General features: G+C 58.4%; 103 protein-coding genes, 2 tRNA genes, 2 rRNA genes, 1 other RNA gene, 4 pseudogenes and 1 riboswitch (2 of these 113 cut by a window edge). Of the genes and pseudogenes, 61 read left to right on the forward strand and 51 right to left on the reverse strand.

What is annotated here, in order from left to right; genetic code table 11:
- The 5 genes from ABH909_RS08170 to ABH909_RS08190 all read left to right on the forward strand — a co-directional run.
- Positions 1 to 478 (forward strand): 23S ribosomal RNA (locus ABH909_RS08170) (it extends 2,414 nt beyond the left edge of the window).
- A gap of 154 nt (positions 479 to 632) precedes the next feature.
- Positions 633 to 748 (forward strand): 5S ribosomal RNA (rrf, locus tag ABH909_RS08175).
- A gap of 149 nt (positions 749 to 897) precedes the next feature.
- Positions 898 to 1,557 (forward strand): paraquat-inducible protein A, encoded by a 660-nt coding sequence (locus ABH909_RS08180; protein WP_429432015.1) that lies wholly within the window; start codon positions 898 to 900, stop codon positions 1,555 to 1,557.
- On the forward strand, positions 1,544 to 2,167 hold the full coding sequence (locus tag ABH909_RS08185; RefSeq protein WP_429432018.1) for a paraquat-inducible protein A: 624 nt from the start codon (positions 1,544 to 1,546) through the stop codon (positions 2,165 to 2,167). The genes ABH909_RS08180 and ABH909_RS08185 overlap by 14 nt, the downstream gene beginning before the upstream one ends.
- Positions 2,160 to 4,463, forward strand: a complete 2,304-nt coding sequence (locus tag ABH909_RS08190; protein ID WP_429432021.1) for an MlaD family protein — start codon at positions 2,160 to 2,162, stop codon at positions 4,461 to 4,463. Before ABH909_RS08185 ends, ABH909_RS08190 begins: the two co-directional genes overlap by 8 nt.
- Before the next feature lie 219 nt (positions 4,464 to 4,682).
- On the opposite strand, the gene mksF is transcribed toward ABH909_RS08190, so the two are convergent.
- The 3 genes from mksF to mksB are packed head-to-tail and all read right to left on the reverse strand — an operon-like array spanning position 4,683 to position 9,488.
- Complete coding sequence (gene mksF / locus ABH909_RS08195) at positions 4,683 to 7,523, reverse strand: Mks condensin complex protein MksF (protein WP_429432024.1); 2,841 nt, start codon at positions 7,521 to 7,523, stop codon at positions 4,683 to 4,685.
- Complete coding sequence (gene mksE, locus ABH909_RS08200; RefSeq protein WP_429432027.1) at positions 7,520 to 8,221, reverse strand: Mks condensin complex protein MksE; 702 nt, start codon at positions 8,219 to 8,221, stop codon at positions 7,520 to 7,522. The genes mksF and mksE overlap by 4 nt, the downstream gene beginning before the upstream one ends.
- Positions 8,211 to 9,488, reverse strand: a complete 1,278-nt coding sequence (mksB, locus tag ABH909_RS08205) for an Mks condensin complex protein MksB (protein ID WP_429432030.1) — start codon at positions 9,486 to 9,488, stop codon at positions 8,211 to 8,213. The genes mksE and mksB overlap by 11 nt, the downstream gene beginning before the upstream one ends.
- Positions 9,489 to 9,694: 206 nt before the next feature.
- Here mksB and ABH909_RS08210 point away from each other — a divergent pair, with 206 nt between their 5' ends.
- Positions 9,695 to 10,435 (forward strand): energy transducer TonB, encoded by a 741-nt coding sequence (locus ABH909_RS08210; RefSeq protein ID WP_429439781.1) that lies wholly within the window; start codon positions 9,695 to 9,697, stop codon positions 10,433 to 10,435.
- Positions 10,428 to 10,880, forward strand: coding sequence for a ribosomal protein S18-alanine N-acetyltransferase (gene rimI / locus ABH909_RS08215; RefSeq protein ID WP_018929537.1), 453 nt, complete (start codon positions 10,428 to 10,430; stop codon positions 10,878 to 10,880). The genes ABH909_RS08210 and rimI overlap by 8 nt, the downstream gene beginning before the upstream one ends.
- 120 nt (positions 10,881 to 11,000) lie before the next feature.
- Here rimI and ABH909_RS08220 read toward each other — a convergent pair whose 3' ends face one another.
- On the reverse strand, positions 11,001 to 11,405 hold the full coding sequence (locus tag ABH909_RS08220) for a serine kinase/phosphatase (protein WP_429432034.1): 405 nt from the start codon (positions 11,403 to 11,405) through the stop codon (positions 11,001 to 11,003).
- Positions 11,406 to 11,589: 184 nt separating this feature from the next.
- Between ABH909_RS08220 and can the strand changes: the two genes are divergently transcribed.
- Entirely contained in the window at positions 11,590 to 12,234 is a 645-nt protein-coding gene (gene can, locus ABH909_RS08225) for a carbonate dehydratase (protein ID WP_429432037.1), read from the forward strand.
- Between the two features lie 7 nt (positions 12,235 to 12,241).
- Here can and ABH909_RS08230 read toward each other — a convergent pair whose 3' ends face one another.
- Together ABH909_RS08230 and ABH909_RS08235 are read right to left on the reverse strand one after the other, a co-directional pair.
- Positions 12,242 to 12,766 (reverse strand): SET domain-containing protein-lysine N-methyltransferase, encoded by a 525-nt coding sequence (locus ABH909_RS08230; RefSeq protein ID WP_429432040.1) that lies wholly within the window; start codon positions 12,764 to 12,766, stop codon positions 12,242 to 12,244.
- Between the two features lie 181 nt (positions 12,767 to 12,947).
- Positions 12,948 to 14,120: a hypothetical protein gene (locus ABH909_RS08235; RefSeq protein WP_429432043.1), complete on the reverse strand. Its 1,173-nt coding sequence runs from the start codon at positions 14,118 to 14,120 to the stop codon at positions 12,948 to 12,950.
- Between the two features lie 233 nt (positions 14,121 to 14,353).
- On the opposite strand from ABH909_RS08235, the gene ABH909_RS08240 reads away from it, so the two are divergent.
- Together ABH909_RS08240 and ABH909_RS08245 are read left to right on the forward strand one after the other, a co-directional pair.
- Positions 14,354 to 15,667, forward strand: a complete 1,314-nt coding sequence (locus ABH909_RS08240; RefSeq protein ID WP_429432045.1) for an MFS transporter — start codon at positions 14,354 to 14,356, stop codon at positions 15,665 to 15,667.
- A 17-nt stretch (positions 15,668 to 15,684) separates the two neighbouring features.
- Positions 15,685 to 15,831: pseudogene (locus tag ABH909_RS08245) on the forward strand (chemotaxis protein); the annotation flags it as partial.
- 35 nt (positions 15,832 to 15,866) lie between these two features.
- On the opposite strand, the gene ABH909_RS08250 reads toward ABH909_RS08245, so the two are convergent.
- The 5 genes and pseudogenes from ABH909_RS08250 to ABH909_RS08270 form a co-directional block, all read right to left on the reverse strand.
- On the reverse strand, positions 15,867 to 16,238 hold the full coding sequence (locus ABH909_RS08250) for a helix-turn-helix domain-containing protein (RefSeq protein WP_429432048.1): 372 nt from the start codon (positions 16,236 to 16,238) through the stop codon (positions 15,867 to 15,869).
- A 3-nt stretch (positions 16,239 to 16,241) separates the two neighbouring features.
- Positions 16,242 to 16,499 (reverse strand): annotated as a pseudogene (locus ABH909_RS08255) (type II toxin-antitoxin system HigB family toxin); the annotation flags it as partial.
- 38 nt (positions 16,500 to 16,537) lie between these two features.
- On the reverse strand, positions 16,538 to 18,382 hold the full coding sequence (ggt, locus tag ABH909_RS08260) for a gamma-glutamyltransferase (protein ID WP_429432051.1): 1,845 nt from the start codon (positions 18,380 to 18,382) through the stop codon (positions 16,538 to 16,540).
- Positions 18,383 to 18,532: 150 nt separating this feature from the next.
- Positions 18,533 to 18,609: transfer RNA gene (locus ABH909_RS08265), tRNA-Met, on the reverse strand.
- 116 nt (positions 18,610 to 18,725) lie between these two features.
- On the reverse strand, positions 18,726 to 20,783 hold the full coding sequence (locus tag ABH909_RS08270; RefSeq protein WP_429432054.1) for a methyl-accepting chemotaxis protein: 2,058 nt from the start codon (positions 20,781 to 20,783) through the stop codon (positions 18,726 to 18,728).
- Between the two features lie 322 nt (positions 20,784 to 21,105).
- Between ABH909_RS08270 and ABH909_RS08275 the strand changes: the two genes are divergently transcribed.
- Positions 21,106 to 22,323: an MFS transporter gene (locus ABH909_RS08275; RefSeq protein WP_429432057.1), complete on the forward strand. Its 1,218-nt coding sequence runs from the start codon at positions 21,106 to 21,108 to the stop codon at positions 22,321 to 22,323.
- A 379-nt stretch (positions 22,324 to 22,702) separates the two neighbouring features.
- Here ABH909_RS08275 and ABH909_RS08280 read toward each other — a convergent pair whose 3' ends face one another.
- Both ABH909_RS08280 and ABH909_RS08285 read right to left on the reverse strand, forming a co-directional pair.
- On the reverse strand, positions 22,703 to 23,716 hold the full coding sequence (locus ABH909_RS08280) for a 1-aminocyclopropane-1-carboxylate deaminase (RefSeq protein ID WP_429432060.1): 1,014 nt from the start codon (positions 23,714 to 23,716) through the stop codon (positions 22,703 to 22,705).
- A 582-nt stretch (positions 23,717 to 24,298) separates the two neighbouring features.
- Complete coding sequence (locus tag ABH909_RS08285) at positions 24,299 to 25,144, reverse strand: helix-turn-helix domain-containing protein (RefSeq protein WP_429432063.1); 846 nt, start codon at positions 25,142 to 25,144, stop codon at positions 24,299 to 24,301.
- Between the two features lie 83 nt (positions 25,145 to 25,227).
- Here ABH909_RS08285 and ABH909_RS08290 point away from each other — a divergent pair, with 83 nt between their 5' ends.
- From ABH909_RS08290 to ABH909_RS08305, 4 genes are all read left to right on the forward strand, one after another.
- Complete coding sequence (locus tag ABH909_RS08290) at positions 25,228 to 25,851, forward strand: glutathione S-transferase family protein (protein WP_429432066.1); 624 nt, start codon at positions 25,228 to 25,230, stop codon at positions 25,849 to 25,851.
- A gap of 130 nt (positions 25,852 to 25,981) precedes the next feature.
- Positions 25,982 to 27,325, forward strand: coding sequence for a SidA/IucD/PvdA family monooxygenase (locus ABH909_RS08295; protein ID WP_429432069.1), 1,344 nt, complete (start codon positions 25,982 to 25,984; stop codon positions 27,323 to 27,325).
- 69 nt (positions 27,326 to 27,394) lie between these two features.
- Positions 27,395 to 28,717: a diaminobutyrate--2-oxoglutarate transaminase gene (gene ectB, locus ABH909_RS08300; RefSeq protein ID WP_429439783.1), complete on the forward strand. Its 1,323-nt coding sequence runs from the start codon at positions 27,395 to 27,397 to the stop codon at positions 28,715 to 28,717.
- Positions 28,707 to 29,612, forward strand: a complete 906-nt coding sequence (locus ABH909_RS08305; RefSeq protein WP_429432072.1) for a DMT family transporter — start codon at positions 28,707 to 28,709, stop codon at positions 29,610 to 29,612. The genes ectB and ABH909_RS08305 overlap by 11 nt, the downstream gene beginning before the upstream one ends.
- Positions 29,613 to 29,909: 297 nt before the next feature.
- On the opposite strand, the gene ABH909_RS08310 is transcribed toward ABH909_RS08305, so the two are convergent.
- The 14 genes and pseudogenes from ABH909_RS08310 to ABH909_RS08375 form a co-directional block, all read right to left on the reverse strand.
- Positions 29,910 to 30,215 (reverse strand): hypothetical protein, encoded by a 306-nt coding sequence (locus tag ABH909_RS08310; protein WP_429432075.1) that lies wholly within the window; start codon positions 30,213 to 30,215, stop codon positions 29,910 to 29,912.
- Positions 30,212 to 31,192 carry an integrase domain-containing protein gene (locus ABH909_RS08315; protein WP_429432078.1) on the reverse strand — a complete coding sequence of 327 codons (981 nt, stop codon included), beginning with the start codon at positions 31,190 to 31,192 and terminating at the stop codon, positions 30,212 to 30,214. Before ABH909_RS08315 ends, ABH909_RS08310 begins: the two co-directional genes overlap by 4 nt.
- The gene (locus tag ABH909_RS08320; protein WP_429432081.1) at positions 31,170 to 31,529 is read right to left on the reverse strand and encodes a hypothetical protein; all 360 of its coding nucleotides are present in this window, start codon (positions 31,527 to 31,529) and stop codon (positions 31,170 to 31,172) included. The genes ABH909_RS08315 and ABH909_RS08320 overlap by 23 nt, the downstream gene beginning before the upstream one ends.
- Positions 31,513 to 32,913, reverse strand: coding sequence for a YfjI family protein (locus ABH909_RS08325; protein WP_429439785.1), 1,401 nt, complete (start codon positions 32,911 to 32,913; stop codon positions 31,513 to 31,515). The genes ABH909_RS08320 and ABH909_RS08325 overlap by 17 nt, the downstream gene beginning before the upstream one ends.
- A 994-nt stretch (positions 32,914 to 33,907) precedes the next feature.
- Positions 33,908 to 34,429: pseudogene (locus ABH909_RS08330) on the reverse strand (tyrosine-type recombinase/integrase); the annotation flags it as partial.
- Positions 34,371 to 34,787 (reverse strand): Arm DNA-binding domain-containing protein, encoded by a 417-nt coding sequence (locus ABH909_RS08335; protein ID WP_429432084.1) that lies wholly within the window; start codon positions 34,785 to 34,787, stop codon positions 34,371 to 34,373. The pseudogene ABH909_RS08330 and the gene ABH909_RS08335, both read right to left, overlap by 59 nt.
- Positions 34,788 to 34,905: 118 nt before the next feature.
- Positions 34,906 to 36,006: a redox-regulated ATPase YchF gene (gene ychF / locus ABH909_RS08340; protein ID WP_010458288.1), complete on the reverse strand. Its 1,101-nt coding sequence runs from the start codon at positions 36,004 to 36,006 to the stop codon at positions 34,906 to 34,908.
- A gap of 23 nt (positions 36,007 to 36,029) precedes the next feature.
- Positions 36,030 to 36,614 carry an aminoacyl-tRNA hydrolase gene (gene pth, locus ABH909_RS08345; RefSeq protein WP_305425202.1) on the reverse strand — a complete coding sequence of 195 codons (585 nt, stop codon included), beginning with the start codon at positions 36,612 to 36,614 and terminating at the stop codon, positions 36,030 to 36,032.
- Positions 36,615 to 36,782: 168 nt separating this feature from the next.
- Positions 36,783 to 37,382: a 50S ribosomal protein L25/general stress protein Ctc gene (locus ABH909_RS08350; protein WP_429432088.1), complete on the reverse strand. Its 600-nt coding sequence runs from the start codon at positions 37,380 to 37,382 to the stop codon at positions 36,783 to 36,785.
- 142 nt (positions 37,383 to 37,524) lie between these two features.
- Complete coding sequence (locus ABH909_RS08355; RefSeq protein ID WP_003171603.1) at positions 37,525 to 38,466, reverse strand: ribose-phosphate pyrophosphokinase; 942 nt, start codon at positions 38,464 to 38,466, stop codon at positions 37,525 to 37,527.
- A 46-nt stretch (positions 38,467 to 38,512) separates the two neighbouring features.
- Positions 38,513 to 38,587 (reverse strand) — tRNA-Gln (locus ABH909_RS08360).
- Between the two features lie 37 nt (positions 38,588 to 38,624).
- Positions 38,625 to 39,476, reverse strand: coding sequence for a 4-(cytidine 5'-diphospho)-2-C-methyl-D-erythritol kinase (ispE, locus tag ABH909_RS08365; RefSeq protein WP_429432091.1), 852 nt, complete (start codon positions 39,474 to 39,476; stop codon positions 38,625 to 38,627).
- Between the two features lie 2 nt (positions 39,477 to 39,478).
- Positions 39,479 to 40,096, reverse strand: a complete 618-nt coding sequence (gene lolB, locus ABH909_RS08370; protein ID WP_429432094.1) for a lipoprotein insertase outer membrane protein LolB — start codon at positions 40,094 to 40,096, stop codon at positions 39,479 to 39,481.
- Positions 40,097 to 40,100: 4 nt separating this feature from the next.
- Positions 40,101 to 41,825, reverse strand: a complete 1,725-nt coding sequence (locus ABH909_RS08375) for a tetratricopeptide repeat protein (RefSeq protein ID WP_429432097.1) — start codon at positions 41,823 to 41,825, stop codon at positions 40,101 to 40,103.
- A 235-nt stretch (positions 41,826 to 42,060) separates the two neighbouring features.
- Here ABH909_RS08375 and hemA point away from each other — a divergent pair, with 235 nt between their 5' ends.
- The 6 genes from hemA (at position 42,061) to ABH909_RS08405 (ending at position 47,432) form a co-directional block, all read left to right on the forward strand.
- On the forward strand, positions 42,061 to 43,350 hold the full coding sequence (gene hemA / locus ABH909_RS08380; RefSeq protein ID WP_429432100.1) for a glutamyl-tRNA reductase: 1,290 nt from the start codon (positions 42,061 to 42,063) through the stop codon (positions 43,348 to 43,350).
- Entirely contained in the window at positions 43,347 to 44,429 is a 1,083-nt protein-coding gene (prfA, locus tag ABH909_RS08385) for a peptide chain release factor 1 (RefSeq protein WP_429432103.1), read from the forward strand. The genes hemA and prfA overlap by 4 nt, the downstream gene beginning before the upstream one ends.
- The gene (gene prmC, locus ABH909_RS08390) at positions 44,430 to 45,260 is read left to right on the forward strand and encodes a peptide chain release factor N(5)-glutamine methyltransferase (RefSeq protein ID WP_429432106.1); all 831 of its coding nucleotides are present in this window, start codon (positions 44,430 to 44,432) and stop codon (positions 45,258 to 45,260) included. It abuts the gene before it with no gap.
- Complete coding sequence (locus ABH909_RS08395; protein ID WP_429432109.1) at positions 45,254 to 46,009, forward strand: molybdopterin-synthase adenylyltransferase MoeB; 756 nt, start codon at positions 45,254 to 45,256, stop codon at positions 46,007 to 46,009. Before prmC ends, ABH909_RS08395 begins: the two co-directional genes overlap by 7 nt.
- Entirely contained in the window at positions 46,002 to 46,793 is a 792-nt protein-coding gene (gene murI, locus ABH909_RS08400; RefSeq protein ID WP_429432111.1) for a glutamate racemase, read from the forward strand. The genes ABH909_RS08395 and murI overlap by 8 nt, the downstream gene beginning before the upstream one ends.
- Before the next feature lie 120 nt (positions 46,794 to 46,913).
- The gene (locus ABH909_RS08405; RefSeq protein ID WP_429432114.1) at positions 46,914 to 47,432 is read left to right on the forward strand and encodes an acyloxyacyl hydrolase; all 519 of its coding nucleotides are present in this window, start codon (positions 46,914 to 46,916) and stop codon (positions 47,430 to 47,432) included.
- Positions 47,433 to 47,568: 136 nt separating this feature from the next.
- Here the strand turns inward: ABH909_RS08405 and ABH909_RS08410 are convergent, their stop codons facing one another.
- From ABH909_RS08410 to ABH909_RS08435, 6 genes are all read right to left on the reverse strand, one after another.
- Complete coding sequence (locus tag ABH909_RS08410) at positions 47,569 to 47,874, reverse strand: YkgJ family cysteine cluster protein (RefSeq protein WP_123501306.1); 306 nt, start codon at positions 47,872 to 47,874, stop codon at positions 47,569 to 47,571.
- 60 nt (positions 47,875 to 47,934) lie between these two features.
- Complete coding sequence (locus tag ABH909_RS08415; protein WP_429432117.1) at positions 47,935 to 48,714, reverse strand: SDR family NAD(P)-dependent oxidoreductase; 780 nt, start codon at positions 48,712 to 48,714, stop codon at positions 47,935 to 47,937.
- A 55-nt stretch (positions 48,715 to 48,769) separates the two neighbouring features.
- Positions 48,770 to 50,218 (reverse strand): deoxyribodipyrimidine photo-lyase, encoded by a 1,449-nt coding sequence (gene phrB, locus ABH909_RS08420; protein WP_429432120.1) that lies wholly within the window; start codon positions 50,216 to 50,218, stop codon positions 48,770 to 48,772.
- A gap of 34 nt (positions 50,219 to 50,252) precedes the next feature.
- The gene (locus ABH909_RS08425; RefSeq protein WP_429432123.1) at positions 50,253 to 51,194 is read right to left on the reverse strand and encodes a MerR family transcriptional regulator; all 942 of its coding nucleotides are present in this window, start codon (positions 51,192 to 51,194) and stop codon (positions 50,253 to 50,255) included.
- Complete coding sequence (locus ABH909_RS08430; protein WP_429432126.1) at positions 51,194 to 52,153, reverse strand: YbgA family protein; 960 nt, start codon at positions 52,151 to 52,153, stop codon at positions 51,194 to 51,196. The genes ABH909_RS08425 and ABH909_RS08430 overlap by 1 nt, the downstream gene beginning before the upstream one ends.
- Before the next feature lie 141 nt (positions 52,154 to 52,294).
- The gene (locus tag ABH909_RS08435; protein WP_429432129.1) at positions 52,295 to 53,281 is read right to left on the reverse strand and encodes an NAD(P)/FAD-dependent oxidoreductase; all 987 of its coding nucleotides are present in this window, start codon (positions 53,279 to 53,281) and stop codon (positions 52,295 to 52,297) included.
- A 196-nt stretch (positions 53,282 to 53,477) separates the two neighbouring features.
- On the opposite strand from ABH909_RS08435, the gene ABH909_RS08440 reads away from it, so the two are divergent.
- Together ABH909_RS08440 and hemH are read left to right on the forward strand one after the other, a co-directional pair.
- Positions 53,478 to 54,386, forward strand: coding sequence for a TIGR01777 family oxidoreductase (locus tag ABH909_RS08440; protein WP_429432132.1), 909 nt, complete (start codon positions 53,478 to 53,480; stop codon positions 54,384 to 54,386).
- 8 nt (positions 54,387 to 54,394) lie between these two features.
- Entirely contained in the window at positions 54,395 to 55,420 is a 1,026-nt protein-coding gene (gene hemH, locus ABH909_RS08445; protein ID WP_429432135.1) for a ferrochelatase, read from the forward strand.
- 154 nt (positions 55,421 to 55,574) lie between these two features.
- Here the strand turns inward: hemH and ABH909_RS08450 are convergent, their stop codons facing one another.
- Positions 55,575 to 56,849, reverse strand: coding sequence for a uracil-xanthine permease family protein (locus ABH909_RS08450; protein ID WP_429432138.1), 1,275 nt, complete (start codon positions 56,847 to 56,849; stop codon positions 55,575 to 55,577).
- A 2-nt stretch (positions 56,850 to 56,851) separates the two neighbouring features.
- Positions 56,852 to 57,490 (reverse strand): uracil phosphoribosyltransferase, encoded by a 639-nt coding sequence (upp, locus tag ABH909_RS08455; protein WP_007905839.1) that lies wholly within the window; start codon positions 57,488 to 57,490, stop codon positions 56,852 to 56,854.
- A gap of 176 nt (positions 57,491 to 57,666) precedes the next feature.
- Between upp and ABH909_RS08460 the strand changes: the two genes are divergently transcribed.
- Positions 57,667 to 58,224, forward strand: a complete 558-nt coding sequence (locus tag ABH909_RS08460) for a hypoxanthine-guanine phosphoribosyltransferase (RefSeq protein ID WP_253552804.1) — start codon at positions 57,667 to 57,669, stop codon at positions 58,222 to 58,224.
- A gap of 102 nt (positions 58,225 to 58,326) precedes the next feature.
- On the opposite strand, the pseudogene dauA reads toward ABH909_RS08460, so the two are convergent.
- Positions 58,327 to 60,049: pseudogene (gene dauA, locus ABH909_RS08465) on the reverse strand (C4-dicarboxylic acid transporter DauA).
- A 154-nt stretch (positions 60,050 to 60,203) separates the two neighbouring features.
- On the opposite strand from dauA, the gene ABH909_RS08470 reads away from it, so the two are divergent.
- Positions 60,204 to 60,689: a hypothetical protein gene (locus tag ABH909_RS08470; RefSeq protein WP_429432141.1), complete on the forward strand. Its 486-nt coding sequence runs from the start codon at positions 60,204 to 60,206 to the stop codon at positions 60,687 to 60,689.
- A 63-nt stretch (positions 60,690 to 60,752) separates the two neighbouring features.
- Entirely contained in the window at positions 60,753 to 61,040 is a 288-nt protein-coding gene (locus ABH909_RS08475) for a PA4642 family protein (RefSeq protein WP_429432144.1), read from the forward strand.
- Between the two features lie 171 nt (positions 61,041 to 61,211).
- Here the strand turns inward: ABH909_RS08475 and mqo are convergent, their stop codons facing one another.
- Together mqo and ABH909_RS08485 are read right to left on the reverse strand one after the other, a co-directional pair.
- On the reverse strand, positions 61,212 to 62,720 hold the full coding sequence (gene mqo / locus ABH909_RS08480; protein WP_429432147.1) for a malate dehydrogenase (quinone): 1,509 nt from the start codon (positions 62,718 to 62,720) through the stop codon (positions 61,212 to 61,214).
- Positions 62,721 to 63,461: 741 nt separating this feature from the next.
- A complete protein-coding gene (locus tag ABH909_RS08485) occupies positions 63,462 to 63,695 on the reverse strand; it encodes a hypothetical protein (protein ID WP_429432150.1) in 234 nt (77 codons plus the stop codon).
- A 204-nt stretch (positions 63,696 to 63,899) separates the two neighbouring features.
- Here ABH909_RS08485 and ABH909_RS08490 point away from each other — a divergent pair, with 204 nt between their 5' ends.
- On the forward strand, positions 63,900 to 64,484 hold the full coding sequence (locus ABH909_RS08490) for a YajG family lipoprotein (RefSeq protein WP_007905851.1): 585 nt from the start codon (positions 63,900 to 63,902) through the stop codon (positions 64,482 to 64,484).
- A 702-nt stretch (positions 64,485 to 65,186) separates the two neighbouring features.
- Here ABH909_RS08490 and ABH909_RS08495 read toward each other — a convergent pair.
- Together ABH909_RS08495 and ABH909_RS08500 are read right to left on the reverse strand one after the other, a co-directional pair.
- Positions 65,187 to 65,564 carry a DUF6124 family protein gene (locus ABH909_RS08495; protein WP_429432153.1) on the reverse strand — a complete coding sequence of 126 codons (378 nt, stop codon included), beginning with the start codon at positions 65,562 to 65,564 and terminating at the stop codon, positions 65,187 to 65,189.
- A gap of 314 nt (positions 65,565 to 65,878) precedes the next feature.
- Entirely contained in the window at positions 65,879 to 66,085 is a 207-nt protein-coding gene (locus tag ABH909_RS08500; protein ID WP_030129737.1) for a hypothetical protein, read from the reverse strand.
- Between the two features lie 193 nt (positions 66,086 to 66,278).
- Between ABH909_RS08500 and ABH909_RS08505 the strand changes: the two genes are divergently transcribed.
- On the forward strand, positions 66,279 to 66,557 hold the full coding sequence (locus ABH909_RS08505) for a hypothetical protein (protein ID WP_427627148.1): 279 nt from the start codon (positions 66,279 to 66,281) through the stop codon (positions 66,555 to 66,557).
- A gap of 158 nt (positions 66,558 to 66,715) precedes the next feature.
- Here the strand turns inward: ABH909_RS08505 and ABH909_RS08510 are convergent, their stop codons facing one another.
- The gene (locus ABH909_RS08510) at positions 66,716 to 67,879 is read right to left on the reverse strand and encodes a 1-acyl-sn-glycerol-3-phosphate acyltransferase (protein ID WP_429432157.1); all 1,164 of its coding nucleotides are present in this window, start codon (positions 67,877 to 67,879) and stop codon (positions 66,716 to 66,718) included.
- Between the two features lie 142 nt (positions 67,880 to 68,021).
- Between ABH909_RS08510 and ABH909_RS08515 the strand changes: the two genes are divergently transcribed.
- The 4 genes from ABH909_RS08515 (at position 68,022) to ABH909_RS08530 (ending at position 70,080) form a co-directional block, all read left to right on the forward strand.
- Positions 68,022 to 68,204, forward strand: a complete 183-nt coding sequence (locus ABH909_RS08515) for a CPXCG motif-containing cysteine-rich protein (RefSeq protein ID WP_007905243.1) — start codon at positions 68,022 to 68,024, stop codon at positions 68,202 to 68,204.
- 6 nt (positions 68,205 to 68,210) lie between these two features.
- Positions 68,211 to 68,471: a putative signal transducing protein gene (locus ABH909_RS08520; protein WP_123501271.1), complete on the forward strand. Its 261-nt coding sequence runs from the start codon at positions 68,211 to 68,213 to the stop codon at positions 68,469 to 68,471.
- Between the two features lie 35 nt (positions 68,472 to 68,506).
- Positions 68,507 to 69,130, forward strand: coding sequence for an SOS response-associated peptidase (locus ABH909_RS08525; protein WP_429432161.1), 624 nt, complete (start codon positions 68,507 to 68,509; stop codon positions 69,128 to 69,130).
- Positions 69,131 to 69,261: 131 nt separating this feature from the next.
- Complete coding sequence (locus tag ABH909_RS08530) at positions 69,262 to 70,080, forward strand: M48 family metallopeptidase (RefSeq protein ID WP_429432164.1); 819 nt, start codon at positions 69,262 to 69,264, stop codon at positions 70,078 to 70,080.
- A gap of 149 nt (positions 70,081 to 70,229) precedes the next feature.
- Here the strand turns inward: ABH909_RS08530 and ABH909_RS08535 are convergent, their stop codons facing one another.
- From ABH909_RS08535 to ABH909_RS08545, 3 genes are all read right to left on the reverse strand, one after another.
- A complete protein-coding gene (locus ABH909_RS08535) occupies positions 70,230 to 70,814 on the reverse strand; it encodes a TMEM165/GDT1 family protein (protein WP_183683944.1) in 585 nt (194 codons plus the stop codon).
- Positions 70,815 to 70,905: 91 nt separating this feature from the next.
- A riboswitch (yybP-ykoY riboswitch) is annotated at positions 70,906 to 71,030 on the reverse strand.
- Positions 71,031 to 71,225: 195 nt separating this feature from the next.
- Positions 71,226 to 72,224: a methyltransferase gene (locus tag ABH909_RS08540; RefSeq protein ID WP_429432167.1), complete on the reverse strand. Its 999-nt coding sequence runs from the start codon at positions 72,222 to 72,224 to the stop codon at positions 71,226 to 71,228.
- A 33-nt stretch (positions 72,225 to 72,257) separates the two neighbouring features.
- On the reverse strand, positions 72,258 to 73,223 hold the full coding sequence (locus tag ABH909_RS08545) for a 2-hydroxyacid dehydrogenase (protein ID WP_429432170.1): 966 nt from the start codon (positions 73,221 to 73,223) through the stop codon (positions 72,258 to 72,260).
- A 282-nt stretch (positions 73,224 to 73,505) separates the two neighbouring features.
- On the opposite strand from ABH909_RS08545, the gene ABH909_RS08550 reads away from it, so the two are divergent.
- From ABH909_RS08550 to ABH909_RS08580, 7 genes are all read left to right on the forward strand, one after another.
- Positions 73,506 to 74,135 (forward strand): LysE family translocator, encoded by a 630-nt coding sequence (locus tag ABH909_RS08550; protein ID WP_429432173.1) that lies wholly within the window; start codon positions 73,506 to 73,508, stop codon positions 74,133 to 74,135.
- A 288-nt stretch (positions 74,136 to 74,423) separates the two neighbouring features.
- The gene (locus ABH909_RS08555) at positions 74,424 to 76,106 is read left to right on the forward strand and encodes a fatty acid--CoA ligase (RefSeq protein ID WP_429432176.1); all 1,683 of its coding nucleotides are present in this window, start codon (positions 74,424 to 74,426) and stop codon (positions 76,104 to 76,106) included.
- A gap of 336 nt (positions 76,107 to 76,442) precedes the next feature.
- Complete coding sequence (locus ABH909_RS08560) at positions 76,443 to 78,332, forward strand: DUF1302 domain-containing protein (protein ID WP_429432178.1); 1,890 nt, start codon at positions 76,443 to 76,445, stop codon at positions 78,330 to 78,332.
- Between the two features lie 28 nt (positions 78,333 to 78,360).
- A complete protein-coding gene (locus ABH909_RS08565; protein WP_429432181.1) occupies positions 78,361 to 79,725 on the forward strand; it encodes a DUF1329 domain-containing protein in 1,365 nt (454 codons plus the stop codon).
- Between the two features lie 316 nt (positions 79,726 to 80,041).
- Complete coding sequence (locus tag ABH909_RS08570; RefSeq protein ID WP_429432184.1) at positions 80,042 to 82,780, forward strand: LuxR C-terminal-related transcriptional regulator; 2,739 nt, start codon at positions 80,042 to 80,044, stop codon at positions 82,778 to 82,780.
- 85 nt (positions 82,781 to 82,865) lie between these two features.
- Entirely contained in the window at positions 82,866 to 83,507 is a 642-nt protein-coding gene (locus tag ABH909_RS08575) for an MBL fold metallo-hydrolase (RefSeq protein ID WP_429432187.1), read from the forward strand.
- A gap of 118 nt (positions 83,508 to 83,625) precedes the next feature.
- Complete coding sequence (locus tag ABH909_RS08580; RefSeq protein ID WP_429432189.1) at positions 83,626 to 84,348, forward strand: OmpA family protein; 723 nt, start codon at positions 83,626 to 83,628, stop codon at positions 84,346 to 84,348.
- A 270-nt stretch (positions 84,349 to 84,618) separates the two neighbouring features.
- Here ABH909_RS08580 and ABH909_RS08585 read toward each other — a convergent pair whose 3' ends face one another.
- Positions 84,619 to 85,050: a YhcB family protein gene (locus ABH909_RS08585; RefSeq protein WP_429432192.1), complete on the reverse strand. Its 432-nt coding sequence runs from the start codon at positions 85,048 to 85,050 to the stop codon at positions 84,619 to 84,621.
- A 144-nt stretch (positions 85,051 to 85,194) separates the two neighbouring features.
- On the opposite strand from ABH909_RS08585, the gene ABH909_RS08590 reads away from it, so the two are divergent.
- The 3 genes from ABH909_RS08590 to zapE all read left to right on the forward strand — a co-directional run bounded on the left by ABH909_RS08590 (position 85,195) and on the right by zapE (position 88,392).
- Positions 85,195 to 85,827, forward strand: a complete 633-nt coding sequence (locus ABH909_RS08590) for an alpha/beta hydrolase (protein ID WP_429432195.1) — start codon at positions 85,195 to 85,197, stop codon at positions 85,825 to 85,827.
- 24 nt (positions 85,828 to 85,851) lie between these two features.
- Positions 85,852 to 87,207, forward strand: coding sequence for a tryptophan--tRNA ligase (locus tag ABH909_RS08595; protein WP_123494475.1), 1,356 nt, complete (start codon positions 85,852 to 85,854; stop codon positions 87,205 to 87,207).
- 90 nt (positions 87,208 to 87,297) lie between these two features.
- Complete coding sequence (zapE, locus tag ABH909_RS08600) at positions 87,298 to 88,392, forward strand: cell division protein ZapE (RefSeq protein WP_429432198.1); 1,095 nt, start codon at positions 87,298 to 87,300, stop codon at positions 88,390 to 88,392.
- Positions 88,393 to 88,566: 174 nt separating this feature from the next.
- Here the strand turns inward: zapE and ABH909_RS08605 are convergent, their stop codons facing one another.
- Positions 88,567 to 89,463 (reverse strand): GlxA family transcriptional regulator, encoded by an 897-nt coding sequence (locus ABH909_RS08605; protein WP_429439789.1) that lies wholly within the window; start codon positions 89,461 to 89,463, stop codon positions 88,567 to 88,569.
- A 244-nt stretch (positions 89,464 to 89,707) separates the two neighbouring features.
- Between ABH909_RS08605 and ABH909_RS08610 the strand changes: the two genes are divergently transcribed.
- Entirely contained in the window at positions 89,708 to 90,844 is a 1,137-nt protein-coding gene (locus ABH909_RS08610; RefSeq protein WP_008004989.1) for an acyl-CoA dehydrogenase family protein, read from the forward strand.
- 135 nt (positions 90,845 to 90,979) lie between these two features.
- Here the strand turns inward: ABH909_RS08610 and ABH909_RS08615 are convergent, their stop codons facing one another.
- Entirely contained in the window at positions 90,980 to 92,020 is a 1,041-nt protein-coding gene (locus ABH909_RS08615) for an NADP(H)-dependent aldo-keto reductase (RefSeq protein WP_429432201.1), read from the reverse strand.
- A gap of 245 nt (positions 92,021 to 92,265) precedes the next feature.
- Between ABH909_RS08615 and rplM the strand changes: the two genes are divergently transcribed.
- The 7 genes from rplM (at position 92,266) to ABH909_RS08650 (ending at position 97,150) form a co-directional block, all read left to right on the forward strand.
- Entirely contained in the window at positions 92,266 to 92,694 is a 429-nt protein-coding gene (gene rplM, locus ABH909_RS08620; RefSeq protein ID WP_007905295.1) for a 50S ribosomal protein L13, read from the forward strand.
- 14 nt (positions 92,695 to 92,708) lie between these two features.
- The gene (gene rpsI, locus ABH909_RS08625) at positions 92,709 to 93,101 is read left to right on the forward strand and encodes a 30S ribosomal protein S9 (RefSeq protein ID WP_002555064.1); all 393 of its coding nucleotides are present in this window, start codon (positions 92,709 to 92,711) and stop codon (positions 93,099 to 93,101) included.
- A gap of 267 nt (positions 93,102 to 93,368) precedes the next feature.
- On the forward strand, positions 93,369 to 93,962 hold the full coding sequence (gene petA / locus ABH909_RS08630; RefSeq protein WP_007905300.1) for a ubiquinol-cytochrome c reductase iron-sulfur subunit: 594 nt from the start codon (positions 93,369 to 93,371) through the stop codon (positions 93,960 to 93,962).
- Positions 93,962 to 95,173, forward strand: coding sequence for a cytochrome b (locus ABH909_RS08635; protein WP_007905302.1), 1,212 nt, complete (start codon positions 93,962 to 93,964; stop codon positions 95,171 to 95,173). Before petA ends, ABH909_RS08635 begins: the two co-directional genes overlap by 1 nt.
- Positions 95,173 to 95,955, forward strand: a complete 783-nt coding sequence (locus ABH909_RS08640; protein ID WP_429432206.1) for a cytochrome c1 — start codon at positions 95,173 to 95,175, stop codon at positions 95,953 to 95,955. The genes ABH909_RS08635 and ABH909_RS08640 overlap by 1 nt, the downstream gene beginning before the upstream one ends.
- A 150-nt stretch (positions 95,956 to 96,105) precedes the next feature.
- The gene (locus tag ABH909_RS08645) at positions 96,106 to 96,723 is read left to right on the forward strand and encodes a glutathione S-transferase N-terminal domain-containing protein (RefSeq protein WP_007905304.1); all 618 of its coding nucleotides are present in this window, start codon (positions 96,106 to 96,108) and stop codon (positions 96,721 to 96,723) included.
- 16 nt (positions 96,724 to 96,739) lie between these two features.
- A complete protein-coding gene (locus ABH909_RS08650; RefSeq protein WP_095632533.1) occupies positions 96,740 to 97,150 on the forward strand; it encodes a ClpXP protease specificity-enhancing factor in 411 nt (136 codons plus the stop codon).
- A gap of 170 nt (positions 97,151 to 97,320) precedes the next feature.
- Here the strand turns inward: ABH909_RS08650 and ABH909_RS08655 are convergent, their stop codons facing one another.
- The 4 genes from ABH909_RS08655 to ABH909_RS08670 all read right to left on the reverse strand — a co-directional run bounded on the left by ABH909_RS08655 (position 97,321) and on the right by ABH909_RS08670 (position 100,767).
- Complete coding sequence (locus tag ABH909_RS08655; RefSeq protein ID WP_429432209.1) at positions 97,321 to 97,899, reverse strand: BON domain-containing protein; 579 nt, start codon at positions 97,897 to 97,899, stop codon at positions 97,321 to 97,323.
- A complete protein-coding gene (locus tag ABH909_RS08660; protein WP_007904374.1) occupies positions 97,896 to 98,489 on the reverse strand; it encodes a phosphoheptose isomerase in 594 nt (197 codons plus the stop codon). Before ABH909_RS08660 ends, ABH909_RS08655 begins: the two co-directional genes overlap by 4 nt.
- 104 nt (positions 98,490 to 98,593) lie before the next feature.
- Positions 98,594 to 98,956 carry a YraN family protein gene (locus ABH909_RS08665; protein ID WP_095632531.1) on the reverse strand — a complete coding sequence of 121 codons (363 nt, stop codon included), beginning with the start codon at positions 98,954 to 98,956 and terminating at the stop codon, positions 98,594 to 98,596.
- Positions 98,956 to 100,767: a penicillin-binding protein activator gene (locus ABH909_RS08670; RefSeq protein WP_429432212.1), complete on the reverse strand. Its 1,812-nt coding sequence runs from the start codon at positions 100,765 to 100,767 to the stop codon at positions 98,956 to 98,958. The genes ABH909_RS08665 and ABH909_RS08670 overlap by 1 nt, the downstream gene beginning before the upstream one ends.
- Before the next feature lie 176 nt (positions 100,768 to 100,943).
- On the opposite strand from ABH909_RS08670, the gene rsmI reads away from it, so the two are divergent.
- From rsmI to ftsW, 11 genes are all read left to right on the forward strand, one after another.
- Entirely contained in the window at positions 100,944 to 101,849 is a 906-nt protein-coding gene (gene rsmI / locus ABH909_RS08675) for a 16S rRNA (cytidine(1402)-2'-O)-methyltransferase (protein WP_429432215.1), read from the forward strand.
- A gap of 73 nt (positions 101,850 to 101,922) precedes the next feature.
- An RNA gene (rnpB, locus tag ABH909_RS08680) (RNase P RNA component class A) lies at positions 101,923 to 102,276 on the forward strand.
- A gap of 355 nt (positions 102,277 to 102,631) precedes the next feature.
- Complete coding sequence (mraZ, locus tag ABH909_RS08685) at positions 102,632 to 103,087, forward strand: division/cell wall cluster transcriptional repressor MraZ (protein WP_003205355.1); 456 nt, start codon at positions 102,632 to 102,634, stop codon at positions 103,085 to 103,087.
- Complete coding sequence (gene rsmH, locus ABH909_RS08690) at positions 103,084 to 104,031, forward strand: 16S rRNA (cytosine(1402)-N(4))-methyltransferase RsmH (RefSeq protein WP_429432219.1); 948 nt, start codon at positions 103,084 to 103,086, stop codon at positions 104,029 to 104,031. Before mraZ ends, rsmH begins: the two co-directional genes overlap by 4 nt.
- Positions 104,028 to 104,321: a cell division protein FtsL gene (gene ftsL / locus ABH909_RS08695; protein ID WP_032830409.1), complete on the forward strand. Its 294-nt coding sequence runs from the start codon at positions 104,028 to 104,030 to the stop codon at positions 104,319 to 104,321. Before rsmH ends, ftsL begins: the two co-directional genes overlap by 4 nt.
- Positions 104,321 to 106,060 carry a peptidoglycan D,D-transpeptidase FtsI family protein gene (locus ABH909_RS08700; protein ID WP_429439792.1) on the forward strand — a complete coding sequence of 580 codons (1,740 nt, stop codon included), beginning with the start codon at positions 104,321 to 104,323 and terminating at the stop codon, positions 106,058 to 106,060. The genes ftsL and ABH909_RS08700 overlap by 1 nt, the downstream gene beginning before the upstream one ends.
- Positions 106,060 to 107,523 carry a UDP-N-acetylmuramoyl-L-alanyl-D-glutamate--2,6-diaminopimelate ligase gene (locus tag ABH909_RS08705; RefSeq protein WP_429432222.1) on the forward strand — a complete coding sequence of 488 codons (1,464 nt, stop codon included), beginning with the start codon at positions 106,060 to 106,062 and terminating at the stop codon, positions 107,521 to 107,523. Before ABH909_RS08700 ends, ABH909_RS08705 begins: the two co-directional genes overlap by 1 nt.
- Positions 107,516 to 108,883, forward strand: a complete 1,368-nt coding sequence (locus ABH909_RS08710) for a UDP-N-acetylmuramoyl-tripeptide--D-alanyl-D-alanine ligase (protein ID WP_429432225.1) — start codon at positions 107,516 to 107,518, stop codon at positions 108,881 to 108,883. The genes ABH909_RS08705 and ABH909_RS08710 overlap by 8 nt, the downstream gene beginning before the upstream one ends.
- Positions 108,883 to 109,965 carry a phospho-N-acetylmuramoyl-pentapeptide-transferase gene (gene mraY / locus ABH909_RS08715; protein WP_007939841.1) on the forward strand — a complete coding sequence of 361 codons (1,083 nt, stop codon included), beginning with the start codon at positions 108,883 to 108,885 and terminating at the stop codon, positions 109,963 to 109,965. Before ABH909_RS08710 ends, mraY begins: the two co-directional genes overlap by 1 nt.
- 5 nt (positions 109,966 to 109,970) lie before the next feature.
- Positions 109,971 to 111,317: a UDP-N-acetylmuramoyl-L-alanine--D-glutamate ligase gene (gene murD / locus ABH909_RS08720; protein WP_429432229.1), complete on the forward strand. Its 1,347-nt coding sequence runs from the start codon at positions 109,971 to 109,973 to the stop codon at positions 111,315 to 111,317.
- On the forward strand, positions 111,314 to 112,402 hold the 5' portion of the coding sequence (gene ftsW / locus ABH909_RS08725; RefSeq protein ID WP_429432232.1) for a putative lipid II flippase FtsW. 129 nt of this gene lie beyond the right edge of the window; the window shows 1,089 of its 1,218 coding nt (coding positions 1–1,089); it begins with the start codon at positions 111,314 to 111,316; its stop codon lies off the right edge, out of view. Before murD ends, ftsW begins: the two co-directional genes overlap by 4 nt.

The following is a 112,402-nucleotide window of genomic DNA, read 5'->3' on the forward strand; positions in this document are numbered from 1 at the left end:
CGGATAAAAGGTACTCCGGGGATAACAGGCTGATACCGCCCAAGAGTTCATATCGACGGCGGTGTTTGGCACCTCGATGTCGGCTCATCACATCCTGGGGCTGAAGCCGGTCCCAAGGGTATGGCTGTTCGCCATTTAAAGTGGTACGCGAGCTGGGTTTAGAACGTCGTGAGACAGTTCGGTCCCTATCTGCCGTGGACGTTTGAGATTTGAGAGGGGCTGCTCCTAGTACGAGAGGACCGGAGTGGACGAACCTCTGGTGTTCCGGTTGTCACGCCAGTGGCATTGCCGGGTAGCTATGTTCGGAATAGATAACCGCTGAAAGCATCTAAGCGGGAAACTAGCCTCAAGATGAGATCTCACTGGGACCTTGAGTCCCCTGAAGGGCCGTCGAAGACTACGACGTTGATAGGTTGGGTGTGTAAGCGCTGTGAGGCGTTGAGCTAACCAATACTAATTGCCCGTGAGGCTTGACCATATAACACCCAAGCAATTTGCTGACCTGAAGAGGCACCAGATTGCGGTGTGTGAAGACGCAAGAACCGAAAGTTCGATACTCACAAAACACCAGGCTATCACCTACCCAATTTGCTGAAGCGCGGCCACCAGGCCACGATTCGGTACCCGAATTTCTTGACGACCATAGAGCATTGGAACCACCTGATCCCATCCCGAACTCAGCAGTGAAACGGTGCATCGCCGATGGTAGTGTGGGGTTTCCCCATGTGAGAGTAGGTCATCGTCAAGATCAAATTCCGAAACCCCTATCTGCAGATGCAGGTAGGGGTTTTGTTTTGTCCGCAGGAAAAGAGCAATCTGGCAACAATACAAAATTGCACAGTTATTTTCGAATCAGGACACTAGAATAGGTCCAACTTATTTGGAGCCAGAGCCTTTATGCCAGATCCGGTTGACGCCCCAGGGCTGTCAGATTTACCGCTGGACGACTTGGTAGCGTGTCATGAGTGCGACTTGCTGATGCGCAAACCTGAGCTTGCTCATGGTGAGAAAGCCATCTGTGTACGATGCGGGTATGAGCTGTATGCCCATCGACACAATGTCGTACAGCGCAGTCTCGCCTTGGTCATTGCTGCACTGTTGCTGTACATCCCTGCGAACTTTTTACCCATCATGCAGCTCCATCTACTCGGACAGTCGTCGCACGATACTGTCTGGAGTGGCGTTGTCGGTCTGTTCGATACCGGTATGCGAGGCGTAGCGGCAGTGGTATTTCTTTGCAGCATGGGGATTCCGCTGCTCAAGCTGCTTTGCCAACTGTTCGTGTTGCTAAGTATTCGCTTCGATATCGGACGCAGTTACGGCCTGCTGCTCTACCGCATTTATCACCATCTACGGGACTGGGGGATGCTCGAGGTTTACCTCATGGGCGTACTGGTTGCGATCGTCAAATTGGCCGATATGGCGGCGATGACTATAGGGTTTGGCCTGGCATGCTTCATCGGCTTGTTGTTGGTTCAAGTCTGGCTGGAAGTAGTGATGTCACCGCACCAGATCTGGCAGGCTTTATCAGGAGAAGATGCCCATGCGGGCGATTGATGCAGGCATTCTTATTTGTGCCGAATGCCATGAGTTGAATAAACAGGAAGCCGATACCGACGAGCAGGTTTGCACTCGCTGCGGTGCGTTGGTTCACGCCCGCCGCCCAAACAGCCTGATGCGTACCTGGGCGTTGTTAATCACGGGCGCGATTATCTACATCCCGGCCAACGTGTTACCGATCATGACCGTCAATTCCCTGGGGCAGGGCGATCCGAGCACCATTATGTCCGGTGTGATCCAGCTGGTTCAGCACGGCATGATTCCAATCGCCGCCGTGGTTTTTATTGCCAGCATTTTGGTCCCCACGTTCAAGCTGGTAGGCATTGCATTGCTGCTGTTTTCGGTGCAGCGCCGTCAGCCGCTCTCGGCACGCCAGCGCATTCTGATGTACCGCTTTATCGAATTCATCGGCCGCTGGTCGATGCTGGATATCTTTGTAATCGCCATTCTGGTGGCGGTTGTAAATTTTGGACGGCTTGCCAGCATCGAAGCCAATCTTGGCGCCATCGCCTTCGCCAGTGTGGTGATTCTGACGATGCTTGCCGCAGTAACTTTCGATCCCCGACTGATTTGGGATAACACGGAGTCGGACGACGACCATGACTGATTTGCCTAAAGCGAAAACCCGACCGGCCTCGAACTGGTCAGCCATTTGGGTATTGCCCCTGATCGCCTTGATCATCGGCGGCTGGCTCGGCTGGCGTGCCTATAGCGAGACGGGCATCGAGATCCAGGTGCGCTTTGAAAGCGGTGAAGGCATTCAGGCCAACAAGACCGAAGTCGTCTACAAAGGCATGTCGGTCGGAAAGGTGAAAGCCCTCAAGCTCGATGATGAAGGCAGCTCCAAAGGAGTGATCGCCACCATCGAGATGAATAAAGACGTGGAGCAATACCTGAGGACCAGCACGCGTTTCTGGCTGGTCAAACCGAGCGTGACCCTGGCTGGCATCACAGGACTGGAGACGCTGGTTTCGGGTAACTACGTGGCCGTCAGCCCGGGGGAAGGCGAGCCGACCCGCAAGTTCAAGGCCCTGGCCCAGGAGCCTCCGCTCTCGGACGCGCAACCAGGCCTGCACTTGACCATCAAGGCTGATCGCCTGGGCTCGCTGAATCGCGGCAGCCCGGTGTTCTACAAACAGATTCAGGTCGGTCAGATCAAAAGCTATGTGCTATCCGCAGACCAAAGCACTGTCGAACTCAAAGTCTTCATCGAGCCGACCTACGCCGGCCTGGTGCGTAAACACACGCGTTTCTGGAATGCCAGCGGCATCAGTATCGACGCTAACCTTTCCGGTGTGAAAGTACGTAGCGAGTCCCTCGCCAGCATCGTCGCTGGTGGTATTGCATTTGCCACTCCGGAAAATCGCAAGGACAGCCCGCCTACCGATCCAAGCCTGCCGTTCCGTCTCTATGAGGATTTCGATGCGGCAGCAGCCGGTATTCGGGTCAAGGTCAAACTCAGTGATTTCGAAGGCTTGCAGTCCGGTCGTACGCCGGTGATGTACAAAGGCATCCAGGTCGGCAATTTGAAAACGCTCAAGGTTGATCCGGACCTGTCCAGTGCGACTGCCGAGTTGACTCTAGACCCGCTGGCCGAGGACTACCTGGTCACCGGCACTCAGTTCTGGGTGGTAAAACCATCGATTTCACTCGCCGGTATTACCGGCCTGGAAGCGCTGGTCAAAGGAAACTACATTGCCGTGCGCCCAGGCGATAAGGGCGGTGCGCCGCAGCGCGAGTTCGAAGCACGGCCCAAGGCGCCGCCGCTGGATCTGCGTTCACCAGGCTTGCATTTGGTGTTGTTCACCGAAAACCTGGGTTCTCTGGAAGTCGGCAGTCCGATTCTCTATAAACAGGTCAAGGTCGGTTCGGTTCAAAGCTATCAATTCTCCCGCACCAAAAAGCAGTTGGTGATTGGGGTGCATATCGAGAAGGAATACGAAGGCTTGGTCAACGCCTCGACGCGTTTCTGGAATGCCAGCGGCATTACGCTCACCGGTGGATTAACCGGGGGAATCCAGGTCAAAAGTGAGTCGTTGCAGAGCCTGATGGCCGGTGGCATCGCCTTCGAAACCCCGGAAGCCAAAGCGCCGTTGCAAAAACGTATTCCACGTTTCCGCCTGCATGCCAATTACGATGAGGCAACGCAAAAAGGCACTATGGTCACGATCAAGGTCGATCGCGCCGATGGCCTGCGCAATGGCACGCCGGTTCGATTCAAAGGCCTGGACGTTGGCAAGATCGAGGACGTCGACCTCAGTGATGACCTGCAATCGGTACTGCTGACCGCACGAATCACCGAAGTGCCGGAGCGTATCGCTCGGGTCGGCAGTCAGTTCTGGGTGGTTAAACCTGAGCTCGGTCTGATTAAAACCTCGAACCTCGATACGTTGGTCACCGGGCAATACATCGAAGTACAACCGGCGCCGAAGAACCTCGGTCCACAGAAGACTTTCGTGGCCTTGACCAATCCTCCGGAAATTGCCAAGGAAGAGGCTGGTTTAAGCCTGGTGTTGAGCGCTGCTCGTCGGGGTTCTCTGAAGGCTGGCGTCCCCGTCACCTATCGCGAAATCACGGTAGGCAAGGTGACCGGCTATGAACTGGGCCAGACGGCTGATCGCGTGCTGGTGCACATTCTGATTGAACCGAAGTATGCGCCGCTGGTGCGCAGTGGCACGCGGTTCTGGAATACCAGTGGTTTTGGATTTGACTACGGCTTGTTCAAAGGCGCGACAATACGCACCGAATCGCTGGAGACGCTGGTTCAGGGCGGCATTGCGTTTGCCACACCGGATGGCGACCGCATGGGTGCCCCGGCGCGGCCTGAGCAAACCTTCCCATTGTTCGACCAGTTCGAAGATGAGTGGCTGACCTGGGCGCCGAAGATTTCTCTCGGTAAGTAATCCAGATTGATTGGGCGTCTGAGAAGACGCCTTCGCGGGCAAGCCCGCTCCCACAGTGATTGATGGCGTACCCAAAATCCGGATTCAGTACAAAACCCTGTGGGAGCGGGCTTGCCCGCGAAGAGGCCCTCAAGTTCACTCAAAGCTTCAGGAAAACCCACAAAAAAAAAGGCCGCGATCCATTTGGATTGCGGCCTTTTTTTGACTTCGGTTTAAGCGTCAGACCGCATCCAGCTCTGGCTCATCAGCTTGTACAACAACGGTTGCCTTCACTTCATCGTGGCGACGAATGTACTTCCAGTCCGCCTCGTCGATGTAGATGCCGTTCGGGCCGCTGCCGCCTTCCAGGTCGATGGCGACACTGGCGCAAACTTGCGGCTTCACACTCGCCAGAATCGGCACGAAGCCCAATTGCAGGCTGGTTTCCAGCAGTGCTGCCTGGTTCTTCTCGTCGATGTCTGCCGCTTCGTCGAGGTAGTACGGCAGGCGCACGCGACCGGCCTGATCGCGGTCCATCAAGTGCAGCAACAAGTACATGTTGGTCAGCGCCTTGATGGTCATGGTGGTGCCGTTGGACGCCGCGCCGTCGATGTCGGTGTGGATCACCGGCTGACCGTTGACCTTGGTGATCTCGAACGCCAGCTCGAACAGATCCTTGAGGCCGAGCTGGTTGTGATTCGCCGCCACCAGCCGCGCCAGGTATTCCTTGGCCTCTTCGTTCTTGTTGTCCTGATCGGCGCTTTGGCTCAGGTCGAAGACGGAAAGGGTTTCGCCTTCTTCGTACTGACCGGCGCTGTGGATGATCTGGTCAATGTGCTTGAGCGCTTCCTTGTTCGGCGCGAGCACGATGCGGAAGCTTTGCAGGTTGGAGACCTGGCGCTTGTTGATCTCGCGGTTGAACAGCGCCAGTTGATGTTCGAGGCTGTCATAGTCGCTGCGAATGTTACGCAGGGTCCGGGCGATGTCGGTGACGGCTGCACGACGGGCCTTGCCGAGAGTCAGCGCTTCATCGGTGCGGTGCGCATACGCGTTGATCAGCAGCTGCAGGCGACGCTCCATATCGTCTTCGCTGTCGAACTTGGCCACACCTTTGAGGCGAACCTGAGCGTAGAGCGCGTCGATTTGTCCATCGCTGCGCAGCAAACCTTGCCAGCTATCCTGATAGTCGTTGAGCAGCGGCAGCAGGTTGTCCATGGAATCGTTGACCGGGTCCATGAACGGCGTGCCGAATGGCAGGTCCGCCGGCAATAGCTGACGACGGCGCAGGGCGTCGTCGAGGGTGCGTTGCTTGGCTTCCATATCGCCGATCTGCCGGCCGACCAGTTGCAGCTTGGCCGACAGTTGCTGGACGCGCTCGGTGAAGGCATCGCTGGAACGCTTCAATTCATCCTGAGCAGCTTCCATCTGTGCCAGTTGCTCTAGCTTGTCGCCTTCCTCGGCGCTCAGGGTTTGCGCGCGGCGGAAATCTTCCAGGGCTTTCTGCGCATCCAGCACTTGCTGATACAGCGCTTCAGTCTGGGTCTTACTGGCCGCGCGGTCGGCGGCCACGGCAGCTTGAGTTTTCAGCTGCTTGAGTTCTTTCTCCAGGCGGTCTTTCTGATCGCGCAACGCCGCGCGGTCGGCCAAGGCTTGCAGGGCTGGCGGCTCGATGTGCGAGATATCGATGGACAGGCCCGGCACTTCGAAGCGCTCGCCTTTGAAGCCATCGAGGATCAGCTCCATGGATTTGACCCACTGACCGTCCTCGTCCAGTGTAATGCCGTGTTCGCCCAACGGCAGGCTGAACAACGCGCTGTTGAACAGGCGCATCAGGCGCTCAACGTCCTGCTGCGAAAACTCTTCGCGCAAACGGGCGTAGCTGTTGTTGTCGGCGTGATCGAGTTGTTGCTTGACCGACTTCAGGCGTTTTTCCAGATCCCGCAGACGCTCTTCCAGGTCTTCGGCACTGAACTGGCGCGACTGGGCCAGTGCACCGGCCAGTTCGTCGTGCGCGTCCTTGGCGGCGAGCAGTTGCTGCTCGAGAACTTTGACGTCATCGACCAGCGCGAAGCGATGCTTGAGTACCGACAACTCGCCGAGCCAGCGCTGGATGCCGGTGATTTCCCGCTCCAGACGCATCAGTTCCTGAGTACCGCCGCGTTGATCGTTTTGCAGCGCGTCCTGCTCGTTGCGATAGTGCTCGGCCTGAATCGTCAGTTCTTCCTTGCGCGCACTGGCGTAGTCCGACCAGGTGCCGAGCAGGGAATCGAGCAGCGGCGACAGGCGATGCAGTTTGCCGCGCAGGATGTCCCGCTGTTTCACGCCGTTGGCCAAGGCTTCAACCAATGGGCCGGCAGCGACCAGCGAGTTGTAGTCCTGCTCCATGCGGCGTACATCACGGAAGGCTTCTTCGCACGCGGCGATGTAATCGACACTGCCGGAACGCAGGCTGTGTTCGAAAGCATCCAGGAACAATTGCTTGAGTTTGGCCGCGGTGATTTCGCGCATGTGCAGCAAGTTGATGAACAGGGCGCGGAAGGTCTTCAGGCTCTGCTCGCTGGTGGAACGCAGCGGGATCAACGTCAGGTCCAGCGGAATCGAGGTATGACCGCCCACCAGCAAGCGACGCAGTTCATCCGGCTTGAGTTCATAGGCTTTCAGGCCTTCGCGCTCAAGGTTGGTGAACAGCTCTTTCTGCCGCAGGCAGGTGTCGTCTTTCTGGTAATGGGCCAGATCGAGTTTGCCGGCATAGGCAAAGAACTGGTGACCGAAACCGCCGCCCGGGCCGCGTCCGACCACGCCGATTACGTGCGGGCCGTGGGGCAGGGAGACTTCCACCAGGATGTAACTGGTGTCCGAGGCGAAGTAGAAGCGCCGGGATTGCTCCAGGCTGTACTTGCCGAAACTCATGTCCGACATGCGCGCCAGAATCGGGAACTGCAAGGCGTTGATCGAGGCGGATTTACCGAGGTTGTTCGCCCCGTAAACCGACAGCGGCTCTTCCAGCGGGAACAGGCCGAGGCTGTAACCGGCGGTGTTCAAAAGGGCAAAGCGGCGAATGCCGTAGCGTTCCTTGCTCATGCGTCGGTCTCCTGTTCTTCGGCAATGGCACGGGCCAGGGCGTCTTCTTCGCTTTCTTCCGCGAAGTCACTCAGATCCAGCGGGGCGTCTGTTTGCAGCAGCTTTTCATCGCTGTCGTCATCGATCAGCACGGGCACTGGCAATGGCAGGACGCTGTGCAGGCTGGCCGCCAGATCACGGTCCTGCTGAACCGACAGGCACACGTCGAGGAAGCGGTGCATCGGCGGCAGAAAACGGTAAACGCCGTTTTCTTCACCGGCAAAACCGAGCTGAGTCATGCGACGCATGATTTTTTCTTCGAGTTCTTCGACGGTCTGCACTTCAGCCTGAATGAACAGGTCGCGGTACTTTTCCAGCAGGGAAGGCAATTCGTCGCGGCCGAGACTGCCCCCGTCGAGCACAGCGATCGGGTCGCGGCCCTGATCGGCCAAGTGCTCGACCAGGATGAAGGTAAACAGCGCCAGGCGCTGTGCCGTCTTGTTCACCGCAGCAGCGGCAAGGTCCGGCACAAAGTAGTAGAAACCCCGGGTGTCACAGACCAGTTCAAACCCCAGCGCCTTGAACAGCGTGCGGTACTGGTCCTGGAAGTTCGACAGTTGGGCGTACAGCTCCGGGTCGCGGCGGCTGACGTGGTAACCCTTGAACAGCTCGCGAAAAATCGGCGCCAGTTGGGACAGTTCGGATAGATCAAGATGCATGTGGGATGCTCGCAGAATCCTCGGCGGCGGTGTCGCGGGCCGAGAGCAGGGCGAAGGAGCGCAGGCTGACCTGATGCTCGTGAGTATGGTAATCGCGGCGTTCCAGACGCTCGCGCTTGAAGCGTTTTTCCCGCGACAGGCGCGAGAACCAGTACAGCAATTCGTCGGTAGCGCCGTCCGGCTCCTGCTCTAGCAGCCAGGTCATCAGGTCCGGCATCGGCAGGGCGTCTTCGCAGCGCTCGAGCATCTCCCGAACCGTGCGTGGCGCGCGCGGGGCTTCGCCTTTCTGGGTTTTGTGGGCCTTGGGGAAACGCGCCGGTTTCGGTTCGAAACGGGCCAGGGCGTACACGTAGGCTTCGACCTGACTGGCACTCCCGAGGAAGGTGCTTTGCGGCCGGGTGAACATCGGCATCGCGGCTTGCGGTACCGCATCGATGCCTTTACGACGAATGGCCGACAGGGCCAGCGCCGCGCCACGGGTCACGGCGTTATGACGGCGGGCTTCTTCACGCAGCGGCAGCAGCAGTTCACGAGCATGACGTAGCGTCAGTTGGGCGCTGGTCTGCATTTCGAGGATGCGTGCGTGGGTGCGCAGCAGCATGTCGTCGTCAACCAGATGGCCGAGGCGCTGCTGTTCGGAGAGCATCTTCAGCAGGACCGTTTCGACCTTGCGCACGCCTTGTTCGAAGGCGCCGTCGGCGTTCACCAGTTCAATCATCGGCTCGACGTATTCGTCCCAGGTCGCCAGCACTTCAGCGTAGCGCTGACGTAGCGGGATCTGCCGATCGCTGGTTTTCGCCCGTTCGGCGACGGCCACCAACGCCTGTTCGTCGTTGTCGAGTTTTTTCAGCACATCGCGCACGCGCATGTCGAGCAGACGCAACTGGCGCGCCAGATCGTTGCCATCGCGAATGTCGAACGCGTCCTGGATGTAACCGGCCAGGCGCTCGAGATGGCGCAAATAGGCTTCGATTTCCAGGCACAGGCCCAGACGGTGCTCACGGCGCAGATAGGCGAGGAAGTCGTGGATCTGCGCATTGAGTTCGAAACGGTTCGGGCTTTTCGCCACGGGAACCAGAATGTCGAGGCGGATCCACACGTCCAGCAGGCTGGTGATGTCCTGCGGCGTACTGTCGAGTTGCTGGGCGGCCAACTGTGAACGCAATTCGTTGAGGCTCAGGGTGCCTTGGTCGAAGTGCTCGCACAGTGGCTCCAGAAGTGCCCAGTGTTCAGCGAGGGCGCGCAAGACGCGCTTGGGTTCGATCATCGGAATGGCCGGCTGGTTGGCGATTAAAAGTCGCGATTGTACTGCATCAAGCCCGTTGCGATTCACTCTCGGGACGGACAGTTGGCTTTCTATCGATCAAGCGCGGGCGATCTTGAGCGAAGGGCGGTAGAATCATTGCACTTTAGTTATCCACAAGTGGCCGACCTTTGCTTATCGAGTCCCGTCGCCGCGCTTATTTGACCGCCATGCAGGTGGTCAACTGGCTGCCGCGCACCGAATTGCCCTTTGCTGCGCCCTCGCGGCCCGAACTGCTGGAGATGCCCGAGCCGTTGGTCGTCGCCCCGGTTGCGCCGGCTCCTATGGCCGAGGCACCGATGGAGCCCGTGGTCAAACCGCCCGAGCGGGTGAAAATCGAAGTGCCACGGCCATCGTTGGCCAGCACCCGCACGAACGCCAAGGTCGAAGAAGAAGAGGCCCCGGTCGCGATCAAGGCGCCGGTCGTGCCGCCACCGCGTTTTGCCCTTCAATTGCTGCGCGCAGGTCGTTGCCTGTTGCTGGTGGAGTTACCCACAGGCGAAAACTTCCAGACCCGCGATCCGGCCTATCTGTTGCTCAAGGACATGCTGCGCGCCGCCGGCCTGCCGGACAGCCCGCAGATCATCGGCGAGCCGGTGCGCTGGCCGCTGCTGGCTCGCGGCACCATGGACCAAGGGCCGGAAGCGGCTCGGGATTTCGTACAAGGCTTTCTGTCGGCCCGTCTCGAAGATGCTCCGTGCGTCTGCCTGTGGCTGATCGGCTTGCCGGCGGTGCGTTTTGCCGGTGAAGCCAACGCCGAATCCTTCAACCGTGAACTGCAGGTCGAAGGCCTGGGGTCGGTCTGGGCCCTTCCGGGTCTGGAATTATTAATGGAAGAGCCACAGCGTAAGGCTGATGTCTGGCAAGCCATGCGTCGGCTGATGGCGCGCTGGAAAGAATCGAATGAGTGACGCTGTATCATTCCGCCCGATGACCGAGGCGGACCTGGACGCTGTACTGAAAATTGAATACGCGGCTTACAGCCACCCCTGGACCCGCGGGATTTTTCTCGACGGCCTGGGCAAATACCAGATCTGGCTGATGTTCGAAGGGCAGCAGCAGGTCGGTCACGGCGTGGTGCAGATCATTCTCGACGAGGCGCATCTGCTGAACATCACCGTCAAACCGGAAAATCAGGGGCGAGGTTTGGGTTTGACGCTGCTGGAGCATTTGATGTCGATAGCCTACAAGGCAGAGGCACGGGAATGTTTTCTGGAAGTGCGCGACAGCAACCGGGCGGCATTTCGGTTGTATGAGCGGTATGGGTTCAACGAGATCGGACGTCGACGCGATTACTACCCGGCGGTGGGTGGGCGTGAGGATGCGGTCGTCATGGCCTGCACCTTGGTTGACTGAAACACCTGTAGGAGCTGCCGAAGGCTGCGATCTTTTGATCTTTCCATGTCGCGGCAACAACAGATCAAAAGATCGCAGCCTTCGGCAGTTCCTGCGTTGGAGTCCGGTCAAATCTGTAGATCAACGCTTGCCATCCATTGGATCGCGCTGCGCCATCTCTGCTTCGTCCAACCCATTGCCCCCGCCGATGTCGTCCTCATCGACAATGCTCAAATCCCAATCCGCCTGGTCGCCTTCACCCTCTTCATGGGCGTCCCGCGCGCCATCTTCACGGATCAAGGTTTCCGGGCTCATGTCATCGTCGGTGGACTCATGGTCATTGGTCGAGCCTCCGGTCATGCCAGCTTCACGGACGCGTTCGTCGGGCATCTTCTGCGTACGCTCGCGTTCGGGGATCAGGTCGCCGATTCTGGTGCCCGGTTCTTCCTCGTCGAAATCCAGCTCACGCACTGAACCCATGCGGTCTTCGTTGTCGTCGATGGGCTCGGGTTGCGCCTTGTCGAACGGACGTCGTGAATCAGTCATGGCATTTCCTCATGCTGTAGGCCTTGCTACAGTTGACCCACTGAGCTTGTGAGAATTCCACCGGCCATGGAGCGTCGGATAGCCGTCAAATGGATCAGGGCATCAAGGGGTATCTGCACTTCGCGCGTGACCCCGACAGACGGTTGTCTGTCAAAGCGGTGCACCATTATCGAGGCTTCATTGCATGAACGAATTACAAGATCTGATTGATAACAATGAGCGCTGGGCCGACGCGATCACTCAGGAAGATCCTGATTTCTTCGCCAAGCTGGCCCGTCAACAAACCCCGGAATACCTGTGGATCGGTTGCTCCGATGCCCGCGTGCCGGCCAATGAAATCGTCGGCATGCTGCCCGGCGATCTGTTTGTGCACCGTAACGTGGCCAACGTTGTACTGCACACCGACCTCAATTGCCTGTCGGTGATTCAATACGCGGTCGATGTACTTAAGGTCAAACATATCCTGGTTACCGGCCATTACGGTTGCGGCGGTGTACGCGCCTCGATGCAGGACCGTCAATTGGGTCTGATCGACGGCTGGCTGCGCTCGATTCGGGACCTCTATTACGAAAAACGCGAAGAGCTGGCCAAGTTATCCACCGAAGAAGAGCGTGTCGATCGCCTCTGCGAACTCAATGTGATTCAGCAGGTGGCCAATGTCGGTCATACCAGCATTGTGCAAAACGCCTGGCACCGTGGTCAGAAACTATCGATCCACGGATGCATCTATGGCATCAAGGACGGTCGCTGGAAAAGCCTGAACGCCACCATCAGCGGTTTCGAACAGTTGCCGCCGCAGTACCGTTTGCGTCCGGTCGAGGCGTTGTAAAAGCCCCTTAGATGAGACTTCGTCGACGCCAGTGTTGAAAAAACTGTTCGCCATTGGCATTCGGCGACTCGTCATAGCCGATGATCCAGCCACGGCAGGACGGACAACCGCAGCGGCAGGCGAACTGCCGCTGCAGCTTGTCTTCTGTCGCGGCGAAATCCATCGTCAGCCGGTCACCTTTTTTGATGTCCTTGAGGGCCCATATCCACAGCTCGCTCATGTCGAGAAAGACGTTGGGGTCGCAGGAATGGCTCAGTAGACCGCAAAAGCGCGGATCATAGATGTGGATTCCTGGTGCCAACTGCCGGGTATATCGGCAGCGATAGGGCAACAAATGTCCAGAAACCCTGCAGATTCGGCTGATGCGGGGGAATTCGCGCAGTGCCATGACAGCTATTGCTGACCCCTGAGCGTTGCAGATGATTTCAAAGTCGTCCTTGGAGGGGAATCCAAGGCGAAGGGGCAACTCTACAAACGGATAAATGCCATTTGATGGCGGTAGGGGTATTGCTTGTTCTTCATGGGTTCTCATAACGATCCTTGTCAGTCGAGTGCTACGACCGCTATCTACTGACATCCTGTCAGCCCTGCAGCACGTTGGATACGCTCCAAGCCTCTCGCAAATGAAACAAACGGTCTACTGTCAGATATGACAGGCGAAAAAGGCTCTTTCCCGCGTCAGCCATGGCTCACGCGGGAAAGGCTTTCATCGTTTACAAGTGTGGGGCAGGAGCAGAACTCGCAAGAGACGGGCTCTTCAGCTGTTTCAGCTGGGATTTGACCGCTGTTGTTGCGCATTTGGCCACGGCCTGTTCAGGCGTCAGGTTGCGGATCGAGGTGTAGAACAGTTCGCAGGTTTTTTCCTTCTGGGTCACTTGCCAGGTCTGAGTACAGCTTTTCAGCTGAACGGTAGGGTCAGTACCCGGTTTGCTGCCCATTCCCGCCTGCCAGCACGCGGCGCTCAAATCCTGCCCCATGACTTTCAGCCCCGCGGCGTCGGCCTTGGCCTGTGCATCGTCGCCGCTATAAGCCTCGGGGTCGGCCGCATACCAGATATAGCTCGGGTGGTTGGAACCCAGTACGGGTACCGCTACACCCTTGCTCGGGATGATAGTTGCCAGGCCCAGCACGTCTACGGTCGGCCCGTATTGTTGCTTGATCCAGTTACGTACCGGTGCGCCGAAGGCGACCATTGGCAAGGCAGCGCCGCTGGCGTTCTGGCTGACTTCCTTGACCATGGTGGTCTGGTAGTCCTTGAAATAGTCGTAGACGCCTTCAAGGTCCTTGCCGGCGCTGGATGGCGCGGCAATCGGCGCGATGTCGATGATGGTCTGATAGCCCGGCGTCTGGTCGGCGGGGATGCCGTTGGCTGTCAGCAGCGTGGCCCAACGGTCGGTCGTCTTGGATTCGAGGTAGTCCTGGGCTTGGGTCAGCGAATAATCCGGCGGGAAGTGCAGCAGTTCGACGCTTTTGCGATTTTCCAGTGCCATGCCCAGCGGCAGGAATAAGTACCAGTTATAGGTCCATTTACCATCGGCACTCAGTTTGCTGGCGCCGTTGTACGCCAAATCTCCGGCATTGAGCAGCGCGGTGAGTGGCTTGTCATAACCTGCGGGTACACCAGTGATATTGGCGTAGAGCTGTTTGTTTTTGGTTTTGACCACTACTTTTGCGGTTTTGTAGCCATCGCGTTGTACGCTTTGAGTCAGGTAGTGCTCGACGGTCTGTTCCAGTGTCCAGTTGCGATAGCAGATGACATTGCAGTTGTTGGGGTAGGCGAACAGGCGGGTAACACGTTCGGTGCTGCCCAGATCCAGATCGACATCGGCGTGAGCGGCGGCACTCAGGGTGAGTGCGGCCAGGGTGAGTCCTGTGAGTTTGAACATGCTCAGATCCTTTTCAGCGTGAGCCCTCGGAGGCAGGGCGGGTACATCTTGGAACTACTTATGTCGAGGGTCTAGTACCCATCTGAAAAGAATGCCAGTCCAAGAGTGCCCTTCATGCTTGAAAGTACGCGCTAGCAGTAACGTGGCATTGGGATCCACGGATAGCGGGTTGTCCACAAGCGCATTTGCGTAGACCATGGGCGCCTTGGTTTTTGCCTGCCAGAGTTATTTCCATGACTGCCAACACAGATGCGCGCCCGGCGCCCTTCACCCGCTCGGACTACAAAACACTGGGGCTAGCGGCCCTTGGCGGCGCGCTGGAAATCTACGATTTCATCATTTTCGTTTTTTTCGCGCTGACCCTCAGCCAACTGTTTTTCCCACCCGAAATGCCCGAGTGGCTGCGTCTGCTGCAAAGCTTCGGGATTTTCGTTACCGGCTACCTGGCGCGGCCTCTGGGTGGGATTCTGATGGCACATTTCGCCGATAAATTGGGACGCAAGAAGGTTTTCAGCCTGAGTATTCTGATGATGGCGTTGCCGTGTCTGCTGATCGGGATCATGCCGACCTACGCCCAGATCGGTTATTTCGCACCGTTGTTGCTATTGGGCCTACGGGTCCTGCAAGGCGCGGCGGTAGGCGGTGAAGTGCCGAGTGCCTGGGTGTTCGTGGCTGAGCATGCACCGGTCGGGCATCGCGGCTATGCCCTCGGTTTCCTACAGGCGGGGCTGACCTTCGGCTACTTGATCGGAGCCCTGACGGCGACATTTCTGGCACAGACGTTCACCCCGGCGCAAATCCTTGATTACGCCTGGCGCTACCCGTTTCTGTTGGGCGGGGTGTTTGGCGTCATCGGTGTCTGGCTACGTCGCTGGCTCAGTGAAACTCCGGTATTCATGGCGATGCAGGCCCAGCGCGAGGCTACTGTTGAACTGCCGCTGCGCACGGTCCTGCGGGAGCACCGCCTGGCGATGCTGCCGGCGATGATCCTCACCTGCGTGCTGACCTCGGCCGTGGTGGTATTCGTGGTCATTACCCCGACCATGATGCAAAAAACCTTCGGCATGACCGCCAGTCATACCTTTGCCCTGAGTGCCTTGGGCATCGTGTTTCTGAACATCGGCTGTGTGCTCGCGGGGCTGCTTGTCGATCGCATCGGCGCCTGGCGCACGGTGATGCTGTATAGCCTGCTGCTACCTCTGGGTATTGGCGTGCTCTACACCTGCCTGATCATTGAAGGCCAGTGGCTCGGTCTGGCCTATGCAGTGGCAGGCCTCTCTTGCGGGGTAGTCGGTGCGGTGCCGTCGGTGATGGTCAGCCTGTTTCCGGCGCGGATTCGCGTCTCGGGGATTTCCTTTACCTACAACATTGCCTACGCCGCCTGGGCCAGCGTCACACCGCTGTTGTTGATCGGTCTGATGCCGTGGAGCCCGTGGATTTGTGTGATTTTCTGCGCAGTGATGGGGGCGGTGGGCATCAGCAGTGCAGCGTATTTCGGCGCGCGAGTACCGCGAATTGGGCGCTGTTCGGTGGCCGGCGCAGTATAAAGGTGTTCGTGTTGCCACTATTGACCGAGGGCAAACTCCAGGCCGAACAGGGGCTGGCGCTGGCGCTGGCGGCGGAGGCGGGCACAGTGATCGTCGAAATCCAGGACGGGGCGCAGAAAGTGGTGAACGCGGTTGGGCAGTTTGCCAATCAGTTATCGACTTGATGCCCTGAATCCAGTGTCGGTAGCCCTAAAAAAGATCAGGCCTGCTTCACTGGCTTGCTTAAGCTTTCGGCTGGTATCCCAAATAGATCATGAAGCTTCCAGATCATCGGAAGCGTCAACGCACGCTTACCGTTGAGCACTTCATAAACCCGGTTTGTCCGGCCAATGGCAGGTGCCAGATCAGCCGCGGACAGACCGGACTGCTCCATGCGAAATTTGATAGCGTCGATCGGGGTGGGCAGATCGACAGGAAACTGCTTCGATTCATAGGCCTCGATGAGGGTAATCATGATCTCGAAGTAATCGCCTTCGGGAGTGCCCGGCTCAGGCTCATTGTTGAATAGTGCAGATACGCTTTTGAGGGCTGCACGATAGTCCGCGTCGGTGTGAATCGGATGAATGTTCATGGGTTATTCCATTTCGATGGTATCAGCGTCGATCCCATCGTATTGCTTGTGGGTGCCGACAAATTTTATGTATACGGCGCCGAAACGGTAGGCCACCGCGACGACTAGCCGAAAGTCATTGCCCTTGATGTTAAACACGACTCTGCGGCTTTTGAGAATGCTGGCGGTGGCAAAATGCGCCTTGATGTCAGCAGGCGTCCTCCAGTCCGCTTTCCTTGCTTCGTCAATCCAGGCCAGGAAAGGTTGTTCTGAGTCCGGGTGTTTCCTCCGGTAAGCCTTTTCTTATTTCTGCGTACGACTCAATCCCCCAACGCTTCCCCCTCACGTCGCGGATCGGCCCCGCCGGCCAACGCCGCTTTCCCTTGCGCATCCTTGACCCGAACAATCGCCTGAGTCCCGCTGGTCATGTCGATCTCGTTCACGTTGTGTCCTTTGTCCTTCAGTGCCTGAATCAGCTCTTCGCTGAACTGCCCCCGTTCCAGTTCGGTCGGGCCGTTGCGGCTGCCGAAATTGGGCAGGCTGATGGCCGCTTGCGGGTCGAGGTTCCAGTCGAGCAGGCCGATGGTGGATTTGGCCACGTACTCAATGATCTGCGAGCCGCCGGGGGAGCCGACAGTGGCCAGGAACTCGCCGTTCTGACGGTCGAAGATCAGCGTGGGCGCCATGGACGAGCGCGGGCGTTTACCCGGTTCGACCCGGTTGGCAACTTTTTGCCCGTTTTCTTCGGGGATGAACGAGAAGTCGGTCATCTGGTTATTGAGCAGAAACCCCTGGACCATCAGATGTGAGCCAAACGCTGCCTCCACGGTGGTGGTCATGGACACGGCGCCACCTGCATCATCGACCGCCACCACTTGCGAGGTGGAGATGCGCAGTGGCGAGCGGTCCGGTGCATAGGCGACCTGAATGCCCGGCGGGTTGCCGGGCTTGGCCAGGCCCATGCTGCGATCACCAATCAAGGCGGCGCGGCTGGTCAGGTAAGTCGGGTCGACCAGGCCTTTGACCGGTACACGAACAAAATCGGTATCGGCGACGTACTGCGCTCGGTCGGCGTAAGCCAGGCGTTCGGCTTCGGCGATCAAATGCACAGCTTCTGGGGCGGGTTCGATGCCTGCCGGTTTGCGGGTCTTGAGCGGTTTGAGGGGGGCCAGGGCAAAGCGCGGGTCGCGGGATTCCAATGCCTGCAAGGTGCCGAGAATTTGCGCCACGGCGATCCCGCCCGACGACGGTGGCGGCATGCCGCAAACCTGCCAGCGTTTATAGTCGGTGCATAACGGCGCGCGTTCCTTGGCCTTGTAGCCCTGGAGGTCGCTCAGCGACAGGCTGCCGGGGTTGGCGTGGCCCTGAACTTTGGCGATGATCTCGTTTGCGATGGGCCCTTTGTACAGGGCATCGGGACCTTCCTTGGCGATGCGCTTGAACACGGCGGCCAGTGCCGGGTTTTTCAGCGGTGTACCGATGGCCTTCGGGCTGCCATCGGCATTCAGAAAGTAGGCGGCCATGTCTGGTGAACGCTGTATGAACGCGTCTGCCGCGATCAGCTGATGCAGGCGTGGCGAAATCGCGAAGCCTTGTTCCGCCAGTTCGATGGCGGGCTCGAACAACTTCGCCCACGGCAGACGACCGTGCTTTTGATGGGCCAGCTCCAGCGCCCGCAATACACCTGGCGTCCCCACCGAGCGTCCGCCGATCTGTGCCTGGGTGAAGGGCATCGGTTTGCCGTCGACTTGCAGGAACAGTTTCTCGGTGGCGCCGGCCGGAGCGGTTTCGCGCCCGTCATAGGTGCGTACAGCCTTGCCATCCCACAGCACAATCAAGGCACCACCGCCGATACCCGATGATTGCGGTTCGACCAGGGTCAACACCGCTTGCATGGCAATGGCTGCATCAATCGCCGAACCGCCCTCACGCAGCATCTTGCGCCCGGCTTCGGCGGCCAGCGGGTTGGCGGCTGCGGCCATGTGTTTCGAGGCATGCCGGGTCTGCAGGTCGGTGCGATAACCGGAGGCGATTTCCGGCGCGACCGGCAGGGCCGAGATTGACGGTGAAGAGGGCGGGGTATTACATGCGGCGAGGGTTAAAGCGGTGGCGATCAGCGAAAAGGCTGACAGGCGATAGCGACTCAAGTGGAAGGCTGAGAACACGCGGGGCACTCCGTCCATGGGATAAAAGGTCTGGGGGACTTTATCGGCCGGGGGAGCGGTACGCAAATCAGGTCCACCGTCCTGAAGCGATGCCACTTTTCTCGAGGCATAAAAAAACGGCCTACCTTTCGGTAAGCCGTTTTTAGTACTTGGTGGCTACACAGGGACTTGAACCCCGGACCCCAGCATTATGAATGCTATGCTCTAACCAACTGAGCTATGTAGCCAAGTGGCGCGCATTATTCACCTGTAATGGAAATGCGTCAAGCGTAAATCTAAAATATTTCTCCACACTTTCAACCGCTTATCCCGCAGGCCCGAAAAATCGGGCTAGCGGAGGGCGTCAACTGAGCTGAAATCTGCCGGTATTGGCACTCAAGGCCCTACTGCCCTGGCTCAAGGTGTCTGCCGCAAGGTTCACCGCCCGTGCACCATCAAGCAAGCGTACCGCCGCCTGATCGACTTGCTGGATATTTGCGCTGACTTCATCGGCGGTGCTCGCTTGTTCTTCGACAGCGGTGGCGATCTGCGCCAAGGTGTCGGTGACGCTCTGCACCGCGCTGGCGATTTCCCCCAGGCGCTCGCCCAGGCCGGTGACGGCTTGCGCATCCGATTGTGCCTGGCCGCAAGCAGCTTCCATCAGGCATACCGCTTCGTTGACGGTGCTGCGCAAGCTATCGACGGTGCCGGCGATTTGCGCGGTGGAGGACTGGGTGCGTTGCGACAGGCTGCGCACTTCATCGGCCACTACGGCAAAACCACGACCCTGTTCGCCCGCCCGCGCGGCCTCGATGGCAGCGTTGAGGGCCAGCAGGTTGGTTTGCTCGGCAACGCCGCGAATGGTATCGACCACCAATTGAATTTGCTGTCCTTGCTCGCTGACCCGGCCGAGTGCTGCCGCAGTGTCGTTCAAACGCTGATTGAGCTGCTGAATACTTGCTGTCGTGCGTTGGCTGTCACGGCTGCTGTCGGCGGCGATGCGCTGGGTGTGCTGAGCGCTGCCTGAGGCCTGTTCGCAACTCTGGGCGACCCCTTGGGAGGTCGCGGCCAATTGCGTGGCCGCAGCGGCGATCTGGCTGATCTGCAACTGCTGAGCCTCGACTTCGCCCAGAGCGCCGCTGGAGTGATCGTTGAGCGCGCGCACCGCGTTGCTCAGTTGCAGGGTTTCGTGATCGACCCCCAACAGACTGTTGCGCAGTTGCACCACGGCGACATTCAAGGCGGTGCTGATCGCCGCCAGTTCGTCGCGGCCCTGCACCGGTACTTGCAAGCTCAGGTTGCCGTCACGCAAAGATTCGGCCAGGAGCGTGATGCCGCTGGCGCTATGACGGATCGAGGCCTGTAAGCAGATAAACAGGTACAGCGCGGCCAGTAGCAAGCAGCCAAAAATTATTGCCACCAGAATGAACTGGCGGATGGCCGAGCCGTGGTAATGATCCAGCCGTTGATCCAGGGAAACCAACGATTGCTGGCGCAACTTGGCGAGGTCGCCAAGGAGCGCGTCGAGACTGCGTTCAAAGTCTTCCGGCTTGAGGTTGATGCTGCCGCCGAAGACGCCCTCATCCAGCACTTTCAAACCGGCGTCCAGGTGTTTGAGGCTGTCGTGGTATTGCCCAGCCCAGGTTTGCAGGGCGCTGGGCAGGCGTGTTTCCAGCAGGCCAGCGGTTTTAACAAGTTGCTCCCGGGCATCGCCGATGCGACTGCGCAAGTCCCGCAGTTGCAGGCGGCTTTGCAGAGTGAACTGCCCGGACACCACTGAGGCTTGACCGACTGCGGCGAGACGACCGACCCGTTCGATCAGGTCCGGTGCGTGTTGCGTGGAAATCTGCGTCAGCAGCCAGGTTTCCAGCCACGGTGCGAGGGTCAAGCGAGTGTCCATGGCGATTTGTTCGCGCAAGGCTTGCAGAGCACCCAAGGCATGGGTGAAGCGATCATAACCGTCTGGCCACCAACCGACACTGCTCAGGCTTTTCGAATCCAGGCCGGTGAGGGCGGTTTGCAGAGCCTGATAGCGGGTGAGGGTTTGATCCCCGGCGCCTTCGGTTTTCAAGGCATTGCCCAGGTCCATGATGGCTTGGGCAACGGCTGGCTGAACCGCGTCGAACGCTGCCATGGCCGCGATGGTTGCGGGTGTCGGTTGGCGATTGGTTTCGGTGGCGCGCCAACGAGCGGCACGGTCACGCTGGGCGGCGAGCAGGTTGTCGAGCGCATCGAGGGCGAGCAATTGATGAACCCCGGCGCGTTCGCCGGAGATCAGGCTCAACTTGTCACGATAGTCCTGACCGATCATCCACAGGCTGCCCGCAAGTGGCAGGATAAATAGCAGAAACAGCAGCTGAAATTTACGCGCGAAACCGAATCGCCCCAGCAGCCCGATCCCCGGTGATAAAAAAGCCTGCATGCCCCATGACTCCTCTGGACACCACGCACCATTGGCGTGCGTCGAGGTCGTTGCGACCGCGACTGGTGCCTTTCTAAAAGGCCTCGAAAGTTCACCCTTGGTCCGCTCTGTAGGCCGACTCTGTAGCGAAACTTCCCATTCTCGGTCCCCTTTGTAAGGGGCCGCGTTGAAGTGGACAAGCAAGGCAAGATTCAGACCATGGCGTTGCGCTATCACCTTTTATTAAGGTCGTTAGCAGGCTAAGGGGATGGCGCAACCGCACTAAAAAATGGCACATTGACTGACCTGCCAGTGCGCACCCATCCGCAGTACGGAAACTCTCATGGCCATTAGCAACGTTCAGTCCGCCGCGACGTCGGCGCCCGCCACTTCACAAAGCAGTCCGTTGGTCATGCGCATCATCGGCGCGGTGGCGCTGGCGCATTTGATCAACGACCTGATTCAGGCGGTATTGCCGTCGATCTATCCGATGCTCAAGGCCAGCTATGGCCTGACCTTCACTCAGATCGGCCTGATCACCCTGACTTTTCAACTGACGGCGTCGCTGTTGCAGCCATGGGTCGGTTACCACACGGATCGTCATCCCAAACCCTGGCTGTTGCCGGCCGGTACCGTGTGCACATTGATCGGCATTCTGATGATGTCCGTGGTCGGAAGTTTTCCGATGATTCTGCTGGCGGCGGGGTTGATCGGTGTCGGTTCATCGACCTTTCACCCGGAAGCTTCTCGGGTGGCGCGATTGGCATCGGGTGGGCGTTTCGGCTTGGCGCAGTCGACGTTTCAGGTCGGCGGTAATGCGGGCTCGGCCTTCGGGCCGTTGCTGGCGGCGGCAATCATCATTCCCTACGGTCAGGGTCATGTGGCCTGGTTCGGATTGTTCGCATTGTTTGCGCTGTTCGTGCTGTATCGGATCAGTCGCTGGTACGCCAACCACCTGAATCTGTTCAAGCTCAAACAAGGTCAGGCCGCGACTCACGGCTTGTCGAAACGACGGGTGATCAGCGCACTGGTAGTGCTCGGGCTTCTGGTTTTTTCCAAGTATTTCTATATGACCAGCCTTACCAGTTACTTCACCTTCTACTTGATTGAAAAATTCGACTTGTCGGTGGCCAGCTCACAGTTGCACCTGTTTCTGTTTCTCGGGGCGGTAGCGGCGGGGACCTTCTTCGGCGGGCCGATCGGCGACAAGATCGGGCGCAAGGCGGTGATCTGGTTCTCGATCCTTGGCGTCGCACCGTTCACGCTGCTGCTGCCCCATGTGGACCTGTTCTGGACCAGCATCCTCAGCGTGGTGATCGGTTTCATCCTCGCCTCGGCGTTCTCGGCGATCGTGGTATATGCCCAGGAACTGGTGCCGGGTAACGTCGGGATGATTGCAGGAGTGTTCTTCGGACTGATGTTTGGCTTTGGCGGGATTGGTGCGGCGCTACTCGGGTATCTGGCGGATATTCACGGCATTGAGTACGTGTACTTCCTGTGTTCGTTCTTGCCGTTGTTAGGGGGGTTGGCGATCTTTTTGCCGAGAACCCAAAAAGTCTGACCCGTACCGGTATAGAGACTTGTAGTGCTAAAGCATGCCTGCAACCGTGATTGCCGTTTGCGCAAATCACTATCCTGATGGAACTTCGCGCCTTTCTGGACTCGATAAGGATGCGAGCAGTGGAGTTTGAAAGGAATCAATTTATGATTTTTGTGTTGCCGCCCTACATTGGCAGCATCGATGTAGGGATCTTTGCAATCGCGCTAGTGGGGGCGGGGTCTTCGATGTTCTTCAATCGGAGTAAGTACCAAGTGTGAAAATAGCGATGGCGGTTCCTGATAAAGGAGCCGCCGTAGCCTTTGTTGTGCTGGTTTTATCCACGAAAAAAGATGTCGTGTCCCGAATGAGGTTTACACCTGTTTCAGGACCCTCTAAAAATTCAGCCGTTTCGATAGATGTAGCTATACGCGTTAATCGCCGGTACACCACCGAGATGTGCATAAAGCACCTTCGACCCCTCCGGGAAAAACCCCTGGCGGACGAGATCAATGAGGCCCTGCATGGATTTTCCCTCATAGACCGGATCCGTCATCATGCCTTCCATGCGAGCGCACAAACGGATAGCTGCATTGGTTTCTTCTGATGGAATGCCATAGGCCGGATAAGCATATTCTTCTTTAAGGACTACATCGTCAGCGGTGATTTCCTGGCCAAGCCCAATAAGCTGCGCCGTATGCTGAGCGATTGCCAATACTTGTGTTTTGGTTTGCTCAGGCGTGGCAGAGGCGTCGATACCAATCACATTGCGAGCACGACCATCCTTGGCGAACCCCACCAGCATGCCCGCATGGGTGGAGCCAGTCACCGTGCAGACGATGATGTAATCAAATTTGATTCCCATGCTGGCTTCTTGCTCGCGTACTTCTTCGGCGAAGCCGACATAGCCCAGACCTCCATATTTGTGCATGGACGCGCCGGCAGGAATTGCATACGGTTTGCCTCCTTTCGCCTTGACGTCTTCTAGCGCCCGCTCCCAGCTCTCGCGAATACCGATATCGAAACCTTCGTCGACGAATTCAATTTCCGCCCCCAGCACTCGGCTCATTAGAATATTCCCAACCCGGTCGTAGACCGCATCCGGGAATGGAACCCAGCTTTCTTGAACGAGACGGCACTTCATACCGAGTTTGGCTGCGACAGCCGCGACCTGGCGCGTGTGGTTTGACTGGACGCCACCGATGGAAACCAGCGTATCTGCCTGCGAGGCAATGGCATCGGGAATGATGTATTCCAGCTTGCGGATCTTGTTGCCGCCAAACGCAAGTCCGGAGTTGCAATCCTCTCGTTTGGCATAGAGCTCGATGTTGCCACCAAGACATGCCGACAGACGATTCAGTTTCTCGATCGGCGTTGGGCCAAACATGAGTGGATAGCGTTCAAATTTTTCCAACATGACGGTTCTCCAGATCAGGAATGAACCGTTTTTAGTCTAGCAGAGCACCTGTGAGGGAGTTGCGTGTTAGGCACCGCGATCCCAAAAAGCAAAATCCCCGTATCAGCGAGTGATTACGGGGATTTCCAGTCTATCGAGGTCCGTGTAAATCCACGGTTCCTGTTACACGTTAAACCAGAAGTCATGGGGTATAGGCCTTATAAAGTTATATTTCAGTAAGGTTCAACATGCTTCATACTCGGTTTTGCGCCCGGTTTGGATGCTGTGTATGACTTTACTTTCACGGTAGCTGCGTTGCTCTCGGTACGTTGTGCGGCCTATGGGAGGACACCTACCACGTATCTTCAACAGTCTGGACGAAGTTGAAAAAGAGCCCTATCAACTGCGCGGGCGATTGTGCTGGAGCATAGTGGCGAACTGGCGGTGCACAGGCTTGAAGGCGGTGGATTGGAGGCGTGGGTGGTGGCCGATGCAGGGCGTGTAACACCACGCACATTGAAGGCCCTAAGGGACTTCACGCAGATACTGCAAGGCCTTTCAGGGCTGACTCAAACGAGTCAGGCTATGGGGTTACTTACAGGCTCAGGCACTGCTGTTGCGGAAACTGCCGGGTGTGATGCCGACTACTTTTTTGAAGGCTCGGGTCATGTGGCTTTGGTCGAAGAAGCCGCAAGTGAATGACGCTTCTGCGAGACTGGACCCGGTGCGCAGCAGTTTTTGGACCTGGGCGATTCTTTTCTGGATTTGATAGCTGTGGGGGGAGACGCCAACGCTTTTTTTGAACACCCGGATCAGGTAAAGAGGGTCAAGGTTCACCAGTTGCGCCAGTTCTTCCAGAGACAGATGTTTGTCGAACTCGTCTTCGAGCTTCCTCTTGATCTTTTGCACTGCGTGCTGCTCAGCCGCACTGACTGGTTCGATGGGCGCTCCGCTGCGCTCGAAGAGCTGCGTCACCAGATCCAGCAGGATAGTTTCCCGTTCAAGGCTGGAGGGGGATTTTTCAATGATTTGATGTTGATGCAAAAAGGTCCGGGCGAAGTCGGGAGCCTGGCTAAGAGCTGTTTGAAAAAGATGAATATGATCGTCTGAAAAACGCCCTTGAAACACCATCCGATTGACCCATTCGGGGTCGATATAGAGCATTCGATACATCCAGCCTTCATCATGGCCTGGTAAGCCGTCGTGGATCTCCCCGGGGGTAATGGTGACCACACTGCCAGCGACCCCCATGTAGTAACTGCCGCGATAAAAAAGCTTTTCAACACCGCTACTTATAACGCCGATAGCGTACCGGTCATGTGAATGTCGGCCGAAAGATTGAGTGCTGTAACGCGCAGATAACAACTCACAGTCGCCTTCGGGTATACGCCAGAATTGAACAAAGTCCTTGTCTTTTTGAGGGGCTTTGTTTCGGCGATTCTCGTCCATGAATTGTCCAGTTTTGTGCAATACGTATGAAAAAAAGGTCGCTAAATTTAGCACCTATTTCATAACACAAGCTAGGGGATGCGATGTCTACAAAACTGGTAGTTGGGGATTTTAATAAGTCTTCATGGTCATTTCGTGCGTGGCTGGTTCTTGTGACAGCGGATGTTGCATTTGAAACCCTTCAGATCAAACTGGAACAAAGCGACACCCGCCAGCGCATTCTGGAGCACTCGCCTTCCGGCAAGGTACCGGCGCTGCTGCTTGATGATGTTGTCATCAACGACAGCCTGGCCATCAGCGAATACATTGCCGGCACATATCCGGCCGCCAACCTTTGGCCCCAAGATTCATTGGTCAAGGCCCTGGCACGAGCTGCTGCGGCAGAGATGCACTCCGGTTTCACCCACCTGCGCACGCAGATGTCGTTTGGCCTGAACACCGGTGACATCCCAGAAAACCTAACCGCCGAGACCCGAGAGGAAATCATGCGGGTATTCGCTATCTGGAACCAACTCCGTGAGGTGAGTGGTTCAACACAATTCCTCTGCGGTGACTTCGGCATTGTTGATGCGATGTTTGTTCCGGTGGTGTTCCGCTTCCGTCGTTATGGTATTGCCATCCCTGCACAACTGCAGGGCTATGTTGACAACATTCTGGCTTATGCACCGGTACAACAATGGTTGAAGTTGGCCTCGCAAGAAGTTTAAAGAGTTGTGTTGCTGCTAACTATTAAAGCCAATTAAAAATTAGTTGTTTTTTTTGACTCGTGGCAGAAAAGACCTTTGGGGATTTTCTGCTTTGTCGAGTCTGATATTTGTTGCAGGGAGGGGAGAAGTTATGAGCGTTCATAAAGTTAATGCCAGGGATTCGGGACGTGACGGACAAGTCTATGATGTAATCGGAATAGGTTTTGGGCCGGCTAATATCGCATTGGCCATTGCTTTGGAAGAGTTGGCGTTTGCCGGGACGCGACTATTTCTTGAGCGCCATTCCAGTACGAAATGGCAACCGGAGATGATGCTGGCGGGCAGCGATATTCAGAATCATCCGAGCCGCGACCTGGTGACCCCGCGCAACCCTCGTAGTCGCTACACCTTCACCAATTTCCTGTTCGAAAATGATCGGCTTTTTGAGCACCTAAACCTAGGTCTGGAATTTCCCCTGCGCAGCGAATTCGCGGAGTACGTGCGCTGGGTTGCGGGGTTCTTTGCCAAGGACGTGGCTTACAACCAGACCGTGACGACCATTCAGGTGGACCCTGTAAGCAACCTGTATTGCGTGACCACTCAGGCCGGAAATCAGTTTTTTGCCCGTTCGCTGGTGCTCGCACCGGGTCGTACGCCGGTGATCCCCCAAGTGTTCGCAGACTGCGCCCCGGATCAGGTTTTCCATCTGACTCAGTACCTCGGGCGTTTGGCACAACTGGCCCAACAGCGCGAGCTGAAACGGGTCGCGGTGGTCGGCGGCAGCCAGAGTGCGATCGAGATCATGCTGCACCTGCGCCATAGCTACCCGCAACTGGAAATCATCAACGTGCAGCGCGGCTATGGTTTCCGCCTCAAGGACACCAGCCAGTTCAGCGAGCACGTGTACTTTCCGTCCTTTGTCGACGAGTACTACAACAGCTCCGCCGAGGCGAAAAAGAACATCAACCGCCACCTGCATTACACCAACTATTCCGCTGCCGACGCCGACGTGATCGCAGAGTTGTATGTGGGGATGTATGAAGACAAGTTGCAGGGTAAAAACAGGATTACGATCAAGAACTTCAGCGAAGTCCAGCATTGCGCACCCACGGCGCAGGGCTACTCGTTGACGGTACTCGACACTCAAGGCCAAACCGCCGAACAACTGTCTGACCTCGACGCTGTCGTGCTAGCCACGGGGTTCCGCAACCTGGGCACGGGCGCACAGGACGAGCGTTTCCCAATCATTCTGCAAGACCTTGCCGAAAGCCTGGACTGTGATGCCCAGGGCGTGATTCGCATCGGTCGCGATTATCGCCTGTCTGCGCGCAAGGGTTGCAGCTTGCCAGCGCTTTACCTCAATGGCTTGTGCGAGTCGTCCCACGGCTACGGCGATGCAGGCTCCTTCAGCCTGTTGTCTTTACGTGCCCGAGATATTTTCAGTTCGTTGAGCGAGCAACTGGGGCTGGAAGAGCGTGCAGAAAAAATAGCCTGAGTCGCGATTGAATCGAACGCTGAACCTCGACCCCCTTATATGAGTAGGCAGTAAATGGAAATTTCAGGAATGGATGAGTTGGGTATATTCGCTGAGGTCGAGTCCCAGGCGCGCAGTTATTGCCGCAGTTTTCCGGTGGTTTTCGACCAGGCTCAAGGCAGCTATCTGTATGACCTCAAGGGGCAGGCGTACATCGACTTTCTAAGTTGCGCCGGCTCAGTCAACTACGGCCACAACCCCAGGCCGGTCAAGGCCGCGGTGATTGACTACTTGCAGCGTGATGGGATTCAGGCTGCATTGGATATGCACAGCCGGGCCAAGCAAGAATTCCTCTTCAACTTCCGCAAGATCATCCTCGAACCGCGAGCGCTGTCTTACAAGATGCAGTTCACGTCGCCCACCGGCACCAGCGTGGTGGAATCGGCGATCAAACTGGCTCGCAAGGTTACCGGACGACAGCATATCGTGGCCTTCACCAATGGCTTTCACGGCATGTCCAATACCTCCCTGGGCTTGACCGGCAACCGCGACAACCGCCAGCCCAGCGTCGACCCTCATGTGATTCGCATGCCCTACGACGGTTACCTGAAGGGGCTGGACTCCGTCGAGTACTTCGAGCGGCTGTTGAACGACAACAGCTCGGGCATGGATAAACCGGCTGCGGTCATCCTGGAAACCATCCAGGGCGAAGGCGGGATCAACGTAGCGTCCGCTGACTGGTTGGTCCGATTGCGCAAGCTGACTGCGGAGCACGACATCCTGTTGATTATTGATGATATCCAGGCCGGTTGTGGCCGCACGGGGACCTTCTTCAGTTTTGAACCATCCGGTATCACGCCAGATATGGTCTGCCTGTCGAAGTCCCTTAGTGGTTACGGCTTGCCGTTCGCACTGTTGCTGCATCGCCCGGAGCTGGATCAGTGGGCGCCAGGCGAAGACAACGGCACATTCCGCGGTAACACGCTGGCCTTTGTTGCGGCGACCAAGACGCTGCAGGAATTCTGGGGCGACGATCGTTTGGTCAAACATATCCAGGCTAATGAAGCGTTGCTCAAGACCTGGCTCGGCGTAGTGACCGAACGCTTCGCTGTGCACATTAAACAGGTGCGTGGTCGCGGATTGTTTTATGGCATCGAGTTCCACGATGCCTCACTGGCCGCCGCGGTCATGCGTGCTTGCTTTGCACGTCGTTTGATCATTGAGCGCTGCGGTCCTGAAGATCAGGTGCTCAAACTGATGCCGGCTCTGACTATCGACACCAAAACCTTGGAGGCGGGTCTGGAAAGTATTTTCGAGGCTATGCACCAAGTGCTGGAACAAGCCACGTTTAGCGAACCGGACAGTGACACGGATACTCTGGTTTTTATCAATGAGGTTTCTCATGTCGACTAATAACAATCGGGCAATCATTGAATTGACCATCGGTGGACTGATGCTCAGTCTGTCTGCTCTAGCCGTCGCTTTCGCCCATATCGGCGCGGGTGGCGCAGGGTTCTATCGGATGGTGTTCGCCTCGATCCTGTTCTTCCTGCTGCTCAAGGTGCGCAAAACACCGGTGCTGCTCAAAAGCGCCAAGGCGCAGCTATACACTGCGTTGGCTGGGGTGTTTTTGGCCATCGACCTGGTGCTCTGGCACCAGAGCATCTATATCGTCGGCCCGGGCATCGGGTCGATCCTGACCAACTGTCAGGTGTTCTTCATGACCCTACTGGGGTTGTACCTGTTGAAGGAAAAACCTTCGATCTACTTCCTGGTATCCATTACCTTGGCATTTGTTGGGCTCTATCTGTTGTTGCTACCCGAGATGACCAGTGCGGTAGGGATCAAGGGCGTGGTGTATGGCGTGCTGTCGGGGCTGGCGTATGCCATCTGCGTGTACTTCCTGAAGATCAACACTCAGTTGCCTGACGGCGGGGGTGACAAGATCGCACAAATGCTCAATTTGAGTCTTTGGGCGGCACTGGTACTTCTGACATACGCGCTGGCAACTGGGGAAAGCTTGGCCATCGTGGATGGGCAAACCTTGCTGATGCTGATCATATACGGGGTATTGGTGCAGTTTGTCGGCTGGTTGCTGGTCAACCGGTCGATCGGAGCTATCAGCCTGGGGTTGGCCGGTCTGATCCTGTTACTGGAGCCGGTGATCACGTATTTTATTGATGTCACCTTTCTCGGGAAGGCCAGCTCCACGCTGCAGATTTGCGGCGCGCTGCTGACTATCTTTGCGGTTTACATCGGCTCAATCAAACCGCCTGAGAAAGCGCACCCTTTACCCGAAGCGACCTGACAGAAGGTGTATCACGGCGGTATCGTGAACGACGGGCTGCCGTGACCCTAGCCAATACGTTACGCGCAGGCCCGCAAGGTCTGCGTGTAGTCGTTTCTATCCGTTCCCGGACCTGGCAGATCGTGCCAGCTCACAAAAAAGGATGAGAAAAAACTACTGAATCTCCGGCTAATCGTTCTTATCGGGTCGCTATCCAGGGAACCGCGTCGGCTATTGACGGGCGTTTATCAAGGACCTGGCACATCTGTCTTTTATTTTGCTTGGCAAGATATCCTCAATTTTTTCCGAGCGATCTCGTTAGCGTCCATTCATCATGCCTTGTGTGAGCTTACGCTTGAATTGCCAGGATTTGCCTAGACGAACAGTGAGTAAATGGATGGTCAGCAAATAGTAATATCGTGTCGATTCAGAACGCTGGCTCATGTGGTAATTAAGAAACCAGGCGAGATGCTTTTGCTGCCAGGTCCAGGGATTGTCTCGCTGCCATCGCTGTTGGATGGCCGCTTGTATGAATCGGGCTTGCCGTAGGTGTCGTTGCTGCGTGGCTTGCGAACCGCTCAGCACGCCGCTCAGGAGCAGTGCCATGTCGAAGGACTTGGTCACGCTTTGCCTCCAATGTAGGCTGAAACCACATCGATGCGGTGATGACCGAGCTCAAGGCTGATCTGTTGGCGCGCCCGTTGATCAAGGTCGCGGTACAGGCGATGGCCGTGGCCGCTCTCGACCGGAGCGGCGTGCCCAGTGAGCAGCTCGTAACGTTCGCAAGCGTAGGCCGCTCTCAATTCATGAAATCCCTTCAACCCTTGTTCATGCAGTATTTCGCGGGCAGAGCGCACGGTTTGTTGCAAGAACGTGGCGTAGCTTTCATCTCGGGCTAGCAAGTTGCGGCTGCCGACCGGTGATGCGCTTTGAGCCAGCAGTAACGCGCTTTTCACTTGTTCATTAGCCGCGACCCATCGTGGTGCCGAAGCTCCCGAACGACCGCCTTTGGTGCCGTCCTGGATGTTGATACGACCAAACCTCTCGGCTTCACGTTGTAATCGAGGCAGATCAGCCAGGATCGCTTCGCGCAGACGCATGCCAGTTTCGCGAGCCAAGTGCACGATGGCGCAGACGCGATGGTGTCCCTGATTGCGGAGTGCCTGAGTAATGCGCTCAATCTGCTGCCGATCCTGCCCTTGTGGCGCGACGGTGCGGATTGTCGAACGCTGCCGCCCTAACGTCTGGCTCGGGCTCAGGACTTTCACATGCTGATCACCGCGCAGCGCCGCGAGTGTGCGGTTGACGCTGGACAATCGGTTTTGCGCGGTGGCGATGTTGAGGTCGCCGTGGTCGATTTGCTGGCGAAGGTACTGGGCATAGTTGAATAGCGTCTGCCGATCGATTTGCCGCGCATCGTTGTAGCCAGGGCCTTGCTCAGACCGGCACCACTTAACGAATGCCAGCCAACGATCACTGTGGGCTTTGACCGTGGCGAAATGGCCGCCACCGAACAGATCCTTGAGCGTCTGCGGACCGGCGTAGCTCAGTTGGCGGCCATAACCGAAGTTGCGACCGTCACGCCTGCCGACCAGGGCCATCCTGGAGCTCCTTCGCCTGTTGGCACAGGTAAGCCAGTAGCTCGCGCCACTGGCCGTTCACGGGGGGAAGTTGGCCCCAGTCATTGGGACGAAAACACAGCCGGTTGTCCAGGCAGAACAACTCGGCACCTTCCTGGTGTAGGCGCTCAATCAGATCGCTGATGTGTGAGCCGTCCCCTTGGTTTTTGGCGACAGCGGCGACAGTGGCGACAAGCCCCGTGGTACCTGGCGTGGAGCGTGGCGACAAAGTGGCGACAGTGGTGGCGACAAGTTGTAAATGATGAGCGTTTTTCGCCTGGGCGCGCCGGTTGCGTAGGGCTTCATTGAGTCGAAACATGGCGTACCTCGAAGTGGTGTCCGTCGGTCCCCAGCCATTGATGAGTGATCAACTCGACCAACAGGGCCAGCGTGAGATGGCTGCTTTTGCGGGCGAAGCGCGGGCCGTTGCGTAACAGATCTCGAACCGTGAAAGGTGGCCACTGTTTTTCCTGCAGCCAGCGCAGCAGCCGATCGGCTTCTTCCCGCTGGGTGTTGATCGGTTCCTGCTCGGTCAGCCGTTGGATCTCGGTCAGGTAATAATCCATCAGCGAGGAAGCGCGCTGAATGTGGGTAACTTCGATCATTTCGCGGTCTTCCAGTACCGCAAAGACGCCGGCGATCCGTAGCAGATTGTCCGAGGCCTTGGAGGCGCTGGGTCGCACATTGGCCAGTTCGTCGAACTCGCCGAGCTGGGCTTCGATGGTGTCGTGCAGGTTGATCCAGGTTTGCCGGGCCAGGCTTCTCAGGGGCAGGGCTTTGGGGTGTAACGCGCCATCGCTGCCGATTGCCCAGGGACGTTGCAGCAGGTCGGTGATTCGCTGGGTGTAGCGTTTGAGGCTGATGTCTTGGGTGAGATCCACCGGCTGATAAAAGCGCTGTCCGGCCAAGCTCTGTGGCCAGGTGATCAGGCAGCGGGCGAAGATGCCTTGGCCGTTGAGCAGCGGATCCTTGAGTAGCTGTCCCGCCAAATACGGTTGCAGCATCAAATGCAGGCTCAAGCGCCTGTCATAGGCGCGCAGGCTTTCCCCGGTCATGGAGCGAGAGCGATCGATGGGGTTGCCGTCCCACAGGCACGACAAGGTGGTCACCGCCTTGAGGCGGTTGTCCCGGCTCATGGTACTACTGCCGAGGAATTGGCCTCCCTCGTCGCTGAACAGCCCCATGCTGGGCAGACCCAAACACAGGCTTTTGGTCAGGGCTTCGATGGTCGGTTCGCTGCTGATCAGTCGTGGTGCTACGGGCTCTGGCTCTATCTGGATTGGCGTGTCGGTATGGCTATCGATCGTTGCCATCTGCTTCTGAGATTGCACCAGCGTGGCGCGGTAGCGACTGAGTTTTTCGTGGTAGGCCTGCCACTGCTGGCGTTCCCAATCGCGGGCTGGCTGTAAGGCCAGCTTATCCACCGCCGTCTTGCGATCACCGGAAGCCGCAATAGTGAGCAGGTACAGTGACAGCGGATAGGCCCGGCCATCCAGCTGCACATTGGCATGCCCCTGAGTGGCCAAGGCCGAGGTAGCCAGCACCGATTGCGCCGCCATGGCCTGCGGCACACCCATCACTTCGGCCATGCGCTCGACGGCCGGTCCCAGCAGATCACCGAGGGCGGCCACCGGATAATCTAATGGCGTCGGGTTGGCCTCCAGCAAGGGTTGCGGCGGCAAGCTCCAGGTTGATTGCAGCATCATCTGTCTCCTGTTCAGCAGTTGTTTCCCTCACGCTCCCGCCACGGATGTTGAGTGTTATCAGGGATGAAGGCCCCTGCGACCTGTGAGGGTGTTCACTGACGCGGAACGAACGGCTCTGTACGACCAAGAGCGCGGGCATTTCCCATCGATCTGGCCTCCTGAACGCATCCGAGGATGCGGGCGGGTGGAGGCTGCATCGGTTGACGAATCCGGCACCGCGAGATCATGGGGGGGAGGGCATCATCTTCGCGAGCGGGGCATGCCTGACTGTCAGTCAAGTGCAGCCTGTCCTGGGCTGCTGCACCGTCGCCAGCGATAATGCGAGACGTGTCGAATCGGTTTTGTCACGCCGATTGTCACGCGGTGAGTTGTCGCAGAACCCGATCAGATGTGGGCTGCAGCAGGGTGATGAGCGCCCGTCTCTTTCTAGGATAAAGAGACGGGCGCAGTCTGGCGCAGCGAGATGGGCCAAGGGAGGAGGTTGCTGCAGAGCAGTTGGTGATGATGCAGGCAGTCTGCTGCACAGACGCTTTGGAGCAGTGGGCATCCATCACAACGGTGTTGTGACCGTGCGAGCCACCGGACGCTGATCGCACTTAGGATTGAACCACCGCGCTGTGGCGTAGCCTTGAAGGTTCGGGCTACCTGGGCTGGTGCTGTCAACGACAGCTATCCACAGGGCTTGGTTTAAGCCCGGTCTCGCTGTGGGTCAACCGCTGTTTTGGGAGGTGCGTTGCGCAAGTTGAGGCCACTGGAAGGCCTTGGGAGTCTGTGGGTTTCGGTAGCGATGTAGCCATTCGTCGGGTTTGTCGTGTGAGCCCTTATCACCGGGAATGCGGAGCCTTCCCTGCGATAAGGGCTTGGCCGGAAGAGCGAAGCAGTGAATCTGAAGTGGCGACTGTCGCCAATATTGTCGCCACCTTCCAGCCCCGCGCCGACGGGGGTTGTCGCCACTGTCGCCGCTGTCGCCAGTAGGTAAAGGAGCTATTTACTACCGATTCGTACTTCGACTGAGGGGGGTGATGTTGCTTTTGCCGAGAATCCATACATCAAGCATGTCTGCCCACTGCTGCATCATCTTCGTACGATCCGCCAGGTACTCCGCATGGTTATAGGTACGCCGTACCGCATTGGGCTCGACGTGGGCGAGTTGCCGCTCGATCCAGTCGGCGGGATAGCCCATCTCGTTGAGCCGGGTACTTCCCGTGGTTCTGGTGGCGTGGGGGCTGTATTTGCCGCTCCACCCCAGAGCTTTGAGCATCTGCCGGAATGAAGCCGCGACCATCGGCTTAGTTCGCTCGTCGCGGTGGGGGAACAAGTGTTCATATCTGCCCGTGACGGTATGCAGAGCTCGCAGCATGTCCATTGCCTGGGTGGGTAGAGGAGCAATGTGTTCCTTGCGCTTTTTCATCCGCTCAGCGGGAATCCGCCAGCGGCCGGCGTCCAGATCAAACTCATCCCACCTTGCTTCCACTACTTCGTTCGGTCGGCAGAGCGTCAGCCACATCAGGCGGAATGCGGTAATGGTTTCGTGGCGACCGCAATGTCCCTCGACGTCCCTCTCGACCATTCTTTCGAGCTTGGGCCTCTTCCGGAGTTTCGCCCCGAGGCGCGATCGCATAGTCGCCAATCGCGAAGGTGCTCTCCTTGGCCGTGTCTGCGGTTCGAAGCTCGAAACGGTAGCGCCACGCTTTTGAGCCGTTGGGTTTGACCTCTAGGTGCAGCCCCTTTCCGTCGGTGAGCTTGTAGGGCTTGTCCTTGGGCTTTGCGGTGCGGCATTGAGTATCGGTGAGCATGGGCTGATCTCCGAATTTCCGTCGTACCCGGTTTTTAAAACCGGCTTTAGGCGTCATACCCGGTAGCGTACCCATCAACAACTCAGATCACAATGGAGGATGATGGTGATCCCAAGACGCAAAAATCCCCGTATCAGCGAGTGATTACGGGGATTTCCAGTCTATCGAGTTCCGTGTAAATCCACGGTTCCTGTTACACGTTAAAACGGAAGTGCATCACGTCGCCGTCTTTAACGATGTAATCCTTGCCTTCCAGGCGCCATTTTCCAGCTTCTTTGGCGCCGGCTTCGCCCTTGTACTGAATGAAGTCGTCATAAGCGATGACTTCGGCGCGGATGAAGCCTTTTTCGAAGTCGGTGTGGATCACGCCGGCGGCTTGTGGCGCGGTAGCGCCGACGCGGACGGTCCAGGCGCGGACTTCTTCGACACCGGCGGTGAAGTAGGTCTGCAGGTGCAGCATTTCGTAGCCGGCGCGGATTACGCGGTTCAGGCCCGGCTCTTCGAGGCCCAGGGCTTCGAGGAACATGTCTTTCTCTTCACCGTCTTCCAGTTCGGCGATTTCGGCTTCAATCTTGTTGCAGACCGGCACCACCATGGCGCCTTCTTCTTCGGCGATGGCTTTGACGATGTCCAGCAGCGGGTTGTTCTCGAAACCGTCTTCAGCGACGTTGGCGATATACATGACCGGCTTGGTGGTCAGCAGATGGAAGCCACGAATCACCGCTTTGTCGTCGGCGCCCATGTTCTTCATCAGCGTGCGCGCTGGCTTGCCGAGGGTGAAGTGAGCGATCAATTGCTCCAGCAGGCCTTTCTGGACCACGGCGTCCTTGTCACCCCCTTTGGCGTTGCGGGCGACTTTCTGCAGTTGCTTCTCGCAGCTGTCGAGGTCAGCGAAGATCAGTTCCAGGTCGATGATCTCGATGTCGCGTTTCGGGTCGACGCTGTTGGAGACGTGAATCACGTTCTCGTCTTCGAAGCAGCGGACCACGTGAGCGATGGCATCGGTCTCGCGAATGTTGGCGAGGAACTTGTTGCCCAGACCTTCACCTTTCGAGGCTCCGGCCACCAGGCCGGCGATGTCGACGAATTCCATGGTGGTCGGCAGGATGCGCTTTGGATTGACGATGGCTGCCAGGGCTTCCAGACGCGGATCCGGCATCGGCACGATACCGGTGTTCGGCTCGATAGTGCAGAAGGGGAAGTTCTCGGCCGCGATCCCGGATTTGGTCAGGGCGTTGAACAGGGTGGACTTGCCGACGTTAGGCAGGCCGACGATGCCGCAATTGAATCCCATGGTGTTTCCCCGAGGAGTAAGAGTCAGGCCTTCTGGCTGTGCAGGTTTTTCATCGCACGGTTCCATTCACCGGCGAGGATATCCGGCAACACGCCGAGGGCAAAGTCGATGCTGGCATCGAGTTTTTCCTGTTCGGCGCGTGGCGCACGACTCAGGACGAAATTTGAAACCATACTGGCAACGCCCGGGTGGCCAATGCCAAGCCGCAAGCGGTGAAAGGTATTCTGATTGCCCAGTTGCGCGATGATGTCGCGCAACCCGTTGTGACCGCCATGGCCGCCGCCCTGTTTGAGCTTGGCAACGCCCGGAGGCAGATCGAGTTCGTCATGCGCCACCAGGATTTCTTCAGGCTTGATGCGGAAGAAGCCGGCAAGTGCCGCGACGGCCTGGCCGCTGCGGTTCATGTAGGTGGTGGGAATCAGCAGACGAACATCCTGACCCTGATGCGAATAACGCCCGGTCAGGCCGAAATATTTGCGATCGGCCACAAGGTTGACGCCCTGTGCGTGCGCGATGCGCTCAACAAAAAGGGCCCCTGCGTTATGCCGGGTCTGTTCGTATTCAGCGCCTGGATTTCCCAGGCCAACGATCAGTTTGATGGCAGTCACGATAGGGGCCCTTCCTTGAAGTGATGGATAACATCGCCGCGATCAGGGTGTGCGGCGTAAGTGGACGACAAGTGCTCATTTACCATTATGTAAACTCCGCGTTCTCGCCCGCTTTCTCGCTACGTACTAGTCCGCGATGTTCCGGTCACTCCGGCGTACAGAGTGAAATTACTCTGCAGCGCCTTCTGCAGCTTCTGGAGCAACACGTGGAGCGTGAACGTTGGCAACAGCCAGGTCGTTACCGTGAGCCAGAGCAACAAACTCAACGCCTTTAGGGGCTTTGAGGTCGGACAAGTGAATGATCGAGCCGACTTCGGCGTTAGCCAGGTCAACTTCGATGAATTCAGGCAGGTCTTTCGGCAGGCACGAAACTTCGATTTCAGAAACGACGTGCGAAATTTCGCCGCCTTTCTTGACCGGTGCGGCTTCGTTGATGAAGTGCACTGGAACGATAGCGGTCAGTTTCTGGCCGGCTACTACGCGTACGAAGTCAGCATGCAACACGTGGCCTTTGGCCGGGTGACGCTGCAGAGCTTTGATGATTACGTTTTGCTTGGTGCCGCCAACGTTCAGCTCGATGATGTGGCTGTAAGCCGCTTCGTTTTCGAGCAGTTTGGCAACTTCTTTAGCCAGCATGCTGATGGATTCAGGGGCTTTTTCGCCACCGTAAACTACAGCTGGAACCAGGCTTGCGAGACGACGCAGGCGGCGGCTCGCACCTTTCCCCAGGTCGGAACGCACTTCAGCATTCAGAGTAAAATCGTTCATGTTGTATCTCCAAAATAACCACATTCGCCCCAGCGTTTGCGACCAGCGCTAAAGGCGATATGGGCAAAAAAGCCCCGCCCCGACAGGAATGCCGGGGCGGGGCGCTTTTCGTCAACGAGATGTAATGAAAAGGGCAGGGCCCTTAACGGAACATCGCGCTGATCGATTCTTCATTGCTGATGCGGCGGACCGCCTCGGCAACTACCGGTGCGATATCCAGTTGACGGATACGCGCACAGGCTTGTGCTGCAGCGGACAGCGGGATGGTGTTTGTCACCACCAGCTCGTCCAGCACGGAATTTTCAATGTTTTCGATCGCCCGACCCGACAGCACAGGGTGCGTGCAGTAGGCGAAAACCTTGGCAGCGCCATGCTCTTTCAAGGCCTTTGCCGCGTGGCACAGAGTGCCGGCGGTATCGACCATGTCATCGACCAGAATACAGGTACGCCCTTCGACATCACCGATGATATGCATCACTTCAGAGTGATTGGCTTTCTCACGGCGTTTGTCGATGATCCCGAGATCCACGCCCAGGGATTTGGCAACAGCCCGTGCACGCACGACGCCACCAATGTCCGGGGACACGATCATCAGGTTTTCGAAGCGCTGATCTTCAATGTCATCCACCAGTACCGGGGAGCCGTAGATGTTATCTACCGGAATATCGAAGAAACCCTGAATCTGGTCAGCATGCAAATCAACCGTGAGAACACGATCGATGCCGACTACGGTAAGCATGTCAGCAACGACTTTCGCGCTGATAGCTACACGTGCGGAGCGCGGACGGCGATCCTGACGGGCATAACCAAAGTAAGGAATAACAGCAGTGATACGAGTAGCCGAGGAGCGGCGGAAGGCATCAGCCATCACTACCAGTTCCATCAGGTTATCGTTGGTCGGAGCGCAAGTCGGCTGAATAATGAAAACGTCTTTACCGCGAACGTTTTCATTGATCTCGGCAGTAATTTCGCCGTCGGAGAATTTACCGACAGAGATGTCACCGAGAGGGATATGCAGCTGACGTACAACACGCCGAGCCAGATCGGGGTTAGCGTTCCCCGTAAAGACCATCATCTTGGACACGCGCAGTACCTGAAGGCTGAGGGTAACCTGGATGAGTATAGGAAAATGGCAGGGGCGGCTGGATTCGAACCAACGCATGGCAGGATCAAAACCTGCTGCCTTACCGCTTGGCGACGCCCCTGTATCTGTTGCAACGAGTACCCAGTACCCGATTCCTTTTAGAGCAGATTTTGCAGCTTGCGATGCAACATCGAAACGTTGCTTCCTTTTGCTACAAACCCTGTAAGGGTCTCTGTCAGAAGGGCCGAGACTTTATCAGCTTCAGCTTTGCTTGGGAAGCCCCCAAACACACAACTTCCAGTTCCGGTGAGTTTTGCTTCGGTAAATTTACCTAACAAATTCAATGCGTTACGTACCTCTGGATAACGCCTTGCTACCACCGGCAAGCAGTCATTTCGACTGTTTCCCTTGGGAACGGGGCGCACTTTAATGGGAGGAGTGTTACGTGTCAACAGTGGATCTGAAAAAATTTCTGCTGTACTTACAGATACTTGCGGCACCAGTACGAGATACCACGGTTCCTCGGGCTCTACAGGGGTGAGTTTTTCCCCCACGCCCTCGGCGAAAGCTGCGTGGCCCCGCACGAAAACCGGGACGTCGGCGCCAAGCGTGAGGCCCAGCGCGGCCAGTCGATCCTCATCCCAATTCAGTTGCCAAAGATGATTGAGGCCCAACAACGTGGTTGCTGCATTCGAACTGCCGCCACCGATTCCACCGCCCATGGGCAGGATTTTTTCGATCCAGATGTCGACACCTCGCGAACAACCGGATTGTGCCTGAAGTTTTTTTGCGGCTTTGACGATCAGGTTGCTGTCGTGAGGTACGTCGGCGAACTCGGTGTGTAACCGAATCACGCCATCGTCGCGAACAGCGAAGGTGATTTCATCGCCGTAATCGAGGAACTGAAAAATCGTCTGCAACTCGTGGTAACCGTCTTCGCGACGACCAAGGATGTGCAGCATCAAATTGAGCTTGGCGGGCGAGGGCAACGTCAGACGTGGTGCAGTCATGTTCACTGCCCCAGCTTGCGTGGTTGCCAGTCCTTGATCACCAGCGTGACATCAAGGTCGGTGCCATGCAGTTTGATCCGCTCGGGCAGCCAATAGCCGTTTTGCTCGGCATAACTGAGGTACTCGACCTGCCAGCCATCCTGTTCGAGATTGGCCAGGCGGCTGTCGATGTCGAGGGTCAGGCGACTTTTGCTGTCCGGGGCCGGGAGCCCGCGAACCCACCAAGCCAGATGGGATACCGGCAATTTCCAGCCCAGTTGTTCTTCAACCAGGGCTTCCGGGGTCGGTGCGTCATAGCGGCCCTGATTGGCCACCTCCAGCGAGACTTTACCCGGGCGACCGGTCAAACGGGCCGCGCCCCGACCCAGCGGACCGGAAAGGCGGATGTCGTAGTAATCCTGGCGTTGCAGCCAGAACAACGTACCGCTGCCGGAGTCTTTTGGCGCGCGGATGCCGATTTTGCCGTTGATCTGCCAGCCGTCGAGGCCGGTCAGTTGCTGTTTGTGCTCGCGCCATTGGGCCTTGTTGCCTTGGCCCTGGACCGATTCGCGGGCAACGAAGCCCGCGCAACCGGCGAGCAGGGCGATGAAGCTGAAAACAATGAAGTGGCGCAAAAACATAATCTTAAAGAGTCTCTGATCCGGTCAGGCGCTTGATGGTGCCGCGCAGGGTAGGGCTGTCGGGCTGTTCCTTGAGGAACTTGCTCCAGATTTTCTTGGCTTCGCGCTGTTTGCCGTTGGCCCACAGGACTTCGCCCAAGTGCGCGGCGACCTCCTGATCGGGGAAGCGCTCCAGCGCCTGGCGCAGATAGCGCTCGGCTTCATCGAGGTTGCCCAGGCGGAAATTGACCCAGCCGAGACTATCGAGGACTGCCGGGTCTTCCGGGGTAATCTGGTGCGCCTGTTCGATCAAGGCCTTGGCTTCGGCGTAGCGTGTGGTGCGGTCGGACAGGGTATAGCCGAGGGCGTTCAAGGCCATCGCGTTGTTTGGATCGCGCTTGATGATCAGTCGCAGATCTTTTTCCATCTGCGCCAGGTCATTGCGTTTTTCTGCCAGCATGGCCCGGGTATACAGCAGATTCAGGTCGTCCGGGTATTGCTGCAGGGCTTGCTGCAAGACTTTCCAGGCCTTGTCACCCTGTTTGTTGGCGGACAAGGTTTCGGCTTCGATCAAATATAACTGGATCGCGTAATCGGGTTGCTCGCCGCGCTCCGCTGCCAGACGGCTTTGTGCTTCGGCGGTCTTGCCGTTGTTCATCAGGATATCGGCCTGACGCAATTGCGCCGGCAGGTAGTCGTTGCCCGGCCCGACCTGGGCGTATTCGATCAATGCGCCCTGCGGGTCGTTACGCTCTTCGGCAATGCGCCCCAGGTTCAAGTGAGCCGAGTCGACATGGCTGTCCCGGGCGATCAAATCTTCCAGATAGCCTTTGGCTTCGTCCCAGGCTTTGGCTTCCAGGCAGACCAGCGCCAGGGAATAACGCAATTCGTCGTCTTCGGGGTATTGCTGCACCAGGCTCGAGAACTCGACCTTGGCATCGTCCATGCGGTCCTGCTCTACCAGCATGCGTGCGTAAGTCAGGCGCAGGCGTTTGTCGTCTGGGTACTTCTTGATGCTTTTTTGCAACAGCGGCAACGCTTCATCGCCACGGTTGAGTCCTTGCAGCAGGCGCGCGCGCAGCAGGATCGGCGCTATTTCGCCTTCGTCCGGCGGATTGTCTTCGAGCAGGGTCAGGGCGCCCTTGGCATCGCCGTCCTGCTGCAGCAACAAGGCCTTGCCGAAAATCAGCTGGTTGTTGTTCGGATGGCGCTGCAGCAAGCGGTCAAAACCTTTCATCAGACCGTTGCGCGTTTCCTGGTCGGTATCGGCTGCGGACAGGGCGAGAAAATCGAAATGCGTGTCGCCTTTGCCTTGCAGGACTTTCTCCATATAGACCATGGAGTCGTCGTAACGCCCGGCGCGGGCCAGTTGCACGGCGGCCGCCCGTTGCGCTTCGAGATCGTCCGGGGCGTTTTTGGCCCAGACCAGTGCGGTGTCGAGGGCGGCCTGATCGGCGCCCAGATACTCGGCAATGCGAAATGCCCGCTCGGAGATGCCCGGATCCTGGGTATTGATGGCCTGGGTCACGTAGTTGTCCAGGGCAATGTCGTAACGATTGCGCTGGCCAGCGAGTTCGGCGCTCAACAGGCTGAAGATGGTTTCTTCGCTGAACGAGCTGTAAACCTTGGGCTTTTCAGGGGCCGGAGTGCTGTCTTCGACCGGCGGCGTGCCGTCCGATGAAACGGGCGCCAAGGCCTGGCAGCCGCTGAGGAAGACAAAAGCGAGAAGCAACGCGGAAGATCTATTCATATAGGAAAAGGACGACTAACCTGCGGTCAGATCATCATGACACAAGCCTTCGGCCAAACATAACCGCCCGGCCAATTTACCCTCGCGGGCAATCCCCGCAGCCCCGGCACCCTTGTAAACGAGAATGGGTCGCAGCCTTCGGCAGCTCTTGCAGGTGCGATAGATATCGAGTGGTTGTTCTGGCTCTGTCGAAGTAGGACAATTGTCGGCTTCACGTCACCATCAGCGACCTTGAATGGCCTTCCTTGCACTCGGTATTAACCACAAGACTGCTTCAGTAGACGTCCGCGAGCGCGTGGCCTTTACCCCTGAGCAGCTGGTTGAGGCCTTGCAGCAGCTCTGCCGACTCACCGACAGCCGCGAAGCTGCGATCCTCTCCACCTGCAATCGCAGTGAACTGTATATAGAACAGGATCACCTTTCGGCTGACGTCGTGTTGCGCTGGCTGGCTGATTATCATCATTTGAGCCTCGATGAGCTGCGCGCGAGCGCTTATGTGCATGAAGATGATGCGGCAGTTCGTCACATGATGCGGGTTGCCTCCGGGCTCGATTCGCTGGTGTTGGGTGAACCGCAGATTCTCGGTCAGATGAAATCGGCTTACGCTGTTGCTCGCGAGGCTGGCACCATTGGTCCGCTGCTCGGGCGGCTGTTCCAGGCCACGTTCAATGCGGCCAAACAGGTGCGGACCGACACCGCCATCGGCGAAAACCCGGTGTCCGTCGCGTTTGCCGCGGTCAGCCTGGCGAAACAGATTTTCAGTGATTTGCAACGCAGCCAGGCCTTGCTGATCGGCGCCGGCGAGACCATCACCCTGGTCGCTCGCCATCTGCATGAGCTTGGGGTCAAGCGAATCGTGGTCGCCAACCGCACCCTGGAGCGCGCGAGCATCCTGGCCGAGCAGTTCGGTGCCCACGCCGTGCTGCTCTCGGACATCCCGGCAGAACTGGTGCGCAGTGACATCGTCATCAGTTCTACCGCCAGCCAGTTGCCGATTCTCGGTAAAGGCGCGGTGGAAAGCGCCTTGAAATTGCGTAAGCACAAGCCGATTTTCATGGTGGATATCGCTGTTCCTCGGGATATCGAGCCTGAAGTCGGCGAGTTGGACGACGTTTACCTGTACAGCGTCGACGATCTCCACGAAGTGGTCGCCGAAAACCTCAAGAGCCGTCAGGGCGCTGCCCAGGCCGCCGAAGAGATGGTGTCGGTCGGTGCCGAAGATTTCATGGTTCGCCTGCGTGAACTGGCGGCGGTGGATGTGCTCAAGGCCTATCGTCAACAAAGCGAGCGCATGCGTGACGAAGAATTGCTTAAAGCCCAGCGCATGCTCGCTAATGGCAGCAGCGCCGAAGACGTGCTGGTGCAACTGGCCCGCGGCCTGACCAATAAACTCTTGCATGCCCCGAGCGTGCAATTGAAAAAGCTCTCTGCCGAAGGCCGCCTCGATGCGCTGGCCATGGCCCAGGAACTCTTTGCCCTCGGTGAGGGCTCATCGGATAGCTTTTCGGATAAGAAACCGCAATGAAAGCGTCACTGCTCAATAAGCTGGACATCCTCCAGGACCGCTTCGAGGAACTGACCGCCCTGCTTGGCGACGGCGAGGTCATTTCCGATCAAAACAAGTTCCGTACCTATTCCAAGGAATACGCGGAAGTCGAGCCGATCGTTTGCACCTATAAACAGCTGCTTAAAGTGCAGAGCGATCTCGAAGGCGCGCAAGCACTGCTCAAGGACAGCGACCCGGACATGCGCGAAATGGCCGTGGAAGAAGTCCGCGAAGCCAAAGAGCAACTGATCGAAATCGAAGCCAGCCTGCAACGCATGCTGCTGCCCAAGGATCCGAACGACGGGCGCAACGTATTCCTCGAAATCCGTGCCGGCACCGGCGGCGACGAAGCGGCGATTTTCTCCGGCGATCTGTTCCGCATGTATTCGCGTTATGCCGAGCGACGTGGCTGGCGGGTAGAGATTCTGTCGGAGAACGAAGGTGAGCACGGCGGCTATAAAGAAGTCATTGCCCGGGTCGAAGGCGAGAATGTCTACGGCAAACTGAAATTCGAATCCGGCGCGCATCGGGTACAGCGGGTTCCGGCCACTGAATCCCAAGGCCGCATCCACACCTCGGCCTGCACCGTGGCCGTGTTGCCCGAGCCGGACGAGCAGGAAGCGATCGAGATCAACCCGGCAGACCTGCGGATCGACACCTATCGCTCCTCTGGCGCCGGCGGTCAGCACGTCAACAAGACCGATTCGGCAATCCGCATTACGCACTTGCCGTCCGGTATTGTCGTCGAGTGCCAGGAAGAACGTTCCCAGCACAAGAACCGCGCCCGGGCGATGTCCTGGCTGTCGGCCAAACTCAATGATCAGCAGACCAGCGCCGCCGCCAATGCCATCGCCAGCGAGCGTAAATTGCTGGTAGGTTCCGGTGATCGTTCCGAACGGATTCGCACCTATAACTTTGCCCAGGGCCGGGTCACCGACCACCGGGTCAACCTGACGCTGTATTCGCTCGACGAAATTCTTGCGGGCGGCGTGGATGCGGTCATCGAACCGTTGCTGGCCGAGTACCAGGCCGACCAATTGGCAGCGATAGGTGAATAAATGACGATCATTGCCAGTTTGTTGCGCGCCGCTGATTTGCCCGACTCGCCCACCGCGCGTCTGGATGCCGAATTGTTGCTGGCGGCTGCCTTGGGTAAATCCCGCAGCTTTCTGCACACCTGGCCTGAGCGGATCGTCCCGAGCGAAGCGGCGCTGAAATTTGCCGAGTACCTGCAACGCCGCCGCAGCGGTGAGCCGGTGGCTTACATTCTGGGGCAGCAGGGCTTCTGGAAACTTGACCTGGAAGTCGCGCCCCACACGTTGATTCCGCGTCCCGACACCGAGCTGCTGGTAGAAACCGCGTTGGAGCTGTTGCCGACGACTCCGGCCAGGGTTCTTGATCTGGGCACCGGCAGCGGCGCCATCGCCCTGGCGCTGGCCAGCGAGCGTCCGGCCTGGAAAATCACCGCTGTGGACCGCGTGCTGGAAGCCGTGGCCCTGGCCGAGCGCAATCGCCAGCGGCTGCACCTGAATAACGCCACGGTGCTGAGCAGTCATTGGTTCAGCGCTTTGGAAGGCCAGCGCTTTCAATTGATTATCAGCAACCCGCCCTACATTGCTTCGACAGATCCGCATCTGGCGCAGGGCGATGTGCGCTTCGAACCGGCCAGTGCCCTGGTGGCCGGCGTCGATGGGCTCGACGATTTGCGTTTGATCGTCGATCAGGCGCCGGATTATCTTGAGGCGGGCGGCTGGTTGATGCTCGAGCATGGTTACGATCAAGCCGAGGCCGTGCGCGATTTGCTGCTGACCCGCAGCTTTGAAGAGGTCCACAGCCGCACCGATCTGGGCGGTCACGAACGCATCAGTCTGGGGCGCTTGCCGTGCTGAATGATCAGGAATTACTGCGCTATAGCCGGCAGATTCTGCTGCAACACGTCGACATCGACGGCCAGTTGCGGCTCAAGGAAAGCCGTGTGCTGATTGTCGGTCTCGGCGGTCTTGGCTCACCGGTGGCGCTGTACCTGGCGGCGGCCGGTGTCGGTGAGTTGCACCTGGCGGACTTCGACACGGTCGACCTGACCAATCTGCAACGCCAGATCGTTCACGACACCGACAGCGTCGGCTTGAGCAAGGTCGATTCGGCGATCCGTCGTCTGACTGCGATCAATCCAGAGATTCAGCTGACGGCCCATCGCACCGCCCTCGATGAAGATTCCCTGGCGGCAGCCGTGGCGGCGGTGGATCTGGTGCTGGACTGCTCCGATAACTTTTCCACCCGTGAAGCAGTCAATGCCGCGTGCGTGGCGGCGCGCAAACCGCTGGTCAGCGGCGCGGCGATTCGGCTGGAAGGGCAGTTGTCGGTCTTCGACTCCCGTCGTCCGGAAAGCCCGTGCTACCACTGTTTATACGGGCACGGCAGCGAAGCCGAGCTGACTTGCAGCGAGGCCGGCGTACTCGGTCCGCTGGTGGGCCTGGTCGGTAGCCTGCAAGCCCTCGAAGCGTTGAAATTGCTGGTGGGGTTCGGCGAACCGCTGGTGGGACGCCTGTTATTGATCGATGCCTTGGGCACGCGCTTCCGTGAATTGCGGGTCAAGCGTGATCCGGGCTGTAGCGTCTGCGGGTCAAGCCATGCGTGAAGCGCCGATTGCTGTATTCGATTCCGGCGTCGGTGGACTCTCCGTGCTGGCCGAGATCCAGCAGTTGCTGCCCAACGAATCTCTGTTGTACTTCGGTGATTGCGGGAATATTCCCTACGGCGAGAAAACCCCGGCATTCATCCGTCAGCGTTGCAGTGTCATGGCGCAGTTCTTTCAGCAGCAGGGCGCCAAGGCGCTGGTGCTTGCTTGCAATACCGCCACCGTCGCAGGTGTTGCGGATTTGCGGCGTGATTTCCCAGAGTGGCCCATCGTCGGCATGGAGCCTGCGGTCAAACCGGCGGCTGCGGCGACGCGCAGCGGTGTCGTTGGCGTACTCGCCACCACCGGCACGTTACAGAGTGCCAAGTTCGCCGCCTTGCTCGACCGTTTCGCCGCCGATGTGCGAGTCATCACCCAGCCATGCCCAGGGCTGGTGGAGCTGATTGAAAATGGCGATTTGCACAGCGAGGCATTGCGTCAGTTGCTGCAAGGGTATGTCGATCCGCTGCTAGCTGAAGGTGCAGACACAATCATTCTTGGCTGCACGCATTATCCTTTCCTAAAGCCTCTGCTTAAGCAGTTGCTCCCCCGGAACATCAGCCTGATCGATACCGGTGCCGCTGTGGCACGGCAGCTTCAACGATTGTTGGCCGAGCGTGAGTTGCTGGCCGAGGGACCTGCTCGTGCTGCCCGGTTCTGGTCGAGTGCCGATCCGGAACATTTCAGAAATATCTTGCCGGTTTTGTGGCATTCGACGGGTGTTGTGCAAAGCTTCGACGTGTAGACAAAAAAGTGATGACACGAATAATTGAGCTGAACTTCCGATCAAGCTTCAACTTCTATAGCTTTGTCTGTTGGACAGCCTGAAAACCATACGAAATTGTTTCGGAAAAGGATGTTTCTAATGAAGCGACTATTCTGCTTGGCCGCGATTGCGACCGCATTGATGGGGCACAGTTTTACCGCGCAGGCAGCCGGGGTGGAATTCGCGGTCGGCCAGACCAGCGATTCGACCATGACTTACCGACTGGGCATGCAATTCGACTGGGACAAGAGCTGGTTGCAAAGTGATATCGGTCGCTTGACCGGCTACTGGAGCGGCGCTTACACCTACTGGGAGGGGGATGAAACGTCGAGCAATCACAGTGTGTCGTTCTCGCCGGTGCTGGTGTACGAGTTTGCCGGTCAGACCATCAAACCTTATGTTGAGGCGGGTATCGGTATCGCGGTGTTTGCCAACACTGAAGTCGAAGACAACAAACTGGGCAGTGCCTTTCAGTTCGAAGACCGTTTCGGGTTTGGTCTGCGCTTTACCGGCGGGCATGAAGTCGGGGTTCGCGCCACGCACTACTCCAATGCCGGGATTAGCAGCCCGAACGATGGCGTAGAGAGTTACTCGCTGCATTACACGATGCCGTTGTAAGCATTACTGCACTTTTAATGTGGGAGCGGGCTTGCTCGCGAATGCGATTTAACATTCAACATTGATGTTGACTGACAATCCGCTTTCGCGAGCAAGCCCGCTCCCACATTGGATCTTCATGACCTGCTGTATTCGCTCACCGATACGCCGTCGCAATCCCCTGGCGTTCGGTGATGCATTCCGGTGCGCCCATTTCGAACTCCCGGCAAATCAGCGGACGTTTTTCGTAGATGGTGCACATCATACTGTCGCGATCCAGCGCGGCACACCAGCCGTCATCCAGTCGCAGCATGACTTCCCCACCCCAATCGTCGGTATCGATAAAACGCTCGGGCACGCCGGTGTCGGTGATCAACATGACTTCAAGCTGGCAGCAGCAGGCCGCGCAGGTCGAACAGGTGACCGCCGGTTCGGCGATTTGTTTGTGGGGAATGGTTTTCATGGCGCGCAGTGTAAGCCAGCGGGCCCACACTGTGTGAAAGGCCTGACGGACGCTCAGCCTTCATGGCAGATCCTCGATTGGCGGATTGTTTCGCGCCATGCGTTGGCCGATTTCCAGTCCCGTCTGGCCGGGATTTTGCGGCAGAGGCCAAAGGACAGGCATGAGCAGTTCCGGTAAGGGGAGTTCCAGTGGCCGATGCTTGAGCAGGTCGAAGAGGTACCGCGCAGCTTTGTCCGCCGACCAATCGAGGTTTAGTGAAACCTCGTTGCTCAGGGGGATATCGATAAGTCCTGGGCTGACTATGGTCATTTCGATGTTTTCCGGTGCCACGTCGTTGTGCAAGGATTCGAAAAAATGACGCAATCCGGGTTTTGAATCGCCGCCATAGGCTTCGGCCTGTGGCAGCGGCAGGTAGGTCACCGAGCTGGCCATGACCACCAGATGCGGCGCGGTGCCCGCTCGCAGCAGGGGGCGGGCGGCTTCGATGCAATAGCTGCTGGCAAGCAGGTTGGTGCGCACGATGTGCTCGATGATTGATGAGTCGAGCTGATTGACGTCGACGTATTCGCAGGTCCCCGCGTTGAGGATCATGGTATCCAGAGAGCCCCATTGCCTGGCAATCTGCTCGCCGATTTCGCGCACCTGTTGGCTGTTGGTCAAATCACCGGCAACCGCCAGCACTTGGCCTGGATAACGCTGAGACAAGGCTTTCAAGGGCGCCAATGAGCGGGAGTTGACGGCCAGGTGGGCACCGGTTTTGAGTATTTCTTCGGCCAGCGCTGCACCAATACCGTTGCTGGCGCCGGTCAACCAGTAGCGCCTTGGAGGAGTACGACTCATCTCAATCTCCTTATCTTCCTGATTCAATTCCATGTTCATGCGTAAAACTGCGGCATCAAAATGATTCCGGTGGCGATAAACCCTGTCGCGACGGCAGGTTCTTGAATGCGGCCAACGCCCGCTCGCGGGAAGTGCTCAGGTTGACAATCGGCGATGGATAATCCGTCACACCAAATAAACCGTCGAGTCTCGCGCGATTGTGCAGGTCTTTTTTGTTCATTCCATTGATCTGCGGCAACCAATGCTTAATGAAAACCCCTTCGGCGTCGAACTTTTCCGACTGGCTCAGCGGGTTGAAAATGCGGAAGTAGGGCGCCGAATCGGTGCCGGTGGAGGAACTCCACTGCCAGCCACCGTTGTTCGCCGCCAGATCGCCGTCAATCAGATGTCGCATAAAAAATCGCTCGCCTTCACGCCAGTCGATCAGCAGGTTTTTGGTCAGGAACATTGCCACTATCATGCGCAAACGGTTGTGCATCCAGCCGGTTTCCAGCAATTGGCGCATGGCGGCATCAATGATCGGCAGGCCGGTACGGCCTTGCTGCCAGGCCTGGAGGTCTTGCGGGGCATCACGCCAGGCCAGGGCTTCGGTTTCCGGGCGAAAGGCGCGGTGCCGGGAAACCCGTGGGTAGCCCACCAGAATGTGTTTATAGAATTCCCGCCATAGCAACTCGTTGATCCAGGTGACGGCACCGACCTTGCCGCTTTCGAACTCCCCCTGATTGCTTTGCAGCGCGGCATGCAAACACTGGCGAGGGGAGATGACCCCGGCGGTGAGATAGGCCGAGAGTTGGCTGGTGCCGGGTTTTGCCGGGAAATCACGCTCGCTGTGGTAATAGTCGATCTGTGTGTCGACAAAGGTCTCGAGACGGCGTCGGGCCTCGGTTTCGCCGGCCGGCCAGAGCGCACGCAAACGGTCGCTGGGCGTGTCGAAACCCTCGACGCGCAAGGGTGGCTCGTCGCTGGCGATACCCAGGGGTGCCTGGATGGCGGGGGCGCTAATCAATCTCGGCAATGAGGCATGCAAGCGTTCGTAACACACCTTGCGGAATTGGCTGAAGACCTGGAAATAAGTGCCGGTTCTGGTCAGCACGGTGCCGGGCTTGAGTAGCAATTGATCGAGGTAGCTGTAAAAGTCGATGCCTTGGGCTTTCAGTGCGTGGGCTACCGCCGCATCGCGACGGGTTTCATGAATGCCGTACTCTTCGTTGACGTGTACTGCGTTGATTTTTAATTGCTGACACAGCTCGAGCAGAACCTTCGGTGCCTCATCCCAGCGGGATGCCTTGCGAATCAGCAGCGGGATGTTCAGGGCGTCCAGCGCATGGCGTAACTCGCTAAGGTTGCGCAGCCAGAAATCCACTTTGCACGGCGCGTCATCATGGTCCAGCCATTGCTGCGGACTCAGCAAATACACCGCCATGCTTGGGCCGCGGGCTGCGGCGGCCGAGAGGGCGGTGTTGTCGTGTAGACGCAAGTCGCTGCGCAGCCAGATCAATTGCATGGTGGTATCCGCACGATCATTGAAAAATACGCCATTAAATGAGCCCGCGCTGTATAAGGCCCTGATGGGCCGACAATGGGTCTTCAGCCAGGGACAAGTCAGCAATGGCGGCGGTTCTTGCGGATAACTCGGTGTGGTGAATGCACACCGTTGACCCGGCAATCATTTTTGGGCAGCTGACGCCACTCAATAGTTTCATCAAATGCGAAAGATTCATGGCTTTGCTGGAGTACAGCAGTACGCCACGGGCTTGCAGGTGATCGACCGCCAGCGCAAGTTCGCCGGCGGGGAGCGGCCAGTCGAAGACTTCCACGGGACAATCGACGCTGCTGATCAGCCAGGCGGTGAGCCACAGATAAGGCTCAAGCGGCAGGTCTGAATGGTTGATCAGTAACAGCGGCGCGGTGCGCAACTGACGGTTGTTATGGTAGATCCTCGCGCCGAATTTGCTGCGCAACCAGGAATAAACAAACACACGCTCCATTTGCGCGCCGAACTGGCCTTGCCAACGTTGCTCCAGGTCCGCCAGCAACGGCATCAACAATTGTTCACACAAGGTGCGTGGCGGATACAGCGCCATCGCCTGATTCACCGTGTCATCGAGGGTGCGTTCGGCCAGTTGAGTGACCGCTTGCAGCAATGACTGGCGCAGCACCAGCCAATCGTTCCCGATGGGGTCGGTAAGTCCCTGTGGCGTGTCGAGCAATTGTTTGACCTGGCTGACCGCCACGCCGCGATTGAGCCAGGTAAGGATCGTCAGGATCCGTTGCACGTGTTCGGCGCAGAACAGCCGGTGCCCCTTGGGCGTACGTTGAGGCACGATCAGCCCATAGCGCCGTTCCCAGGCGCGCAAGGTGACAGCATTGACTCCGGTCTGCCGCGACACTTCACGAATGGGCAGCCAACCAGCGTCCAGGGCCTTCTTGAAATCGCTGCCAAGGTTTTCGCTGGCGCTGGTGTCCGGTGGTGTTTTCATTAAATTGCGTTTCGCAGGCTGAGGTTTTCCGGGTGCGGTTGCAGGTAAACCTGTTGCGCAATGTACGGATCCGGGTGTTGGCGAAAGTAATGTTTGAGCAGCACCAATGGCACCACCAGCGGCACGATGCCCCGGCGGTATTGGCCGATGACGTGCTGCACTTCCTGTTTGTCTTCGGCGCTGATGGCCTGTTTGAGATAACCGCTGAGGTGCTGCAGCACGTTGGTGTGGGTGCGGCGTGTGGCGCACTTTTTCAGGGCCGCCATCAGCTCGCTGAAATAACGCGGACCGATCACTTGCGGATCGGTTTGCCCCATGTTGCCCAGCAAGTTGCCCAGGGTTTTGTATTGCACCGGGTTGTGGGCCATCAGCAGGTATTTGTAGCGCGAGTGAAAGTCAATGAGGCTGCGCCGCGTCAGGCCTGTTTGCAGCAATTGCTGCCAGACGCTGTAGGCGAACACGCGGGTGAGAAAGTTTTCTCTCAGCACCGGGTCGTTGAGGCGGCCGTCTTCTTCCACCGGTAAATCAGGATGCAATGCACAGAAGGCCTGGGCGTAGATACCACGGCTACCGCCATCCACTGGCACGCCGTTGGCGTGGTAGACCTTGACCCGCTCCAGCCCGCACGAAGGGGATTTCTGCATGAAGATATAGCCGCAGATGTCATCCAGTTCCAGTGCCATTTTTTGACCGTACTCGGCCAGAGGTCGGGTGACGTTGATCTCAGAGTGGACGGTGCCGACAGCCTCCGGGTGCTCGGGGGTGCCGACCAGGCGGATCGGTTCGCGAGGGATACCCAGGCCAATGGCGACCTCCGGGCACAGCGGGACGAAATCGAAATACTCAGAGAGGGTGCGGCTGCACAGAGGTGACGTCTTGTGCCCACCGTTGTAACGCACCTCGGCCCCCATCAGGCAGGCGCTGATGGCGATTTTGGGTTTCATGGCTGTAGGGGACATGGGAGCGCCTCGAATCCAGACCTGTACAGATTATTGGATCTGTACAACATGACTTCATCATAGATTCAAAGGTGTACAAGTCAAAATTTTTGTATAAGTTTTTTGCAAGGCTGCTGTCCATGTCGACAGCAGCGATTCAATTCATTGCAGGTGTTCGTGCAGCCGACGGGCTGCTTCCTGGCCACTGAGCCAGGCACCTTCGACACGGCCGGACAGGCACCAGTCACCGCACACATACAAGCCCAGATCGGCATCGGCCAACGCGCCCCATTCATGGCTGCTGGCCGGCCGGGCGTATAGCCAGCGGTGAGCGAGGCTGAAGGTCGGAGCAGGCATGGCGTCGTTCAGCAATTCGGCAAAGGCACCGTGCAATTGCTCGATCACGGCATCCTTGGGCAAGTCGATATGCTGCCGGCTCCAGGCACTGGTGGCATGCAGCACCCACGTATCGAGGGTGGTGTCGCGTCCCGGTTTGCTGCGGTTGCGCGCCAGCCAGTCCAATGGACTGTCCTGCACGAAGCAACCTTCGATGGCGGTTTCCAGTGGAGTGTCGAACGCCAGGGCAACAGCCCAGGTGGGCTCCATTTTTACCCCGGCGGCGGCCCCGGCGAGTTTCGGGGCGGCCGCCAGCAGCGCGGTTGCCTGAGGGGCTGGCGTGGCGATGACGACATGGCTGAACGGGCCGTGAGTGAAGCCGTCGGCGTCTTGCAGATGCCAATGTTCTTCACCGCGATAGACCTCGGTGATGCGGCAGGCGAAATGCACTTCCAGATCGCCGAGCAGGCCGCGCGTGATCGCGCTCATGCGTGGCGTACCGACCCAACGTGTCTGTTCATCCGGCGAAGGTCTGAGCTGACCACCGTGAAAGGTATAGAGCTGCGGCGTCCATACGGCGACCCAGCCATTGGTTTGCCAGCGCTGGACTTCGGTGACGAAGCGGCGATCGCGAGCAGTGAAATATTGCGCGCCCATGTCCAGAGCACCCGCATCGCTGCGCTTGCTCGACATGCGTCCGCCACTGCCGCGGCTTTTATCGAAAAGCTGAACGACATGCCCGGCCTCCGTCAGGGCCTGGGCGGCTGAGAGTCCGGCGATGCCGGTGCCGATGATTGCGATAGGTACAGTCATAGGGGCCTCGTTTACCTGTCTGTACAGACTACGCCGTGGTTCAAACCTGTACAATATTGTTTTTTGGTATAACTTTTAGCGTTCTCGTTCTGGCAGCTTGGCCTATTGTTAAGCACAGAGCCTGTCCGATTCTAAAGATCCCTGCTTATAAAAATAGACTAGTGATCCGGGTAAAACGCCACGCGAGGAAGAAGTCATGCACATATTGCTGACCGGCGGTACTGGTTTGATAGGACGTCAACTCTGCCGACACTGGTTGAGTCAGGGGCATCACCTGACGGTGTGGAGTCGCACGCCTGCCAAAGTCGCACAAGTCTGTGGCACGCAAGTACGTGGAATCGCACGGCTTGAGGACCTGGGTCAAGAACCGGTGGATGCAATTATCAATCTCGCGGGCGCACCGATTGCCGATCGGCTCTGGACGCACAAACGCAAGGCGTTGTTGTGGAGCAGCCGGATCACCCTGACCGAAACCCTGCTGGCCTGGCTCGAAAGCCGCGAGCAGAAACCGCAGGTATTGATTTCTGGTTCCGCGATCGGTTGGTACGGCGACGGTGGTGAGCGGGAATTGACCGAAGAATCGCCACCGGTCATTGATGATTTCGCCAGCCAGTTGTGCGTTGCCTGGGAGGAAACCGCGCAGCGCGCCGAAGCCTTGGGCATTCGCGTAATCCTCATTCGTACCGGGTTGGTGCTGTCCGCCGAGGGCGGCTTTTTGTCGCGGCTGTTGTTGCCGTTCAAACTAGGGCTGGGCGGGCCTCTGGGCAGTGGTCGGCAGTGGATGTCATGGATTCATATCAAGGATCAAATCGCCCTGATTGATTTTCTTCTGCACCGCAATGAGGCCAGCGGTCCATATAATGCCTGCGCGCCCAAGCCGGTGCGCAATCGCGAATTCGCCCAAACGTTGGGCAGTGTGTTGCATCGTCCGGCGTTCATGCCGATGCCGACTCTGGTGTTGAAGGTATGCCTGGGCGAGTTGTCATTGTTGTTGCTGGGGGGCCAGAAGGCCATGCCGGCTCGCTTGCTGGAAGCGGGCTTCACTTTCCAGTTCACTGATTTGCGCGCGGCGTTGGACGATCTGTCCAGCCGCCTTAAACAATAGGACGTTGCATGACCGATCACGCGTTGCTTCTGGTCAACCTGGGTTCACCTGCTTCCACCTCAGTGGCGGATGTGCGCAGTTACCTCAATCAATTTCTGATGGACCCGTACGTGATCGACCTGCCGTGGCCGGTGCGGCGTTTGCTGGTGTCGTTGATTCTGATTAAACGCCCGGAACAATCGGCTCACGCTTACGCATCGATCTGGTGGGCGGACGGCTCGCCACTGGTGGTACTCAGCCGTCGTCTGCAACGGGCCATGACTGAGCAATGGACTCACGGGCCGGTGGAACTGGCGATGCGCTACGGCGAGCCATCCATTGAGTCGATGCTGGTTCGTCTGGCGACTCAGGGCCACAAAAAAATCACCCTGGCACCGCTCTATCCGCAATTCGCCGATAGCACCGTGACCACGGTGATCGAAGAAGCCAAGCGGGTGGTCCGGGAGAAAAAACTCGACGTGCAGTTCTCGATTCTCCAGCCGTTCTACGATCAGCCGGAATACCTCGATGCGTTGGTGGCCAGTGCCAAGCCTTATGTGCAACAGGACTACGATCACCTGCTGCTGAGCTTCCATGGCTTGCCGGAACGGCACCTGACCAAGATCGACCCCACCGGTCATCATTGCTTTAAAAGCGAAAACTGCTGTCAGAAGGCTTCGCCGGAAGTATTAGCCACCTGCTACCGCGCCCAATGCTTGCGCACTGCTTCCGAGTTTGCCCGGCGCTTGGGCCTGCCGGATGGCAAGTGGTCGGTGTCGTTCCAGTCGCGTCTGGGGCGAGCCAAGTGGATCGAACCCTACACTGAAGCGCGCCTCGATGAGTTGGCTAAAAGCGGCGTGAAAAAAGTCTTGGTGATGTGCCCGGCGTTCGTTGCCGATTGCATCGAAACCCTGGAAGAGATCGGTGACCGCGGGAAGGAGCAATTCCGCGAAGCGGGAGGAGAGGAGTTAGTGCTGGTGCCGTGCCTCAATGATGATCGGCAGTGGGCCAAGGCGTTGAACGTATTGTGTGAAAGAGCGCCGTTGGTGTTGTAGAAACATTGAAACAGGCGGGCTTGTTGTGGCGAGGGAGCTTGCTCTCGCTGGGTCGCGAAGCGGCCCCAAAATCCTTACAGTCGATGAAGGTTTTGTGAGTGCTGCGCACTCAAGCGGGAGCAAGCTCCCTCGCCACAGGGGATTGAGTCGCCTGTTACAACAGCGGCTCTTCCGCCTTCTTGTGCTTCCAGCTGTCATGGCCCGGCAGCAACAGGTTCAGCGCAATCGCCACCACCGCGCACAGCGCGATGCCTTTGAGGCCGAAATCGTCCGGGCCAGTACCGGTGCCGATCAGTACACCGCCAATTCCGAACACCAGCGTCACGGAGACAATCACCAGATTGCGTGCTTCGCCCAGGTCGATCTTGTGGCGAATCATGGTGTTCATCCCCACCGCAGCGATCGAACCGAACAACAGGCAGAGAATCCCGCCCATCACCGGCACCGGGATGCTTTGCAACAGGGCGCCGAACTTGCCGATGAACGCCAGGCTGATGGCGAAGATTGCGGCCCAGGTCATGATTTTCGGGTTGTAGTTTTTGGTCAACATCACCGCGCCAGTCACTTCGGCGTAGGTGGTGTTGGGCGGGCCGCCGAACAGACCGGCCGCGGTGGTGGCAATGCCATCGCCGAGCAGGGTGCGGTGCAGGCCGGGGTTCTTCAGGTAATCGCGACCGGTCACACTACCGACCGCGATCACGCCGCCGATGTGCTCGATCGCTGGTGCCAGGGCTACCGGAACGATGAACAGAATCGCCTGCCAGTTGAATTCCGGTGCCGTGAACTGTGGAATCGCGAACCACGGAGCAGCCGCAATCTTCGCGGTATCGACCACCCCGAAAAAGAACGCCATGGCGAAACCCACCAATACGCCGGAAATAATTGGCACCAGGCGGAAAATACCTTTGCCGAACACCGCGACGATCAGAGTGGTCAGCAGCGCCGGCATCGAAATCAACATCGCCGTCTGGTAAGCAATCAGCTCGGTACCGTCGCCCGCCTTGCCCATCGCCATGTTGGCGGCGATCGGCGCCATGGCCAGGCCGATAGAGATGATCACCGGACCAATCACCACCGGTGGCAGCAGGCGGTCGATGAACCCGGTGCCTTTGATCTTCACGGCAAGACCGAGGAAGGTGTAGACGAAACCCGCCGCCATCACCCCACCCATAGTCGCCGCCAGGCCAAACTGGCCCTTGGCGAGAATGATCGGGGTGATGAAGGCGAAGCTCGACGCCAGAAACACCGGCACCTGACGCCCGGTGACGATCTGGAACAGAATCGTCCCCAGACCTGCGGTGAACAGTGCCACGTTCGGGTAGAGGCCGGTAATCAGCGGCATCAACACCAGCGCGCCAAAGGCCACGAACAGCATCTGCGCACCCGACAGCACCGTGCGCCAGAGCGGATCGTTGAACGCTTGCTGCATGCTCAAGCGTCCTTCTGCTTGGTGCCGAAGATCTTGTCACCGGCATCGCCCAGGCCTGGGATGATGTAACCGTGTTCGTTCAGTTTCTCGTCAATGGAGGCGGTATAGATCATCACGTCTGGGTGAGCTTTGCCTACAGCGGCGATGCCTTCAGGGGCCGCCACCAGGACCATCGCGCGGATGTCCTTGCAACCGGCCTTTTTCAGCAGGTCGATAGTGGCAACCATCGAGCCACCAGTGGCGAGCATCGGGTCGATGATCATCGCCAGACGCTCGTCGATTTCCGGCACCAGTTTTTCAAGGTAGGTGTGGGCTTCGAGGGTTTCCTCGTTGCGGGCCACGCCCACGGCGCTGACTTTGGCGCCCGGGATCAGGCTCAGCACGCCTTCGAGCATGCCGATGCCGGCACGCAGGATCGGTACCACGGTAATTTTCTTGCCGGCGATTTTCTCGACCGATACCGTGCCGCACCAGCCTTCGATGTCGTAGCTTTCCAGCGGCAAGTCTTTGGTGGCTTCATAGGTCAGCAGGGCGCCGACTTCCTGAGCGAGCTCACGGAAATTCTTCGTGCTGATGTCAGCGCGGCGCATAAGGCCAAGTTTATGACGGATCAGCGGATGGCGGATCTCGAGGATGGGCATGGGAAAGGCTCCGGCGGCGGGCAAAAAAACCGGCCTAGGTTAATCTATCCGAGGGTGTTGTCCTATAGACATACAGAACGTTAGTCCACAAACGCTTGATCTGGCCTCGCTTGATGCGTACCTTTGCCCGCTTTTCCTGAACCGTCCCTCCCCCTCAAATCCCCTTGGAGAGCGCCATGTCCGCTGATCTCGAGCATATCCGTCAAATCATGCGAGAGGCTGACTGCCTGTACACCGAAGCTGAAGTCGAGGCGGCCATCGCCCGCGTCGGTGCACAAATCAACGATCAGCTGGCTGAGCGCAACCCGGTGGTGTTCTGCGTAATGAATGGCGGGCTGATTTTCTCCGGCAAACTGCTCACGTATCTGAACTTCCCGCTGGAAGCGTCCTACCTGCACGCCACCCGTTACCGCAACGAAACCAGCGGCGGCGATCTGTTCTGGAAAGCCAAGCCGGAAGTCTCGTTCATCGACCGTGACGTGCTGATCATCGACGATATCCTCGACGAAGGTCACACCCTGGGTGCGATCATTGACTTCTGCAAGCACGCCGGCGCCCGCGCCGTGCACACCGCCGTGCTGATCGACAAGGACCACGACCGCAAGGCTCGCCCGGACCTGAAAGCCGATTTCGTCGGCTTGCCGTGCATCGACCGTTATATCTTCGGTTACGGCATGGATTACAAAGGCTACTGGCGTAACGCCAACGGGATTTTTGCTGTTAAAGGCATGTAAGCAGAGTGAGTGTCTGGGGGAGCGATTTGCCGCCAGACACCTTGAAGCTTGAATGCAAGGTCTCATGCCTGGATGCGTGCGCAATTCGCTCGAACTGCGCGCTCAATTCAGCCCGGCGAGCCAATGTTCGCTTTTACGTCGAGCCTGCTCCAGATTGTTCACGTAGGCCAACTGGCGCTGTTCCCGGTGGATGCCCGCGCGCCTGAATTTCAGGCGTACCCGTGGAGTGGTGCCAACCAGAATCAGGCCAATGCCGTCGGTGCGGTAATCCCTGAGGATATTGTCGAAGGCCGCCAGTGCCGTCATGTCCAGCATGGGCACGGCACTCATCTCGACGATCACTACTTTGACCTCCGGGCTGAATTTACGCAGTACGCCCAGGGCTTTTTCCGCAGCGCCGAAAAACAGCGGCCCGCGTATCGCATAGCAACGAACATGTTCCGGCATATCCTGTAAGGCTTGATGGAACTCGCGAGGCAGCTCGGCGGTGTCCGTGAGGTCACTCATGCGTTTGATGAACAACCCGGCGGCCAGCAACAGGCCGACGGCGACGGCCAGCACCATGTCGAACAGCACCGTCAGGCTCAGGCAGGTCAGCAAGACCAGCACATCGCTGCGCGGTGCGATGCGCAAGGTGTGCACGACGTGCCGGGCTTCACTCATGTTCCACGCCACCATCACCAACAGGGCTGCCAGCGCTGCCATGGGCAAATAGCTGAACACCGGGGCCAGACTCAGGATCGCCACCAGCACCACGGCACTGTGAATAATCGCTGCCAGCGGGGAAAAGGCCCCGGTCCGCACGTTGGTGGCGCTACGGGCGATCGCGGCCGTGGCGGTGATGCCCCCCGAACAGCGGTGCGATCAAATTGCCCAGGCCCTGGCCCAGCAGTTCGGCATTCGGGTCATGCTTACTGCCGGTCATGCCATCGGCCACCACCGCACAAAGTAGCGATTCAATGGCACCGAGCATCGCAATGGCAAACGCCGGAGCCATCAATTGCCGAATCAGGTCGTAGGACAGTTGCACAGGTTGGCCATTGGCTGTCGGAAGGTTCCACGGCCAGTCGAAGCCCGGCAGAAACGGTGGAATACCAGGATGGCTGATGCCGTCGATCACATAGCTGAAGCGCTCGCCCAGCGTTGCCACCGGCAGGCCGACGCGCTCGAGCAACAGACCCAGCATGGCGCCTGTTGCCAGGGCCACCAGATGCCCGGGAATTCCGGGTAGCAGCCGTGGCCAGAGGATCAGTACCGCCAGGCAAACGATGCCGACCAGTGCGTCACCCCACTGTGCGCTGGGCAAGGCCTGGATCAGGCCAAGTAGTTGCTCGACGTAATGTTCCGGACGCCCTTCAATGCTCAAGCCCAGCAAGTCTTTCAATTGCAAGGTGGCGATGACAATGCCGATCCCGGCGGTGAATCCCAGCGTCACCGGATAGGGGATGTACTGGATCAGGCGGCCGGCGCGGATCAGCCCCAAGGCAATCAGGATCAGCCCGGCCAACATGGTGCAGAGCAACAAACCGCCCAAGCCGTATTGCTGGGTGATGGGCAACAGAATCACCACGAAGGCAGCCGTCGGCCCGCTCACGTTAAAACGTGAACCGCCGGTCAAGGCAATCAGTGGTGCAGCGATCAACACGGTGTACAAGCCTTGCTGAGGTGGTACACCGACGGCAATCGCCAGGGCCATGGCCAGCGGAATGGCAATGATTCCTACGGTCACACCGGCGCTGATATCGCCACGCAGGCTTTTTAGACTGTAGCCGGCACGCCAGGTCTGGCGCCAGGCAGCGAACAAGGGCGGCAAGGAAAACGGCATGGGCACTCCGCAAAAACATTGATGCTGCATCGAAACATGGCTGAGGGCTCTGGAAGTATGCCCAACCGGATGCTTGAGAGTATTGATCCAGGTCGTTTATTTGTGTGATCGATCCTCATGCTAGAGTGCTCGGCTACATGAGCTGGAGTCCGTCATGCGCTTATTGATTCGATTGAGTGGCAGTTGCCTGCTGGCGTTGAGCCTGGCATTCGCCGCTGTTGCAGCCCCTCTGCACGCACAATTCCTGCCGCCAGACGATCTGACTCTGCGCGAGACGCAACCCGAGCAGCAACAACTGTTGCAGGTCACCGACTATTCGGTGGTGATCGGCAGTCAGCGCCAGTCCAACCAGCAGCCGATCCCGGTCACATCGCCATTGCTCATCCGCCTCAAGGGCAAATCCTTGAACAAGGGCGCGACCATCAGCCAGGTGCTGGTCAACTTCGATGGCGAAAGCAAAAGCCTGAAAAAGCCGATCTATGACGAAAAAAGCAAAACCTTGACCCTCTATTACCCGCTCGCCCAATACCGGGTGGTGATCGACTTGTTGCGCAATGACACGGTGTATTGCCAGTTTCTCCGTTACGCCAACGGCCATGTCTGGGCCGATCTGCACACAGGCAGCGTTCGTCCGCGTTGAGCCTTACGCCCAGGCAGGGGTAAACTGCCCGCCCCGTGATATGTCTGCGAGCTGGAGTCGGCAATGCGTAAAGATAAGAAGCAAGTGATTGGTGACGAGATCGGCGATGCGCAGATCAAACTGTTCCTCGATTTCGAGCCGGTCGACGCCACTTCGCCATCGCTGCACAAACTGATCAAGGCGTACCGTGGCCTGCGCATCGATGACTTCGAGCGTTTTCTGACGTTCTTTGTTGAAGCCGGCTATGACCTGAATGGCAAGGATGAGCACGGCAATGACTTCGTCGCCCTGATCAAGGACCAGCGTAACGCGGCCGAATACATCGAGTTGATCGACAAGGCTCGCGGTTAAGATCAAAAAAATCAGAATCAAAAGATCGCAGCCTCGTTTCACTCGACAGCTCCTACAGGTGGATGCGATCCAATGTAGGAGCTGTCGAGTGAAACGAGGCTGCGATCTTTTAAGAGGCACAAAAAAACGCCCCGCCCTCAATGAGGACGGGGCGTTTTTTATGCGGTCGAATCAAGCGTAGCTTTCGGTCTCGTTACTGGCTTCAACCAGTTCCAGCGCGACGTTGTTGTGCGCATTGATCTTGCGATACAGCGCAGCATCGGTTTCCAGGACCTTTTCCCGAGCCGGGAAAATTTCCGCCAGCTTGGCAGCCCATTCACCGGACGCTTTGTTCGGGAAGCATTTTTCGATCAGCTCAAGCATGATCGAAACAGTCACCGAAGCGCCTGGTGACGCGCCGAGGAGGGCTGCAAGCGAACCGTCCTTGGCTGCGACCAGTTCGGTACCGAACTGCAGAACGCCGCCTTTCTTCGGGTCTTTCTTGATGATCTGCACCCGTTGGCCGGCCACTTCCAGGCGCCAGTCTTCGGCTTTCGCCAGTGGATAGAAGCGACGCAGGGATTCCAGGCGCTGCTCCATCGACTGCATCACTTCGCTGACCAGGTATTTGGTGAGGTCCATGTTGTTTTTGGCCACGGCCAGCATCGGGCCGATGTTGCCTGCGCGGACCGACATCGGCAGGTCCATGAACGAACCGTGCTTGAGGAACTTGGTGGTGAAACCGGCATAAGGCCCGAACAGCAGGGACTTTTTACCATCGACCACACGGGTGTCCAGGTGCGGCACGGACATCGGTGGTGAACCGACCGCCGCCTGGCTGTAGACCTTGGCCTGGTGGTGCTTGACCACTTCCGGGTTGTCGCAACGCAGCCATTGGCCGCTGATCGGGAAGCCGCCGAAGCCTTTGCTTTCTTCGATGCCCGAAGCTTGCAGCAACGGCAGTGCCGCACCGCCAGCGCCGAGGAACACGAACTTGGCGTCGACTTCACGGCTGTTGCCGGTATTGACGTCCTTGATGCTGACAGTCCAGCCGCCGTTATTGCGCTTCAGGTCGGTGACACGCTTGCAGTACTTGACCTGGGCATCGGGTGCGCTGGTCAGGTGCGCGAGCAATTGATTGGTCAGGGCGCCGAAGTTGACGTCGGTACCGTTCATCACGCGTGTGGCGGCCAGGACTTCGTCAGGCGCGCGGCCCGGCATCATCAACGGCATCCACTCGGCCATTTTGGCCTTGTCTTCGGTGTATTCCATGTCCGAGAAGGCGTGGTGTTTGATCAGCGTCTTGAAACGTTCCTTGAGGAAGGAGACGCCGTCGTCGCCCTGTACGAAGCTCAGGTGCGGCACCGGGCTGATAAACGACTTGCACGAGCCGAATGTGCCTTTCTTGGTCAGATAGGACCAGAACTGCTTCGACACCTCGAACTGGGTGTTGATATGCACGGCTTTCTTGATGTCGACGGTGCCGTCAGCGGCCTGCGGCGTGTAGTTCAGCTCACACAGCCCGGCGTGACCGGTACCGGCGTTGTTCCACGGATTGGAACTCTCCGCGGCACCGGAATCCATCAGCTCGACGACTTCCAGCTTGATCGCGGGGTCGAGCTCTTTGAGCAGTACCGCAAGGGTGGCACTCATGATGCCGGCCCCAACCAGTACTACGTCGACTGCTTCGTTATGCGCCATTTAACGCGTCTCCAAAATCTGCAGCACCAAATTGTCGGCATAGCTGCCAGGCGTTCCGGGGCGATGTCAGTGATGCCCCAGGTACCCATGGCCAGGATCGCCATGTCCGAATCTTCGCAATTTTTCGCAACTTCGACGGATGCATGCGGCCTGGCTTCAAGAGTCACATGAACTCATTTCGGCACGCGGCTGGCAATTCGACTTATGGTCGAGACATCCGTTTGTGCAACCAAATCCGTAGCGGACAGGCTTCAGGCCCCGGTGTTCGAGGAATACTCGGTCCTGTGTCGTTGGGCTGTTGTAGACGCTAATGGTGCATGTTCAGACGCAAAACTATTCATTTGCTCGCCACACTCTTGTGAAGTTGTGAAAACCCGTTTTTTTCACGCTCTTTTGAAGACGTGAACCTCAAAAAAGGGCTGCACCCGCCTGGCACCGTGCCCGGATGGATTGTCGCCATGGGATACATGACAGACAAAACGGGCAAACAGCTCAGTGACCGAGCGTAATGACAGCTCTGCAGATTCGCGAAAAGTGGTGTTTTGCTCAAGGAACAGCAAGCGCGCCAGCTTCACTCGATCTGTGTGGGCGGCTCTCTGTGGGCGGTGCGGGGGTGTCAATACCGAGGCATTTGACGATGCTGCGAGGCCCGATCAGGAGACGTCCTTATAATCGGGGGGAGATTGTAACGAAGAAACGCAGGGAGATGGTTGTGTTTAATGACTTTTATTAGGCGTCCGGTCAGGTGGTCAACAGGTGTTGTGCCCGCGCACGTGGCTGGCGCTGGCTGATACGGGCACTGGCGGGCAGGGGATGGTGCAGCCAGTTGAGGCGGATTTCTTCGATTTCGACCCAGCCATCGCCCATGGGCTGGAGGCTGCATTGTTTGAACGCCTGGCAGCGACCATCGCGGTCGAGCAGGGCAAAGCTGCGATGCAGCGGGCGGGGCGCAAACAGCGAGACAAGAAAACGCATGGCAAAGTACCTTCTGGGTGACTGCTATGAAGATTGCCAGTGAGCCATGACGTGCACGTGTAAGGTCGGTGACAGATGTGTGACAGGAACCGCCCTGGGTCGGGTTTGTCAGAGATTTCAGTAATCGTTGCACGAAGCTAGTTCGCCGCAGTGGCGCACCGCTATACTGCGGGCCTGTTTGTGCCTGATTCTGGAGAGAAGAGCATGTTGCAACGCCTGTTGTTCGGTTTGATCACTGTGACCAGTTTGACCCTGGTCGGCTGCGCCCACAGCCCGCAACAACTGAACCCGGAACCCAAGCTGACGGCTCAGCTGGCACCGGTCGGCCGTGGTCAGCCTGTGGTGGTGCGTGTGGTGGACGGTCGTCCGTCGCCAACCTTGGGAACGCGTGGTGGCCTGTACCCGGAAACCAGCGCGATCACCGTACAGGGCGCGCAGATTCTGCCGAAGCTGCAGGCTCAGGCTGAAGCGGCCGTGCGCTTGCTGGGCTTTACTCCGACGGCCAATGCGCTGAATGCACCGCAATTGACGGTGACCCTGGCCGAGCTGAAGTATCAGTCGCCCAAGGAAGGCCTGTATGTGACTGAAGCAACGATTGGCGCGACGTTCCGTTCGGATGTGCAGAATGCCAACCGCCGATACAGCGGTCGCTACGGTGCATCGCTGGATCAGCGTTTCGGCATGGCGCCGAATCAGGAAACCAATACCAAGTTGGTCAGTGATGTGTTGAGTGATGCGTTGACCCGCTTGTTCAAGGACCCGACGATTGGTCAGGTGCTTGCCGAGTAACGGTTTGCTTCTTGTTTAAAGAACCCGGTGTCAGTGATGGCGCCGGGTTTTTTTGTGTCCTTTGTGTCCTTTGCGGTCTTGGTTGCGATGGCGGCCTTTGGGCCGACCATGCTTTGGTTGGGTTGTGTACATATCCGTTGCTGCGGTAACGGCGGCTTATGGTTTCGCCCTTACGGCGACTCCCTTTGGCAAACGCCCCAAAGGAAGCAAAGGTCTTCGCCCCAAGCGTCCGGCCCCTCGCTAAGGCTCGGCGTTCCTTCGCTCCGATATCCATCTGGGGGCATCGCCCTACGGTCTGCTTCGCTACGACCTACATGCGATGGATTCGACTGCGTCGAACGGCGCTGCGCGCCAATCCCCAGATGAACACCTGCGCTCAGCCTCCCGAAGGGGCGGGTGGATCAAGATCAAAAGCCAGATCAAAAGCGGCAGGCGAGCTAACGCTCGGCCTGTTGAGTGGTGAGGGGCGGGTGCACGCCGCTGCACTTGTGGGAGCGGGCTTGCCCGCGAAGGCGGCCTGACAGCCGGTCAATCTCTCGCAGATGTACACGATTCAATTGTGGACGCGAGCCTGTGGCGAGGGGGCTTGCCCCCGTTGGGCTGCGAAGCGGCCCCAAAATCTCTGATACACCAAAGATTTTGTGAGTGCTGCGCACTCAAGCGGGAGCAAGCTCCCTCGCCACAGATCGCTTCTACTGGGAATCAGCTGTGCGGCGCAGGTTTTGGTATGGCAACGTTATCCAGCATCCGGTTCACCGCCAGTTCTGCCAGCATGACGATCTGTTGAATCGCCATCGCCGTGTGCCGGTGCGGCCCTTCCAGATAGCCCGCAAAATCACTCGCCATCACACTGGCCTGGGCCAACGACTCACAGGTGTGGGCCAACAGGTCTTCGTCTTTGATATCCGGCGCAACCATGTACATCGTGCTCGGCTTGCGGGCCACGGGGGATTTGAGGGCGGATGGGTTGAGGTAGTGATCGAGGGCGCGGTTAGCGGCATCGTGGAGTTTTTTTGAATCGAGGGATTCGTAGGGGGAAGTGCTGTCCGCTTCGGGCGGATTTGGTGTCGGCTTGAACATGGCAAAGATCCTTAAAACGAGTGGAGCTGCCATTTTTCGTTTTCCAGACGAGAGGGTGGCAGCTGTACGCGGACTGGAAAAACCGGTAAAGGATCAAACCCGGCAGACCCGAAGGTCTCCCACGTACAGCCGCCATAACTGTGGAGCTACAAAAGCGCCGCATTATGTCATTTGCTGTGATCCTATACTTCGGGTTTTCCAGACCCGGTCGCTGAATTGCCAGCGACCTCCAAAGCCTATCCATCCCATTTCCGAGCGACAACCTTCAAAACCTGTCGGAATCTTCCGTTTCAATCACTGCGTTTGTAGGACGCTCAAGCCGCCTCCGAATAAAAATCCAGAACACTCACCCCCGTCAGCAAATCCGCTTCCGGCAAATCCGCATGTTGATGCCCACCCAGCGCGCAATACACCAGCCAATGCCGGTCTTGTACGTTGAAGGCGAGGCTGCCAACCAAGGTTTGTTGTTCGTCGCTTTGGGCAATGAGGTAGAGGCGGTCCTGGTTTTCGGCGTGGAGCATGACGCAGTCCGTGTCGGTTTCGAGGGGCGACAGACTGGCGGATTCAGATGACGGTGCCGTGACACAAGGCAGCAATCGGCTAAATGGTTTCGTTATTTGTCGGAAAGCCGGGGCAGGTTGGGGCGGTTTCGGTAGAATCCGCGCCGTGGTCGTCGGTCCGGCGTCTGCTACACCGGTTTGCCTGAGGTTTGTGATGTCGCTGCAATTGATTTCGCTTCTTACTGCTCATCCCGCCAAATTGATCAATCTGCTGGCCTTGCTGTTCGCCTTCCCGGGCAGCTGGTTGCTGCACGCCACCCGTCGCCGCGAACAGCGCGCCCTGGCCAGTATCGAGGCGCAGCGCCAAAGTCGTCCCAACGAAGAGCCAACACTGGATTGGGCAACCTTGCGCATGAACCGGTTTTTCTACCGCTTCGGTTTCGCCTGCCTCGGGATGGCGTTGCTGGTGTCGTGGATCAGCACGCGGGTCTGAAGAACTGACACAAGACCCTGTGGCGAGGGGGCTTGCCCCCGTTGGAGTGCGCAGCACTCCCATCCCCGTACATGAATCTGAAATGGGGCCGCTTCGCAGCCCAACGGGGGCAAGCCCCCTCGCCACAGGGCGCCGTTGTCGTATCCAGCCAAAATCGCTTAAAGCGGCAACCCGGCCTTGACCCGATACTGATTGCGCACCGGTGTCGCATATTGCAACACAAGAAACGGACGATGCTCCTCAGGGCAAGCCTCCAGCCGGCGCTGCCATTCTTCCTGGGCCTTGGCCAGTTCGTCGGCCGCAAACACCTCGGCCGCTTTCGGCACCTGTAGTTGCGGGTCGGCGTCTTTCCACTGCGCATACGCCAGGTAGTGCACCGGGAACAAGCGATAACCGCTGAGGATTTGCTTGTCCATTTCGATCGCCAATTGCTTGGTGTCTTCGAACAGTTCGGTGATCGGCGCGGCGAAGTTCACGTGAACCCGGCCCTTGTAACCAGTGATGCCTTTGGCGATGCTCACGTCATCTTCGCCCGGCGCCTTGGTGTAGCTGCCGGTCGTGGCACGGATGTACAGCTCGCGCGCCTTGGCTTGATCGCACGGGTCGTATTCGTAGCTGATCGACACCGGGGTGAGGTTCAGCGAGCGGATGACTTCGCCGAATGGCTCGTCCTTGCGGCTCATGTGGAACATCTTGAGGATCGCCGACTCGGTGCGGTCGTCGCCGTCCTTGGCCCGGCCTTCAGCCTGGGCGATCCAGATCGAGGCGCAGTCGTTAAGGATCGAATGGTTGATGTATGCCGACAGCAACTGATACGCGGCCATTTTTTCCCGGCGCCCGGTGATCGAACGGTGCACGATGAAGCTCTTGTTCAGGCGCATCAAATCGCTGACAAAAGGCTTTTGCAGCAAGTTGTCACCAATCGCAATGCGCGGGGTTGGCAGGCCGGCGTGGTACACGGCGTAGTTGACGAAAGCCGGGTCCATCACGATATCGCGGTGGTTGGCGATGAACAGGTAGGCACTGCCGGATTTGAACTGCTCGACGCCGGTGTACGTCACGCCGTCGGTAGCGCGTTCGATGGTGTGATCGACATAGAACTCGACTTTGTCCTGCAGCGTGGCCACCGAATTGACGCCGGCGAACTCACGGCGCAACCGATGCGATATAAGAGGTTTGAGCATCCAGCCGAAGGCACCGGCATAGCGCGGGAAGCGGAAGTGGATGAGGATATCTAGAAACGCCTTGTCGCCGAGCAGTCGATCCAGCACTGCCGGGACTTCACTGTCGTTGTAAGGTCGGATGGCATCGAATTCGCCCATCATGCTCTCTTGTTAGAAACGGCTAGGGTAAGTAAAGGTTTTGATCGAAAACCAACGGGGCACGGTCTGAAAAGTTAGCCAGACGAAAATAGCCCTGCAAATAGACCGGCGATTATACGCACAAGTCACTTGGGAGACCGTGATGCTGGAAACCGAGCGCTATGAATGCCCGTATTGCGGTGAAGAGTCTGAAGCTGTTCTGGACTTGTCCGGCGGCGATCAGACCTATATCGAAGATTGTCCTGTGTGTTGCCGCCCCATCACTTTTGTTTTGCAGACTGACGGTCACGAATGGTTGCTCGAAGTTCACAGCGAAAACGAGTGAGGGTCTATGCAGCGCATCTACGAACCGGAAAACCTGATGGAAGGCGAACTGCTTCAAAGCATGCTCGCCAGCGAGGGTATCGAGGCGCATCTTGTGGGTCGGGATCTGATCGGTGGCACGGGGGAATTGCCGATCTTTGGCCTGCTTGGCTTGTCGGTCGATAACGATCAGGCCGAATACGCCCGGGAGCTGATCACCGCGTACAATGCCGCGCTGCCGCTGTCCGGCGATGAACCGGAGAGTTTTCCCGGCACGCTGGTCTGTTAGGCTGACGTTCGTTTGATCAAGAGTCGTATTGCCCCATGTGTGGACGTTATGCCCTGTTTCGCTGGAACCCCGCCTTCGCGGCCCTGCCCGGATTCCCCGCCGATCAGCAGGCCCAGTGGAATATTTCCCCCAACGATTCGGTGTTGATGCTGCGTACCGGCGCAGACGGGCAACGTGAGTTGGCCTGTGCCCGTTGGGGCCTGACGCCGCCCTGGCTGACCGATTTGTCCCGCACTCCGGCCCATGCTCGCGCCGAAACCGTGGCCGAACAGCCGATGTTTCGCGAAGCCTTGCGCCTGCGTCGCTGCCTGTTGCCGGCCAATGGTTTTTACGAATGGCGCGGCACCACCCGCAAACGTCCGTACTGGCTGACCCCGGGGGAGGGTTCGACGCTGTTCTTCGCGGCGATCTGGGAGGCGTATCCGGTGCAAGAGCAAGTGTGGTTGAGCACGGCGGTGATCACTCAGCCGGCTTCGAGTCAGCGTCGCCCGTTGATTCTCGATTCGGCGGGGCAGCAAGCCTGGCTCAATCCCGAAACGCCGTTGCATGCCTTGCAGGCGTTGCTGGCCAGTGAGCCGGCGGCGTTGCGCGAGCGGGTGCTGGCGAACCTGGTGAATGATCCGAAGCTCAATGGGCCGGAGTGTTTAACTCCGGGCTAAATGGGTTATGTGAAATTTTTCCTACGGTGATGAGGGCTTTGTCTGAAATGTAGGTGCTGCACGTCCGTTGTATCTGGCGCCGATACAAATCCCCACCTAGGATACGCGGCATGTTTCCAGGGAGTTTCTTGATGAATAAGACATTGGTTTTGTGTGCACTGAGCGCAGGTCTGCTGCTCGCCGGTTGTCAGTCGGTCAACACCACTAGCGGTGGGGCCGTGGGCGTTGAGCGCAAGCAATACATGTTCAGCATGTTGTCGACCGCTGAGGTCAACCAGATGTACGCCCAGTCTTATCAAAAGACCGTCGGGGAAGCGAACAGCAAAGGCGTGCTGGACAAAACCAGCAACAATGCCAAGCGCGTCCAGGCGATCTCCAATCGCCTGATTGCCCAGGCGCCGGTGTTCCGTCCGGATTCGGCGCAATGGCAATGGGAAGTGAACCTGATCAAGAGCGACGAGCTGAACGCCTCCTGCGGGCCTGGCGGCAAGATCATTTTCTATTCGGGGCTGATCGACACCCTGCAACTCACCGACGACGAAATCGCCGCCATCATCGGCCATGAAATCGCTCACGCCTTGCGCGAGCACGGCCGTGAAGCGATGTCCAAGGCTTACGGTATCGAAATGGCCAAGCAGGGTGCTGGTGCGTTGTTCGGCTTGGGCGAGGGTGGCCTGGCGCTGGCGGACACCGTGGCGAAATATGGCATGACCTTGCCCAACAGTCGCGGCAATGAAAATGAGGCGGACTTGATCGGCCTCGAATTGGCCGCTCGCGCCGGGTACAACCCGAATGCCGCGATCACGCTATGGAACAAGATGAGCAAAGCCTCCAATGGTGCACCGCCAGAGTTCCTGAGTACTCACCCGGCGTCGGCCAGTCGGATTGCTGCCTTGCAGGCGGCGATTCCTAAAGTCATGCCGTTATATGAAAAAGCCAAGAAATCCTGACAGATAGGCGTTAATGCCGCTGACGCCTTCGCGGGCAAGCCCGCTCCCACAGGTTTTGTGTCGTACACAAATTATGTAATCGACCGAAAACCTGTGGGAGCGTGGCTTGCCCGCGAAGAACGATAATGCGGTGCTACTGGCCTACCGCATCAAACCCACCCGCTACTCTGCATCGCCTTGTACACCGCAACAATTGCCAACACCAGGAACGCCGACGCCGCCAGGCGACGGATCAGGGTCAAGGGCAATTTGTCTGCCGCAAAGTTACCTGCCAGTACCACCGGCACGTTGGCAATCAACATCCCGGCGGTTGTGCCGATGATCACCAGCCACAAATCCGGGTATTGCGCGGCCAGCATCACGGTTGCGACTTGGGTCTTGTCGCCCATTTCCGCGAGGAAGAACGCAATCAGCGTGGTCAGGAACGGCCCGAACTTGCGGGCGGTGCTGGCTTCGTCTTCGTCCATCTTGTCCGGTACCAGCGTCCACAGGGCCGTGGCGGCGAAGCTCGCGGCGAGGATCCAGTGCAACGTTGCATTCGAGAAGAAACTGCCGAACCAGGCGCCTACTGCACCGGCGGCCGCATGGTTGGCCAGGGTCGCGGCGACGATGCCGGCGATGATCGGCCAGGGTTTGCGAAAGCGGGCAGCGAGAATGAGCGCGAGCAGTTGCGTCTTGTCGCCGATTTCGGCCAAGGCAACGATTGCGGTGGGAACGAGCAGAGAGTCCAGCATCATCAGGGTTTTCCTAAGGGGCGGGTCGACACGGCTATGACACGTACAGCCTTCCCGCCCCGGGTAAGGTGTTCGTGTCATAGGTCTTGTCAAACCCTGCGATCCGTCTGATGCGGACGCTTGGGTCGCATACGCCATGGTCTTTTGACCAAGTATGTTGACGTATGCCGGACGAGCATGGCGCTCGTGGGAGACTACTCCCCTAGGACGGAGCGGATTCTGCCTAGGCAAATCCGATTGGGCAAGCCCCAATGTCGGTCATTAAGTAGCAGAACCTGTGGGAGCGTGGCTTGCCCGCGAAGAACGATGACGCGTAATACCTGAAAACTGCGGTGTATTCTTCGCGGGCAAGCCACGCTCCCACAAGGATCTTCGTCGCTCAGGGGCAAGCGCTGTTTTTCGAAAGTGTTTTCAGCCACGCTTGGCCCGGTAGATTCGGAAACCTTGTCCTTCAGCCTTGATTGCGCACACGCCCAAATGTTCTTCGATCAGCGGTTGATACTTCAGGAAGCTGTTCGCTACCAAGCGAAGTTCTCCGCCGTTTTTCAGATGTTTGGCTGCTTTTCGCAACAGGTTCTCGGTGGCGAAGTAATCGGTGTGGACGCCGACATGGAACGGTGGGTTGCTCAGAATCGCGCTCAAACCCATGGGCGCGGCATCGATGCCGTCACCGGTCATGACTTCCGCGTCCAGGCCGTTGGCGGCCAGGGTCAGGCGACTGCTGGCCGCGGCAAATGCGTCCACATCGAGCAAGGTGACCTGGTTGTGCGGATAACGCCGCTTGACCGCCGCCCCCAACACACCCGCGCCGCAACCGAAGTCCAGCAAGTGGCCGCTGGGTAGTTTGTCCAGATGTTCCAGCAACAGGGCGCTGCCGCGATCCAGTCGACCGTGGCTGAACACGCCCGGCAGGCTGATGACTTTCAATGGGCCTTCGGCCAATGGCAATTCATATTCCTGGGCCAGGCTTTCCAGCGACTTGGCTTCTGGTGCATTGGCCACCGTGACCTGCCAGAGCTGGCAATGCCGTGCGCTGTCGAGCTTACGGGGTTTGCCGAAGGGGTTCAGTTGCTTGGCCGCGCCTTCGATACCGCTGCGTTTTTCGCCCACCAGATACAACTCACGGCCGGCCAAACGAGAGGCGAGGGCGTTGAGGATGTAATCGGTCAGGTCTTTGGACTTGGGCAGAAATACCACAGCGCTGTCAAACCCGCGCTCCGGCGCATTCACGCCGAAATGGCTGCGCTCGGCGAAACGGGCGTCCAGCGCCGCTTGGTCGCCGGCGTGCCAGCACCAGCCGTGGGCATCGGGCAAGCGGCCCAGCAAATCATCGGCGGGTAAACCGGCCAGCAGCACCGAACCCTGGAATAACTCGGCCTGACGAAGCAGTACTTCACTGCGCGGATCCATACTCTGCTCCTTGAAAAAAAGTGCCGCAGTTTATCAACTGACAACCCGCAGCGCTTGACCGCTGAAGTAGCCTTGGGCGTTTTCGGTCAACTGGCCAACGATTCTTTGCCGCGCCTCGCGGCTGCCCCAGGCGTTGTGCGGGGTGACGATCAGCCGTGGAATATCCTGGGCCAGCAGCGGATTGCCCGCAGTGGGTGGTTCGACGCTCAACACGTCGGTGGCCGCGCCGCCCAGATGACCGTTGCGCAGGGCATCGGCCAATGCTTGCTCGTCAATCAAACCACCGCGCGCGGTGTTGACCACGAAGGCCCCGGGTTTCATCGAGGCCAGTTCGCGGGCGCCGATGAAGTGGCGCGTGTGTTCGTTGAGTGGGCAGTGCAGGGTCAGGGCGTCGATTTGCGGCAGTAGTTCACTCAGCGGCAAGCGGTCCGGTCGGGCAGGGCGCCCCGGAATCTGCCCCAGCATCACGCGCATGCCGAATGCCTCGGCCAACCGCGCCACGGCACTGCCCAGTTCGCCATGGCCGAGCAGACCGAGGGTTTTGCCTTCCAGTTCGACGATCGGGTAATCCAGCAGGCAGAACTGTTTCGCCTGTTGCCAGCGACCTTCGGCGACGGCTTTTTGATAATCGGCCAGACGCGTCGCCAGATTCAGCAACAACATGATCGTGTGCTGAGCCACCGACGGCGTGCCGTAACCCTGGCAGTTGCAAACGGTGATTCCATGGGCGCGGGCGGCGGCGAGGTCGACGTTGTTGGTGCCGGTGGCGGTGATCAGGATCAGATTCAATTCCGGGCTGGCCGCCATGGCCGCTGCGTCGATCACAATCTTGTTGCTGATGGCGACGCTGGCGCCTTTGAGGCGTTCGATCACCTGATCAGGCGTGGTCTGCGCGAACAACTCCAATTCGCTGAAGCAATCACGCAACGGACTGAGATCGAGATCGCCGAGGTCCAGGGACGGATGGTCGAGGAAAACGGCGCGGCGAGAGATCGTCATCAACTGTACCTTTTGTGCATTGAACTGAAGGCGTAATCTGCCGAGCCTACCAGATGAAATAAACTGTTACTCATTGTCTGGCCTGGCCCAAACCTGTGGCGAGGGAGCTTGCTCCCGCCGGGCTGCGCAGCGGCCCCAACCCAGGCGACCGTGTATTGTCAGACATACCGTGTCATCCGGTTTTACGACTGCTTCGCAGCCGAACGGGAGCAAGCTCCCTCGCCACAGAGGTGAAGTCGGCCTCAGAGTTTTTATTGATCAGCCTGCCCAAAGGGAGTCCTCATGTACTGGACAGAGTTCTTGACCGTTGCCCTGATTCACCTGCTGGCCGTCGCCAGCCCCGGCCCGGACTTCGCCGTGGTGGTGCGTGAGAGCGTGACCCATGGGCGCCGTGCCGGGACCTGGACGGCGCTGGGCGTCGGCTCGGCGATTTTCCTGCACGTTGGTTATTCGCTGTTGGGTATCGGGCTGATCGTGTCTCAGTCGATCGTGCTGTTCAACGCCTTGAAATGGGCCGCCGCCGCGTACCTGCTGTACATCGGCTTCAAGGCCTTGCGCGCGCAACCGGCCCCACCTGCGGCTGATGATCTGCACCAGGAAGCCGGCGAGCGCACCGCACGGGGCGCTTTCGCCTCGGGCTTCGTGACCAATGGCTTGAACCCGAAAGCCACGCTGTTTTTCCTGTCGCTGTTCACCGTGGTGATCAACCCGCACACTCCACTGGCGGTACAGGCCGGTTACGGGGTGTACCTGGCAGCGGCGACGGCTGTCTGGTTCTGCCTGGTGGCGATGCTGTTCAGCCAACAGCGTGTGCGCGCCGGTTTCGCCCGCATGGGCCACTGGTTCGACCGGACCATGGGCGCGGTGCTGATCGCCATCGGCGTGAAACTCGCGTTCACCGAAATGCATTGATTTCTCAAGGTATGCGCAACCCCCCGTAGGAGCTGCCGAAGGCTGCGATCTTTTGATCCTGGGTGATTTCGATATCGCTGAAGATCAAAAGATCGCAGCCTTCGGCAGCTCCTACGCCTGATTCAGCTGCGCGTCCGATATACATAACGAATCCCCGTAAGTGCTGGCGTAAAGCTAGCATCTATACGTCTGTGCAAATCATCCCTTCGGCTGATTTGGCTGGCGTTCAAGGGCTCTAGAGTGCTTAGCTTTAGAAACCAAGACCGTGCAGTCAGAAAAGGGACTCTTATGTTGCAGACTCGCGTTATCCCCCCAGCCGAGGGCGCTTACCAGTATCCGCTGTTGATTAAACGGCTGCTGATGTCCGGTGCCCGTTACGAAAAAACCCGCGAGATCATCTACCGCGATCAATTGCGCTATAGCTACCCGACCCTCATCGAGCGGGTCGCGCGGCTGGCCAACGTGCTGACGGCTGCCGGCGTAAAGGCCGGGGATACCGTGGCAGTGATGGACTGGGACAGCCATCGCTACCTGGAATGCATGTTTGCCATCCCGATGATCGGTGCGGTGATCCACACGATCAACGTACGCCTGTCGCCAGAACAGATCCTCTACACCATGAACCACGCCGAGGACCGCTTCGTGCTGGTCAACAGCGAGTTCGTCGGGTTGTACAAGGCGATTGCCGGGCACCTGACCACCGTGGAGAAAACCCTGCTGCTGACCGACTTGCCGGAAAAAACTGCCGAACTGCCGAACCTGATTGGCGAATACGAGCAATTGCTGGCCGCCGCGAGCCCGCAATACGACTTTGAAGACTTCGACGAAAACTCGGTTGCCACCACGTTCTACACCACCGGCACCACGGGTAACCCCAAAGGTGTGTATTTCACCCACCGGCAACTGGTGCTGCACACGATGGGTGTGTCGACCATCATGGGTTCCATCGATAGCGTGCGCCTGCTGGGCACCAACGACGTGTACATGCCGATCACCCCGATGTTCCATGTGCACGCCTGGGGTTTGCCGTATGTCGCGACCATGCTCGGGCTCAAGCAGGTCTACCCCGGCCGTTACGATCCCGAATATCTGGTGGAGTTGTGGCGCAAGGAGAAGGTGACCTTTTCCCACTGCGTGCCGACCATTCTGCAAATGGTCCTGAATGCCAAAGCGGCGCAAAACACCGATTTCGGCGGCTGGAAAATCGTCATCGGCGGCAGTGCGCTCAACCGTGCGCTGTATGAAGCGGCCAAAGCCAAGGGCATTCAATTGACCGCCGCTTACGGCATGTCGGAAACCGGCCCATTGGTATCGTGCGCGCACCTCAATGATGAGTTGATGGCCGGCACCGAAGACGAACGCACCACCTACCGGATCAAGGCCGGTGTGCCGGGCCCATTGGTCGAGGCGGCTATCGTCGACACCGACGGCAACTTCCTGCCTGCCGATGGCGAGACCCAGGGCGAACTGGTGCTGCGGGCACCGTGGCTCACCGAGGGCTATTTCAACGAACCGCAGAAAGGCGCCGAGCTCTGGGCCGGAGGCTGGTTGCACACCGGCGACGTGGCGACCCTGGACAGCATGGGCGTGATCGACATTCGCGACCGGATCAAGGACGTGATCAAGACCGGCGGCGAATGGATCTCCTCCCTGGACCTGGAAGACCTGATCAGCCGCCACCCTGCGGTACGCGAAGTAGCAGTGGTGGGCATCGCCGATCCGCAATGGGGCGAGCGGCCGTTTGCGCTATTGGTCGTCAGGGATGGGCATGAGATCGGGGCCAAGGAACTCAAGGAGCACCTCAAGCCGTTCGTTGAGCAGGGGCACCTGAGCAAGTGGGCCATCCCGAGCCAGATCGCCATTGTTACTGAAATTCCCAAGACCAGTGTCGGCAAACTCGACAAGAAGCGCATCCGCGTCGATATCACCGAATGGCAGGCTAACAACAGTACCTTCCTCTCGACGCTTTAAGCGTCATCTGGCGCGCCGAAAACGGCGCGCCAGACCCACCAAGCAAGCGCTTGGCTTGTGAAATCCGAATTTTCAGCCATCCTTGCCGTGCCGACAGGTGTCGGACTGGCGAAAGGACTGTTCCAGAGTGGCCGGCAGCTGCAAATCACACTTTAGAGGGATCAAGCACTACTACCTGCTGGCTATAGTCCGCTCAAGGAATTTTTAAGAACGGAGCGCGCGCACAAAACGGGGCGATGCAACTTTGGCGTGACGTCGCAACCACTTGGCTTGCGGTCACCCACAACGTTTTTAAAAGTACTCAGCCATAACAATAATGCACATGGAGTAGCGTCGATGACATCAGTAAACCAGTTCTGGCGCCGGGCGAAACTGCCCCTGGCGGTCAGTCTTGCCTCTTCGCTCGCCGGGCCTGCATTCGGCGTCAGTTTCAACGTCGGTGAGATCGAAGGTCAATTCGACTCATCCCTGTCGATCGGGGCCAGTTGGTCTACTCAGAGCCCGAACAAGAACCTCATCGGCGTCAATAACGGGGGCCATGGCCTGTCCCAGACGTCCGATGACGGTCACAACAACTTCAAGAGCGGCGAAACGTTCTCGAAGATCTTCAAGGGCATCCATGACCTTGAATTGAAATACGGCGACACCGGCGTTTTCGTCCGGGGCAAATACTGGTACGACTTCGAGCTCAAGGATGAAAGCCGCGAGTTCAAGGACATCAGCGACAGCAACCGCAAGGAGGGCGCCAAGTCCTCCGGTGGCCAGATCCTCGACGCCTTCGTCTATCACAACTACGCCATTGCCGATCAGCCGGGTTCCGTACGTCTGGGCAAGCAGGTCGTGAGCTGGGGGGAAAGTACGTTCATCGGCGGCGGCATCAACTCGATCAACCCGATTGACGTGTCCGCGTTCCGTCGTCCCGGCGCCGAAGTCAAGGAAGGTCTGATTCCGGTCAACATGTTCTATGTGTCCCAGAGCCTGACCGACAACCTGTCGGCCGAAGCGTTCTATCAGCTCGAATGGGACCAGACGGTTGTCGATAACTGCGGCACCTTCTTCTCCCAGCCGGACATTATTGCCGACGGTTGCGAGGACAACCTGCGTGTGCTGAACAAGCGTTCGACCATTCCAGCCATCGCATTGGGCCCACTGGCCGCCGCGGGCGTCGACGTCAACGAAGAAGGTGTGCTGGTGCGTCGCGGTCCGGATCGCGATGCGCGGGACAGCGGCCAGTGGGGCGCGTCCTTGAAGTACATGTTCGAACCGCTCGACACCGAGTTCGGCGCGTACTTCATGAACTACCACAGCCGGGCGCCGATCTTCAGTGCCACAGGTGCTCCGCAATCGATCTACAACGGCGTGGCAGCTTTGCCGGCGGCGTTCCGCGCGCTGGGGCCGCTAGTGGTCGCCGGTAATTCCGAGTACTTCGTCGAGTACCCGGAAGACATCCGTCTTTACGGCTTGAGCTTCTCCACCACGCTGCCTACCGGTACGGCATGGAGCGGTGAGATCAGCTACCGTCCGAACGCGCCGGTACAGCTCAATTCCACCGACATCCTGTTTGCCGGCGTACGCCCATTGGGCGGTGCCTTGGCCAACGCTTCGCTGCTCCCCGGTGTACCGGGTCAGGATCTGCACGGCTATCGCCGCAAGGAAATTACCCAATTCCAGACCACGCTGACGCACTTTTTCGATCAGGTCATGGGCGCCAGCCGTCTGACCCTGGTGGGCGAAGTGGGCGTGACCCATGTTGGCGGTCTGGAAAGCAGCTCCGAAATCCGTTACGGCCGTGACCCGGTCTACGGTCCTGGTGAACTGCCGGCGACCGGTGGCCTCAACACCTGCTCAGCGATCCTCAACACCAGCACCATCAATGGCGCCGGCGCAGGTGCTGCAACCAACAACCGCAGCCGTAATTGCGAAGATGAGGGCTTCACCACGGCGATGTCGTGGGGTTATCGCGGTCGCGCCATCTGGGAATACAACGACGTATTCGCCGGTGTGAACCTCAAGCCGAACGTGGCCTGGTCCCACGACGTGAGCGGTTACTCGCCTGGCCCTGGCGGCAACTTCGAGGAAGGTCGTAAAGCGGTGAGCCTGGGTGTCGATGCCGAATACCAGAACACCTACACCGCGAGCTTGGCCTATACCAACTTCTTCGACGGCAAGTACACCACCGTGGATGATCGCGACTTCGTTGCGCTCAGCTTCGGCGTGAACTTCTAAGCACTGTATTTTCAGGACGAACACATTTATGAAAATAACAAAGAGTCTGTTCCACGTTGGCGTTCTGGGGCTGTCGCTGCTGGCAACTGGCGTCATGGCGGCGGTCCCGGCGGCCGAAGCGGACAAGCTGGGCAAGAGCCTGACCCCGATGGGCGCCGAGATGGCGGGCAACGCCGACGGTTCGATCCCGGGCTGGAAACCCCTGCCGAAAAACGCCGGTGCCGTGGACAGCAAGGGTTTCCTGGCTGACCCGTTCCCGAGTGAAAAACCGCAGTTCACCATCACCGCGCAAAACGTCGATCAGTACAAGGACAAGCTCGCACCGGGTCAGTACGCGATGTTCAAGCGCTACCCGGAAACCTTCAAGATGCCGGTGTACCCGTCCCATCGCGGTGCGACCGTACCGGATGAGGTGTTTGCCTCGATCAAGAAGAACGCCACCAACACTAATCTGGTGTCCGGCGGCAACGGTCTGGAGAACTTCGAAACCGCGATCCCGTTCCCGATTCCGAAAAGTGGCGTAGAAGTCATCTGGAACCACATCACCCGTTATCGCGGTGGCAGTGTGACCCGTCTGATAACCCAGGCCACGCCGCAGCCGAATGGCTCGTTCAGCCTGGTGTACTTCGAGGACCAATTTGTCTTCCGCGACAAGATGAAAGATTACGACCCGAAAAACCCGGGCAACATCCTGTTCTATTTCAAGCAGAAAGTGACCGCGCCGGCGCGCCTGGCCGGTGGTGTGCTGCTGGTGCACGAAACCCTCGACCAGGTTAAAGAACCGCGTTCGGCGTGGGTCTATAACGCCGGGCAACGCCGTGTACGTCGTGCGCCGCAAGTGTCCTATGACGGGCCGGGTACCGCTGCCGATGGCCTGCGTACCTCCGACAACCTGGACATGTACAACGGTGCGCCGGATCGCTATGACTGGAAGCTCGAAGGCAAGAAAGAGATGTACATCGCCGCCAACAGCTACAAGCTCGACTCGCCGCAATTGAAGTACGCCGACATCATCAAGGCCGGGCACATCAACCAGGACCTGACTCGCTATGAGCTGCGCAGGGTCTGGCATGTGGTTGCGACCCTGAAGGAAGGTCAGCGTCACATCTACGCCAAACGTGACTTCTACATCGACGAAGACACCTGGCAGGCGGCGGTGGTCGACCACTACGACGGTCGCGGGCAACTGTGGCGCGTCGCCGAGGCCCACTCCCAGAACTACTACGACAAGCAAGTGCCGTGGTACACCCTCGAAACCCTGTACGACCTGCAATCGGGCCGCTACCTGGCACTGGGCATGAAGAACGAAGAGAAGTCGGCGTATAACTTTGGCTTCACTGCCAGCACCGCAGACTTCACGCCGGCAGCCTTGCGTCAGGAAGGCGTTCGCTAATACGTTGTAGACCGAGGCCTCATCCTCGAAAAACGCCCCGACTGATTCGGGGCGTTTTTTTGCCTTCAAGAGATTGCAGCCTGCGGCAGCTCCTACAGGTTATGCGTATGTCGCAATGTCGCGGGGGTACTCGGTCGGTGTAGGAGCTGCCGAAGGCTGCGATTTTTTTGCTGACACTGAGGTGTTATGAGCTGGACATCTTTGTTCGTAGTCTTTTTGTAGCCATTTGTAGCAATAACCTTCAATAGCTCTTCGTTTACCGCTAGGCTGCGGACATCTGTAACGCCGCCATCAGCCATTCAAACAAGAGCCGGCCATGACTGATCTGTCCCCGTTTCCGGGCCCTGCAAGCGTTGCCGTCGCCACATTGGACGGGCGCTTTTTCCGGCCTCCGCTGCCCGATGGCCATGTGCTGCGGCCGCGTTTGTGCGAGCGTCTGAGCGCCGGTCTCGGTGGCAGGCTGTTGCTGGTCAGCGCGCCAGCGGGGTTCGGCAAGAGTTCATTAGCGGTGGAGTTTTGCCAGGGGTTGCCGGATCACTGGCAAAGCCTGTGGCTGGGATTAAGTCCGCGGGACAGCGATCCCGGCCGTTTTCTTGAACGCCTGCTCGAAGGTCTTCAGGAATATTTTCCGCAACTGGGCAGCCAGGCGCTGGGGCTGCTGAAAATGCGCCAACGTCATCAGCCGTTCGCCTTCGAAGAATGGCTGGACGGTTTGCTCGATGAACTGGCTGTGCACCTTTCACCTAATACTCCACTGTTACTGGTGCTCGATGACTATCATCTGGCCCAGGGCCCGGTGCTTGATCGTTGCCTGCAATTTTTTCTCAATCATTTACCCGATGGTCTGCTGGTCATGGTCACCAGTCGGCAACGTCCCGACTGGCATCTGGCCCGCCTGCGACTGTCGCGGCAACTGCTCGAGCTGCATGAACAGGATCTTCGACTGACCCACGATGAAACCCTGAGCCTGCTTGATCGGCACAGCATTTCATTGCGTGGCGAGGCGCTGGAGAGTTTGATCCAGCGCAGCGAAGGCTGGGTGGCCGGGCTGCGTTTCTGGCTGCTGGCGGCCTCCGAGGCGGGCAGCGAGGGCGCATTGCCCCAATCGCTGTACGGTGGGGAAGGGCTGATTCGCGATTACCTGCTCGAAGAAGTCATCGATTGCCTGCCCGCCGAGGTGCAGTCATTCCTCTACGACACCGCGCCCCAAGAGCGCTTTTGCAGCGAGTTGTGCGACGCCGTGCGCGAAGCCCATGACAGTGCCGAGATCCTGCGTTTCCTGCTGGCGCATCAGGTGTTTCTGGTGCCGCTGGACGAGCACGGTCACTGGTATCGCTATCACCACCTGTTCTCCGACCTGCTGCGCAGCCGGCCCACCGCCCAGGCGATGGTGCCGACGGCCAGCCTGCATCTGCGTGCCTGCCGCTGGTTCAATTCTCAAGGGTTACTCGATGAGGCGGTGGAGCAGGCGTTGCGTGCCGGGCATCTGGATGTTGCGGCGAATCTGGTACAAAACCTTTCCGAAGAACAGCTGCTGGCCGAGCAGAACGTCGGCATGCTGTTGCGCTGGAAAATGGACCTGCCCGACAGCCTGCTGATCAGCACACCACGGCTGATCGTGCTCTACAGCTGGGCGTTGGGGCTGGCCTGCCAACTGGACGCCGCCGAGGAGCTGGCCAGCCATTTGAGCCGCTTCCTGCCGGCGCCGTCGGCCACTGCGCAAAAGTCCATGTTGGCGCAATGGCTGGCCCTGAGCGGCATCATTGCCCGGGGCCGAGGCAATCGCGAGCTGACGTTGCGCTATTGCACCGAAGCGCTGGAGAGCCTGCCGGCCAAACGCTATGGGCAACGCCTGATGTGCCTCTCTACATTGTCCAACCTGGCCATTGCCGACAGCGATCTCTGGCGTGCACGGGAGTTGAATCGTGAGTCCCTTGAACTGGCACAACGAGTCGGTAATCCATTATTCGAGGCGCTGGCCCATTACGACCGCGCCCGTGTGCTGCAGGCGCGTGGGGAGATTCTTCGCTCACTCGATGAAGTCCGCCAAGGGTTGCAACGCCTGCAAGGCTTATCCCCGCAACGGCTGTACGCAGTGCGCGCGCGGCTGATTTTATACGAGGGATTTTTGCTCGCTCTGCGCTCGCAACCTCAAGCTGCGCGAGCACGTTTGCAAGCAGGGTTGGGCGAAGCCAGGGCCTGTCGCGACATCAGCGTACTGATCGGCCATTGCGTGATCGCACGGCTGGATGGCCACAACGGCGAATTCGCCAAAGCCTTCGCCGAACTCGCCGAAGCCGAGCGTCTGATGCACATCTGGGATGTCCCGCCGATTTACTACCTGGCGATGATCACCCTGGTCAAATGCGAACTCTGGCTGGCCCAGGGCCGCACCGACCTCGCCGAAGCCTGGCTTACGCGATTGGGGCAGACCTACAACGGCGAGCACCCGGCGGCCCCCCCGGAATTCCATCCGCAACTGCCGCTGCACATTGAACTGCAACAGGCGGTGCTGGACATGATGAAGGGCCAGCCCATGCTCGCCGAAGGGCGCTTGAACGCGTTGCATGAACACGGTCAGCACAGCGGCCGGCAGATGCTCAGCGTGATGGCGCTAACTCAGAAAATCATCCTGTTGCTGGCAGGCGGGCGTGAATCCGAGGCACGCAAGGCACTGGCCCAGGCTTTGGAAGCGGCCGCTGGAGGTGTCCTGCAACCGTTTGATGCATTGCTGGCCGAGCACGCAACCTGGCTGCGCGGGCAACTCCAACTCTGTGCACCGACGGCCGTTTCGCAAAGCCTCTCGGAAAAACTTCCAGCCATGGCCTCTCGGCCGGTGGTGGAATCATCGCCAGCGGCCGAACAGCTCAGTACGCGTGAACTGGCTGTTCTGCGACTGATCGCCCAAGGGTGTTCTAACCAGGAAATCAGCGATCAGTTGTTTATTTCGCTGCACACGGTGAAGACCCATGCCAGTCATATCAACAGTAAGTTGGGGGTAGAACGCAGGACCCAGGCGGTGGCACGGGCGAAGGAGTTGGGTGTGTTGGGGTAACGCATTTTCACGATGTGCATGGGGTCAATGGATCAAGGCAATTCTGTGCCAAAATTGGCCATTCCTGTTTTCCGAGCGTGCCCTGATGTCCCAGCAACCCACCCTCATCCGCGAAACCTTCCCCGTCGGCCCCCTCCAGTGCAACTGCACAATCATCGGCGACCCGATCACCAAAAAAGCCATCGTCGTCGACCCGGGCGGCAACCACGAACTGATCCTCGCGCGTCTCGATGCGTTGGGCCTGAAAGTGGTCAGCATCATTCACACCCACGCGCACCTGGATCACTTCCTGGCTTCCGGGCAGCTCAAGGAGAAAACCGGCGCGACGTTGCACTTGCATAAAGAAGATCAATTCCTCTGGGACAATCTGGAGATGCAGTGCCAGATGTTCGGCGTGCCTTACATCCCCGTGCCCTCGCCAGATCGTTGGCTGGCCGATGATGAAGAGCTGGCTTGCGGGTGTGGCGTGGCGTTGCACACGCCGGGGCATACACCAGGTTCCATGAGCTTTTGGTTTTCAGAGGCTAAGCTGCTGATTGCCGGTGATACGCTGTTCAAGCGTGGGGTAGGGCGCACGGATTTATGGGGCGGCGATCAGGCGACTCTTGTGCGCTCGATCAAGCAACGGTTGTATACCCTCGACGAAGAAGCGACAGTGGTGACCGGTCATGGTCCGGATACTCGCCTGGGTGATGAAATGCGCGCTAACCCCTTTGTACGAGCCTGAATGTGCAGTTATGAAAGGCACGACGGAATTTTTGGCGTTGGCCATGATCCAACGCCCGCAAAGGTTCATTGCTTCAGTCCGCTGCACCACAGAATGCAAAAAAAAGTAGGAGCTCTCCATGTTCACCTCGCGTCGTTTGATTATTGTCGCTACTGCTGTGGCTTTGTTGTCCGGTTGCGCATCGCAGACCCCTTATGACAACCAGGGTCCAGCTGATGGCAGCTCTACGGGCATGAGCAAAACCGCCAAATACGGTGGCCTCGGTGCCTTGGCCGGTGCGCTGGCCGGTGCTGCCATCAGTCACGATAACCGTGGCAAGGGCGCGCTGATTGGCGCTGCCGTGGTGGGGGCTTCCGCCGCCGGTTACGGTTACTACGCTGATCAGCAGGAGAAAAAACTGCGGGCCAGCATGGCTAACACCGGCGTTGAAGTGCAGCGCCAGGGCGATCAGATCAAGCTGATCATGCCAGGCAACATCACTTTTGCCACTGATTCGGCGAACATCGCGTCGAGCTTCTATCAGCCGCTGAACAATCTGGCGGGCTCGCTCAAGGAGTTCAACCAGAACCAGATCGAGATCGTCGGCTACACCGACAGCACCGGCAGCCGTCAGCACAACATGGACCTGTCCCAGCGTCGTGCCCAGAGTGTGGCGACTTACCTGACTTCCCAAGGTGTCAGCGGTGCCAACCTGTCGGCGCGCGGTGCCGGGCCGGATAACCCGATAGCCAGCAACAGTGACGTCAATGGCCGGGCGCAGAACCGTCGCGTCGAGGTCAACCTGAAGCCGATTCCGGGGCAGCAGTATCAGCAGCAGGGCCAGGTTCAGCAGTATCCTTAAAGCGTCTGATTGAACCCCAGGCGTAAAAGCCCGCCCGATCCTCAGCAGATCGGGCGGGCTTTCTGTGTCACCTGCTCAGGCCTCTTCGCGGGCAAGCCCGCTCCCACAGGATTTGTGTTTGACCCCTATCTTGTGATCGACGAAGAACACTGTGGGAGCGGGCTTGCCCGCGAAGAGGCCCTGACAGGCACCAGAGATATCGGATCAACAACAAAAAAGCCCCCGGATGATCACTCATCCGAGGGCTTTTTCATGTCACGCGAAACCTGATTACTTCTTCAGGCCGTAATGCTCATCGAGCATGCCCGGCGCGTTCGGGGCTTTGGGGGCGTAGTCGCGAGGCGGTTCCTGATCGCGCGGTGGCGTCAGACGTTCCCGTGCCTGCGCCGCGTCGGCGTGCAGGGCAGCCAGCAAGCGTTGGCGAGTCTGCTCGTCCAGGGCCAGACGGTTGGCGCCCTCGGCGAGGTGATCCTGCACTTCCTGATAGCTCTGAGTCAGTTTCTTGACCAGTGTTGCAGTGCTGTTGAAGTGGGTGATCACTTCGTTCTGATAATTGTCAAAACGTTCCTGAATATCATCCAGCTGACGTTGCGTGCGGTTAGGCGCGGCATTCGGCACCAGGCGAGCGATCAGGAATCCAATGGCGACACCCACAACCAGGGCAAGAGTCGGTAACAACCAAACTAAGAGCGAGTGTTCCACGAGTCCTTCCTCTATAAACGGCTTTGCTTTACGTTAACGGCTCGAACCTGCGCTGTATACCGCGATTCACTCGCAATAGATTGGCACAGACAATTGGCTAGACGAGTCGACCCGATTCGAGGTCACGGAGTTCCTTCCTTGCTTATGCGCGAAACCCCTGTAGTGATTGATGGCCCGGTCGGCCAACTGGAAGCCCTGTATTTGGCTAACAACGAGCAACCCCGTGGCCTGGCGCTGATCTGCCACCCGAACCCGGTGCAGGGCGGCACCATGCTCAACAAAGTCGTTTCGACCTTGCAGCGCACCGCGCGCGACGCCGGTTTGATTACTTTGCGTTTCAACTACCGTGGCGTCGGCGCCAGTGAAGGCGCGCACGACATGGGCACTGGCGAAGTCGACGATGCCCAGGCGGCGGCCGACTGGCTGCGGGCCAGGCATCCTGAAATACCTTTGACCCTGTTCGGTTTCTCCTTCGGCGGATTTGTTGCGGCAAGTCTCGGCGGACGCCTGGAAGCCAAGGGCGAGCAGCTCGAGCATTTGTTCATGGTGGCGCCCGCCGTCATGCGCTTGGGCGATCAGGATCAACTGCCGCAACAAGGTACATTGACCCTGATCCAGCCGGAAACTGACGAAGTCATCGATCCGCAGCTCGTTTACGACTGGTCCGACGCACTCGAGCGTCCCCATGAGCTGCTGAAAGTGGCAGAATGCGGACACTTTTTTCATGGCAAGCTGACTGATCTCAAGGATCTGATCCTGCCGCGTCTTTCGAATTGATTGCAGTCTGACAAGCGATTACCCATGACGACTCGTACCCGTATTCTCACCGGCATCACCACCACCGGCACGCCGCACCTGGGCAACTACGCTGGCGCTATCCGTCCGGCGATCATCGCCAGCCGTGACAGCAATGCCGATTCGTTCTACTTCCTGGCCGACTACCACGCCCTGATCAAATGCGATGACCCGCTGCGCATCCAGCGCTCGCGTCTGGAAATCGCCGCGACCTGGCTGGCCGGTGGCCTGGACGTGGACCGCGTGACTTTCTATCGCCAGTCCGACATCCCGGAAATCCCTGAACTGACCTGGTTGCTGACCTGCGTGGCCGCCAAGGGCCTGCTCAACCGTGCGCACGCCTACAAGGCCTCGGTGGACAAGAACATCGAAACCGGCGAAGACCCGGACGCCGGCATCACCATGGGCTTGTACAGCTACCCGGTGTTGATGGCAGCAGACATTCTGATGTTCAACGCCCACAAGGTGCCGGTCGGTCGTGACCAGATCCAGCACGTGGAAATGGCTCGGGACATCGGCCAGCGCTTCAATCACTTGTTTGGCCAAGGCAAAGAATTCTTCACCATGCCCGAAGCGCTGATCGAGGAAAGCGTCGCGACCTTGCCGGGCCTCGACGGTCGCAAGATGTCGAAGAGCTACGACAACACCATCCCATTGTTCAGCAGCGCCAAAGAGATGAAAGACGCGATTTCGCGGATCGTCACCGACTCCCGTGCGCCGGGCGAAGCCAAGGATCCGGACAATTCGCACCTGTTCACCTTGTTCCAGGCCTTCGCTACGCCGGCACAATCCGACGAATTCCGCAGCGAATTGCTCCAGGGCCTGGGTTGGGGCGAGGCAAAGAATCGTCTGTTCCAGTTGCTTGACAGTGAATTGGGCGAATCCCGCGAGCGTTATCACCAGCTGATCGAACGCCCGGCAGATCTGGAAGACATGTTGCAGCTCGGCGCCAAAAAGGCCCGTTCGGTGGCGACGCCGTTCCTCCACGAACTGCGTGAAGCGGTCGGCCTGCGTTCTTTCGTCGCTCAGACCCAAGTCGCAGCGACCACCAAGAAGAAAGCCGCGAAAGCCGCGCGCTTCGTCAGCTTCCGTGAAGACGACGGCAGTTTCCGCTTCCGTCTGCTGGCGGCCGATGGCGAGCAACTGTTGCTGTCGCGCAACTTCGCCGACGGTAAAACCGCAGGGCAAGTGACCAAGCAACTGCAATCCGGTCAAGCCTTGGACGTGCGCAGTGAAGACCTGAGCTTCAGCGTCTGGCTGGAAGGCGAGTGCGTTGCCGACAGCCCAGCCTTCGCCGACAGCGCTGCTCGCGACGCTGCCATCGGTGCTTTGCGCGTTGCCCTGACACCGGTTCAGGAATAATCAACGGCTCGGTCCGACCAAGGGCCGATTGCCATTCCCACGGGCCGTCGCTACAGTGACGGCCCGTTTTTGTTGCCTTGCTAACGAATTATGACGCCCCTAGAACGATATCAAGCTGATCTGAAACGCCCGGAATTCTTCCATGACGCCGCGCAGGAAACTGCCGTGCGCCATTTGCAGCGCCTGTATGACGATCTGGTCGCGGCCTCGCAGAACAAACCGGGCCTGCTCGGCAAACTGTTTGGCAGGAAAGACCAGGTGCCGGTCAAAGGCCTGTACTTCTGGGGCGGCGTTGGTCGCGGCAAGACTTACCTGGTCGACACCTTCTTCGAAGCGCTGCCGTTCAAGGAAAAGACCCGCACTCACTTCCACCGCTTCATGAAGCGCGTGCATGAAGAGATGAAGACCCTCGGCGGCGAGAAAAACCCGCTGACCATCATCGCCAAGCGTTTCTCCGACGAGTCGCGAGTGATCTGTTTCGATGAGTTTTTCGTCTCCGATATCACCGACGCAATGATCCTTGGCACGTTGATGGAAGAGTTGTTCAAGAACGGCGTGACCCTGGTCGCGACCTCGAACATCGTGCCGGACGGCCTGTACAAGGACGGCCTGCAGCGTGCGCGTTTCCTGCCGGCCATTGCGCTGATCAAGCAGAACACCGAGATCGTCAACGTCGACAGCGGCGTCGATTACCGTCTGCGTCACCTCGAGCAAGCGGAACTGTTCCACTTTCCGCTGGATGATGCTGCCCAGGAAAGCCTGCGCAAGAGCTTCCGGGCCCTGACGCCGGAATGCACGGCAGCCATCGAGAACGACGTACTGGTGATCGAGAACCGTGAGATCCGTGCCGTGCGCACCTGCGATGACGTGGCCTGGTTCGACTTCCGCGAACTCTGCGACGGCCCGCGCAGCCAGAACGATTACATCGAACTGGGCAAGATTTTCCACGCCGTATTGCTCAGCGATGTCGAGCAGATGAGCGTCACCACCGACGACATCGCCCGACGCTTCATCAACATGGTCGACGAGTTCTACGACCGTAACGTGAAGCTGATCATTTCTGCCGAAGTCGAGCTCAAAGACCTCTACACCGGCGGTCGCCTGAACTTCGAGTTCCAGCGCACGCTTAGCCGTTTGCTGGAAATGCAGTCACACGAGTTCCTGTCCCGGGCGCATAAGCCGTAGACAATTCGAAAACATAAAAAAGGGCCTGCAATGCAGGCCCTTTTTTGTGCGCGCCGAAGAACCCATGTGGGAGCGGGCTTGCTCGCGAAAGCGGTGGTTCAGTCGACATCAATGTTGAATGTCAGACCGCTTTCGCGAGCAAGCCCGCTCCCCCATTGGATGTGTGTCTAGCCCTTAAGCAGCTTGCTGAAACTGCTGCCGATACTGGTTCGGCGACAACTCCGTGTGCTGGCGGAACAGTCGCGCAAAGAAACTCGCATCGTCGTAACCGACTTCATAGCTGATGGTCTTGATGCTCTTGCGGCTGCCGGACAACAAGCCCTTGGCCGTTTCAATGCGCAGCCGTTGCAGATAATGCAGCGGTTTATCGCCGGTAGCGGTCTGGAAACGACGCATGAAATTGCGGATGCTCATGCCGTGTTCGCGGGCCACGTCTTCGAAGCGGAACTTGTCGGCGAAATGTTCTTCGAGCCAATGCTGGATCTGCAGGATGATCACGTCCTGGTGCAGCTTCTGCCCGCCGAAACCGATCCGCCCCGGCGCATAGCTGCGTTGCACTTCGTAAAGAATGTCGCGGGCTACGGCCTGGGCCACGTTTGCGCCACAAAAACGCTCGATCAAATAAATGTAGAGATCGCAGGCCGAAGTGGTGCCGCCGGCGCAATACAGGTTGTCGGCGTCGGTCAGGTGTTTGTCCTGATTGAGCTGGACCTGCGGAAAGCGTTCGGCAAACGCATTGAAGAAACGCCAGTAGGTCGTCGCTTCTTTGCCATCGAGCAAGCCGGCCTCGGCCAGCCAGAACACGCCGGTAGCTTCGCCACACAATACAGCGCCGCGTGCATGCTGCTGGCGCAGCCATGGCTGGACCTGTGGATAACGTTTGCAGAGGGTGTCGAAATCGTCCCAGAACGCGGGAAGGATGATGACGTCGGCATTTTCCAGGCCGCCGTCCACCGGCATGATCACATCGCTGAAGCTGTTCACCGGTTTGCCGTCGGGGCTGACCAGCCGGGTTTCAAACGCCGGTGTCAGGCCGTGGCCCAGTTGTTTGCCATAGCGCAGGCTGGCCAGATGGAAGAAATCCTTGGCTTGCATGAGGGTGGAAGCGAAAACCCGGTCGATAGCCAGGATGCTGACGCGCCGCAAGGGCGTGGAGACTTGGTTAGACATAATTCAACTTTATTCTTATAGGGGAAAGTGGTCACCAGACGGCTGGATCGTCTTATTTTTTGTCGGATGTGTCCAGTGTCCTGTATCGGAAGCGAGGCTTAGTCTCTAAAGGTCAATTCCGCTTCACAATAACGACAGGTGCCGCATGATTCCCAGAACCTTGTTCAGCTCCGAGCACGAACTTTTTCGCGACAGCGTGCGAACGTTCCTCGAAAAAGAGGCCGTGCCGTTCCATGGTCAATGGGAAAAGCAAGGCTATATCGACCGCCAACTCTGGAACAAGGCAGGCGAGGCGGGGATGCTTTGTTCGCATCTGCCGGAGGAATACGGCGGACTGGGGGCAGACTTTCTTTACAGTGCAGTGGTGATCGAAGAGGTCGGCCGCCTGGGTTTGACCGGGATCGGTTTTTCGCTTCATTCGGATATCGTTGCGCCTTACATCCTGCATTACGGCAGTGAAGCGTTGAAACACAAATACCTGCCCAAACTGGTGTCTGGCGAGATGGTCACCGCGATTGCCATGACCGAACCGGGTGCCGGTTCTGACCTGCAAGGGGTGAAAACCACCGCGGTGCTGGATGGCGACGAATACGTGATCAACGGTTCGAAGACCTTCATCACCAATGGCTTTCTGGCTGATCTGGTGATCGTCGTGGCCAAGACCGATCCAAAGGCAGGAGCGAAGGGCACCAGTCTGTTTCTGGTGGAGGCCAACACGCCGGGCTTCGCCAAGGGTAAACGCCTGGAAAAGGTCGGCATGAAGGCTCAGGACACCTCGGAGCTGTTTTTCCAGGACGTTCGGGTGCCGAAGGAAAACCTGCTGGGCCAGGCCGGGATGGGCTTCGCTTACTTGATGCAGGAATTGCCGCAGGAGCGTCTGACGGTCGCGGTGGGTGGTTTGGCGTCAGCTGAAGCGGCGTTGCAATGGACCCTGGATTACACCCGTGAGCGCAAGGCTTTCGGCAAAGCCATCGCCGACTTCCAGAACACTCGCTTCAAACTCGCGGAAATGGCGACCGAAATTCAGATCGGCCGGGTTTTCGTCGATCGCTGCCTGGAACTGCATCTGCAAGGCAAGCTCGACGTGCCGACGGCGGCCATGGCCAAGTACTGGGGCACCGATTTGCAGTGCAAGGTGCTCGATGAGTGCGTGCAGTTGCATGGCGGTTACGGGTTCATGTGGGAATACCCGATCGCCCGGGCGTGGGCGGATGCGCGGGTGCAGCGGATCTATGCCGGGACCAATGAGATCATGAAGGAGATTATTGCGAGGTCGCTTTGATGGTGTGGTGAATTCGAGATCGCCTTCGCGAGCAAGCCCGCTCCCACATGGGATCTGTGTCGATGCACAAATATGAGCATCAACACTGATCAACTGTGGGAGCGGGCTTGCTCGCGAAGGCTTTTCACCTATCGATCAAGGTGCAGGATTCGGATGGTCCTGGTGAATCGCCTCGATCCCCGCCAGCACTTCGTCGGAAAGTTTCAGTTCGAAGCTGGCAATGTTGCTGTCCAGTTGCTCAAGCGTGGTGGCGCCGATGATGTTGCTGGTGACGAACGGTTGCCGTGTGACGAAGGCCAGTGCCATTTGCGCCGGATCCAGACCGTGTTCACGAGCCAGTGCCACATAACGGCTGCACGCTGCCTCTGATTGAGGATTGAAGTAGCGGCTGAAGCGGCTGTAGAGGCTCAGGCGACCTTTGGGCGGGCGCGCGCCACCTTCGTACTTGCCCGACAGGAAACCGAACGCCAGCGGCGAGTAGGCGAGCAGGCCGCACTGTTCGCGGATGGCGATTTCCGCCAGGCCGACTTCGAAACTGCGATTGAGCAGGTTATAGGGGTTCTGGATCGATACGGCGCGCGGCCAGCCACGGGCCTCGGCGAGGGCGAGGAAACGCATGGTGCCCCACGGCGTTTCGTTGGACAGGCCGATGTGGCGGATCTTGCCGGCCTTGACCTGTTCGTCCAGTGCTTCGAGGGTGTCTTCCAGCGGGGTGAGGTTGACTTCACTCGTGTGCTTGTAGCCCAGTTGTCCGAAGAAATTGGTACTGCGTTCCGGCCAGTGCAGCTGATAGAGATCGATGTAGTCGGTCTGCAAGCGCTCGAGGCTTGCATCCACGGCCTGGACGATGTTCTCGCGGTTGTGCTTGAGGTTTTTGTCGCGGATGTAGTCGATGGTGTTGCCCGGGCCGGCGATCTTGCTCGCCAGGATCCAGTCGGCGCGATCGCCGCGACTTTTGAAGTAATTACCGATATAGCGCTCGGTGGTGGCGTAGGTTTCGGCCTTGGGTGGCACCGGGTACATCTCGGCGGTGTCGATGAAATTGATCCCTGCGCTCTTGGCCCGTTCGATCTGGGCGAAGGCTTCAGCCTCGCTGTTTTGCTCGCCCCAGGTCATGGTGCCGAGGCTGATTGCACTCACGTTCAGATTGGTTCGGCCTAGCTGGCGATAGTCCATCGGGTGCTCCCTGGGCAAAACAATCATAAAAGCAGGTTGAAATATTTTTCGCAATCTGCATAATTGCGCACCTCTTTCTGCAGTGGAAGTGATGCGCCGCCGCCGAAGAATCTTGCCGTTGAACGGACGCGCCGACCCGAGCCCCCGAAAGCGTCTGTATCCGGCTGCCTTTGACTTGTCAAAGTACGCACTATTCAGTAAGATCCGCCGTCTAATTTACAGGGCGGCCCCTGAGGCTATAAAGAATGAAAACTTTTACTGCTAAACCGGAAACAGTACAGCGCGACTGGTTTGTCGTCGACGCTGCAGGTCAGACCCTGGGTCGTCTGGCCACCGAAATCGCGAGCCGTCTGCGTGGCAAGCATAAAGCTGAGTACACTCCTCACGTTGACACCGGCGATTACATCGTCGTTATCAATGCCGAGCAGATTCGTGTAACCGGTGCTAAAACCACCGACAAAATCTACTACTCCCACTCCGGTTTCCCGGGCGGCATCAAGTCGATCAATTTCGAAAAGCTGATCGCTAAAGCCCCTGAGCGCGTGATCGAGACCGCGGTCAAAGGCATGCTGCCTAAGAACCCGCTGGGTCGCGACATGTATCGTAAGCTGAAAGTCTATGCGGGCGCTGTACACCCTCATACTGCTCAGCAGCCCCAAGAACTGAAGTTTTAACGGAATAGTTCATTATGTCGGCGACTCAAAATTACGGCACTGGCCGTCGCAAGACCGCAACCGCACGCGTTTTCCTGCGTCCGGGTACTGGTAACATCTCCATCAACAACCGTTCGCTGGATAATTTCTTCGGCCGCGAAACTGCCCGCATGGTAGTTCGTCAGCCGCTGGAATTGACTGAGACTGTCGAGAAGTTCGACATCTACGTCACCGTGATCGGCGGTGGTGTAAGTGGTCAAGCTGGCGCAATCCGCCACGGTATCACTCGCGCACTGATGCAGTACGACGAAACCCTGCGTGGCGCTCTGCGCAAAGCTGGCTTCGTTACTCGCGATGCTCGTGAAGTTGAACGTAAGAAAGTTGGTCTGCGTAAAGCGCGTAAGCGTCCGCAGTACTCGAAGCGTTAATTCGCTTTCGCGTTCAAGAAGAACGCCCAGTTTCCTCGCGAAGCTGGGCGTTTTTTTATGGGCGTGATTTATCGAGGAGTTGCGCTGTGACAACTTGCCACATCCGCAGAGGCCCTATACTGCAAGGCTTGGCAGTGAAGCCCCTCGGTAATTACCTTGTCAGGATTGGGGCTTTTCATTACCATTCGGCAAAATTTTTATAAGTTCAGATTTTTACTTAGTAGACGCCTGATTTAACAGGCCACAAAGCTGATGGGAGAGGACTGAATGAGCAATGACGGCGTGAATGCAGGCCGGCGTCGCTTCTTGGTAGCAGCCACATCCGTGGTGGGTGCTGCAGGAGCGGTGGGGGCTGCGGTCCCGTTCGTGGGGTCATGGTTTCCCAGTGCCAAGGCGAAAGCCGCAGGTGCACCGGTGAAAGTGAATGTCAGCAAAATCGAGCCAGGTCAGCAAATGATTGCTGAGTGGCGCGGCCAGCCGGTGTTCATTGTCCGCCGTACCGAGGAAATTCTGGGGAATCTGAAAAAGATCGAGGGCCAGCTGTCTGACCCGACCTCCAAGAACTCGACGCAACCGACCTATGTCGACCCGGAAACGCGTTCGATCAAGCCAGAAGTTCTTCTGCTGATCGGTATCTGCACGCACCTGGGTTGCTCACCGACTTTCCGTCCGGAAGTGGCTCCTGCAGACCTGGGCAAGGATTGGGTAGGGGGTTATTTCTGCCCTTGCCACGGTTCTCACTACGATTTGGCTGGCCGCGTCTACAAGTCGCAACCTGCGCCTTTGAACCTGCCAGTTCCCCCGCATTCCTATGAGACCGATGACATCATTGTCATTGGCGTCGATACGGAGAAAGCGTGATGAGCAAGTTCATGGATTGGGTTGATGCGCGCTTCCCCGCAACCAAAATGTGGGAAGACCATCTCAGCAAGTATTACGCCCCGAAGAACTTCAACTTCTTCTATTTCTTTGGCTCCCTGGCACTGCTCGTTCTGGTCAACCAGATCGTTACCGGTGTCTGGCTGACCATGAGCTACACCCCGTCGGCGGAAGAAGCGTTTGCTTCCGTCGAATACATCATGCGCGACGTCGAGCACGGGTCGATCCTGCGCATGTTGCATGCAGTCGGGGCTTCGATGTTCTTCATCGTCGTTTACCTGCATATGTTCCGTGGCCTGCTTTACGGTTCGTACCAGAAGCCGCGGGAGCTGGTATGGGTGTTCGGCATGCTGATCTACCTGGCGTTGATGGCTGAGGCCTTCATGGGTTATCTGCTGCCGTGGGGCCAGATGTCCTACTGGGGGGCCCAGGTGATCATCTCGCTGTTCGGCGCGATCCCGGTCATCGGTAACGACCTGACCCAGTGGATTCGTGGTGACTACCTGATTTCCGGTATTACCCTGAACCGCTTCTTCGCCTTGCATGTGGTTGCCCTGCCGATCGTGATCCTCGGTCTGGTGGTGGTGCACATTCTGGCGCTGCACGAAGTGGGGTCGAACAATCCGGATGGCGTCGACATCAAGAAGTACAAAGACGAAAACGGCGTACCGCTGGACGGCATTGCCTTCCACCCGTACTACACCGTGAAAGATATCGTCGGCGTGGTGGTGTTCCTGTTCATCTTCTGCTCGATCGTATTCTTCTTCCCGGAAATGGGCGGCTACTTCCTCGAGAAACCGAACTTTGAAGTGGCGAACGCCTTCAAGACCCCTGAGCACATCGCTCCGGTCTGGTACTTCACACCGTTCTACGCGATTTTGCGGGCGGTTCCGGACAAGCTCCTGGGCGTAATCGCCATGGGCGCGGCCATCGCTGTGCTGTTCGTCCTGCCATGGCTGGATCGCAGCCCGGTCAAGTCGATGCGCTACAAAGGCTGGCTGAGCAAGATCTGGCTCTGGGTGTTCTGCATCTCGTTCGTGATCCTGGGTGTGTTGGGTGTTCTGGCGCCAACGCCAGGCCGTACGTTGCTGTCGCAGGTATGTACCTTCCTGTACTTCGCCTACTTCATTCTGATGCCGTTCTACACCAGGCTCGAGAAGACCAAACCGGTTCCGGAAAGGGTGACTGGCTGATGAAAAAGCTATTTGCTGTAATGATTCTTGCGGCGATGCCTGTGCTGTCTTTCGCATCGACATCGAGTGGCCCGGAGCTTGAGAAGGTCGACATCGACGTTTCCGACAAGGCTGCCATGCAGGACGGCGCACGTACGTTTGCCAACTATTGCATGGGCTGCCACAGCGCGAAGTTCCAGCGCTACGAGCGTGTCGCCGATGACCTGGGCATTCCTCACGAGTTGATGCTTGAGAAACTGGTGTTCACCGGCGCCAAGATTGGCGATCACATGAACATCGGCATGCAGCCGGCTGACGCCAAGACCTGGTTTGGTGCGGCGCCGCCCGACCTGACTCTGGTGGCTCGTGTTCGTGGCACCGACTGGCTCTACGGTTATCTGCGTTCGTTCTATGAAGACCCGTCGCGTCCATGGGGCGTGAACAACAAGGTGTTCCCGAACGTCGGCATGCCTAACGTTCTTGTCGGCCTGCAGGGTCGTCAGGTGATAGGCTGCAAACAAGTTCAAGTCGTCGATGACGGCAAGAAGCAATACGATCCGCTGACCGGCACCGCTTTGACCCATGAAGCCTGCGATCAACTGACTGTATTGCCGAAAACCGGCACGCTGAACGAAGAGCAGTTCGATGAGAAGGTCAAGAATCTGGTGACCTTCCTGGCCTACTCGGCCAACCCGGTGAAGCTGCAGCATCAGCGCATCGGTACCTATGTGTTGCTGTACCTGGCGTTCTTCTTCGTATTCGCTTACTTGCTCAAGCGTGAATACTGGAAAGACGTCCATTGATAAAGCTGTAAGCCATTGCTGTTAATCGCACGCGCCCAGGGGCGTCTCTGAAGGTGTAACGAGTCTGGTGATCCAGGCGTTACGGGAGGCGCCCTCTGGGCGCGCGTGTTTTTCCGTTTCCGATAATTTCAACAAGCGAGGAGGACCGCCATGGGCGTGACCAATCGGTTGGCCTGTTACTCCGACCCCGCCGACCACTATTCCCACCGAGTGCGCATCGTACTTGCAGAGAAGGGTGTCAGCGCCGAGATCATTTACGTGGAGGCTGGTCGCCAGCCGCCTAAACTGATTGAAGTGAACCCTTACGGAAGCCTGCCCACCCTGGTCGATCGTGACCTGGCGTTGTGGGAGTCGACCGTGGTGATGGAGTATCTGGATGAGCGTTACCCGCACCCGCCGCTACTGCCGGTTTATCCCGTGGCGCGTGCCAACAGTCGTCTGCTGATTCATCGCATTCAGCGTGACTGGTGTGGCCTGGTGGATCTGATTCTGGATTCGCGGACCAAGGAAGCAGCCCGCGTCGTGGCTCGTAAAGAGCTGCGCGAAAGCCTGACAGGCGTGTCACCGTTGTTTGCCGACAAGCCGTTTTTCCTCAGTGAGGAACAAAGTCTGGTGGATTGCTGCCTATTGCCAATACTCTGGCGATTGCCGATTCTGGGTATTGAACTGCCGCGGCCTGCCAAGCCGCTGCTTGATTATATGGAGCGCTCGTTTGCGCGTGAGGCTTTCCAGGCGAGTCTGTCTGGTGTCGAACGCGATATGCGCTAAGGCTTAAGGAGCCGCTATGAACTCCAGTCGACCTTATCTGGTCCGCGCGCTCTACGAGTGGATTGTGGACAACGATTGCACCCCGCACATGCTGGTCAATTCCGAGTATCCATCGGTGCAGGTGCCTCAGGGTTTTGCCAGTGACGGACAGATTGTCCTGAACGTTTCCCCGGCAGCCGTGCGTCATCTGCACATGGACAACGAGGCAGTCAGTTTCGAGGGGCGCTTCGGTGGCGTGCCGCACACTCTGTACGTGCCTATCGCATCGATCCTGGGCATTTACGCCCGGGAGAACGGTCAAGGCATGGTATTCGATATGGAGCCTCTGGAAGACGAGGAAGAGATCGAGCCGGATGATGATGTTCCGCCACCCGACAGTGAGCCGCCGCGTCCCAGCGGTCGACCCAGTTTGAAAGTGGTGAAGTAATAAAAAAGGCGATCCGAATGGATCGCCTTTTTTATTACTTCACCACTTTCAAACCGTAGGAGCTGTCGAGTGAAACGAGCTTTTGACTTGTCTTAAAGGCAAAATCAAAAGATCGCAGCCTCGTTTCACTCGACAGCTCCTACAGGCTTCTACCAGCGCTTACAGTCGCGTCAATCGATGTACTCAAACAACTTCACGATCTTCTGCACACCGGAAACGCCTTGTACCAGATTGGTCGCCTGGGCCGCTTCCTGCTTGGTCAGCAGACCCAGCAAGTAGACGATGCCGTTTTCGGTCACAACCTTGATGCGCGAGCCCGGAATGGACGGATCGGTAAGCATTTGCGTCTTGATCTTGGTGGTCAGCCAGGTGTCGTTCTGACGCGCCAGCAGCGAGGATGGTGGCAGTACTTGCAGTTCGTTGTGCACCTTCTTCACGCGCTGAACGGAGGCGGCAACCTGTTCTGCCTTGGCCTTGAGGTCGGCACGAGGGGTTTGCCCGGCAAGCAGTACCACGCCGTTGAAGCTGGTGACGACGATGTGCGAGTTGTTGTCCAGGTCCGGATCGGCCTTGGCAATGTTTACACCGGCCTTGGTTTCGATCAGGGAGTCGTCGATCTTGCTGCCGAAGGTGCGGGTACCGCGGTCATCATCGATCGGCGCTTCGCGACTGGCGTTAACCACCGAGGTGCAGCCGCTGATGCCAAGGCACAGGGTCAAGGCCAGAAGGCCTAGGCGATTAGGGGTCATTCTTCACTCCCGAACAGTTGGCTGTCGATCAGATCGCAAAGGCAATGGATCGCCAGCAGGTGGACTTCCTGAATACGTGCTGTGACGTTGGCCGGCACGCGAATCTCGACGTCCTCAGGCAATAGCAGTGACGCCATGCCGCCGCCATCACGACCGGTCAATGCTACGACAATCATTTCGCGATCATGTGCGGCCTGGATCGCTTGAATTATGTTTGCCGAATTGCCACTGGTGGAAATCGCCAGCAAAACATCACCCGGCTGGCCGAGGGCGCGGATTTGTTTGGAGAAGATTTCGTTGTAGCTGTAATCGTTGGCGATCGAGGTGATCGTCGAGCTGTCGGTGGTCAGCGCGATGGCAGGCAGGCTCGGGCGCTCGCGTTCGAAGCGGTTGAGCAGCTCGGAGGAGAAGTGCTGTGCGTCACCGGCGGAACCGCCGTTGCCGCAGGACAGCATTTTGCCCTCGTTGAGCAGGGCGTTGACCATGACCTGGCTTGCTTGCTCGATGTGCGGTGCAAGTACGTCCATCGCCTGTTGCTTGGTGTCGATACTGGCCTGAAAAAGCTGGCGAATTCGCGATTGCATGTCCATCTGTGTGACCTTAATTAGCGCGGCTACTCGGCACATGAATGTGCAGCCCGCAAAGCAAAGAGCAAAAGTGTTGGGTGAAGGTGTCCGGTTCGGGACGCAAGCGATCAGCTGTCGAAGGCATTCTGCAACCAGTTCAACTGATCAAGGTTGCTGTCGATGGCAACCACGTCGAAGCGGCAGGGGGAATTGGCCCAACGCGACTCGCGCTGAAGAAAATACTGCGCGGCGAAAATCAGTTTCTGCCGTTTGCGCCCATCAATGCTATCGAGCGCGCCACCCCATTGGGTGTTTTTTCTGTAGCGGACTTCGACGAATACTACTGTATCGCCATCAAGCATGACCAGATCAAGCTCGCCGCGTTTACACAACCAGTTCTGCGCCAGCAGGCGCAGACCTCGTTGCTGAAGATGCTCGAGCGCATGGCGCTCGGCATCCTTTCCGCTTTGCTGGCGTGACCTGTCAGGCATCAGCGTGAGGTATCCGGCAGGCGTTGAACCTGACCGTTGATGAACTCTGCCCATGGCAACTGACGCTCGACCCGTTGACTCTGAGTCATGCCCAGGCTGCCCGATTGACCCTGGATGCGGCTGTCCGGCAAGGCCTTGAGTTGCCCCAGGCGCGGTGCCAGGCGATAGGCGTCAACGCCCATCGCGTACAGACGGCCCAGGCTGCCGCCGGCTTGTGGCCATTGCGCAGTGACCTGTTTGCGCAGCGGATCATTGGCATCCAGCAACCATGGGGTTTCGCAGAAGCGAATACCGTTCATGTCGTTGTACTGGTTCTGATCGCCACTGGCGCTGAATACGTGGGAGGTGGCGTAAACCGGCACGTCACCCGCGTACTGGAAGTTCAGGGTCGGTTTGATCTGTTGAGCCTGTTGCGGCGTCGCGGCCAGGAAGATGAACTCGATGTCCTGGCGACGCGAAGGTTGAGCGGCAACCTGCGAGCCAACGGTGCTTTGCAGGCTTTTGGCGCGGCCTTCGCTCTGGCGCAGCTGGAACATGTCGGCAATCTGCTGGGCCAGTTGCACCGGCTGGTCGACACGTTCGGTAGCGACAATGCTGCCACCGTTGGCTTGCCAGTCCTGGCTGAACGCCCTGAGTACGCGGTCGCCCCATTCACCTTTCGGCACCATGATCGCGGCGCGGTGCAGGCCATCGGCGCGTGCGCGACGGGACACTTCGCGGGCTTCGTCTTCGGCGGCAAGACCGAACTGGAACAGTTGGGTCGGACCTTGTGTGCCTTCGCTGTAGTTCAGGGCCAGGGTCGTGATCGGCAGTTGCGGACGCGCGCTAAGCTGTTTGACCAGCGGCTTCTCCAGCGGGCCGACGACCAGTTGCACGCCATCGGCCTGGGCCTTGCGATAGAACTCGTCGAGGGAGGTCAGGCGCGAGCTGTCGTAGAACTCGATGGCTGGCGGCTTCTGGCCGGCTTGTTGCGCCTGGTAGTGCGCAGCCATGAAACCTTCACGCAGCGCTTTGCCAACCGAACCCAGTGGGCCGTCTTGCGGCAGTAGCAGGGCGATCTTGCTCAGGGGCTGGCTGGCCAGCTCCTTGAGTTTGGTCAGTGGCAACGGCAGCTGGATGGCAGCCGGGTGCTTTGGATTCTGTTCGCGCCAGTTGTCGATCGCGGCTTGCTGCTGTTCCAGGGTGCCGGCGGTTTTTACCGCCAGCGCCAGACGGATCCAGCCGCCGAGGTCATCGTCGGTGGTTGGCTGCAATTGATCGGTCGGTAGCGAAGCGATCAGGGTCCAGATCGCTTCGTGGTTTTTGCTGGCCGCTTCACCTTCAAGCATCGGCGCAATAAAGATGCGCTCCCGTGCGGCGGCCAGGGTCTGGCCATCGGCCTCAAGGGCGCGGGCATGAACGGTGCCGGTGCGAACCTGTTGTTCGACGGGCAGTTCGCTCAGGCGTTGCAGACTTGGATGACTCAGGGCAGTCAGCGCCGCTTTGGGCTGATTGCGGACCATGGCCAGTTCAGCCGCCAGGGTGCTGGCGAAGACTTGCTGGCCCGGCTTGAGTTGTTCCACTGGCACCTGTTGCAGGATTTGCGCGGACTGGCCGGCATTGCCCTGACGATAAGCCAGGTCTGCCGCGCTCAGGCGCAACAGGGCGGCTTTTTCCGGATCTTTGCTTTTGGTGGCCTGCTCGAGCAGTTGCTCGATACTGGCATCCGGGGTCCGTGGAAGTTCGCCAAGGCTGGAAGAGGGCGAGCTGGCGCAGGCCGCCAGCAAGGCAACGAGGCAAAGGGCAGTAAACAGCCGCAGGCAAGCGATCATGTAGTGTTCCTGATACTCGATCAAATTAGCGTGGAATTGTACCCAAGCACTGGCCGGGGCGCGATGTTACTGGCGTGAATCGATCAATTTAGCTCGTGCAAATGTTGCCGCACTGCTCAAAAGGCTGGAAAACCCGCGCAGAGTGAGGCGTATCGTAAGTGCTGCTACGCGCTACAATGTCGCCTTTTACCGATCATGAGGTGCGCGCTTTGACTGCTCCAGGTGCTTTGAATTCCGCTGCTGGCTCGCTTTATGTGGTGGCGACGCCCATCGGCAACCTGGACGACATCAGTGCGCGTGCGCTGAAAATCCTGCGCGACGTCGCCTTGATTGCCGCCGAGGACACTCGCCATTCCCAGCGATTGATGCAGCATTTCGGTATTCCCACGCCGCTGGCGGCCTGCCATGAACACAACGAGCGGGAGGAGGGTAACCGCTTTATCACGCGTCTGCTGGCGGGCGACGATGTGGCGTTGATTTCCGACGCCGGGACACCGCTGATTTCCGACCCGGGTTATCACCTGGTGCGTCAGGCTCGTGCCGCGGGAGTCAATGTGGTGCCGGTTCCGGGGGCGTGTGCCTTGATTGCGGCATTGTCGGCGGCGGGCCTGCCGTCTGACCGTTTCATCTTCGAAGGTTTTTTGCCAGCCAAGGCTGTCGGCCGACGGGCTCGTCTGGAGCTGGTAAAAGAAGAGCCGCGCACGCTGATTTTCTATGAAGCACCGCACCGCATCCTCGAGTGCCTGCAAGACATGGAGCTGGTATTTGGTGCCGAGCGTCCGGCGTTGCTGGCGCGGGAACTGACCAAGACCTTCGAAACCCTCAAAGGCTTGCCGCTGGCCGAGTTGCGCGAATTCGTCGAGTCGGACAGCAATCAGCAGCGTGGCGAGTGTGTAGTGCTGGTGGCGGGTTGGACTGCTCCTGAGACCGAAGACGCTGTCAGCAGTGAAGCCATGCGTATTCTCAATCTGTTACTCGAAGAGATGCCGCTCAAGCGTGCGGCGGCATTGGCGGCGCAAATTACCGGCGAACGCAAGAATGTGCTCTATCAGGTCGCGCTGGATAAACAGAAGGGCGAGTAAATCGACGTGCAGCGCCGGCCAGAGGCTTTTAGCGCTTGTTCTTCGGTCGCTCTGCCGTTAATCTTCGCGGCGGAGAGTCGATCGGACAGTCGCTGCCCTCTATGAAAATTAGGGGGGGGAGGAAAGTCCGGGCTCCATAGGGCGAAGTGCCAGGTAATGCCTGGGAGGCGTGAGCCTACGGAAAGTGCCACAGAAAATAACCGCCTAAGCGCTTCGGCGCCGGTAAGGGTGAAAAGGTGCGGTAAGAGCGCACCGCACGTCTGGCAACAGTTCGTGGCTAGGTAAACCCCACTTGGAGCAAGACCAAATAGGGTCCCAAGGCGTGGCCCGCGCTGGGACCGGGTAGGTTGCTAAAGATGTCCAGTGATGGCCATCGTAGACGAATGACTGTTCAAGACAGAACCCGGCTTACAGATCGACTCTCCACCTTTTTTCTCCTCTCTGCCGAGTCATTGGCAGCGATGTGTGTAATGGCAATTTCCCTCCCTGCTGAATCAATAGCAGAAGCGCTTTTGTAATACCGAAAAAATCTTACTCTTAACAAACTACTTTAACTTCTGAACGCAGCCTTATGTGCTGATTCAAGTTATTGAGCGAATTCATCCGTCAGATTCTCGTTAACCCTCCTTTTACGCTGCTAAATCTCCGTTCTGTAAGGCTTTTCCTTTAATCCGCGCCTTGACGGTGTGGTGGGCGCATTCCTATAGTGTGCGCAAGTGGCGGAAAGTGGCATGAAGTGGGTTTTTTGAGCGTAAAACGCTAATATTTGGAGAAACGCTGACGTGTTTCGCGGAGCTAACGCTATCAGTCTCGATGCAAAGGGCCGTCTCGCTATGCCGAGCCGGTACCGTGACGAGCTGGTTTCCCGTAGCTCCGGTCAATTAATCGTCACCATCGATGCCGTTGATCCGTGTTTGTGTGTTTATCCCCTCGATGAGTGGGAAATTATCGAAACCAAACTGCGCGCACTGCCTTCGCTTCGCGAAGAGAACCGCCGCCTGCAACGTTTACTGATTGGTAATGCCGTCGACCTTGAGCTCGATGGCAGTGGTCGTTTTCTGGTTCCGCCGCGTCTTCGCGAATATGCCAAGTTGGATAAGCGCGCGATGTTGGTAGGCCAACTGAACAAGTTCCAATTGTGGGACGAGGATGCCTGGAATGCGGTTTCTGCCGCTGACCTGGCTGCTATTCAACAACCGGGCGCCATGCCTGATGAACTGCGTGATTTAATCCTGTGACTATTGATAGCGGCTTTAACCACATCACCGTACTGCTTGACGAAGCCGTCGAGGCTCTCGCCGTACGTCCTGATGGCTGCTATCTGGACGGTACGTTCGGACGTGGCGGGCACAGTCGGTTGATCCTCAGTCAGCTAGGACCTGATGGCCGGTTGCTCGGATTCGACAAAGATCCCCAAGCGATTGCCACCGGGCAAACGCTAGCGGCCGAAGACGGCCGCTTTGTCGTTGTGCAGCGCAGCTTTGCCGAGCTCGGTTCGGAAGTTGCCGAACGCGGCCTGGCCGGCAAGGTCAGCGGTGTTCTGCTCGATCTCGGCGTGTCCTCGCCACAACTCGATGACCCGGAGCGCGGTTTCAGTTTCCTCAACGACGGTCCGTTGGACATGCGCATGGATCCGTCCCGCGGGATCAGCGCTGCCGAGTTCGTCAACACCGCGCCGGTGGAAGAAATCGCCCGGGTGTTCAAGCAATATGGCGAAGAACGCTTCTCCGGTCGCATGGCGCGGGCCGTGGCCGAGCGTCGCGACATCAAGCCGTTCGAGCGCACTGGCGATCTGGCTGAAGTGCTGAAAGTCGCCAACCCCGCATGGGAAAAGGGCAAGAACCCGGCCACCCGTGCATTCCAGGGCCTGCGTATTCACGTCAACAACGAACTGGGCGATCTGGAAGCCGGCCTCGAAGCGGCGCTGGAATGCCTTGAAGTGGGTGGCCGTCTGGTCGTCATCAGCTTCCACTCACTGGAAGACCGCATCGTCAAACTGTTCATGCGCAAGCTGGCGAAAGGCGAAGCCGACAACCTGCCGCGCAACCTGCCGGTCCGTCACGTCGCTTTCGAACCGATCATCAAAATCCATGGCAAAGCGCAGACGGCCTCGGAGGCCGAACTCAAAGCCAACCCACGTTCCCGTAGCGCCGTCATGCGTGTCGCGGAGAAGCTGCGGTGAGCAAGCTTTTCGCCAAGCCACTTCCCGGCGGAAGCTTTTTCATGCTGCTGTTGTTTGCCGGCGTGCTTGTGTCGGCTATAGGCGTGTCCTATAGCGCGCACTGGAACCGTCAGTTGCTCAATTCGCTGTACGGCGAATTGAGCGTGCGCGACAAGGCGCAGGCGGAGTGGGGGCGGTTGATTCTCGAACAGAGCACCTGGACTGCCCATAGCCGCATCGAAGTCCTGGCCACCGAGCAACTGAAGATGCGCATTCCCGGCGCCGCTGAAGTGCAGATGGTGGCGCCATGATGAAACTCGAAGGCGCGCTCTTTCCATGGCGGTTCCGTCTGGTGGTCGGGTTGCTCGGCATCATGGTGGCGGCGATCGCCTGGCGCATCATCGATTTGCAAGTGGTCGACCGTGCCTTCCTTAAAGGTCAGGGCGATGCGCGCAGTGTTCGTCATATTCCGATTCCGGCTCACCGTGGTCTGATCACCGACCGTAACGGCGAGCCATTGGCCGTGAGTACCCCGGTCACCACTCTGTGGGCCAACGCCAAGGAAATGCAAACGGCCAAAGAGAAGTGGCCGGCACTGGCGGCTGCCTTGGGGCAGGATCCGAAAGCCCTGGCCGAACGTCTCGAAGCCCAGGCCAACAAAGAATTCATTTATCTGGTGCGCGGGCTGACCCCCGAGCAGGGCCAGGCTGTACTCGATCTGAAAGTGCCGGGCGTTTATGGCATCGAAGAGTTCCGGCGTTTCTACCCGGCCGGTGAAGTCACTGCGCACATGGTCGGCTTCACCGACATCGATGACCACGGGCGCGAGGGCGTCGAGCTGGCCTATGACGAATGGCTGGCCGGCGTGCCCGGCAAGCGGCAGGTGATCAAGGACCGGCGCGGCCGGTTGATCAAAGATGTCCAGGTCACCAAAAACGCCAAGGCCGGCAAGCCCTTGGCGTTGTCCATTGACCTGCGTCTGCAATATCTGGCCAACCGTGAACTGCGCAATGCGATCATCGAGAATGGCGCCAAGGCTGGTAGCCTGGTGATCATGGACGTCAAGACCGGCGAGATCCTCGCCATGGTCAACCAGCCGACCTACAACCCGAACAACCGTCGCAATCTGCAACCGGCGATGATGCGCAACCGCGCGATGATCGACGTGTTCGAACCGGGTTCGACCATGAAAGCGATCTCCATGAGCGCCGCGATTGAAACCGGGCGCTGGAAGCCAACCGATACGGTTGAGGTGTATCCAGGCACCTTGCAGATTGGCAAGTACACCATCAAGGACGTCTCCAAGAGTGAAGGCCCGGTACTCGACCTGACTGGCATTCTGATCAATTCCAGTAACGTCGGCATGAGCAAGATCGCATTCGATATCGGCGGCGAAACGATTTTCCGCCTGGCGCAGAAAGTCGGCCTCGGCCAGGACACCGGGCTCGGTTTCCCGGGCGAGCGCGTCGGCAACCTGCCGAACTACCGCGAATGGCGCAAGGCTGAAACCGCCACGCTGTCCTACGGCTACGGTATTTCCGTGACGGCGATCCAGTTGGTCCACGCCTTCTCGGCCCTGGCCAATAATGGTCGCCTTGCGCCGTTGACCCTGATCAAAACCGACAAGGCAGCGCAAACCACACAGGTATTGCCGGAAGCCGTCGCGAAAACCATGCAAACCATGCTGCAACAAGTGATCGAAGCCCCGCGCGGTGTATTCCGTGCCCAGGTGCCGGCGTATCACGTGGGCGGCAAATCGGGTACTGCACGTAAAACGTCGGTCGGCACCAAAGGCTACGCCGAGAATTCCTACCGTTCGCTGTTCGCCGGCTTCGGCCCGATGAGCGATCCGCGCTACGCAATCGTGGTGGTGATCGATGAACCGACCAAAGCCGGTTACTTCGGTGGTCTGGTATCGGCGCCGGTGTTCAGCAAAGTGATGTCCGGGACCTTGCGCCTGATGAACATCACCCCGGACAACCTGCCTGCCACTCAACAAGCGAACGCCGCACCGGTTGTTCCGCTGAAAGCTAATGGAGGGCGCGGCTGATGTCGCTGAGCCTGAACAAGATTTTCGCCCACGCCGGTCGCGATCTGTTGATTCGCGAATTGGCGCTGGACAGCCGTAACGTACGAGCAGGCGATCTGTTTCTCGCGGTTCCTGGCGGCAGGTTCGACGGGCGTGCGCACATCGCCGACGCCTTGCAACGTGGCGCTGCTGCCGTGGCTTATGAAGTCGAAGGCGCGACTGTGCTGCCGATCACCGATGTGCCGTTGATTCCGGTCAAGGGCCTGGCGGCGCAGCTGTCGGACATCGCCGGGCGCTTCTATGGCGACCCGAGCCGTCATTTGAACCTGATCGGCGTGACTGGCACCAACGGCAAGACCAGCGTGACCCAACTGGTCGCCCAGGCGCTCGACCTGCTGGGTCAGCACTGCGGCATCGTCGGTACCCTGGGCTCCGGTTTCTATGGCGCGCTGGAAAGCGGTCTGCACACCACGCCGAACCCGATTGCGGTGCAAGCGACCCTCGCCGACCTGAAAAAAGCCGGCGCCAAAGCCGTGGCCATGGAAGTCTCTTCCCACGGCCTGGATCAGGGCCGCGTGAGCGCGTTGGCCTTCGATGTGGCAGTGATGACCAACCTGTCACGCGACCATCTGGATTACCACGGCACCATGCAGGTCTATGGCGAAACCAAGGCCAAGCTGTTTGCCTGGAATGATCTGAAGTGCCGGGTGGTCAACCTGGATGACGAATTCGGTCGGCAACTGGCTGCCGATAAGGGCGAGTCGCGACTGATCACTTACAGCCTGGAAGATTCCAGCGCCTACCTGTATTGCCGCCAGGCACAGTTCGACGACGAAGGCGTGCGCGCCACGCTGGTCACGCCGCAAGGCGAGCACCATTTGCGCAGCACCTTGCTCGGTCGTTTCAACCTGAGCAACGTGTTGGCCGCGGTCGGCGCCTTGCTCGGGCTGGACTACGCGCTAGACGAAATCCTCAAAGTGCTGCCAAAGCTCGAAGGTCCGGCCGGTCGCATGCAGCGCCTGGGCGGCGGTACTCAGCCCTTGGTGGTGGTCGATTATGCCCACACGCCGGATGCGCTGGAAAAAGTCTTGATGGCCCTGCGTCCACACGCCAAAGGCCGGTTGCTGTGCCTGTTCGGTTGCGGTGGTGATCGCGATCGCGGCAAGCGTCCGCTGATGGCAGAAGTGGTCGAGCGTCTGGCCGATGGCGTACTGGTCACCGATGACAACCCGCGCACCGAAGACCCAACCGTGATTTTCGACGACATCCGCGCCGGTTTTGCCGCTGTGGATAAAGTCACCTTCGTCGCTGGCCGTGGCCAGGCGATTGCCCAATTGATCGCCAGCGCATCGGCCGATGACGTGATTGTCCTGGCCGGTAAAGGTCATGAGGACTATCAGGAAATCAACGGCGAGCGCCACGCTTTCTCCGATCTGGTCGAGGCTGATCACGCCCTGACCGCGTGGGAGGTGGCCCATGCTTAAAGCCTTGAAACTGAGCGAACTGACCAGTGCACTGAATGGCCGTCTGATTGCCAGCGACGCCAGTTTCGACGGCGTTAGCATCGACAGCCGCGCGATCAAGCCTGGCCAGCTGTTCATTGCCCTGGCCGGCCCGCGTTTCGATGGACATGACTACCTCAATGACGTCGCCGCCAAAGGCGCCGCGGGTGCCCTGGTCGAGCGTGAAGTGGCCGACAGCGCGCTGCCGCAACTGCTGGTCAAGGACACCCGCCAGGCTCTCGGCCAGTTGGGCGCGATGAACCGTGCAGCGTTCACTCAACCGGTCGTGGCCATTACCGGTTCCAGCGGCAAGACCACGGTCAAGGAAATGCTCGCGAGCATCCTGCGCACGCGCGGTCCGGTGCTGGCGACCCGTGGCAACTTGAACAATGACCTTGGCGCTCCGCTGACCCTGCTCGAACTGGCACCGGAACACACCGCCGCCGTGATCGAACTCGGCGCTTCACGGCTCGGCGAGATTGCCTACACCGTCGGCATGACCAAGCCGCATGTGGCTGTCATCAACAACGCCGGGACCGCCCACGTCGGCGAGTTCGGCGGGCCGGAAAAAATCGTTGAAGCCAAGGGAGAGATTCTCGAAGGGCTGGATGCCGATGGCGTCGCCGTGCTGAATCTCGACGACAAGGCTTTTGAGATCTGGAAAGCCCGTGCCGCCGGTCGCAAAGTGCTGACGTTTGCCCTGAGCAACATCAGCGCCGACTTCTACGCTAGCGATCTGGATCGCGATGCTCGCGGCTGCCCGGCGTTCAACCTGCACAGCCCTGAAGGTGTGGAACGGGTTCAGCTGAACCTGCTCGGCACCCATAACGTCGCCAATGCCATGGCCGCCGCCGCTGCAGCCCATGCCTTGGGCGTGTCGCTGCTCGGCATCGCCACCGGTCTCGGCGCCGTGCAACCGGTCAAGGGCCGCACCGTCGCGCAACTGGCAACCAGCGGTATGCGCGTGATCGATGACACGTACAACGCAAACCCCACCTCCATGTGCGCCGCCGTTGATATACTCGCCGGCTTTTCCGGCCGCACCGTTCTGGTGCTCGGAGATATCGGCGAGTTGGGCGATTGGGCGGAGCAGGGGCACCGCGATGTGGGCGAGTACGCCCGCGGCAAGGTTTCCGCGCTTTACGCAGTCGGGCCAATGATGACCCACGCCGTGAACGCTTTCGGTGAGCAGGCTTTTCACTTCAGCACTCAGGCTGAGCTGATCAAGGCCCTGGAAGCCGAGCAGGACCCAAACACCACCATTTTGATCAAGGGCTCGCGCAGCGCCGCGATGGAAAACATCGTCGCCGCTTTGTGCGGGACCCGTCTGGAGAAACATTAATGCTGCTGCTGCTAGCGGAGTATCTGCAACAGTTCTACAAAGGCTTCGCGGTCTTTCAGTACCTGACCCTGCGCGGGATTCTCGGTGTGCTGACCGCGCTGGTCTTGTCGCTGTGCTATGGCCCGTGGATGATCCGCACCTTGCAGAACCGTCAGATCGGTCAGTCCGTTCGCAACGACGGCCCGCAATCGCACCTGTCCAAATCCGGCACCCCGACCATGGGTGGCGCGCTGATTCTTTCGTCCATCGGTGTCAGCACCTTGCTCTGGGCTGACCTGGCCAACCGTTACGTTTGGGTGGTGTTGTTGGTGACCCTGCTGTTCGGCGCCATTGGCTGGGTCGACGACTACCGCAAAGTCATCGAGAAAAACTCCCGTGGCCTTCCGAGCCGCTGGAAGTATTTCTGGCAGTCGGTGTTCGGCCTGGGCGCGGCGATCTTCCTTTATATGACTGCCGCGACGCCGGTAGAAACCACCCTGATCCTGCCGATGCTCAAGGACTACAGCATTCCGCTGGGCGCGGGTTTCATCGTCCTGACCTATTTCGTGATTGTCGGCTCGAGCAACGCGGTCAACCTGACCGACGGCCTCGACGGTCTGGCGATCATGCCTACCGTGATGGTCGGCGGCGGTTTGGGGATCTTCTGCTACCTGTCGGGTAACGTGAAATTCGCCGAATACCTGCTGATTCCTTATGTACCGGGCGCGGGTGAGTTGATCGTGTTCTGCGGCGCGTTGATCGGCGCGGGCCTGGGTTTTCTCTGGTTCAACACCTATCCGGCCCAAGTGTTCATGGGTGACGTCGGCGCTCTGGCGCTGGGCGCGGCCCTGGGCACCATCGCGGTGATCGTCCGTCAGGAAATCGTCCTGTTCATCATGGGCGGCGTGTTCGTGATGGAGACCCTGTCGGTTGTCATCCAGGTTGCCTCCTTTAAATTGACCGGTCGTCGTGTGTTTCGCATGGCACCGATACACCACCACTTTGAACTCAAGGGCTGGCCCGAGCCGCGCGTGATCGTCCGTTTCTGGATCATCACCGTGATTCTGGTACTGATCGGCCTTGCCACCCTGAAGCTGAGGTAGAACGAGTGTCTCTGATCGCTTCTGACCACTTCCGCATCGTTGTCGGCCTCGGCAAGAGCGGCATGTCCCTGGTTCGCTTCCTGGCGAACCGGGGCGTGTCGTTTGCTGTCGCCGATACGCGGGAAAATCCACCGGAACTGGCCACGCTCAAGCGTGACTATCCGCACGTGGAAGTGCGTTGTGGCGAGCTGGACGTCGAATTCCTGTGCCGTGCCGACGAGCTCTACGTGAGCCCCGGCCTGGCATTGGCGACTCCGGCCCTGCAGGCTGCCGCCGCCCGTGGCGTGAAGTTGTCCGGCGACATCGAGCTGTTCGCGCGTAACGCGAAGGCGCCGATTGTCGCCATCAGCGGTTCCAATGCGAAAAGCACCGTCACCACCCTGGTGGGTGAGATGGCGGCTGCAGCTGGCAAGCGGGTTGCCGTCGGCGGCAACCTCGGTACGCCAGCGCTGGATTTGCTCAGCGACGACATCGAGTTGTACGTGATGGAGTTGTCGAGCTTCCAGCTCGAAACCACCGATCAACTCAACGCCGAAGTGGCGACCGTGCTCAACATCAGCGAAGACCACATGGATCGCTACAGCGGTCTGCCGGCCTATCACCTGGCCAAGCACCGGATCTTCCGGGGTGCCCGGCAGTTTGTGGTCAATCGTCAGGACGCCCTGAGCCGTCCGCTGATGGGTGAAGGTCAGCCATGCTGGACCTTCGGTTTGAGCAAACCCGATTTCAAGGCCTTCGGGATCCGGGAAGAGAACGGCGAGAAATACCTGGCCTTCGAATTCCAGAACCTGATGCCGGTGCGCGAATTGAAGATTCGTGGCGCGCATAACCAGTCCAACGCCCTCGCGGCGTTGGCGCTGGGCCACGCCGTGGGCCTGCCGTTCGACGCCATGCTTTCGGCCCTGCGCAATTTCGCCGGCCTCGAGCATCGCTGCCAATGGGTACGCGAGCTGAATGGCGTGAGCTACTACAACGATTCCAAAGCCACCAACGTCGGCGCCGCGCTGGCCGCCATCGAAGGCCTGGGTGCGGACATCGACGGCAAACTCGTGCTGATCGCCGGTGGCGATGGCAAGGGTGCCGAGTTCAAGGACCTGCGTGATCCGGTCGCGGCCAACTGCCGCGCCGTCATTTTGATGGGCCGTGATTCCGACAAGATCGGCGAGGCCATTGGCGATGCCGTGCCACTGATTCGCGTCGGCTCGCTGATCGAAGCGGTCGCGCAATGCCGCGCCATCGCAGAAAAGGGCGACGCGGTGCTGCTGTCGCCGGCCTGCGCCAGTTTCGACATGTTCAAGAACTACGAAGATCGCGGTCACCAGTTTGTCCGCGCCGTGGAGGACTTGGCATGAGCCTCCTGAATATCATCAAGCCGTACCCGTCGCCGCTCATCACCGGGCGCGGCATCGACCTCGATTTCCCGATGCTCGCCGGTTGCCTGGCGCTGCTGGGCCTGGGGCTGGTGATGATTGCATCGGCATCCACCGAAGTGGCGGCGGTGCAATCGGGCAGTGCCTTGTATTACATGATCCGCCACCTGATCTACGTGGTGCTGGGCCTTGCTGCCTGCATCGTCACCATGATGATTCCGATCGCTACCTGGCAACGCCTGGGCTGGCTGATGCTGATTGGTGCATTCGGTTTGCTGGTGATGGTGATCATCCCCGGGATCGGCCGTGAAGTGAACGGTTCGATGCGCTGGATCGGCTTCAGCTTCTTCAACGTCCAGCCTTCCGAGATCGCCAAGGTGTTCGTGGTGATCTACCTCGCCGGTTATCTGGTGCGTCGCCAGAAAGAAGTGCGTGAAAGCTGGATGGGCTTCTTCAAGCCATTCATCGTTCTGCTGCCGATGGCGGGCCTGTTGCTGATGGAGCCGGACTTCGGTGCCACCGTCGTGATGATGGGGGCGGCTGCGGCAATGCTATTCCTTGGCGGCGTCGGGCTGTTCCGTTTTTCCTTGATGGTTGTCCTGGCTGTCGGTGCGGTGGTGTTGTTGATTCAGATGCAGCCATATCGAATGGCGCGTCTGACCAACTTTGCGGACCCGTGGGCCGACCAGTTCGGTGCGGGCTATCAGTTGTCTCAAGCCTTGATCGCTTTCGGTCGCGGCGAATGGCTGGGCGTTGGCCTGGGCAACAGCGTGCAGAAGCAGTTTTACCTGCCGGAAGCCCACACTGACTTCGTGTTCTCGGTCCTGGCCGAAGAACTGGGTGCCGTGGGTTCGTTGTGCACCCTGGCGTTGTTCGTCTTTGTCTGTATTCGTGGCATGTACATCGGTTATTGGGCCGAGAAGGCCAAACAATTCTTCGCCGCTTACATCGCGTATGGCTTGTCGTTCCTGTGGATCGGTCAGTTCCTGATCAACATCGGGGTGAACGTAGGCCTATTGCCGACCAAGGGGCTGACCCTGCCATTCCTCAGTTATGGCGGCAGTTCG

It is taken from the genome of Pseudomonas sp. BS3782 TE3695 (genome assembly GCF_050435305.1).
Taxonomy (GTDB): domain Bacteria; phylum Pseudomonadota; class Gammaproteobacteria; order Pseudomonadales; family Pseudomonadaceae; genus Aquipseudomonas.

What these genes read in the sequence shown, in the direction of transcription:
- ABH909_RS08570 (WP_429432184.1), top strand. Translation starts at nt 80,042, where the DNA reads ATGACTGATCTGTCCCCGTTTCCGGGCCCTGCAAGCGTTGCCGTCGCC.
- ABH909_RS08640 (WP_429432206.1), top strand. Translation starts at nt 95,173, where the DNA reads ATGAAAAAGCTATTTGCTGTAATGATTCTTGCGGCGATGCCTGTGCTG.
- can (WP_429432037.1), top strand. Translation starts at nt 11,590, where the DNA reads ATGAACGAATTACAAGATCTGATTGATAACAATGAGCGCTGGGCCGAC.
- rpsI (WP_002555064.1), top strand. Translation starts at nt 92,709, where the DNA reads ATGTCGGCGACTCAAAATTACGGCACTGGCCGTCGCAAGACCGCAACC.
- ABH909_RS08460 (WP_253552804.1), top strand. Translation starts at nt 57,667, where the DNA reads ATGTCCGCTGATCTCGAGCATATCCGTCAAATCATGCGAGAGGCTGAC.
- ABH909_RS08530 (WP_429432164.1), top strand. Translation starts at nt 69,262, where the DNA reads ATGAATAAGACATTGGTTTTGTGTGCACTGAGCGCAGGTCTGCTGCTC.
- ABH909_RS08500 (WP_030129737.1), bottom strand. Translation starts at nt 66,085, where the DNA reads ATGCTCCACGCCGAAAACCAGGACCGCCTCTACCTCATTGCCCAAAGC.
- rimI (WP_018929537.1), top strand. Translation starts at nt 10,428, where the DNA reads ATGAGTGACGCTGTATCATTCCGCCCGATGACCGAGGCGGACCTGGAC.
- ABH909_RS08350 (WP_429432088.1), bottom strand. Translation starts at nt 37,382, where the DNA reads ATGAACGATTTTACTCTGAATGCTGAAGTGCGTTCCGACCTGGGGAAA.
- ABH909_RS08220 (WP_429432034.1), bottom strand. Translation starts at nt 11,405, where the DNA reads ATGACTGATTCACGACGTCCGTTCGACAAGGCGCAACCCGAGCCCATC.
- ABH909_RS08305 (WP_429432072.1), top strand. Translation starts at nt 28,707, where the DNA reads ATGTCGACTAATAACAATCGGGCAATCATTGAATTGACCATCGGTGGA.
- ABH909_RS08560 (WP_429432178.1), top strand. Translation starts at nt 76,443, where the DNA reads ATGACATCAGTAAACCAGTTCTGGCGCCGGGCGAAACTGCCCCTGGCG.
- ABH909_RS08280 (WP_429432060.1), bottom strand. Translation starts at nt 23,716, where the DNA reads ATGTTGGAAAAATTTGAACGCTATCCACTCATGTTTGGCCCAACGCCG.
- ABH909_RS08615 (WP_429432201.1), bottom strand. Translation starts at nt 92,020, where the DNA reads ATGGACTATCGCCAGCTAGGCCGAACCAATCTGAACGTGAGTGCAATC.
- ABH909_RS08565 (WP_429432181.1), top strand. Translation starts at nt 78,361, where the DNA reads ATGAAAATAACAAAGAGTCTGTTCCACGTTGGCGTTCTGGGGCTGTCG.
- ABH909_RS08475 (WP_429432144.1), top strand. Translation starts at nt 60,753, where the DNA reads ATGCGTAAAGATAAGAAGCAAGTGATTGGTGACGAGATCGGCGATGCG.
- ABH909_RS08430 (WP_429432126.1), bottom strand. Translation starts at nt 52,153, where the DNA reads ATGTCCCCTACAGCCATGAAACCCAAAATCGCCATCAGCGCCTGCCTG.
- ABH909_RS08490 (WP_007905851.1), top strand. Translation starts at nt 63,900, where the DNA reads ATGTTGCAACGCCTGTTGTTCGGTTTGATCACTGTGACCAGTTTGACC.
- ABH909_RS08575 (WP_429432187.1), top strand. Translation starts at nt 82,866, where the DNA reads ATGTCCCAGCAACCCACCCTCATCCGCGAAACCTTCCCCGTCGGCCCC.
- mksE (WP_429432027.1), bottom strand. Translation starts at nt 8,221, where the DNA reads ATGCATCTTGATCTATCCGAACTGTCCCAACTGGCGCCGATTTTTCGC.
- ABH909_RS08650 (WP_095632533.1), top strand. Translation starts at nt 96,740, where the DNA reads ATGAACTCCAGTCGACCTTATCTGGTCCGCGCGCTCTACGAGTGGATT.
- ABH909_RS08515 (WP_007905243.1), top strand. Translation starts at nt 68,022, where the DNA reads ATGCTGGAAACCGAGCGCTATGAATGCCCGTATTGCGGTGAAGAGTCT.
- ABH909_RS08525 (WP_429432161.1), top strand. Translation starts at nt 68,507, where the DNA reads ATGTGTGGACGTTATGCCCTGTTTCGCTGGAACCCCGCCTTCGCGGCC.
- ABH909_RS08425 (WP_429432123.1), bottom strand. Translation starts at nt 51,194, where the DNA reads ATGAAAACACCACCGGACACCAGCGCCAGCGAAAACCTTGGCAGCGAT.
- hemH (WP_429432135.1), top strand. Translation starts at nt 54,395, where the DNA reads ATGACCGATCACGCGTTGCTTCTGGTCAACCTGGGTTCACCTGCTTCC.
- mqo (WP_429432147.1), bottom strand. Translation starts at nt 62,720, where the DNA reads ATGGCGCATAACGAAGCAGTCGACGTAGTACTGGTTGGGGCCGGCATC.
- ABH909_RS08250 (WP_429432048.1), bottom strand. Translation starts at nt 16,238, where the DNA reads ATGAACATTCATCCGATTCACACCGACGCGGACTATCGTGCAGCCCTC.
- ABH909_RS08510 (WP_429432157.1), bottom strand. Translation starts at nt 67,879, where the DNA reads ATGGGCGAATTCGATGCCATCCGACCTTACAACGACAGTGAAGTCCCG.
- ABH909_RS08710 (WP_429432225.1), top strand. Translation starts at nt 107,516, where the DNA reads ATGCTTAAAGCCTTGAAACTGAGCGAACTGACCAGTGCACTGAATGGC.
- ABH909_RS08495 (WP_429432153.1), bottom strand. Translation starts at nt 65,564, where the DNA reads ATGTTCAAGCCGACACCAAATCCGCCCGAAGCGGACAGCACTTCCCCC.
- ABH909_RS08595 (WP_123494475.1), top strand. Translation starts at nt 85,852, where the DNA reads ATGACGACTCGTACCCGTATTCTCACCGGCATCACCACCACCGGCACG.
- ABH909_RS08185 (WP_429432018.1), top strand. Translation starts at nt 1,544, where the DNA reads ATGCGGGCGATTGATGCAGGCATTCTTATTTGTGCCGAATGCCATGAG.
- ABH909_RS08700 (WP_429439792.1), top strand. Translation starts at nt 104,321, where the DNA reads ATGAAACTCGAAGGCGCGCTCTTTCCATGGCGGTTCCGTCTGGTGGTC.
- ABH909_RS08290 (WP_429432066.1), top strand. Translation starts at nt 25,228, where the DNA reads ATGTCTACAAAACTGGTAGTTGGGGATTTTAATAAGTCTTCATGGTCA.
- ABH909_RS08190 (WP_429432021.1), top strand. Translation starts at nt 2,160, where the DNA reads ATGACTGATTTGCCTAAAGCGAAAACCCGACCGGCCTCGAACTGGTCA.
- ABH909_RS08670 (WP_429432212.1), bottom strand. Translation starts at nt 100,767, where the DNA reads ATGATCGCTTGCCTGCGGCTGTTTACTGCCCTTTGCCTCGTTGCCTTG.
- ABH909_RS08520 (WP_123501271.1), top strand. Translation starts at nt 68,211, where the DNA reads ATGCAGCGCATCTACGAACCGGAAAACCTGATGGAAGGCGAACTGCTT.
- ABH909_RS08180 (WP_429432015.1), top strand. Translation starts at nt 898, where the DNA reads ATGCCAGATCCGGTTGACGCCCCAGGGCTGTCAGATTTACCGCTGGAC.
- ABH909_RS08635 (WP_007905302.1), top strand. Translation starts at nt 93,962, where the DNA reads ATGAGCAAGTTCATGGATTGGGTTGATGCGCGCTTCCCCGCAACCAAA.
- ABH909_RS08440 (WP_429432132.1), top strand. Translation starts at nt 53,478, where the DNA reads ATGCACATATTGCTGACCGGCGGTACTGGTTTGATAGGACGTCAACTC.
- murI (WP_429432111.1), top strand. Translation starts at nt 46,002, where the DNA reads ATGCGTGAAGCGCCGATTGCTGTATTCGATTCCGGCGTCGGTGGACTC.
- ABH909_RS08410 (WP_123501306.1), bottom strand. Translation starts at nt 47,874, where the DNA reads ATGAAAACCATTCCCCACAAACAAATCGCCGAACCGGCGGTCACCTGT.
- ABH909_RS08235 (WP_429432043.1), bottom strand. Translation starts at nt 14,120, where the DNA reads ATGTTCAAACTCACAGGACTCACCCTGGCCGCACTCACCCTGAGTGCC.
- ABH909_RS08655 (WP_429432209.1), bottom strand. Translation starts at nt 97,899, where the DNA reads ATGACCCCTAATCGCCTAGGCCTTCTGGCCTTGACCCTGTGCCTTGGC.
- mksF (WP_429432024.1), bottom strand. Translation starts at nt 7,523, where the DNA reads ATGAGCAAGGAACGCTACGGCATTCGCCGCTTTGCCCTTTTGAACACC.
- ABH909_RS08435 (WP_429432129.1), bottom strand. Translation starts at nt 53,281, where the DNA reads ATGACTGTACCTATCGCAATCATCGGCACCGGCATCGCCGGACTCTCA.
- ABH909_RS08540 (WP_429432167.1), bottom strand. Translation starts at nt 72,224, where the DNA reads ATGGATCCGCGCAGTGAAGTACTGCTTCGTCAGGCCGAGTTATTCCAG.
- ABH909_RS08555 (WP_429432176.1), top strand. Translation starts at nt 74,424, where the DNA reads ATGTTGCAGACTCGCGTTATCCCCCCAGCCGAGGGCGCTTACCAGTAT.
- ychF (WP_010458288.1), bottom strand. Translation starts at nt 36,006, where the DNA reads ATGGGATTCAATTGCGGCATCGTCGGCCTGCCTAACGTCGGCAAGTCC.
- ABH909_RS08295 (WP_429432069.1), top strand. Translation starts at nt 25,982, where the DNA reads ATGAGCGTTCATAAAGTTAATGCCAGGGATTCGGGACGTGACGGACAA.
- petA (WP_007905300.1), top strand. Translation starts at nt 93,369, where the DNA reads ATGAGCAATGACGGCGTGAATGCAGGCCGGCGTCGCTTCTTGGTAGCA.
- ABH909_RS08550 (WP_429432173.1), top strand. Translation starts at nt 73,506, where the DNA reads ATGTACTGGACAGAGTTCTTGACCGTTGCCCTGATTCACCTGCTGGCC.
- ABH909_RS08375 (WP_429432097.1), bottom strand. Translation starts at nt 41,825, where the DNA reads ATGAATAGATCTTCCGCGTTGCTTCTCGCTTTTGTCTTCCTCAGCGGC.
- ABH909_RS08275 (WP_429432057.1), top strand. Translation starts at nt 21,106, where the DNA reads ATGGCCATTAGCAACGTTCAGTCCGCCGCGACGTCGGCGCCCGCCACT.
- ABH909_RS08580 (WP_429432189.1), top strand. Translation starts at nt 83,626, where the DNA reads ATGTTCACCTCGCGTCGTTTGATTATTGTCGCTACTGCTGTGGCTTTG.
- ABH909_RS08240 (WP_429432045.1), top strand. Translation starts at nt 14,354, where the DNA reads ATGACTGCCAACACAGATGCGCGCCCGGCGCCCTTCACCCGCTCGGAC.
- ABH909_RS08535 (WP_183683944.1), bottom strand. Translation starts at nt 70,814, where the DNA reads ATGCTGGACTCTCTGCTCGTTCCCACCGCAATCGTTGCCTTGGCCGAA.
- ABH909_RS08660 (WP_007904374.1), bottom strand. Translation starts at nt 98,489, where the DNA reads ATGGACATGCAATCGCGAATTCGCCAGCTTTTTCAGGCCAGTATCGAC.
- rsmI (WP_429432215.1), top strand. Translation starts at nt 100,944, where the DNA reads ATGTCGCCTTTTACCGATCATGAGGTGCGCGCTTTGACTGCTCCAGGT.
- ABH909_RS08665 (WP_095632531.1), bottom strand. Translation starts at nt 98,956, where the DNA reads ATGCCTGACAGGTCACGCCAGCAAAGCGGAAAGGATGCCGAGCGCCAT.
- lolB (WP_429432094.1), bottom strand. Translation starts at nt 40,096, where the DNA reads ATGTTTTTGCGCCACTTCATTGTTTTCAGCTTCATCGCCCTGCTCGCC.
- ABH909_RS08230 (WP_429432040.1), bottom strand. Translation starts at nt 12,766, where the DNA reads ATGAGAACCCATGAAGAACAAGCAATACCCCTACCGCCATCAAATGGC.
- upp (WP_007905839.1), bottom strand. Translation starts at nt 57,490, where the DNA reads ATGCCCATCCTCGAGATCCGCCATCCGCTGATCCGTCATAAACTTGGC.
- mksB (WP_429432030.1), bottom strand. Translation starts at nt 9,488, where the DNA reads ATGATCGAACCCAAGCGCGTCTTGCGCGCCCTCGCTGAACACTGGGCA.
- ABH909_RS08610 (WP_008004989.1), top strand. Translation starts at nt 89,708, where the DNA reads ATGATTCCCAGAACCTTGTTCAGCTCCGAGCACGAACTTTTTCGCGAC.
- ABH909_RS08315 (WP_429432078.1), bottom strand. Translation starts at nt 31,192, where the DNA reads ATGGCCCTGGTCGGCAGGCGTGACGGTCGCAACTTCGGTTATGGCCGC.
- ABH909_RS08320 (WP_429432081.1), bottom strand. Translation starts at nt 31,529, where the DNA reads ATGTTTCGACTCAATGAAGCCCTACGCAACCGGCGCGCCCAGGCGAAA.
- ABH909_RS08645 (WP_007905304.1), top strand. Translation starts at nt 96,106, where the DNA reads ATGGGCGTGACCAATCGGTTGGCCTGTTACTCCGACCCCGCCGACCAC.
- phrB (WP_429432120.1), bottom strand. Translation starts at nt 50,218, where the DNA reads ATGCAATTGATCTGGCTGCGCAGCGACTTGCGTCTACACGACAACACC.
- zapE (WP_429432198.1), top strand. Translation starts at nt 87,298, where the DNA reads ATGACGCCCCTAGAACGATATCAAGCTGATCTGAAACGCCCGGAATTC.
- ABH909_RS08335 (WP_429432084.1), bottom strand. Translation starts at nt 34,787, where the DNA reads ATGGGTACGCTACCGGGTATGACGCCTAAAGCCGGTTTTAAAAACCGG.
- ABH909_RS08470 (WP_429432141.1), top strand. Translation starts at nt 60,204, where the DNA reads ATGCGCTTATTGATTCGATTGAGTGGCAGTTGCCTGCTGGCGTTGAGC.
- ABH909_RS08325 (WP_429439785.1), bottom strand. Translation starts at nt 32,913, where the DNA reads ATGCTGCAATCAACCTGGAGCTTGCCGCCGCAACCCTTGCTGGAGGCC.
- ABH909_RS08405 (WP_429432114.1), top strand. Translation starts at nt 46,914, where the DNA reads ATGAAGCGACTATTCTGCTTGGCCGCGATTGCGACCGCATTGATGGGG.
- ABH909_RS08485 (WP_429432150.1), bottom strand. Translation starts at nt 63,695, where the DNA reads ATGCGTTTTCTTGTCTCGCTGTTTGCGCCCCGCCCGCTGCATCGCAGC.
- ABH909_RS08285 (WP_429432063.1), bottom strand. Translation starts at nt 25,144, where the DNA reads ATGGACGAGAATCGCCGAAACAAAGCCCCTCAAAAAGACAAGGACTTT.
- prfA (WP_429432103.1), top strand. Translation starts at nt 43,347, where the DNA reads ATGAAAGCGTCACTGCTCAATAAGCTGGACATCCTCCAGGACCGCTTC.
- ABH909_RS08270 (WP_429432054.1), bottom strand. Translation starts at nt 20,783, where the DNA reads ATGCAGGCTTTTTTATCACCGGGGATCGGGCTGCTGGGGCGATTCGGT.
- mraY (WP_007939841.1), top strand. Translation starts at nt 108,883, where the DNA reads ATGCTGCTGCTGCTAGCGGAGTATCTGCAACAGTTCTACAAAGGCTTC.
- ispE (WP_429432091.1), bottom strand. Translation starts at nt 39,476, where the DNA reads ATGACTGCACCACGTCTGACGTTGCCCTCGCCCGCCAAGCTCAATTTG.
- ABH909_RS08590 (WP_429432195.1), top strand. Translation starts at nt 85,195, where the DNA reads ATGCGCGAAACCCCTGTAGTGATTGATGGCCCGGTCGGCCAACTGGAA.
- ABH909_RS08505 (WP_427627148.1), top strand. Translation starts at nt 66,279, where the DNA reads ATGTCGCTGCAATTGATTTCGCTTCTTACTGCTCATCCCGCCAAATTG.
- rplM (WP_007905295.1), top strand. Translation starts at nt 92,266, where the DNA reads ATGAAAACTTTTACTGCTAAACCGGAAACAGTACAGCGCGACTGGTTT.
- ABH909_RS08415 (WP_429432117.1), bottom strand. Translation starts at nt 48,714, where the DNA reads ATGAGTCGTACTCCTCCAAGGCGCTACTGGTTGACCGGCGCCAGCAAC.
- ABH909_RS08545 (WP_429432170.1), bottom strand. Translation starts at nt 73,223, where the DNA reads ATGACGATCTCTCGCCGCGCCGTTTTCCTCGACCATCCGTCCCTGGAC.
- prmC (WP_429432106.1), top strand. Translation starts at nt 44,430, where the DNA reads ATGACGATCATTGCCAGTTTGTTGCGCGCCGCTGATTTGCCCGACTCG.
- ectB (WP_429439783.1), top strand. Translation starts at nt 27,395, where the DNA reads ATGGATGAGTTGGGTATATTCGCTGAGGTCGAGTCCCAGGCGCGCAGT.
- ABH909_RS08450 (WP_429432138.1), bottom strand. Translation starts at nt 56,849, where the DNA reads ATGCAGCAAGCGTTCAACGATCCGCTCTGGCGCACGGTGCTGTCGGGT.
- ABH909_RS08210 (WP_429439781.1), top strand. Translation starts at nt 9,695, where the DNA reads ATGCAGGTGGTCAACTGGCTGCCGCGCACCGAATTGCCCTTTGCTGCG.
- hemA (WP_429432100.1), top strand. Translation starts at nt 42,061, where the DNA reads ATGGCCTTCCTTGCACTCGGTATTAACCACAAGACTGCTTCAGTAGAC.
- ABH909_RS08705 (WP_429432222.1), top strand. Translation starts at nt 106,060, where the DNA reads ATGTCGCTGAGCCTGAACAAGATTTTCGCCCACGCCGGTCGCGATCTG.